The organism is Roseivirga seohaensis, assembly GCF_001592945.1.
In the GTDB taxonomy this organism is placed as follows: domain Bacteria; phylum Bacteroidota; class Bacteroidia; order Cytophagales; family Cyclobacteriaceae; genus Roseivirga; species Roseivirga seohaensis.
Window position 1 is genome coordinate 56,857 of sequence record NZ_LRPB01000005.1, and the last position, 115,343, is coordinate 172,199.

Consider the following 115,343-nt stretch of genomic DNA (forward strand, 5'->3'; position numbering starts at 1 on the left):
AGGTAAACTCAAGGTAAGTCTCTATTCTAACGACCTCAATAATGTTTTGACGGCCGAACAAGAGTTGCAGTTGTACCGTATTGTTCAGGAGTTGATTAGCAACATTTTAAAGCATTCACATGCCAAAGAAGCAAATATTCAACTCACAAAAGGAGAGGACAGTGTTAACCTCATTGTGGAAGATGATGGAGTGGGTTTTGACTTGAAGGAAGTGAATAAAAAGGCTGGAATAGGTTTGATTAACTTAAAAGCACGCGTAGCCAAACTCAACGGTAATTTCCATATTGATACAGGAAGAGGGGCAGGCACAACAATCTCAATTGATATACCAATAAATAATGATTAGAGTTCTTATAGTTGACGATCACCAAGTGGTAATTGATGGCATATCTTCAATCCTTGAAGATGATGCTTCAATAAAAGTGGTCGATAGCGCTTTAACTGGAGCAGACGCACTACGCAAACTCGAATTTTGTGCGGTTGATGTTTTATTGCTCGATATCAATATGCCCGAAATGGATGGAATCGAGGTGGTAAGACAGCTGCATAAGAAAGGAATTAAAGTGAATGTGCTTATTCTCACAATGCATAACAATGCACAGTTTACCAAGCAACTGATTGAGCTGGGAGTCCAAGGTTGTATTCTGAAAAATTCTGGAAAGAAAGAATTGATTTTCGCCATTAACGAAGTATCACAGGGCAGAAGGATTTATAGCGAAGATGTGACTGAATCACTTTTTGACAGCTTAGAAAAAACTCAGAATGCTGTAGATCAAGTACAACTGACTAAAAGAGAAGTAGAGATTATTAAGCTTATTGCCTCAGAGCTAAATACCAATGAAATTGCAGAACAACTATTTATTAGTTCTCATACAGTAGATACGCACAGGAAGAATATCTTAAGTAAGTTAGGAGTGAAGAATTTGGCAGGCTTGGTGAAATTTGCTTACGAGAATCAGTTGGTTTAGCCTTCCTTTCGTTGAAAAAAGTCTTTTTTCATATAGAGTTGAAACTCTAATGGACTACTTTCTTTGAATTCATCTTCGGCTAAATCATCATAAATTTCTTCATCAAAATTCATGTCTGTTTTTTCTACTTTTCCATCAGGGTGAATAATCAATTCGGTGCCAGAAAAGTCAATAGGGTTGACTGACACAAGTACCTGATAGTCTTCAAAAACGCGCTTGAAGTATTTGAAAACGATTGCATCTTTTTTCATACTAAAATCTGATTTGTATTGTTGAATTAACCCTTCTACTTTTTAGTTGAAACAAAGGTAAACAAGCGGAAGCATACATATCCGGCAATCAAGCCAATTAATGCACCTGTGATTACATCGCCAGGAAAGTGAACACCTAAATAAACCCGACTATAAGCAATTAAAGCAGCCCAAGGCAGCAAAAGCCAAATGTATTTTAGCTTGTCTTTTAAACAAAACCAGCAGAAAAAGGCAAGTGCAAACATATTTGAGGAATGCGATGATGCAAAACCATAGCGTCCGCCACAACCATCTGGACTGTGGACCAAATCCATTATTTCAGGGTCATGGCATGGTCGGAGACGGGCTACCCATGGTTTTAATAAACCAGAGGCTGTTTGGTCGCTGATTAATATGAGTAAACCTAAAGATAGAGCCATCCAGCCGTAGTTCTTTTTGTATTTGAATAGCCAATAAAGCAAGACGACATAAAGAGGAATCCAAATGAATTTATTGCTGGCCCAGGTCATTACAAAATCACCAAAGCTATTATGCGCTCCATTAATGATGCGGAATAGTGCCTTATCCCATTGTTCTAATTGATCGATCATTTAAAGCTTTAGCCAGTTGATTCCTTTTTGTAATAAAGCCTGAGTTTTTGCCTCTTTACTTCCTTTTAGTGGCTGAAAGTCATATTCCCAACCGGCCTGAGCGGGTAAACTCATTAAAATTGACTCAATTCGTCCGTCAGTTTCTAAGCCAAAACGTGTACCTCTATCGTGCACCAGATTGAATTCTACATAGCGACCACGCCTAAGCATCTGCCATTCTTTTTCTCTTTCTCCGTAAGGAAGTTTAGAGTTTTTGCGCATTAAGTAAGTGTATATAGGGGCAAAAGCAAGCCCTACATCTTTTACGAATTCTAGGCGGTCCGACTTGCTAAAAGTGCTGTCCTCAGTTAAATGATCGAAGAAAATCCCTCCAATTCCTCTGGTTTCTTTTCTATGTTTCACGTAGAAATAGTCATCGGCCCAAGGCTTGAACTCTGTATAGTATGAAGAATGGTGCTTGTCGCAAACGGCCTTTAATTTTTCATGAAAAAACTGAGCGTCCGATTCGTCTACATAATGAGGTGTTAAATCAATTCCTCCACCAAACCAATATTTCCCATCCGACATTTCGAAATAGCGAATGTTCATATGGATAATAGGTACCATAGGGTTTTCAGGGTGAAGAACTATAGAGACACCCGTAGCAAAGAAATCTCCTTCAGTAAGCCCGAACGAGCTCAATATTTTTTCAGGTGTTTTACCATGCACTGCTGAAAAATTGACACCCCCTTTTTCTATTATGGTGCCATGACGCATTACGCGGCTAATGCCACCGCCACCGCCCGGACGTTCCCATTGGTCTTCAATAAAGCGGCCTGTGCCATCACATTTGGTGATTTCTTTACAAATATGATCCTGAATATTTCTGAAAATCCGAGTAATCGAATCTCTATCTGTCATTGTCATAATGCAAAAGTAAAACAAACCGTTGAAAGGCAATTCCGTATGCAAAATAGATTGCCTAACGATCGGTAGGTTTTTTAGCACATCGTTCAGAAATATTGGCTATTTTTGGATTTGACATAACCACACATATGGGAGTTATCAAGACGAAGAAGATTTTAACAGACGAGAAAAAAGAAATTACCATATCTAAAGCATTGTTGGAGAAGGCTTACCGCCTGATGCACACCGCCATGAACATGGCGATGACCTACGAGGAGAACAAGGCGATTTGCAGTAAATACGTTCATAGTACATCAAGAGGGCACGAAGCTATTCAATTGGCAGCAGGACTTTCTTTAATGCCTCATGATTTTGCTGCACCATATTATAGAGATGAATCCATCCTTTTGGGAATAGGAATGCAGCCTTATGAGCTCATGCTACAACTTATGGCTAAAAAGGACGACCCTTTTTCTGGCGGAAGGACCTATTATGGTCATCCTTCTTTAAAAAGAGAAGGCTTTCCTACAATACCTCACCAAAGTTCGGCAACGGGAATGCAGGCCATACCAGCTACGGGAATGGCGCATGGAATCCATTATTTGGAAAGCCAAAACTTACTAAAGGGAGATGGAAAACCAGTAGTGCTTTGTTCGCTTGGCGATGGTTCTGTAACAGAGGGTGAAGTTTCTGAGGCCTTTCAAATGGCGGTACTTCATAAGCTACCAATCGTTTATTTGATTCAAGACAATGATTGGGGTATTTCTGCGACTGGTGCTGAAATGCGTGCTATGGATGCTTATGATTTTGTTTCCGGCTTTACAGGCATGGAGCGCATGCGTGTAGATGGAAGTGATTTTGTAGATTCCTATGAAGGTTTGCAAAAAGCTTTTAACTATGTGAGAGAAAATAGGGCGCCAATTCTTGTTCATGCGAAAGTGCCTTTATTGGGGCATCACACATCGGGGGTAAGAAAAGAATGGTACAGGGGGGATTATGATGAGCACCTGAAGAATGACCCAATTCCGAGGTTAAGGAAAGAACTGAAAAGGCGAGGATGGAAGGAAGCCCAACTGGTAAAAATAGAAGATGAAGCCTTGGCTTTTGTGCAGGCAGAATACGCAAGAGCAATCAATGCCGATGATCCGGACATTACTACGTTTATGGATCATGAGTTTGCACCTACGCCAATTACTGAAGAGAAAGGGCAAAGAAAACCGAGAGGAGCCGAAAAGGTAGTGATGGTTGATGCTGCACTTCATGCGGTTGATGATATTTTAAAAACACACCCTGAATCATTATTCTACGGACAGGATGTGGGAGGAACATTAGGTGGAGTATTCCGTGAAGCCGCTACGCTTGCTCAGAAATATGGAGATGATCGTATTTTCAATACTCCAATTCAAGAGGCCTATATAATTGGGTCAACTGCGGGAATGTCGGCCATTGGGGCTAAGGCCATTGTAGAGATTCAATTTGCGGACTACATCTGGCCAGGAATTAACCAGTTGGTAGAAGAGCTTTCTAAAAGTTGTTATTTGTCGAAGGGGCAATTTCCAATACAATCTCTGATTAGAGTGCCGATTGGAGCTTACGGTGGAGGAGGCCCATACCATTCGGGAAGTATAGAGTCTACTTTGCTCAATATCAGAGGAATTAAAGTGGTTTACCCATCGAATGCTGCCGATATGAAAGGCTTGATGAAAGCGGCTTTTCATGATCCTAACCCAGTGGTGATGTTGGAGCACAAAGGTTTATATTGGTCCAAAGTACCAGGGACTGAAGGGGCAAAAACATTTGAACCAGATAGCGATTACATCATTCCACTAGGTAAATCTCGAATTGATCAAGAAGCGAGTGAGGAGGCTATTGAAAATGGTGAAAGCTGTGTGGTGATTACTTACGGCATGGGCGTTTATTGGACAAGAGCAGCGTCTGAAGCTTTCAAAGGACAAGTAGAAATACTTGATTTAAGAACCTTAAACCCAATAGACTGGGAAGGTGTTATTGCATCAGTAAAAAGGCATAATAAGGCTTTAGTGCTTACAGAGGAGCCTTTATTGAATTCTTTTGCCGAATCTTTAGCGGGGCGTATATCACAAGAGTGTTTCCAAATTCTGGATGCACCAGTAATGACTTATGGTGCGGCTAATTTGCCTGCAATACCATTGAATGTAGATTTAGAAAAACAGATGCTTCCTACTGCTGAAAAGGTAAAAGGAATGCTTTCTCAATTGTTGAATTACTAATTGAGAAAATTAATAGAAATATGAGCGGCTGGTTTTTGATCAGTCGCTTTTTTTATGCGGCTAATGTTAGAAAGCGTAACCCACTCCAATATTCCATACCGTTTGGTTGGTATCGGTAAAAGGTTTTCTCCATCGTTCACCGTTTGGAAAGCGAGGGTCACGAATTTTATGTCCAATATCGAACCTGAATACAAGGAAAGAGAAATCGAAGCGAAGCCCGATTCCCGCCCCCACAGCTATTTCTTTATAAAAGCGATTGAATTTAAAATCGGCACCTGACGATAAAGTAATTGGATCGCTTGGGTCGTCAGGCGCTTCGGTATCGCGAAATTTCCACACATTGCCGGCATCTACAAAAAAAGCCCAATCTAAAAAGCCCACAATATTAGCCCTGTACTCTGCATTTATTTCTAATAGAATTTCTCCTGGCTGTTCAAATCGATAACTGTCTTTTGAACGGTCGGCTACAAGGTTTCCTTCTGAATCTCTAACGTTATCGCCATTGTCGTCTAGCAGGTAAGGAAAAGCAGAGCCAGGCCCCAGTCGCCTTGGTGTCCAAGCGCGGTTGCTATTACTTCCACCCGAAAAAAAGTATTTTTCATATGGTAAGTCTGCTCCATTGTAAGGGTCAGCAATGCCCATATTGCCCCTGAATACTAATGCCCTTTCTCTGCTTAACGGATAATACCTCCGGTAATCTAGCTGAAATTTCAGAAACTGATAGTTGGTTAAATCGTTGTTTCGCAGAAGGCCTGTTCCAGTAAGGTTTAGTATACTTCCGCCTGCTTCAACAAAATAGCGGAAGAATGAAGAGGGCGAATTGGTGTTTGAGTAATCGCTATTCAAAGTAGCATTAAAGGAAGTACTACTCACAAAAGAGGGTTCAAAAGCCAACTTCAGAGTGTTTCCTTGTGCTTCGAGTCGGTCTAATAAAGCATCAAACTCTTCACTTCTGAATGGGGTATAAATCAAATTGACGTCTGCCAGAGTAAGCGTATAGTTCTTGCTACCCTTAAGGTTTTGCCAATTGTAAGATAAATTTCCATTAATGTTTTCTCGCTTGTACTGTGTTCTATCGGTGTAAGAATACCCCAAAGATACGGTAGTTCGGGGGTTGAAGGTTCCTAAGTTTAATTCCCGAGAAGGGAAGGGGGTGATGAATCTAGGGAAACTTAGTGATAGGTTGCCGCCATACTGAAGGTTAGAGTTTGAAGATTCAGATGAATTTGATTTTGCGATTCCTTCTATTCCAACAAAAGCATTGAGTTCTAATATTTCTAAACCTCCGAAAACGTTTCTGTCTTTTAAAGATAGGTTATAAAATGGTCCTGGATAACTCGATTGAGTGTTGTTGGTTACATTTAAACCTAGCTCTTGTGTAAGTTGATATTTCTTGAGCGGAGCGGTATAGAAGTTGGTCACCATTTTACCAGGAACTAAGGTGGTGTCAAAATTAATATTGACATAGCGAAACATGTCGATGGCCAATAGTTGTCGCTGCGTATTGATTACACTGGTATAGTTGTATAATTCGCCTTTTCTAAAAATTAGACGTGTGTCGATTACTTTAGGGGAGTAGTAATTTAAGCCTGAAACATAACTTACATTTTCATACTCTGTGGTGTCGGTAGGCATATCACTGCCGTTGCTATTGAATATAATAGAGTCCATTTGATAAATTTGATGCTTAGGCTTATCAGATGGCTTGTTGATAACTGTTGAAACCCATAAGTCAAGTTCATTTGGTTTAAAAAATACATCGAACTCGATAAAACCCTTGGTGAAATTAAAATAGCCATTGTCTTTCATTAAAGATTCAATTCTCTCCCTTTCTTGGTCGATCTTATCCTTGCTGTAAGGGTCGCCAATTTTCAGGAAGGACTTTGCTTTAGTAGCATTGATTAAGTTACTTAATGTAGAATCTCCTGTTCTTAAAGTAAGGCTGTCGATATAACTGCGTGGGCCTTCATCCACAATGAATTTTTGATGAACCTTTCTTCGTTTCTCTTTTACTTCAATATCGATTTGCGCTTTCAAAAAACCATTGAAATTGAGGTAAGTGAGCATACGCTCCTTTGAATTAGCTATGGCTAGGCTATCATATACGGCCAAGGGAGTTCCTGTACGCATTGGTAAATTACCGTTCCGTAATTTGTTTTCATACCGGTCAAGTTTTCTCTTTTTATTGGTTTCAAGCCGTGAAGTTGATTTCCCATCTTCTTCCCTTGCTGAAATCTTTTTGTCCATCTTCTCAATGTATTCTCGTCTGTCCTGATTGATTTCTGCGGTGTCATAACTGTTTTCGCCAAGTTCATAGATTGCCGCGCCAAGTGGACCCAGAAGTGGAATTCTAGTGTTCGGAGTAAGGGTTATTTGTTCAGAAAGTGCATCTTTGTTGGCTTTTTCAACGCCTACAATGCTTTGTTTGTATAGAAGTTTTTCGCCATCTTCCAGATGTCTGACGCCTGTACAACCATTGATTAGGATGGTGAAAAAAAGAATTAAGAATATTAGATTTCCCGACTTCACAAATAGCTTTCGATATGCTTTCTAAACGATTGATAAAGTACTTTAAATCTCTTCAATTAAAAAAATATAGACATCAAGAACGTAAGTTTATTGTGGAGGGAGCAAAAGGCGTTTCTGAAGTTCTAGCGTCTGATTTCGTCATGGATTATCTCTTAACAACCAAAGCCTACGCTGAATTGTTACCCACAGACCAATTATCTAAGGTAAAGGAAGTGATTGAAGTGACGGAAAGCGAATTGAAAGCGGTGGGCACATTTCAAACCAATAGTGCGGCTTTAGCGGTTGTTTCGATGGAAGAAGAGCATGATTTTCTACTCCCTAATGATAGACTGGTTCTTGCACTTGATGATGTTCGTGACCCCGGTAATTTGGGCACAATTATTCGCATTGCAGATTGGTATGGAATTGACACCATTATATGCTCTTTGGAATCGGCAGATTTTTATAACCCTAAAGTGATTAACGCTAGTATGGGGTCATTTACACGAGTTAAGGTGTATTATAAAGACTTAAAGGAAGTTTTTACAGCGACTGAATTGCCTGTTTATGGAGCCTTACTTTCTGGCGAAAACATCTATAAATCTCAATTGACCAACAGAGGTATTCTGTTAATGGGGAATGAATCACAAGGAATTAATCCTGATTTGGAACAGTATATTTCCCATTCGTTACATATTCCAAGAAGAGGAGGGGCGGAGTCGTTAAATGTGGCTATTGCTACCGCTGTTATTTTAGATAACTTCTTTCGTTAAAAGATTTTATCTCCACTTTCTAAACTTGCTTCTTCTTGAAGCTGTTCCGAAATTTCTTTCCCTAAGTACCTATCAATAAAGAAATGCGCGACATAAAGCAAAGGAGTGAGCGCAATTGCAATTAGAAATTTATAGATGTAATTGGTTACACCTACCGCTAAAACTTGTTCTATTGGCCAAGAGCCAAGGAAATAGAAGGCCACGAAAAGCACAACAAAGCTATCGATAAGCTGAGAAATTAGGGTAGAGCCTGTAGCACGAAGCCAAATTTTATTTTGCCCTGTGATTTTTCTTAGCTTATGAAAAACGTAAACATCCACAAACTGACCGATTAAAAAGGCTACAAGTGATGCGAAAATAATATTCAACCCTTGTGAGAACACCTTTTGAAATGCTTCATCAATATTGAATGGGTTGCCTTGCGCATCTGTAGCAAATACTCCAAGCCAGAAGTCTGCAGGCACAAGTTTGATGGCTAAATATATAACCAGAAAAGCATAAGCAATAAGTCCAACGGTAATGTATGTAATTCGCTTTACGCCTCTTTTGCCAAAGTATTCATTAATAATATCTGTAGTAATAAACACTACGGGCCAAAGTAATACGCCCGCTGTTAAATTGAACTGAAGCATAAAGTCTCCCATCAAGGAGATGTCTAAAGGTTCAAAGCCTAGTGTTTTTTCGAAAGAGAAAATTTTTCCGCCAATGAGCTCTGCAATCAGAGCATTTGTGATAAAAATACCAGCTAAAACAATGAAGAGGTTGGTCTTTTTATTCTTCAGAATCGACTCGCCCATGGGTTATGGATTTAAGAAATATCGTCTAAGATAAAGTCTTCTCCTTCAATGGCAAGGTGAGAATTCGGGAAAATGGACTGGGCTTCGTATTTCAAGGGCTCTAACTCTTTATACCGAATGGAAAAATGCCCCATTAGTAGCATTCCAACATTGGCTTTTTTGGCAATGGTAGCGGCCTGCTTTGTGGTTGAGTGATATGTGTTTGCTGCTCTGTCTTCATGTTCTTCCATAAAAGTAGTTTCGTGATAGAGCATATCCGCATCTTGAATGATGGGGATAATGGACTCATCGTACTTGGTGTCGGAACAGAATGCATACTTGTAAACCCGTTTTGGAGGTAAAGTCATTTGAGTGTGATGATAAATAATGTTACCATCGCCATCATAGATGTCTTCACCATTCTTGAGTTTAATGATATTCTTGACAGAAAAGCCTTCAGGTATTTTATCCTTTATGATTCTTCTCTTCTTTGGTTTCTCAGCAAATAAAAAACCAGCGCAAGGGATTCTATGGTTTAGCGGGATAGTGTAAACCCTAATAAAGTCATCTTCATGAATGAGTTTGTTGGCCTTTGTGTCTACAGGGTGAAAGTTTACCTGATAGTTAAATACGGTTTCAGAGTATTTAAGCTGTAAGGTGATAATTTCTGCTAAACCTGGAGGCCCATAGAGGTTAAGAGGCTTTTTTCTACCCATCAAATGCATGGTAGATAAAAGCCCCATAATCCCTAAATAATGGTCTCCGTGTAAATGAGAAATGAAGATATTGTTGATGCGCTGAATAGGTACTCTATATCGTTTTAATTGAAGTTGAGTACCTTCTCCACAGTCCATTAAATAGAGATGCCCCTCAATAGTAAGCAACTGAGAAGTTTGGTTGCGCTTATGAGCTGGAGCTGCAGAATTAGAGCCTAATATCTTTACTTTTATACTCAAATCGCTGAATTAAGCTTCGCCTTCTTCAGCTCCCAATTCCTTTTTAATCTCTGTCATCGTAATAAATTCGATGGCTTCATTTGAAGTAGGGAGAATGTCTAAAATTTTGTGTAGCTGAGAAAGCTCAATCAGTTTCTGAACCATTGGTTGTAAACTGCTTAATACAAGCTTGCCTTCATTTTCTGTACAAATTCTATTTCCTGTTAGAATAGCGCTTAGACCAGAAGAATCGCAATATTTGGTGGCAGAAAGATCTAAAACTATATTGGTAACACCCTGAGTACTAAGGTTTACAAACTCTGACTTCAAACCTGGGGCAATAGTAGCATCCAGTTTATCTTCGTCTAGTTTTAAGAGTGTGTATTTTTCTTGTTTATCTACTGTAAATTTCATCGTCTTATTTTTTATTTAGGTATCCGAGGATATTATTTTCAATTCTTTTTTCGATTTCTTGAGTGGGGTGCTTTATAAACTTATCACCTGTTACTTTTTCGAAAAGTTCAATATACCTGTCTGAGATTGATTTAACAACCTCGTCTGTCATCTCAGGAATTTGTTGGCCTTCTTTGCCTTGAAAACCGTTTTCAATTAGCCACTGTCTTACAAACTCCTTAGAAAGTTGTTTTTGTTTTTCGTTATTTCGTTGCCTTTCTTCATAGCCTTCTTTGTAAAAATACCTTGAAGAATCTGGCGTATGGATTTCATCAATTAGGTAGATTTCTCCATCCTTATGGCCGAATTCGTATTTGGTATCTACCAAAATTAACCCCTGATCGGCTGCTAGTTCTGTTCCTCTTTTAAATATGGCTTGAGTATATTTTTCAAGTTGTTTGTATTCTCGCTCCGATACAAGCCCCTGTTTCAATATTTCTTCCCTTGAAATATCTTCATCGTGACCTTCTTTAGCTTTGGTGGTTGGGGTAATAATAGGGAAGGGGAGCTTGTCATTTTCTTTTAAGCCATCAGGTAACTCTACTCCGCAAAGTTTTCTTTTCCCAGCACGATATTCGCGCCAAGCATGCCCGGCTAAATAACCACGAATCACCATTTCAACAGGATAGGTTTCGCACTTTAAACCAATACTCACATTAGGGTCTGGAGTAGCTTGAATCCAATTTGGAACGATATCTTCCGTAGCTTTTAAAAACTTAGAAGCAATTTGGTTTAAAACCTGCCCTTTATAGGGGATTGCTCTCGGGAGCACCACATCAAAAGCGGAAATTCTATCTGACGCCACCATGGCAAGAAAATCGCTAAAGAAATAAATATCTCTAACCTTTCCTCTGTAGAAATCGGATTGGTTCGGGAAGTTGAAGTTGGTTTCTTTAATACCTTGGATCATTTGGCAAAAATAGTCAAAAAATACTCTTGCTTAATGATTGGTTTAGTTTTCTGACGAACTGATTAATTTGCCTCTAGAATAGACTTCTTTTTTGGTTACCACTCCATTTTCGTTGTAGTATTGCCAAGTGCCTTCACGCATGTCGTAACGATGATTTCCCTTGATTTTCACCTTTTTTCCATCAAAGTATTCTGTGTAATTACCAGACTTAGATCCGTTGACATAACTAGTCTCACTTTTTACTTTTCCATTAGGAAAGAATATGGTCTGGATACCTGTGTTTCGTCCGTACTGATAAGGCGATTGTTTTTCTAAGTAACCGTCTTTGTTGTACTCTTTATAAAAACCGTTTACTGTTCCGTTGCTGTAAGGTGTTTCGGTTTTTTTTTGTCCATTTTCAAAAAACTCAACCCAAGTTTTGTTTGGAGAAGCGTTTATGTAGAACTGAGTTTTCTTTAGATTTCCGTTTTCATAATATTCCTGAATGTTTACATCTTGGGTTACGCGCGTGTAATCTTCAATTTTCTTTATTTTCCCACTTTCATAGTAGGTGTAGTTTTTACCCACTTTAGCTCCTTTATCATAGGTGAATTTTTCTTTCAGAGAACCGTCTAAATAATAGCTTTTTACTTCACCTACATAAATACCGTCAACATATTGGCCTTCGTCTAATAGGCTTCCATCTCCATCAAATCGCTTGAAAGGACCATTTTTATAACCGCCAACATATTGGTATTGCCATTCAACTTGACCATTCTTATAGTAGGTCAGGTATTTGCCTTCAATTACTCCTTGCTTATAGGTAAATTCAGAAGAGACTTCGCCTGTTTGGTAATAGGTTTTGGCTGGCCCGTGCTGGGTGCCGTTGTTGTATTGAAATTCTGATTTCAAACTTCCTGAAGGAAAATATTCTTTTGCCCAACCAATAGGGGTGCTGTCATTAAATTGTGTTTCAGTTTTCTTTGTGCCGTCTTCGTAATAAGAAGTGACCAAGCCATTGAGTTCTCCATTCTTGTAGCCTCCGTCTTGAATGGGTTTTCCCGAACGAGATAAAATTTGAAAAGGCCCTGTTTTCTCTCCGTGGTCAAAAGTAATGGTGCTTAACTTCTTTCCGTTTTCATAATATTCGTTGAATACTCCGTTGGGTTTTCCGTTTTCGAATTTACCCTTCATAGCTATGCCGCCTTCTTCGTAGTATTTAACATACTCACCATGTATTTTGGTGGTGTCGTTATCTAGAATGTAGTATTCTTCTTTGACGATTTTATTTTCTGGCGGATAATATTTTACCACCTTCTGCTGGCCCAATAGAGAAATGGAGCCACTGATTATCAGGATGAATGAGAATAGGTGTTTCATAAAAAAAGCCTTACGTAAAGTTACGAAAGGCTTTTTGGTTTAGTATAATTGATATTATAATTTTTCAATAACCATGGCTGAAGCGCCACCGCCACCATTACAAATACCAGCAACTCCAATGCTGCCTCCTTTTTGGTGGAGTACAGAAGTTAGTGTAGTTACAATTCTACATCCTGAAGCACCTAGCGGATGTCCCATGGCTACGGCACCACCGAATACGTTTACCTTTTCAGGGTCTAAGCCAAGTTCAATGTTGTTGGCTAAAGCTACAGCCGAGAATGCCTCATTGATTTCATAATAATCTACTTGCGATTTATCTACGCCAGCCATTGCCATTGCTTTAGGGATGGCCTTTGAAGGGGCTGTTGTAAACCACAGTGGATCTTGAGCAGCGTCTGCAAATCCTATAATTCTAGCGATTGGCTTAATGCCCAATTCGTCTGCTTTTTTCTTGCTCATCAATACCATTGCCGATGCACCATCATTAATCGTAGATGCGTTGGCAGCTGTAACAGTTCCATCTTTACTAAAAACAGGTCTCAAAGAAGGGATTTTTTCGAACATTACATTATGAAATTCTTCATCCTCATCCATAATTATTGGATCACCTTTTCTTTGCGGAATTGCAACTGGAATAATTTCGTTTTTGAAATGTCCTGCAGCAGTTGAAGCGGCTACTTTTTTATAAGAATTGATTGCGAATTCATCTTGTTGCTCTCTGGTAATTCCCATTTCTTTAGCGGTATTGTCAGCACAGTTTCCCATTGGAAATTGATTGTACACCTCCCAAAGACCATCGTGCAACAGGCCATCAGTCAATTCTCCATTACCATATTTGTAGCCGAAACGCGCCTTTGGAATATAATAAGGAACATTGCTCATGCTTTCCATTCCTCCTGCTACAATTACATCTTGAGCACCAACCATAATCGACTGGGCTGCAAACATTGCGGCCTTCATTCCAGAGGCGCATACTTTGTTGATGGTAGTGCAAGGTACTTCATTGCTGAGTCCAGCGCCTATTGCAGCTTGCCTAGCTGGAGCTTGACCTAAGCCCGCTGAAATTACATTGCCCATAAAAACCTCTTGTACATGCTTAGGGTCTAAGCCAGCTTTTTCTAAGGCGCCTTTAATGGCAAACGATCCTAGCTGTGTGGCAGAAAAGCCTGCTAATTTACCTCCAAAACTTCCTATTGGAGTTCTGGCTGCTGATACTATATAAACTTCATTCATATTGAATTATTTAATTTACCTAACGAGTGTTAGCAAATGTAAGAAATACTGAGCCAAATAGGAAAGGAAAAGCCTGATGATAAAGTAGTGACCTCAGCGAGGTGAAGAGCTTGAGCGAATAATTTGTTTGGTTATTATGATGAAATGTTGGCATAAACTCTTAAATTAATGACTAGGTGTTTTACCTAATTTAATAAAAACGAATTCAATCATATTTGATGGTTCCACCTAGGTCACTCTTTTAGGTGTTTTTCAATAAGTGGATAAATCCCCTTTTCAGTCTTATTAGGGTGGAAAGTAATTAATTGAGCCATAAGGAAATTGCAGTAATGAAAGGTAAGAAAGTAGATGGAAACGACCATTGGCGCTATGAGAGGGAGCAACTCTTTGATGCAATTGCAGGTAATAGAGCGTTGATTGACTCACTATTAGATACGAATAATGATGGCGTTACATTGACAAGCGAAGCAGGGAATCTGTTGGTGGCGAATAATCAATTTAAAAAGCTAATAGGTTATTCATTAGAACAAATAGAAGGAAGAAAACTGGTAGATTTTGTTGAGCCAAAATTCAAGAAGTCTTTTGAAAAGAATCATCAGAGGGCATTTGAGGGCGAACGTGTCGAGTCGGTAGAGTATGAGTTCATTACAAATTCAGGGTCGGTTATAGAGGCATCCGAGGCAATACAAATTATTAATATTGGCAGTAGTCAATATTTGCTTTCGAGTATCAAAAGCATTACTGAAGAGAGAGAAAATCAACAAGAATTAAATAGTCTATACGCTGCTATTAATAAATCTTCCAATGCTATAGTAATCACCGATACTGAAGGAATTACACTTTACGTAAACGATGTTCATGAGAGTTTTACTGGGTTTAAACGAGAAGAATCATTAGGTAAATTGGTTACTCTTTTTGATTCTAATTTTATAGAACCTGAGGTTGTCGAAGAAATCAAGCAGCAGTTAAACAAGGGTAAACAATGGAAAGGTAAATATACCTCTCAGCGTAAAAGCGGTATGTTCTTCGATATTCAGATTACGGTGTCGCCTGTAATAAACGATGATGGTAAAACAGAGGCCTTTTTGTTTTATACAGAAAACATTGGTATTGAAGAATATATACATGATCGTAAAATAAAGGAGCTCGATTTGATGAATACCAAAGAGCTTTTGTCACGAACTGAGAAGATTGGAGGAATAGGTTCTTTTAAAATGAACCTCAAAACAAATAAAATTGTATGGTCCGACAATATTTATAATCTCTTAGGCATGCCTGTTTCAGAAGGGCCTTCACTGCGTTTCTTCCATAAAATAATCAAAGAAGATAGGTATGTTATTCAGTTGACCCTCGACTTAAAATCTGGAGAAAGAGCTAGCTTCAATTTTAGAATGGATATTGAAGGTGGGGTTAAGCATTTGTACTGCGAATTGGAGCGAAACGGAGAAGATTTGACGGGAATGCTTAGAGATGTAACAAGCGAGATGCTCTCTAATTTGGCACTAAAGGAGAGTGAAGAAAAATACAGGTTTCAGTCAGAAGCACTACCTCATATTCTTTGGCTCGTTGATGCTCAGGGTAGCTTGACCTATCTAAATAGTAGAGGGAGGTCTTACTTTGGAATTCACGATCATTCGTTTTTCGGTGCTAAGTGGTTGGATTTTGTTCACCCTGATGACATTCTTTTGATAAAGACAAAATGGAAGGAAACAAATCGAAATAAGACTACTTTTTCTGAACAAGTACGAATTAAAAACTCAACAGGAATTTATAGGTGGTTTATGGTTTCTGTATCTCCCATGTTAGATGAATCGGGGAATATCACCTCTCTTATCGGTATCTCAACAGATGTTCATGATCAGTATCTAATTCAGGCGAACTTAAAAGAAAATGAACAGAAGTTCAGGACCATTTTTGAACAGAGTAATGATGCAATGGTCATCTTAAAAGATGGTTTCTGCCTAGATTGTAATACCAATGTCAAAGCAATTTTTGGTATAGCAGAAGAGCAGCTTAAAAATGAAAAACTTTGGAGGTTTACTCCAGAATATCAAACCAATGGACGCCTTTCTGAAGAATTTGTCGCTGAACAAATTGAGAACGTCTTGAAAAACGGTCAGGCAAATTTTTTCTGGGATGTAAAGAAGAGCAATAGTAAGATCATTTTCTGCGAAGTAAACCTAAGTAGAATTATGATAGATGGGGATGTTTTTATTTTTGCTGTTTTTAGAGATGTTACTGGCAGAGTTAAAGCAGAAAAGGAATTGTTGGATAGCAAGCAAAAAATGATGCTGGCCATCGAATCTGCCAGAATTGGAACATGGGAATTGAACCTGAAAACTGGCAAGACCCGATTCAATGAATACTATGCAGAAATGCTGGGGTATGATTTCGATGAGATTGTTCACGAACAAGCCTTTTTTGACGAACGTGTCCATCCAGACGACTTAGAAAGAATCAATACTGGTTTATACGGAGAGGCAGTTAATGCTAGCGGAGAGTTTGAATTATTGATTCGGATTAAAGGAAAAGACGATAAATGGCGCTGGGTATTAGACCGAGGCAAAATTATAGAAAGAGATAAAGATGGTAAGCCGCTTATAATCTATGGCACCCATATAGACTTTACCGAATACAAAGAGAAAGAAAAGGCGATTGTAAATGCAAACCTTAAGTATGAGTTAGCTGCTACTACGGCAAAAACTGGTGTTTGGGAATGGGATATGGTTTCAGACTACCTAGTTTGGGATAAAGGGATGGCTTCAATTCATGAAAGAAAACTTCCGAAGGATAACCAAATTAAAATTTCTGATTGGCTCGAATATGTTCAGCCAGCCTATAAGGAATTACTTACCCTGAATTTAGGCTCTTTAGTAAAAAATAGAGGGGTGTTTGATGTTGAATATGAGATTAAGACTAAGTCTGGAAAAATAAAGAGAGTAAGATCAACAGCCAAAATTTTCCGAATCAACGAAGAAGAGGGGGATAAGATAATTGGACTTAATTTAGATATTACAGATTCCTACCTCAAAGACCAAGAATTGTTAGAAAATGAAGAGAGATTAAAACTTGCATTTGATGGAGCCAATATGGCTTTGATGGACTGGGACTTGGAAACCAATACTGTAAGTGTAAGTGATAATTATTTAGAAATTATAGGTCAGGAAAAAGATAGATACGATCCTTCCAAAGATCAATTTATGGATTCTGTGCTTCATCCTGACGATAGTGAGAAAGTACGAATGCTTTTTAGTAAACTTAAAGTAGGAAAACTCAGACATTACGAACTTGAGTATAGAGTGCTTACTCAGAACAACGAATTGCGTTGGCTTAGATCAAAAGGTAAAACTTTTGTTGACACAAACGGCAGACTAAGAGTGATAGGTTTAACAATGAACGTAACTGCCACCCGCATTGCTCAAGAACAGCTTATGGAAAGCCAAAGGGTTTTAAACTTGGCTATTTCTGGTACCAAACAAATAATTCTGGACTGGGATATTAAGAACGATTTACTGGAATGGAATGAAAATTACTACGAACTCATAGGAAGATCGAAATATGACTTTGAGAATGATGTTACAGATTATGTGAGAAAAAGTGTTTTTGCCGAGGATGTAGAGTTGGTTTGTGATTTGGCCACAAAGCTTAAATCAGGAGAGGTTAATGAAATCGATGTTTTAGTGAGGCTTGTGACCAATGTGGGTGATGTAAAGTGGATGAGAGCCTTAGGTAAAAATGTAGAGTTTGATAAAAATCGACTTCCTATAAGGCATGTCTGTACTCTAATGGATGTGACCAAGGAAAGAAAGCTCACGCTTGATCTTGAAAAATCATATGCGCAATATCAGTCGTTAGTCGAAGACATACCAGGGCTAGTGTATAGCGCTAAATATCCATCCAAAGAATTCGTCTATGTAAATGCATATTGCCTTGAGTTAACCGGATTTACTGCCGATGAGCTGATAAAAATAGATCCTTTACAATATCAAAAACAAATTCATCCAGACGATAAAAGGTTTGTAGAATCTAGCCTAAATGCAGCAATAAGCAATAAGCAGCCCTATAGACTAAGCTACCGAATTCTTGATAGAGAAGGAAAAATAAAGTGGCTTTCGGAATTCGGGCATGGTATTTTTGACCAAAATGGAGTTCCGTTATCTATCGAAGCTTCTGTTTTTGATATTACAGACAGAATAAGGTCAGAAGAAAAAGTATTGGCCGCCATTTTAGATGCCGCAGATCATGAGCGTAGCCGTATTTCTCGCGAGATTCATGACAGTTTACAACAAACTTTAACTATTGCTTCGCTCAACTTAGAGTTTGTTAAAAAAGAAAAACACCTCTTAAGCCCAAAGGTGTTGGAACGATACGAACGTGGCTGGCAAAACCTAAGAAAGTCGCTAGATCAAACCCGCGAAATTGCCCATAGATTAATGCCGAAAGCTATCGAAGATTTTGGATTAACAGAAGTTGTTAAAGACTTAGTAGATGAATTGAATGCTACTTCTTCGGTGAATTTCGAATTCATTACTAACTTAGAGGAAGAACGACTTAATGTTAGTACTGAAACTAGCTTCTATAAAATTATCCAAGAGTCAATAACTAATATTATTAAGCATGCTCAAGCGGAGAGTGTTTCAATACAACTGCTTAAACTTTCCGAAAGCATTCAACTAATAATTGAAGACGATGGGCAGGGTTTCGACATGGATAATATAAATTTCAATTCTTCGGGCTTTGGCTTAGCAAGTATGAAAAATAGAGCTAGTGCTCTTTCAGGTGAATTTATTCTTGACTCTTTCCCAGGAAAAGGAACCTCATTAATTCTAAATGTACCATTGGATAACTCAAAAATAGCATATGAAAACGATTAAAATATTTCTCGTTGACGACCATAAAATGATTCGTGATGGCATTAAATTTTACCTAGACGAGGATGAGAGGTTCGAGATTGTTGGCGAAGCCAATAATGGGCAAGAAGCTTTATCTATGATTAGCAAGAATGGCAATTTCGATGTGCTTGTTACTGATATAGTAATGCCCTCAATGGATGGAATAGAGTTAGTGAAAAATTTAATTCAAGGGGCTACTATTGAATTTAAGATATTAGCACTTACAATGTTAAGCGAAACCCAACACATAAAGAAAATGCTCAATTATGGCATTCAAGGCTATATATTGAAGAGCAGTGGGGAGGAAGAGATAAAGCGGGCAATCACAGAAGTAGCTGCGGGCAATACTTATTACTCACAAGAGGTAACTACCATAATTATGAATAACCTTAGAGGTGATAAAACTAGGGGTTCTAGAATGGCTGTTGATATTCCTTTGACTAAGCGAGAAAGAGAGGTGCTTCATCTAATTGTTAAAGAGTATTCCAATCAGGAAATTGCAGATGAGTTATTTATTTCTGTTCGTACTGTAGATGCGCACAAACGGAATCTTCTTGAAAAAACCGGAGCTAAAAATATGGCTGGGTTAGCTGTTTTTGCATTAGAGAAAAGGCTTTTTGATGACATTTAATAGGTGACTTACCTATGCTTTAGGTGAAATTTGGATTTCTTTTTTGTAGGTAATCAATTCATGCTTTTTACTCTGGCTCTTGATTAAATTTATAGCTAAGAACAACCGCAGAGATTGATCTATTTAATAAAAGAGATCGTGATCTGCACATTCACCTAAAGCATGGACAATAAGAATCAGAAGGCGAATGACGGCCTTTCCTTTTCAACTACACAGTTTCAGCCATTCAATTTTGATCTTTCAAATATTTTGAGCCGTAATTTTACTGGGCCAATTTCTGTAATAAAGCTTAATACAGAACTTATTAATAGAATGGCCGTAGGTTGTGGTTCGAATGAAGGAGCCATGAGGGGGAGGGTTCGTAAAATACTAAATCAAGCAAATAATGTTGAGAACATATTAGAAGACCTACTTTTACTCTTGAGGATAGAACAAGGGATTCTTGAAAAGTCTAAACTGGAATATAAAGTTTTAGATTTAGAGGATCAGTTAAGTGTTTGTTTTGAAGAATATTCAGCATGTAGGCAACATAGGATTGAAGACTACCTTAAAGGTGTATATGTATATACAGATTTTGAAAAAACAGTTTCGGCATTTGAAAGACTAATTAATTTGATGAGGGATTTCTCTAGCGGAGAGAAACCAGAACTTATTGTTAAGTTGGATAGCGACTTTGTAAATGTAAACATTACTATGGCCTTCCATGAAAGAAAGGACTTTTCGGAATGGGAGTCGTTTTTTTCGTATCGCGTTAATTTTGATGACAACGAAAGAACAAGCATGCTTTCACTTCGACTCTATTTAATAAAGAAACTCTTCAATTTAGCCGACTGCAACATTGTGGCTTCAAAACTAAGTAATCGCGTTACTTTTATGATTGCTATGCCTCTGGCTCAAAGTATGGTTGAACAAAAGTCTGACAGTTCTAATCCAGATGCCGCTGCCTAAGTGTTTACCAATCAGGTTTGCTTGAGTCCTTTTTCTTAGTGGCTTTTCTTTTGTTTTGCTGAACATACTGAATTTCATTGTTCTTCATTGCCTCTAAAATCATCTGAGCCTTTTCCGGACTCATATTCATCTCTTCAAGCTTTTCTTTTAATTTCTCAAGAGGGTCTTTTTCTTGGGGTTTTCCTTCATTAGGATCTTGCTCTTCATCGTTTTGTTGCTGATCCTTCTTCTCTTGTTCTTGGTCTTTCTTTTCCTGTTCGTTTTTCTCCTGATCTTTCTTTTCTTGGTCGTTTTTTTCTTCCTGATCCTTCTTTTCTTGTTCTTGATCTTTCTTTTCCTGATCCTTTTTCTCCTCTTGATCTTTGTTTTCTTCGTTATTCTGCTCTTGTTGTTCTTGTTCTCTGATTAGTTTTTTCAGAAGCTCATAATTGTATCTGGCAGATTCGTTTTCAGGGTTTTTTCGCAGTGAATTTTTGAAATCATTTAAGGCTTGATCGGTAAGAGATTTCTTTTCTTCGGCTTTAGCGGCTTCACTTCTTTTATAAGCAATAATTCCCTTTTGATTAAATGCACTAGAGGCAATTACTTTGTTTTGAGCGTTGGCTGATAGTTCGTCATAATTATTGCTTGCAATGCTAGCGTACTTTAATCCTTCACTTGCCATTTCTACCTTGCTTTCGTCAAGCTCGTCTGGATTTTCTGAGGCTTCGTTTAAAACACCCAAAAGCTCTTTGTCGCCATAGGCTAAAAGATAGGCGGCATTAGCCATGTTTAGTCTGGCATCTTCATCCTCAACCAGCATAGAATCCAGTAGTCTTGCATAGCTGGTTATGGCTTGTTCATAATTCTTCTCGTCATAGAAAGCTTTCGCATCCTTCTTTAGGGCATTAGACTTAGCAATTTTGGTTACGGGGTCGGTTATGCTAGTAAATACTAAAATGAGCGTAATTAAATATTTCATAGTCGTAATGTCTTTCTTCTAATTAATGCATCTAAAATGAGCAGTAAAATGGCTGCACCTAGAAAATAATAGAATTTATTGGCAGAAGCATCGATCTGGCGAGTGTCGCGTACTTCGCCTTCTACTTCATTAATGGCTCTAATCAGTCGTTTAACGTCATTTTGATCTTCGTTAATCTCAAAATAATTTCCGCCTGTATCTGCGGCCAACTTCCTTAACGATTCAGAGTTGAGCTTTGTTATTACCTCTTGCCCGTTTCTGTCTCGTTTGAAAGAGCGTCCTTCAGGAATTTTGGCTCCCTTTTCTGTGCCTACCCCAAGTGTAAAAAGCTTAACTCCTGTGTTTACTACTTTCTTGGCTGCTTTGTCGGTTTCATCCCCAAAATCTTCTCCATCGCTAATCATCAGAATAATTTTTGATTTCTGTTGGGTTATTGGTCCCTCGGCTGCCAATTCAAGTTTTTCCATCGCAATATTTAAGGGGGCGCTAAAGTCGGTTCCCGCATTGGGTACTAAATCAGTTTTGAGAGTGCTGATAAATAAATTAATAGCGCTTTGATCGTAAGTAAGCGGGCATTGAATAAATGCTTCGGAAGAGAATATAATTAAGCCGATTCTATCTGAGCTAAAGGCTTGAACAATATTGTTGAGCTCGTATTTGATTTTCGATAATCTAGATGGCTCAACATCTTCCGCGTTCATAGATTGAGACAAGTCCACAGCAATGTAAATGTCTTTACCTTCTGATTTAACTTCTTTAGTGGTTTCTCCAAAAGATGGCCCCATTAGTGAGAAGATGATGAGCGCGAATGCTAAGGTACGTATTAATACTTTGAGCAACAGTGGCCTAAAACTGGTTTGCAGTCTTTTGGCAATTGTGGCTAACCGGAAGATATATGCAAAATAGGCAGCAATAAAAAGCCCTATAAATATGGCTTCTGTTGTTCCTATAGATTTAAACCAAGTCATGTGTTTTTTAGCTAATCGACAAAGATAGCAATCCTTTAACGTCTAGGTTAACCGTTTATAAAGCGCTTTCTAAAAAATCGCTGTTAAAGATTGTTAAATCAGTGCTTAAACACTTTTTAGGTGAATTACTAAGTTGCTATAACTACTAGAATCGAGTAGGTGAAATTCTAACACTTGATAGGTTAAAAACTATATGGGTTTACCACATATTGCCTAATGATAATGATTAGTCAAATCTCCCATTCTATTAAGCGTAATCAACATTTTTCATATTAGGGAACAAGCCCATAAGATAGGCCGACCAATCAATGACATTTGGAATACAGAACAATTAAATCTAAATGTCATGAAAAAGTTAATGATCATCGCAATCCTGCTATTAGTTAGCAACGTAGTTTTTTCTCAAACTCATTATTACAAGGCAAAATATGAAAAGCCTTTCACCTTTCAAGTGGCTCCCACTTACTTTAATTATGGAGGTGATTTATTCGGGTATCAAATTGGTATCAATTTTAAAGAAGTTTTCAACTTAAGTTATTTCCACACTCGAGATTATGACTTTGGTGAACGATACATGGACGATCGTTTCGCTGGAATTCAAAGTAGTGTAATGCTGCCGGTAGGAGAGTATATGCAAGTAGGACCTTCTGTAAGATTGGCAACATATAATACAGAATTACAAAAGGTATTTATAGCTGCCGAAGTAAGACTTGACCTAAGTGATGCTTGGAAGCTAGGTTTAGAATATGGCGCTGGTGATAAGAAGGGCTTTGGTTTGAAGTTTATCTGGAACATGTATTAATAATGAAATCATGGGACAGCACAACAGATTATATTTCCAGTCAAACCTTTTAGGGGTTAATGGAATAAACAGAGCAGGAGAAAGTAACATGAGTGAAAAGTGCTCACAGACCACTGATGGTAGAGAAGGGTATAGACTGATCTTTGACTTACCCCCTAGAATGAATGTGGTAAGTAATTCAAATGAGCAGTCGAAAAAAAGTACTGTTAATGCAAATACTAAAGAAGGGTTTTATCTAAAACAAATGAAACGTTCTTCTGAAGTGCATAATGTGATTGGAACTAAACTTAAGGGCGATGGTTCGCTCTCCGTAAATCGGAATCCACTAAATGGTTTTTTACGTGAGGTATTGGCTTGTGTTAAACCCAAAGTTTAGTAAGATGAAAAAAGTATTAGCATTTATACTATTGCTCTTCGGTTTGAGTTCGTGCTCAGATATTTATGAACAGCATGAGGTAGAGTACCTTATGCAAAAGGGGCAGCACACCAGTAAAAAGATAGGTGGTTTACCAGGTGAAAAACTGGGAACTTTAAAGTCAGATATGTTGGCTTTTACAGCAAGGTTTGATGAAACCGTACGGTACGATTTAGGAAATAAGAACCAAGAAGATATAAACAAGCTAATGGGGTTTTCTGATTGCAACAGTTTGCATCATGAAAACAGTGTAAGATTTGGCTGGAGGTATAGTGTAGAAAAAGACTTGGTTGAAATATTTTCATATGCCTACACGAGTGGGGTTGTGAGTTACCATCACATGGGTGATGTAGCTATTGATGAAACAGCATACTATCAGATTCAAATTGTAGACGATAAGTTCTATTTACTATTAAATGGAGAAATAGAGCAGGAGGTTGATCGTGGAGCAAATTGCGATACGGGTCTATATTATAAGCTCTACCCATACTTTGGAGGAGATGAAACAGCACCACATGATATATCAGTGTATATCAAAGAAATATTGAACCAATAAAGATTATCGGTGAGCGTTCATGGCTCATTGGTTAGTTGTTCTGAAGGAGGTCGATCTAGGATTGGCCTCCATTTTTTTTTGAAGTTAGCTTGAAGGAAGATGATTTAAGAAAAATACCTATAAGCTTTGGGGTTAAACCTAAATATTATAATTCGTTTTTCTCATATCTTATCTATTTGGTTGTGAGGTACTTTTATGCTACAGAATGACAACAACCAAAACCATGAAAACAGTAATCATTTTAATGTTGAGCTTAATATGTTTAGAAGCTTCATCTCAATCTCTTTATAAAAGAGCAAGGACTCCCAATTATACTTTAGAAATATCTCCTTCTGCCAATCGAACAGTTTATGGATGGAAATATGGCATTAGATTAGGAGTGGATTATAAATCACGGATTAAAGCCGGTTATACTAGATTAGAAAATTTCGACAATTCAGAGAAAGGGCAAAAAACGTTTTCTGGTACATATTTTCAATATGCTTTAAATCCTAAATCTAAATTCACATTGCTCCCTAGTCTCAAGGTTGGTTTGTATGATGGTCGCTTTTTAGCAATTCAGCCTACCATTGAAGGTTCTTTTAAAATGAAAGAGAATTTGTCACTCAATGCAGGTATAGGAAAGGTAGATGGTTTTGCAAGTTTTGATTTAGGCTTAAAATGGAAGCTGAACCTTACTAGGTAAAATACCGATATCTCTTAAAGAATTACCTAAAATATATAATACGGATTACTACAACTAATAGAGGTTAATTATTCGTCAACTTTGGTTTAAATAAAGAATATGAAAATACGTCAGATACTTTTCGCGCTAGCATTCATCACCCCGCTGATGACATTACCAATAAAGGGTTTCTTTAATTCTCCGGAAGAATTTGTGATGCTGAGTCCAGAAGTAAATAATAATTGGACAGCTGGTAATGATTGGGTGGATTGGAGGAATGGTATGACTTACTCCACTCAAGAGTTTGATGGTGTGGTTTGGATGACTGCTAACTTTATGGGGAATTCTAAGCAAATGTCTTACAAGGAGGCTGAAATAGCTGCTCCAGAAGGCTGGAGAATCCCAACTATAGAAGAGTGGAATAAACTTCTAGAAAAAACTGGCTTTTCGTCAGATCCTAATCGAGTTATTCCTGATGACTATTACTTGTTCAAATTTGAATCTGAAGGATATCACGATCCTTTAATGGGGAAAATAGGCGTAAACCAAGTGGGTTTCTTTTGGACAAAGTCTTCTGACAATGAAATTGGTAATTATATCTCTATCCCTAATAGAGAGTTAAGTTATAATCACGGTAAAATATCGTCAATCGCTAAAATGGCAGTTCGATATGTGAAAGATTAATTGAGTACACACACAAATGTTTTGGTTAAAGGGGCTTCCAGACGGGAAGCCCTTTTTTTATGCGAAAACCCGACTTTCTATGCTCGACTGTTGTAGGGGGTGGCTTCTATATAATTGGTTATTTTTTCTGTTTATAGGTTCCGATTTTGTTCTGTCGGTAGGCTTGGAGTTTAAAGCCAAGGATTTTATTCTGAAAAAAGATGTATTTAATCGGACTTTTAATGAGTTTATTTTTTCGGTTTTATCGAGAAAAATGGTGATTTGTAACTCTCTGATATATAGAGTGTAGATGTTTTTTTATTTGAATAGTACAGTGATTAATTAAAATGACATAGGTGTTAGTGTTAATTTTTTTGTCAAAAAGCATAATAAGCAATCACGATATTGAATTAATTCAAATATGTGTCACACTGACGCTTTTTGTGTCAATTTTAAATCCATCATATTCTGAAATTTACGATCGCTTTTTAAGAATAAAATACTTTAATAGGTCTTTTTTTGCCTTAAAAATATGGTGAGGGTTTTCTTTGACCGTATTTTATTTTACATTTGGTAATTCAATCGAATTATTTACTAAAATAATTTTTTACTAAAACTACTAACTATGAAGAGAGTATTACTGACTTTCATGATGTCAGTGCTTGTCTCCCTGTCTGCTATTGCGCAAGATCGCGATATCAAGGGAAAAGTAACTGATGAAACTGGCCAGGGGCTTCCTGGTGTTAATGTATTAATTAAAGGCACCACTAATGGTGTTGCAACAAACCCAGATGGTACATACCAACTGTCGGCTCCAGCAAATGGAGTTCTCGTCTTTAGATTCTTGGGATATATTACTCAAGAAGTTCAAATTGGATCACAGACAACAATCGATATTCGATTAAACCCAGATGCAACTGATTTGGGAGAAATCGTTGTTTCGGGTGTGGCTGCTGGTACTCCTAGAAAGAAACTAACGGTAACTGTTGCTAAAATTGACGCAGAGCGTTTGAGTTTGGCTCCGGCAACTTCTGCAGGTAATGCCCTAGCGGGTAAAGTTGCGGGTGTTAGAATTTCTCAAGGTGGAGGTACTCCAGGTAACGATGCAAGTGTTCAGTTAAGAGCTGATAACAACTTGAACGTAGGGTCTGGCCCAATGGTGGTGATTGATGGAGTTATCATTGAAGGTGGTCTTTCTGACCTTAACGTAGATGATATAGAGTCTTATGAGGTGATTAAGGGTGCTTCTGCAGCTTCACTATATGGTTCTAGAGCTGGTAATGGTGTAATTATTATTACTTCTAAGCGTGGTCAGAATCAAAATATTGGAACTACCAATATTACTGTTAGAAATGAAATTGGATGGCAGCAGCTTGAAAGAACTATCGATCTGGCTGAGCACCATGCATTTACATTAGCGCCTGATTATGCTAGTTTTGATAAGTTTACTAAATATGATGGAGTTACTTATCCTGCAGGATATGCTGGTGGATTTAGCCCTGATATTGTTGGTAACAGAAGTTTTGATGCAGATCACTATATGGATAATCCATTTGGAAGAAACATTGATCAGCAAGAGGCATTCTTTAGAACAGGAACTAACTACACAAACTATGTAGCTGTTTCTACTCGTAACTCTACCACTAACGCCTTTATGTCGTTTGAGAACAATGCGCAAACAGGTATTATTCCTAATACAGATGGTTTCTCTCGTCAAAACATTAGATTGAATATCGACCATCAAATTAACGATTGGTTGAAGTTTTCAGCTTCAAATTTGATTGCAAACTCTTCACAAAATAACCCAGGTGGTGGGGGAGGTATATTCTTCAACATTGTTTTGGCAGAACCAGATAATGATTTGTTCTTACCAAATCCTGATGGACAGCCTTATTACTACAGACACAACCATTGGTCTAATGAGTCTAACCCTCTTTACAGTACTTATAAAACTGAAAATAGAAATGAAGAGAAAAGAATCATTGGTAACTACCGTTTGAATTTTGATTTAGCTCCATGGATTGACTTTGAAGCTAGCTATTCTACTGAGTTTAGAGAAATCAGCTCAGGATCATACTCTCCTTATGATACTTGGACTTTGGGTGGAACAGACCCTCTAGGTATTACTTACTCTTTAGGTTCACTTAGTGAAAACACTTCTGAAAGAAATGTTCAGCAAGTACAAACTACTATGAATCTTAATGGAAGGTTTGGTGATGTTACAGCAAAAGGTAAAATCTCTTACTTATATGAGAACAGTAAAATTCACAATGTAAATACTAGTGGTTTTGACTTCGGTATTAGAGACTTACCTACTTTGTCAGCTATTCCAACTGCAAACATTTCTTCTTCTAACTATCAGCAAGAAGTAATCGCATCTAACTATTTCTTCATTGGTTCTTTGGATTACAAAGACAAGATTTTGTTTGATGGTATGTTCCGTATTGATGGTTCTTCTTTGTTTGGTGAAAACGAAAGATGGAATAACTACTATAGACTTTCTGGTGGATACAGAATTACTGAAGACATAGATATTCCTAATGTTCAAGAATTGAAGATTAGAGGAGCATATGGTGTTGCTGGTATCAGACCTGGTTTTGATTGGCAATATGAAACTTACAGTGTAAGTAATGGTATTGCTTCTGCTTCAACTTTGGGTAACAAAAACCTTAAGCCATCTAGAACAGCTGAGACTGAAGTAGCTATTAACGCTGAGTTCTTAAACAGATTTACTTTAGAAGCTATTTATGCTAATTCAGTAACTTCTGATCAGTTCTTGAGTGTAAGATTACTTCCGATCGCTGGTGGTTTTAGTAGCCAATACCAAAATGCAGGTTCAATTGAGTCAAACACATTTGAACTTAATTTAGGTGCTAATATTATTAAAAGCGAAGACTTAACTTGGGATGCTAACTTAGTTTTCTCAAGAACAAGACAAACTGTAACTGAGCTTCCAATTGCTCCATATACTTTCGGAACGGATGGATTATTCTATGTAAAAGAAGGTGAAACTTACGGTTCAATTTACGGAAACACTTGGGTTAAGTCTTTAGATCAAATGTCACAGCAATTACCAGAAGGTAAGAGTATTTCTGATTACGAAGTGAACAACGAAGGTTATGTAGTACCAGCTGGTTCTCAGGGAACAACTAGCGAAGCGCCTATTAAGTTAAAAGACGAAAACGGTCTTGATGCTTTCGTTAAAATTGGTGATGGTAATCCTGATTTTTACGCTGGTTTCTCTAATACTGTTAGATATAAAGGCTTCACTGCATATGTGTTGTTAGACATCAAAGAAGGTGGAGATGTATACAACAGAAAATCTCAATGGTTAACTAGAGATGACAGAAATGGTATCATGGATCAATTCGGAAAAGCTGATTCTGAGAAAAAAGCACTTGAGTATTACAAAGGATTTTACGATGTAAACTCAAATAACTCTTACTGGGTTGAAGATGCTAGCTTCGTAAAAGTTAGAGAAGTGGCTTTAGGTTATACTTTCTCTGCTACTCAATTACAAAATCTTTTAGGGTTTGACGCCTTTAAAGGAGCTTCTTTGAGAGCTATTGGACGTAACTTGTTTACTTTCTCTGGGTACTCTGGATATGATCCAGAAGTTGGTTCTATTAGAAACCCAGTGGATGGTACAGGTACTTATCCAAACTTCAGAAATTATGCTCTGTCTCTATCACTTAATTTCTAAAACTAAACTGATATGAAAAAAATAATATATAAAGGATTCTTATTAGCCTTTCTTTTAGTCAGTGGCGTTGCTTGCCACGACTTGGAAGTCGAGAACTTAAACAACCCAGATACGGCAAAAGTATTGGCGTCTGATTCAGATGTTAAGACTTTAGCTGGTGGTATGTTTATTACATGGTATGCTCCAACGCACTGGACAAATGGTATATCTCATATGCTTTCAACCGCTGCGGATAACTTAACGTGCTCTTGGGGTAACTTTGGTATGAGAGATCAGTCATGGGAGCCTAGAAAAGCTTGGGATAACCAGCCAGCTTATAGCTATGCTTCAAACTCTAACTACATGTTTACTAATCTGTATGAAGCTGTTTCTACTGCCAACACAGTACTTCAAGTAATGGATGGTGGTTTAGATATTGGGCCTAATGGTGAAGATAATAACTTGGTTAGAGCTTGGTCTAAGTTTATTCAAGGTATCGGACTCGGTTATATTGGTTTGAACTATGATAAAGGATTTATTGTAGATGAAAACAGTACTCCAGAAGAGATTGCTGCTGCAGAATTTTACCCTTATGATGAAGTTCTTGATGTAGCTTTAACTAAACTGGATGAGGCTATTGCACTATCTGGAAACTCATTCACTATTCCTGCAGCATGGATGAATACTGCAGAGGATTTAAGCAGTGATGATTTCAAAAAGTTGATCAACTCTTTTGCAGCTCGTTTAGTGGCTTATGCCCCAAGAAATGCAGCAGAAGATGCTGCGGCTGACTGGACAAGAGCTAAAAACTATGCGGATAATGGTATCACAGAAGACTACATTATTCAAGGTGATGGTTACGTAAGATGGATTAATGAGCACTGGGTATATTCAGTGTACCCAGGTTGGGGACAAACTGATATGAGAGTGATTCATATGATGGATGATGATCAGCCAGAGCATTGGGATGATGATCCTAGCTTCCCTTTCCCACCAGAATCTACTACTCCTGAGGATCAAAGGTTAGTGACAGATTTCCAATACAAGTCTTCTGTTCCGTTCCGTGTAGAAAGAGGTTACTATCACTTCTCTAACTACAGATTTAGCAGATACGATTATCTTCTTGCTGGATGGTTTGGTGATATGCCGGAAATCTTATTGTCTGAGAACGATTTGATCAGAGCTGAAGCAAGAGCAAACCTTGGTGATTTACCAGGCGCTGCGCTAATCATTAATGCAGGTACTCGTGTAACTAGAGGTAATTTACCTCCAGTAGCACCTACTTTAGCTGCAATTAAGGATGCTATTCATCATGAAAGGCACGTAGAATTAATGGCAACAAGTATTGGTATTCAGTTCTACGAAATGAGAAAGAGAGATTTACTTCAGTATGGTACTTTCCTTCACTTACCAGTTGCTCCTCAAATTTTGGAGACAATGGGTACTGCTCGTCCGTTCTACACTTATGGTGGTCCTGATGCTGCTGATGGTGTGAATGCATCGAATGGAGGTTGGAGATAATCCAAGATTTTAAAATACATATTAAAGGCTGCTCATTGGGCAGCCTTTTTTTATACCAACATGTCTATAAACTATAATTTTACTTCCTCGCTAAGAATTTTCTCAATCACAAATTGCATTTGCTCAAATTCGGTATACCCGTGATTGATTTGGAAGAGTTGATTCCCACTTTTAAAAAGCACCGTAGGATAACCCTTTACACCCCACTGACGGTTAAGTTGAAACTCCTGATGAGTGCTGTATTTTGTTTCATCACTTTCGAATATCTGTTTGAATTGTTCAAAAGGAATGTTGAATTCCTGACAAATTGATCTATAGAATTCTGATTCATTAGGATCTTCATTATCTACATAAAATTTCCTTGAAACTGACTCAAAGAATTGAAGCTCATTTTCTCCCATCCATTTTCGCGAAGCAACAACTGCTCTACAAGGAGGTTCTGTATCGTAGTTGAAACTTTCCTTATCGAATAATGAATAACCAAATGGTTGTCCGCTTCTTTTTGTTACTTCTTCCCAATGGTGTTTTAAAAACTTCTTCATTTCATCACCCCAAGCTTCTCCACCTCCAGGCCGTAAACCACCTACAACAATCGAAAATTTAAATTGTGGGTATTCAGATTTCAAAGTTTTTAAATGATTTGAAATGCCCCAACACCAAGAACACATCGGGTCGCCAACATAAATAATTTCATTATCGGTATTTAGTTCTGGTTTTGCTTTAAACTCTCCCAATTCAGAAGGAGTGCACTCACCAGTTTCAGGGTCGCAAAATGATTTTTCTTCTTTCATATCAAAAAAACCAACATAGAGGTGGTGCAGTAAGTTCAACGCTTAGTGAAATGCTTTTGGTTATTAATTAGTATAGGATGAGTAATACTTTAGGGGTATGAAATACGGAGCTTAAAGACCTACATTAGCTATTATTTTAAAATTAACCCAACCAAAAATGAGTACTACTATTAAAATTGCAAACCTAAGAGGCGAATCCTCTATACTGGCAAAACAATCTTCTCCAGACCCAAGTAAAGCTCTTTACGTATTACTAACAGCCGATGCTTCATCTGGAGTTTCTGGAATAACCGTGGGGGCTGTGACTCCTTTGACGGAGAACATGGCCATCACCTTTGATACAATCAAAAGCGGTCGCTTGTACGTTGGCTATGGTAAATATCCAAACCCACCGTTACCTCAGGGGCCTGATTATTATGGGTGGATAGAGTTTTCACGAACTAGCACTGATACTGCGGTATGGATTAATTTATCTAATGTTGATATTCTCGGACTGCCTCTAACGCTTGAAGGAACTGATTCTGCAGGAGCATCATTCTCTTTAGGTTACAAAACGCCAATGGTGGCTGCCAAAGCTTCCGATTCTATCATAGGGCAAGTAAAGGCCGTTTTGACAGATAGTGGTGCATCGGGAGGTTCTGCTGCGGTAATAAAAACCAATACAGGTCAGGATAAAATTCTTGCGCCCAATCATGTACCTGCTAGCTATAGGTCTTATGATACTTATTTGAACAGTTTAACCGATACTACAGCTGCTAATTACCCAGCTTCACTGAGTATACTATCGGATACTCCAAAAGACGGAAGTCCGGTTCAAATGACGGGGAGTTTTAAAAATGCTGCAACGGGTTCCGATAATATTATAGAGCTTACCAGTGCTGATGGTACACAGGTTTGCCATATTACCAAATCGAACTTAACCTCACAAATCATTTATGAATGTGATGGTGGTTATATGAATTGGTCCACTGATAGTGGTAAAACTTTTACTACTATACATCAAAACAGAACTGCTATAAATGATCCGTCAAGCACACTGGCAGAAAGAACAATTACCAATTCTGTATTTAGAGAAATCATGATTGGTATTAATGAGGGATATTTTTCAATGACCAATCCTGCAAATAACAGTAATGGCATGTTTCCAGGTTTAGTGCCATTTGCTACTGGTGATGGTAACCAATACGCGCAGGTGATACATAAGAACTCAAACTCTTATGGGTTTCCATATGCCGATTCAAACCTCAAAGTCTTAGTAACCTCTCAATTAGGAGCCGATCTTACCCTGAATGTGATTGCTGATGATGCTACAAAGGATTATTCAGCGCCATCAGATAACAGCAGTAATCAGCCGCAATCTGGCACTTATCAATTTGGTATAGGAACAGGAAGTCAAGGTTTAGGTGTAATAAGAATTGGGAACTGGCGATATCTTCCAAATTCGGCCGGGGCCTATGGTGGATACCTTCCCGACTTACCAAATTGGACAAAAATGGAGTTTAGCGGACTTGGTGCCAATAAATATATATGGGTTAAAAATAACCAAGTAGCGGAGGGAAGTGGATCAACCCAATGCCTTACCCAAGCTTGTGTTATAAATAATAAAGTTCTTGTTTGGGGAGCAGGTCTAGCTTGGAACGGTAGTGTGGCCGCTCCATCGAAACCAACAACCTAAGGATAATAGAAAGTTGTCAGTTGTGGGACTGTCAACTGTCTAATTTTTTCAACTTTACAAAGGTGCTTCAATATGAAGTGCCTTTGTTTTTTAACTCATCAAACTGCTCAAAAAATGCATCGTCATATACCAGCTCGGCTTTGTTAAGGTATTTTTGCATACCGAGCATAACCTCGAAGTTGGGCTGATGCAGGTGTTTTGGGATTTTATAAAGGCGATCGTCTTTTTTATCGAAGGGAGTGCTTTCTTTCGACCCAAATAAGTAGGGGATTAGAATTTTAGAACAGCTCAAGGCAATTCTATCAAATTCGTATTCTTTGAAATGACCCTGAAGCCTGAGGTTAATGTTTTCGAAAAACTCTAAAGTACTGGCCAAGCGTACACGAGAACCTGCTCTTGATTTTCCTTTGGTTTTGAGATGTTTGATCTGGCTTTTTCCCTGCTTCTTTCTAACCATGTAGGCACCGAATACTTTGTGCGCTAAACATTTTTCTCCTTTAAACACGCCTACAGACGCACTGCCCGATTGCACCAAAAGCATTAGGTAGTTTACTTCTTTTTCAAAATCTAAAACGAGATTTTGATTGCAGGTCAAGGTTAGGGGCAAACGCAGATAAGCTTCACGATATTGTCCTTCCAAACCAAGTTCAACTCTGTGTTTATTGAAATCATATTGGGTTTGAAAGTTTAAGCCTCTGACTTTATCCAAGATCTCAGGCACTTCGGAACGATCAAAGAAAATGCTTTTCATTCCGAATACTAAAAAAAGGAAACGCCATCATCAAACCTTTCTTTCAAATCGAGAAAACTTTTTTCAAAATGAAAATTTAAGGCGGGAAAAAAGTTGTTATTCAGTGCAATAATATTGGTTCAGATGAAGTTGGAAGGCATATTAAAAAAGATGATGTTTTCGGCATGGCAAGTGCATATTTTTGCTGAACCATAATAGACACAAATGACTAGATCACGCAAGCCAAAACGTAAGTTCTTAAAATGGACTTTGAGAATTACTTTGTTTGGTATCCTCTCAATTCTACTTTTTTACCTCAGTGTTTATTTGCAAGTATGGGGACCACTTCCAAATCAAAATCAACTTACCGAAATTAGGCAGAGCAAAGCTTCTGAAGTATATGCTTCTAACGGAAAGCTCATTGGTAAATTCTATATTTTCGATAGGCAGCCGATAGGTTATGATGAAATTCCTAAACATTTGATTGACGCCCTAATTGCAACAGAGGATGCAAGGTTCTATGATCATGAAGGAATTGACAACCGCAGTTTGTTAAGGGTTATTTTCAAAAGTCTATTGCTGCAAGATGAATCATCAGGCGGAGGAAGTACGATTTCTCAGCAGTTGGCTAAAAATCTCTTCCCCAGAAAGAACCACGGTATATTTAGTATGCCAGTTAATAAAACACGGGAAGCTATCATTGCTACTCGTTTAGAAAAGGCTTATACCAAAGAAGAAATCATTACGCTTTATTTAAATACGGTTCCGTTTGGTGATAATACTTTTGGTATTGAGAGCGCTGCGGGTAAGTTTTATAGTAAAAAAGCACGTGAATTAACCCTTACAGAGTCTGCCGTTTTGATAGGGATGCTTAAAGCTTCGCACCTGTATAACCCAAGGATTTTCCCTGAAAGGAGCAAAACCAGAAGGGATGTTGTGTTGAACCAAATGTCGCGCTATGGCTATTTAACGGCTGAAGAAGTTGCAATGGCTAAGAAGGAAAAACTACAGCTTTCATATAGAGGGTTTAGCCATGAAGATGGACTTGCGCCTTATTTTAGGGAGCAGGTAAGAAAGACTTTAGAAGAATGGACAAAGCATAATAAGGATGAAAAAGGTGATAAATATAACCTGTATACCAGTGGTTTGAAAATCTATACCACTTTGGATTACGACATGCAAAGAATGGCAGAGGAGGCCATGACGGAGCATATGAGTAAGCTTCAAACGGATTTTGAAGAAAGTTATGGAAAGAATGCACCTTGGTTGAAAAATGCTTCTTTGATTGAAAGTACAATAGAGAGACTCCCCAAATACAAAGCACTAAAAGCTTCTGGAAGAACCAAAAAGCAAATCATGGATTCATTAGCTGTAAAGTATGAAATGGAGCTTTTTGATTGGTCGGGGAAAAAGGTGGTGAAAGCCAGTCCGATTGATAGTGCTGTTCATTATTTAAAGTTTTTGAACACAGGAATGTTGTCTATTGACCCCAGGTCGGGTGCAGTAAAAAGCTGGATTGGCGGAATTGACTTCGAGCATTTTCAATACGACCATGTGAGTCAGGCTAAAAGGCAGGTGGGTTCTACATTTAAGCCCATTGTTTATACTGCCGCTTTAGAAGCAGGGATTGACCCGTGTAAACACTATTCTGCCCAACAGGTAACTTATACCAATTACGACAATTGGACGCCTACCAACTCTGGTGACGAAGGAAATTACGACCTCAATTACTCAATGAAAGGAGCTCTGAGTAATTCTGTCAATACTGTAGCGGTGAAAGTGCTTGAGGATGCCGGTTTACAAAATGTAATAGGGCAAGCGCAAAGAATGGGGATAACCTCTAGCATGCCTCAAGTACCCTCCATTGCTCTTGGAACTGCCGAAATTAGCCTAATAGAAATGATTGAAGCTTATTCTAGCTATGTCAATTCATCGAGAACAGTAAAACCGTATTTCATTACAAGCATTGAAGATAGCAGAGGAGAATTAATTGCAGAATTCAAACCAGAAGTAAGTGAAGACCCTGCTTTTTCTGAAACAACTCGCGAAGCTATTATTGAAATGCTAAAAGCTACTGTCGATGAAGGTACCGCTTCTCGTCTGCGTTGGAAGTATGGATTGAGCAATGACATTGCGGGCAAAACAGGTACTACACAATCGAATAAAGACGGCTGGTTTGTAGGAATTACTCCAAAGCTATTGACTATTACTTGGGTAGGAGTTGATGATCATCGTATTGGATTTAGAACCACCGCTATGGGCCAAGGGGCAAATTCCGCATTGCCTATATATGGATTAATGATGCAGAAAATGAATGGAGATAAAAATTTCAATTCCATTACAAGGGCGAAATTCCCTCCACCGTCAATCGAAGTGCTCAATCAAATGGGTTGTAAACCGGTGGAAGAAGATGGTTTTCTGAAACGGATTTTTACCAATGATGAAAAACCTAAGCCTATGAAATTTGATACCAAAACTGAGGAAGAAAAAGAAGGCATCTTTTCAAAAATTGGAAACCTGTTTAAACGAAAAGACAAGAAAGAAAAGAAGAAAAGTGGAGGAGGCTAAAACTAAAAAGGCCAGTAGATGTATAAATCAACTGGCCTTTTTAGTTTGGAATGCGCTTAATCTAAATCAACCTCTTCCTCAATAAAGTGGAAGCCAAGCTCGTCAAGTTCATTCAAAATAGGCTCATAGAATTCTGGGGTAATAGGAATAACCACACCGCGGGCTTCGATTTTTCCTTGTAGCAGCAATTTAGTAGCCACCCCTAATGGGAAACCTACGGTTTTTGCCATAGCAGTTTCGTTGGCATTTTCTCCATTGGCTACCATGGCCGAACGAATACGTTTTGTCTTCCCATTTTCAACGTAGTCGAACAAATGCCACATCACTATTTGGTCTTTCTCGTCAGGGCCAATCGTCCATTTCTTTTTGAGTATATGCTCTAAAATTTGCGCTGGTGTGCCTTTCTGAAGTCCAACAGGCGTTTCTTCAAACATATCTAACCACCTTAGTTTATGCATTTCTGGGCCGTCCAGTTCTAAACCTAAATAATGGGCTAGTTTTAATTCAACAGAATCATTTGGGTTATAAGAAAGAAAAGAATTGATAAACTGCCGATGCGTCATTTGATTCACACCATCCATTTGATAAGTATCGTCTGTGGCTCCCAACTGTACAAAAACGTCCCAGCCCTTGCAATAGCCAGGTCTTCTCAGTGTCCCTCTAAAAAGCGTTTGAATATTATGGAGGTTATAAACGTCCATATACATTAATGAATCTCGATTGGCGTAGCCCTCAAAATAGCCATGTCCAGGAATATGGATCATCTCTGTTCTTCTAAAAAGCTTATGGTAAGGAATGAACTTAAACTTTCCTTCCTGAATAAATTTTACTGTGCCTTGGCCTGCCAGTACTACGTTTCGAGGGTTCCAAGTAAAGCCATACTCCCACGGGTTGTCGTCATTTGGGTTGGGCATTAAAAGTCCGCCAGTAAACGATTCAAAAGCGCGGAGTTCTAAGCCCTTGCTTCTCACTTTGTCTATCACCTTCATGGCCGACATATGGTCGATCCCTGGATCTAGGCCACACTCATTCAAAAAGAGCAATCCCTTTGTTTTTGCTTGCTCATTTAAAGCCCGCATATCGTCTGATACGTACGAAGCGGTGAGTAAGTGTTTATTTAAGGATAAACAGGTTTCTGCCACTGTAGGATGGAAAGATGCGGGTAACATCGAAATCACCACATCTGCTTCTGATATTACTTTAATTCTTTCTTGCTCTTCTCTAACATTAAAAGCAATTGCACTTCCTCTTTCACTATTCTTTACCTTTTCTTCGGCAAGCTGAAGGGCGTAATCGCCAACAGTTACATGCCAATCATTTTCTTCGGCAGCAGATAGTAAATAGTTAATTAATGAAGTTGCAGAGCGTCCAGCCCCAAGAATTAATATGCGATTCATAGGTTCATTAGGTTTGGCCGCCAAGCTGTCAATTTTTTTTGTGCCGCCCAAACATATTTCAACAAATCCTGATTCAAGCATCTGAATCAAAAAGGATTCGTATATTCCAAGCGCACATCAAGAAAAAATTAATGCCTAGGATAATTAAAAAGGAAGTATCACTAACACAATATGAAGCGGATGAGCTTGATGAAGTGACACAAAACTTAATAGAAACAGCTAAACAATCTGCACTAAGAGCATATGCTCCATATTCTAATTTTCAAGTAGGGGCCGCATTACTTTTAGACAACGGCAAAATCATTTCAGGAAACAATCAAGAAAATGCCTGTTATCCTGCTGGACTTTGCGCTGAACGTGTTGCCTTCTTTTCAGCGAAGTCGCAGTTTCCAGATTGTCAAATTCTTAAAGTAGCCATAGTGGCCAAACCAGCGAGTCAAGAACAATTTAAAATGGCTACACCTTGCGGAAGTTGCCGTCAGGTAATGAGTGAATACGAAAATAATCAGGAGCAGCATATTAAAATCTATTTGCCAGCAACGGATGGTAGTGTTTACGAGTCTGATTCAGTTGATAACTTCCTGCCTTTTAAATTTTCGAACAAAGATCTTAATTCATAATGGAGCACAAGATAAGCTTTGAGTTCAATGCTAGATTTCACACCTTAGGTCAGGTTTCAGGTGATATTGAACAACTTTGGTTGGTTTGTCATGGGCACGGTCAATTGGCTAAATATTTTATTAGAAAGTTCGAAGTGTTGAATGATGGAAAAACTTTAATTGTAGCTCCTGAAGGGCTTTCTCGATATTATTTAGAGGGATTTACGGGAAGAGTAGGGGCTACATGGATGACCAAAGAAGATCGACTTTCGGACATAGAAAATTATTTAACCTATTTGGATCGGGTTTTTAATTCGGTAAAAAGCCAGCTAAAACCTGATGTACGAGTGAACCTTTTGGGTTTTTCGCAAGGCGCAGCTACCATTTCGCGTTTTGCTACCCAAACCAATGTTCACTTTGATAAACTTATTCTTTGGGCAGGGATTTTCCCTCCTGATTTGCCTCCATTAGAAAGCAAAGAGCGGCTAAAGGGCAAAAAGGTGTATTGGGTATATGGAACAGATGACCAATATCTTTCCGCTGGAGTAATGGAAGAGCAAGAGACCATCGCCAAACATTTGGATATAAAGCCAAGGGTAAAAACCTTTAAAGGCTTACACGAGCTTTCAAGTGAGGTGCTGCTTGAAATTGCAGCAGAATAGCCTTGATTTAGTACTTTTTGCGATGAATTAAGTGTTTGGCGTTTAATGAGATGGCTGTCTTTTTTGTGAAGGTAATTTTCCTGAAATACAATCTTTTACTTTCGTGTGGTTTTTTGTTGTAATTGCCTATCTTTGCAGCCCGAAATAATTAAATCATTAACATGAACAATTACGAAACAGTATTCATTTTAAATCCCGTTTTGTCTGATGATCAGATGAAGGATGCTGTCGGAAGTTTTGAAACTTTGCTTAAAAACAATGGAGCAGAGATAATAAACGTAGAGAAGTGGGGCTTGAAGAAATTGGCTTATCCAATTCAACACAAGTCTACTGGTTTCTACAATTTGATTGAATTCAAAGCCGACCCAAGCCTAATCAAAACTTTAGAAGTAGAGTTTAAAAGAGACGAAAAGGTAATGAGATTCTTGACCACTGCTTTGAACAAGCACGCTATAGAGTACAACGAAAAAAGAAGAAAAGGCGCATTCAACAAATCTAAAAAAGAGGAGGCAGCAGTATGACACTCGTAAACGAACCAGTAAACAGAGATCAACAGAAGAAAAAATATTGCCGATTCAAAAAGAGCGGTATTAAGTACGTTGATTACAAAAATCCTGATTTCCTTTTAAAGTTTGTAAACGAACAAGGTAAACTTCTGCCAAGAAGATTAACTGGAACAAGCTTAAAGTATCAGAAGAAAGTAGCTCAGGCGGTTAAAAGAGCAAGACACATTGCACTTTTACCTTACGTAACTGATTCTTTGAAATAATTTGAACCCTTAAAAGTAGAGCAGAATGGAAGTAATATTAAAGACTGATATCAAGGGCTTAGGTTATAAAAACGATATTGTTGCTGTAAAGCCAGGATACGGAAGAAACTACCTTATTCCACAAGGATTTGCTGTTATCGCTAGTGCATCTAACAAGAAGCACACTGAAGAAACAGTAAAGCAAATGGCGCACAAAGCTGAAAAAATCATGGCAGATGCTCAAGCAATTGCTGATGCGATTGGAGATACTGTACTTGAAATTAAAGCAAAGGCTGGTGATAGCGGGAAGATTTTTGGAGCGGTAACTACCCTACAAATTTCTGATGCTTTAAAAGTTGCCAAAGGTGTGGAAGTTGACAGAAAGAAAATTTCTTTCAAAGGTGAAGTGAAAATGATTGGTGAGTACGAGGCTGAAATCGATTTGCATAAGTCGGTGAAGAAAGACGTTAAATTCAACGTTGTAGCTGAGTAATCCCTTAGGATATAGAATTAAAAAGCGGCTGAATCACTGATTCAGCCGCTTTTTTTATGACTAATGAATCTTCTAGTTATAAGTTGAAGCCATTATTTTAGTTGTAATAAACTGTTTCGTTATAAGGCAAATAGAGGGGGAGAGGTTACTGCTCTGAGTTTATCCCTTTTCAGCCGCATACATGGCCGCACCAACAATACCAGAATTGTTAAGCTTGGCCGATACAGAATATGGAGTGTTAATTTTAATATGCTTTTCGATCTTATGTATTTTCTTGCTCAAGCCGCCTCCAATAATAATATGGTCTGGTGAGCAGATTCTTTCTATATGCTTCAGAAAGAAATTAAAACGTTTTCCGTACTCTTTAAAGCTTAAGTCTTCTCTGGTTTTCGCAGAACCTGCTGCATAATGCTCAATTACATTTCCATCAATGCCATAGATGCGGCCTAGTTCAAAATTAGGAATGAGCTGCCCATTGTAAAAAACACCGCTACCTAGACCTGTGCCAATAGTAATTGTAATGACAAGGCCATCGAGGCCTTTACCAGCACCAAATCGCATTTCTGCAATACCAGCTGCATCGGCATCATTTATTACAGTGAATTTTAGACCATCGCAATATTTACTAAACGTTTCGTCTATTTGTGTACCCACCCAAGAATCGTCTAAATTGCTGCTGTATATAGCTTTTCCTTTAATAACCACGGTAGGAAATGCACAACCCACATTGCCTTTCCATTCAAAATGATCGATTAACTTTTTTACAGTTTTGGCCAAGGCCTCTGGTGTAGAAGGTTGGGGGGTGTCTAGCCTGTACCTTTCCGAAACCATTTGACCTGTTATTGTATCTACAATAGCGCCTTTGATTCCAGTACCACCAATGTCAATTCCTAAAACTTGCATATTATTTAATGAGTAATTGGGGTGAAGATATTTAGATAAATCAGGCTCTGCAACAATTAATAGTTTCTGCTCAAATTCAGATTAGAGGTGGAGGTAATAGTCCTTTAGTAGGTAGGTAAATTGATCGGTGTATGCGCCATTCTCTTCTTTAATAATCAAGGTTTCAGTAATTTCTAACTCAGGTTTTATTAGAGAAAATGATTTTACCTTTCTAAAAACAGGTTTGCTCATTTGATTAAGAACTCTAATGTCGGCCACTACATGAAAACCCCTTTCTTGCATTTTTTGGCTAAATAAACTCATTTCATACTCTGGATAAATAACCGAAGCAATTCCTTTTTCAGAATTCAAAAGTCTGGAGATGCTGGTAGCCAAATCTTCAAAAGTAAGACTGGAATTATGGATGGCTTGATTCTTTTGGCGATTGCTTCCAAGCTGATTGTCCTGAAAAAATGGCGGATTGCAGATGATATGATCGTAGAGGTGGTTTGGTTCGAATTCGAGTAAATCTGTATGAAATCCAGATAAGCGATTGGACCAAGGTGAGCTCTCAAAGTTTATTTTAGCTTGTTTAAATGCGGTTTCGTCAATTTCTACCGCATCAATAAAGGCATCAGTTTGTTGGGCCTTCATTAGTGCCAAAAGCCCGGTGCCAGTTCCAATATCTAGAATTCGCTTAGGATTGAAAGTACTTGGTGTTAGCCTAAGAGCACCAAACAAGCAACCTTCGGTGGTTACTTTCATTCCGCAATTGCCCTGCTCTATTCTGAACTGCTTGAATTGAAAGAATGAATTGGCCATTGCGAAGCTTAGAATTTAGATTTACGAATTGGGAATTATCAATTCTGCATACTCAGATAAAATATGATCCTTTTAACTTAAAAATCGTTGATGCCGTTTTCAAACTCGGTGTCAACTTTCAAGTCATTTCCCATGGCTGCTTCTACCGCTAATTGGTCACACCTTTCGTTTTCGATATTACCCGCATGGCCTTTCACCCATTGAAAAGTGACACGGTGTTTTTTATACACTTCAGCAAAACGCAGCCAGAGGTCTTTATTCTTCTTTCCTTTAAAACCTTTCTTTATCCAGCCCCAAAGCCAACCTTTTTCAACAGAGTCGATTACATATTTAGAATCGGAATAAACGGTTACAGGGGCGTTGGCTACATTAATGGCTTCTAAACCCATGATCACAGCGAGTAACTCCATTCGGTTGTTGGTGGTTTTTCTAAAGCCTTCTGAAAGTTCTTTTCGGTGTTCTTTGTACTTAAGTACTGTGCCATAACCTCCAGGGCCAGGGTTTCCACGAGAAGAACCGTCAGTATAGATAATAATCATAGATTAATAATGTTGTCTTTGAAAAGTTTGATGGCGATTGATAGAAGAATAATACCGAATACTTTTTGCAAAACACTGATTCCGCCTGCACCTATCTTTTTCTCTAACCAGTTGGTAGATTTTAATACTAAGTAAACAAAGGCCAAGTTAACAACGATTCCTACTAGAATATTGAGTTCACTGTACTCTGCTTTAATAGAAACTATAGTGGTGAGTGTGCCTGCTCCGGCAATTAGCGGAAAAGCAATCGGAACAATAGATGACGTGTTATTTGCACCTTCAACAGGTTCATTTTTAAAGAAACTTCTGCCCAAAATCATTTCCATTCCTATAATGAACATGATGATAGCTCCGGCTATAGCAAAAGAACCCACATCGATTCCAAATAAGCCCAGAAGATTATCGCCTACAAAAAGGAAGAGGATCATTAAGATGCCTGCGACTAAAGTTGCTTTTCCTGATTGAACATGGCCTACTTTTTTTCTCAGGTCGATAACAATCGGAATAGAACCCAGAATATCGATAACTGAAAATAAGATCAGGGTTACAGATAGAATTTCCTTGAAATTGAACATCGCTTTTTTTTGACAAAGCTAGGAAATTGAAAGTTGAATTGACCAGTAAATGATGAGTAAAAACTGTAAACGAATTATTAAATCTTAAATACACAATTGAATTTTAGAATCGTAAACCTCAGAACGACTCACCGCTTATCAATTCGTTTTGTAGACTTAATAAATTGATTATAGATTGCTCTTAGCTTACTATATACTCAACTGAATTATTTACCACTTTGGAATTTAGGCTCATTATAGGTCTTTTAGTATTGTATACAGGTTTTTTAACCTCTCATAATCTGTCTGCACAAAATACATCTTCAAACCTTGAATACAGTATTCACTATTTTGTCGATAGTGCGGGCAAATTATCAATTGATGAGCTACAGCTGGGTGAAGTGCAAAGTGCTTTTGATGCAACCCCTCTTAAGTCGCCAAACTTTGGGTTTGATCATAGGCCTTATTGGTTTCGAATTGAACTGACTCATCCGCCATCAGGGCCTTTAATGCTAGAGATTAATCAACCTTCTTTGGATTACATCAGTGTGTTCACAAAGACGTCTGTTGACACCGTATGGAAGGAACAAAAGGCGGGGCATGCTTATTCTCCACGAACAAATGATTATGGGGGAATTGTGTATGCCTTTCCAATCGATCCAGATATAGAAAATAACACGATTTATGTTCGAGTAGAAACTATTGTGAGCATGGCCGTACCAATTCTAATCAAGCCAAAATCAGAATACAATGCTCATCAAATGACCAGAATGCTCTTACTGGGAGTGTTTTTTGGTTTGATGTTCATAATGGCCTCATATAACTTTCTGTTATATCTGTTTTTAAAAGACACCTCGTATCTTTTTTATGTGGGAGCTACCATTATGGGATTGTGCGCATCATTGGTGCTAAATGGATTTGGGTATTATTTTATTTGGCCGAACAACCCAGCCCTCGATCAACACATTTATCTAACATTCGGAAGCCTAAGTATGGTTTTCTCAAGCAGATTTGCTGCTAATTTCTTGAACTTGAAAAAGTTCGACCCAAAAATGAATGCTTTTTTATGGGTTATTTGTTTTGCTAGTTTATTACTGGCTATACTCAGTCTTTTTTATACCGCTACCGAGTTACTCTTGTTTGGTAGACTACTGGTTATCATCACATTTCCTTCTTACATTATAATTGGTCTGAGAACCTATTTTAAAGGGTACACCACTGCCATTTATTATGTAATTGCATGGATACCCTACATGTTAGGTATTATATTAATGACCTTCCGTGGGGCGGGGCTTATAGGTGAGCATTGGGTAACCGCTTATGGAATTGAATTTGGAGGTGCCATAGAGGTAGTACTGCTTTCTTTTGCTCTAGCAGCCAGAATTAAAGGAATGCGTAAGGAAATTGCCGAAAAGGAACTGGAAAAGGAGCAGTTTAAAACGAGACTTTTAAGCGAGCAGCGGGAAGTTTTAGAACAGAAAGTAGAAGAAAGAACCCAAGAGCTGAAAGAGGCCAATGCAACTAAAGATAAGTTCTTTTCCATTATTGCCCACGACCTTCGTAGTCCAATGATTGCCTTACAGGGAGTAGGGCAAAAACTTGAATACTTTATAAGGAAGGAAAAACTAGAAAAACTGCTTGAAATGGGGGCAAAGATTGATCAGTCTATAGATCAATTGAACCATTTGCTAAACAATTTACTCAATTGGGCTACATCGCAAACAGGTGGAGTCCCTCATCATCCTGCTAAGCTAGATCTATCCGCTTTGGTAAACGAAAATATTGAGCTATATCGGTCTTTGGCCGAATCTAAGGGCATCAGTATAGTATGCGAAATATCTGCTAAGTATGTTTTTGCAGATGTAAACACTACTTCTACAATTATCCGAAACTTGTTGAGCAATGCACTGAAATTTACCAAAGATGGAGGTGGAATAAAGATTTCAACTCAGCAAAAAAATGATTTTGTAGAGTTAGAAATTGAAGATCAAGGTATTGGCATGGATAAACAGACTTTAGCCCAACTGTTTAATTCAAATGTACAAGGGCACATAGGGCAGAGGGGTGAAAAGGGCTTTGGTTTAGGCCTGAAGCTCTGTAATGAATTTGTACAGATGAACAGGGGACATATTGCTGTAACGAGCAAATTGAATGTAGGTACAACATTTACCGTGACTTTACCCACTGCTTAACTCATAGAAAAATTAGAGATGTTCGGATTTCTGTTGTACTTATAATGGAATTATTTGAAAGTTGTTTGAAAAGGTGTTTTTAGTAAAGAGTTATACATTACTTTGAGCTGCTTTTACTCTTAACCAAAAGTATGAATGTTCTTATAGTTGAAGACGAGCCCAACTACTCCGATACCCTTGAAATGTTTATTGATGAACTCGGGTATCAGGTTATTGGTGTTGCCCAAGAAGGAAAAACAGCCCTAAAATTATTCAAGACCAGCAAGCCTGACATTGTTCTAATGGATATTAACCTAAACGGAGAAATGACAGGGATTGACGTAGCAAAAGAGTTTCAATCTGTTCAACCCACCCCAATTATATTCATTACTTCTTTCGATGATAGAGAGACATTTGAAAAGGCCAAAGAAACCGCACCGTATGCTTATTTAATTAAACCTTTTGACCCAGACACACTTCAACGTAGCATTGAATTAGCCTTTTGCAGAGCACATACAGAGGATAACCGAGCTTTAGAGGAGGAATCAAATGTGATACTGGCGAGTAATTCCTTTTTTGTAAAGGAGCGAAATCGATTAATTAAGGTGGATATTGATGATGTTTTCTGGGTTGAAGTAGAGGATAAGTATAGCATACTTCATGTACCTGCTAAAAAATATGTTTTGAGGCAATCGCTAAAAGATATTGCCGAAAAGCTTGATCCTTCCGTTTTCGTGCAAACCCATAGGTCACATATTGTGAATGCTTCAAAAATTGAGGACATTGATTTAAATCTGTTTGTGGTAAGAATTAATGGTAATGAAATACCATTAGGAAAATCATATAAAGACAACTTGATCAATCGCTTACAAATGCTGTAAACTTACTTCCCTCCTTAAACTCTAACGTTTACGCCTTTTATTAGGCATCTGACGCACAAAACCTTGAGCGAATTTCAGTAAAAGATATATTGAGGTTTAATTCAAAGAACATGAAGGTATTAAGGCAATCCGATCTGCAAATTGGAGATATTCTCATTTTCGAAAATCAAGACTTCAGCTATGTCAAATTCTTAGATGAACTTAAGAAAGACTACTTTGAAGAAGATCCAAAAAAGCGAATGCACGCTGCTTTTTATCTGTTGCTCTATCTAATTCCTTGGTTCGACCCAGGTAAAGAAGGGAAAGACTACAGAAATATCTATCATGCGGCCATTTGGGGAAACGTAGATGTTAATCGTGGGCAGAATAAAATACCCGAGAATCTAAATAGAATAGTTCAAGCAGGGCGTGCAGGAATAGGGCAAGCCGAACTTGAAGCTACTCTGAGAGGGGAAGGGGTGAAAAATATTTATGTGTACCGAAGGAAAAATCGACCAGTTCATTTCCAAGATAAAATCAATTCAGCAATACGAGCTTTTTATGATGATGTATCCATTCCGTATTCCTATGAAGCCGCTTGGCTTTTAGCTGTTATTTGTTCTATGCGTTATACAGATGGTACTTTGTATAAAATGCTCGAAAAGCATTTAGGAGAATGGGGCGCCAAAAAAATGATTGATATCATTCAGTCACTCATTAATGAATACAGTAATAATCACCAGAAAAAAATGGTGGCATGCTCTACTTTAGTAGCGATGGTCTACAAAAATGCTGGCTTTGAATTAGAAGTGAATGAAATGGAAGCAGACCCCGAAATAAAGGTGCATCCAGACTTAAAATTAAGTACAGATTTTTTCCATCAGTCGTTTACATCGTCTAAACCTTTAGCTTCTTTGCAAGTAAAAGAAACTGTTATTACCCCGCGCCAATTGGCTGAATCTTCTGATGTAGAGCTAATAGGTGTTTTACCACATACCATAAGATAAGGTACCAAATTTCAAGCTTTCTATCTATAGACTATCGTTTATCAACCATTACCAGTATTCGACTCCCAACTTAAATTCAATTCCCTTATCTCCAATCTTCACACCCAAATATTAGGCGTTCACGCACATTTCTAATTTCCTCGCAATAAATGGCCGCACTTTCATATTGAATTAATCTTCACCGAAATGCGTGTTATGTTAACAAAAGTTATTGAACCATTATTGAAAAGGAGTGTGTCTCTAGTGGCGCTATTCTTAATCTTCTTCCTGCAATCCACAGGGTTTGCCCAGATCAAGTTTACCATCTATGGCGAGTCAGCTTCTGCAACTATGCTCACAGTCGTTGGTTCGGGTTCTGCAACCACTAATGGCAAGGGTGCTTCATGGACTACCAGTAATGGGTATAATCAGATATTCGGAAACGCTTCATTTAACTACACCAATTCAAGTATTAATTTTAAAACATTTAATCTTTCAGGAGATTTGACTTTAAGCGATGGGGTTACACCTGTTATCTTCAGTGCGATTGTCATTGATGATGACACCGGTTCGGATTACGATGATATTGCCTTCGATGTGAGTTCTATTAAGAGTATGGCAGCAAATACATCCTATAGCCTATCGGGGAGCTCAACATTTACTTTGAGTGGTGCCACATTTGGAGACCTGACAACTGGAACCTACGCTGGAACATTTGACGGGCTACAGGGCGGTTTCGACAATTTCAGTACTTCGGATATCGTAATTGAAATTATTGAAGGTTCTCCAAGTGCCTTGCCTGTGGCTTCTAATGTCACTTTCTCAGGAACAATGTCTATTGGAGAAGAACTAACAGGGGCATATACTTACAGTCATGACGATGATAATCAAGAAAGCGGTTCAACTTTCAAATGGTATCGCTCAGATAACGTTTCTGGAACCAATAAAACAACTATTTCGGGTGCAACAGCTTTAACATATACTCTCACAGAAGATGATGTGGACAAATACATCAGCTTTGAGGTAACCCCAAGTGATGGTACAGATGTCGGATCGGCTGTTCAAAGCACCTTGAAGGGGCCAGTACTTGGTCCTTTTGTAGTGACGAGTATAGAAAGACAAGACCCTACTGACGCAACTGTTTCTGCACAAAGTGTAACATTTAGGGTAACTTTTGACGATAATGCCACAAACGTTACAACAGACGATTTCTTACTCAATTCTACTGTTGATGGTGAAATTGCATCGATTACTAAAGTTGATGCAAAGACCTATGACGTTGTGGTCAATAACCTGACCAATGCAGATGGTTCTCTGTCGCTTCAAATTAAAGGAGTGGATGGAGCCAGCGGTTCCAATGATATTAAAAGAACCATAGTTGATACAGGCGCTAAAACAATTACCCAGACCAATACGAACGATTATTTAGATCAGGCGAAACTCGGCCAAACCTTTACAGCCACAACAGATAATTATCTTACTGCTTATACTATTTACCCGAAATCAGGAAACTACAGCTTTAGTGGAACAGCAGACCTTAAGGTGTACAGTGGAAATGAACTTGCGGGTGGTGCATCATTAATTGAATCACAAACAATTAGCTTAACCAGTAGCACTGATGCTGGTGGACAGACATTTATGCTGGAAACCCCAGCTCAACTTACTCAGGGTGAGGTTTACAGTATAGTAATGAACAACTTCACAGGAAGTGGCTCGCACGCACTAGAATCTAGCACTTCGGGTAACTATGCTGGTGGTAGAGTGATATTCACAGGAACCAGTACTAGTACCCATACAGACTTTGACCTGAAAATTGATATTTATGAAGGAACAGTAACTGCTGGTGATGCTTTAAGAGCAACTGCTCCTCAAACCTCTGAGAGTTACACATTAGAAGCGATAAATGTTGCACCAACTGCTTCTAACGTAACTTTTTCGGGTACATTGGAAGTGAATGAAGTACTTACGGGTGCCTATGATTATGCCGATGCTGAAAATGATGCACAAAGTGGTACCACTTTTCAATGGTACCGTTCCGATGATGCTAGCGGAACCAATAAAACTGCTATTAATGGGGCTACCTCCAAAACTTACACACTTACATTGGCGGAGGCCACAAAGTATATCAGCTTTGAAGTAACACCCAACGATGGAAACTCTGCGGGGGCAGCCGTGGAGAGCTCCTTACAGGGACCATTACCAAGTTATCCTCCAGGAGTTTTGAGCATTACCCGTCAGGCACCTTCAACTGAAACCACCGGCTCGACTACTGTTGTTTTCAGGGTAACCTTTAGTGACGAAGTAACTAATGTGGATGTCACTGACTTTGTATTAAATAGTACCGTAAACGGTACAGTATCTTCGGTAAGTCTTGTAAGCGCTGGAGTATACGATGTTACGATATCAGGCCTGGACAATGCGGTGGGTACAATAAGCTTAGGTATTAAAGGGGTAGATGGTGAAAGTGGGAGTAATGACATCGCCACCTTCACTGCAAACGAAAATCTTGAAACGGATTATAACGGCTCAGGCGATTATTTGAATCAATCTTTTATCGGGCAGACGTTCACCGCAGCTACATCTAACAGGTTATCTAAGATTACAATTTACCCTGAGTCTGGTAATCACAGTTTTTCAGGAACTGCTACGTTGAGTATCTATGATGGAGACCAAACTCAAAGTGGTACCTTAATAACAAGTCAAACAGTTAACATTACGAACAGTACGGATGCCGGAGGTCAAAGCTTTGCCATTCCTACTTTACCGCAACTGACACAAGGGAACACGTATTCTTTTCTGTTCTCGGGCTTCTCTGGTTCTGGTAGCCATGCAATAGTAGCCAGTACCAATGCAGGTTTCGCCAATGGCCATGTGATTTTTACAGGTATGAACAGTACCTCACATCTCACAGATCTTGATTTGGCATTCCAAGTTTACGAGTCAGTCGTAACTACAGTGGAAGATCTTTCCAATACTGCTCCTGTTACTTCAGAAAGCTATACTAAGGAAGAGTATGTTCGCCCACCATTTGGAGAATGGCCGGCTAGCTTTGTGTTGGAAGGAGGAAGCGGAGCTTTCAATGGTGCAAATCACAATGGGCTTAATGTAGCAATACCAGATGGTAGTGATGCAAGACTTCCTGGCTTTGCTCCGGGAGACCTAGATGGAGATGGTGATATTGATTTTCTAGTTGGATCCTTCACCGGAAGAGTATATCCAATGAGGAATGTAGGCACTTCTACAGCTCCCAATTGGGAGTTTGAAACTGGATGGATTCCAACGATCGATTCATTGGATACAAAACCAGGCACTAGCAATGAAGGTGCAAGGCCTGTTTTGGTAGATATAGATAATGATGGAGATCTGGATTTGTTTGTTGGAAACCAAACGGGGTGGGATGCTAATAAAGCTACCCAACTAGGCGTTAGCGCAGCGGCAATGAATGATGTCGTTTTCTTTCGCAATATTGGAGATATTGGTAATCCTGTGTTTGAGTTTCAGGAAATTGATGGGCTCTTCGCAGATCCAGACAATGGTACTGAGTGGTTCCATACGAACTATGGAAGTTTTGCCTCGCCAAGCTTCGCTGATCTGGATGGTGATGATGATTTCGATTTGATCGTGATGGGGAATGATACCATTAGCTATGCCGAGAATATTGGTACAAAGGAAGTTCCTCAGTTCTCAAGGAAATATCGTGAAAACAGCCCTTTCGAAGACTTTAGTCCTGTTGCTAATAGATCAGGAAGTACGCTGTCCGAACCCAGTTTTGCAGATATAGATAATGATGGTGACCTGGATTTGATTTCCGGTAATACGGACGGTACTTTTCAGGTTATTCTGAATTCTGGTACCGCCAATGCCCCTGAGTTTCTCAACGTAAATAAAAGCAATGGCTACTTACCGGATGTACTAAAGAATTTCGATGTAGGGCAGCACAGCCTTGGCCGTTTGGCTGATTTGAATGGAGATGGAGTGCTGGATTTTATTGTGGCTAACCTCGATGGCGATATGGGCTGGTTCTCTGGTGTAAGTAATAGGCCTTCAATGATAAGCGCAGTTAAAACCGATAACAATACTATTACAATTACCTATAGTGAGAATGTACAGACCAAAGGTACCAATCCAACCGACTTTGTGGTAACCGACTGCCGTGGCAATACTTTTGAAGTTACAGCTCAAGTAGATGGTACTGCTGGTGATACGGACATTGTATTAACAGTAGCCAGCCTAGAGTTTGCGGTGGGAGATTTAACCATTACTTATACCAACAATAATGATGAGATTTCCGACTTGAATGATTGGGTTCAAAATACGGATGATACGGGAGTGGTAATTAGTGCCTCAGCCGATGCCGTAGCACCGACCCTAGCCAGTGCCACTAAGGACAGTGATACTGAAATCACCATCACCTTTAGTGAAAATGTAGATGTTTTAGAGGCTAACCCTACTGACTTTACGGTTAAGGATGGTGTAGGGAACACCTACGTAGTAAGTGCCATCGATAATGGAACTGTTGGAGATGATGAGGTGACTTTAACGGTAGCGGATTTAAGCGATGCCTTAGGTGATATAATCATCACTTATGTCAATAATAACAATGAAGTAGTTGACTTTGCCTGCAATGCGTTAACTACTGATGCCACAGGCGTAACCATTGATTTGGACAATACAGCGCCAACGCTGGTAAGTGCCACAAAAGATTCTGACAGTCAGATTACTTTAACCTTTAGTGAAAAGGTGCAAATAGATGGTGCCGATGCCAGTAACTTCACTGTAGAAGATGCCAATAGCAATGGTTTCTGTATACTTTCCTTAACAGATGGTACGGCAGAAGACAACCAACTGATACTTGGTTTTGATAATTTAAGCAGTGCGGTAGGAAAAATTACAATTACCTATGATCCTTCCAGCGGAAACATAAGTGACTTTGGAGGTAATAACTTAGCTGCCGATGCTACCGGAGTGGAAATTCTCCTCGATGTAACAGCCCCAAGCGGGTATTCTGTAAGCCTGGATGATGATCTAATCAATGCAACAGAAGCTACAAATGCCACTTTCACCTTTGCCGGAGCAGAAGTAGGAGCAACCTACAACTACACTGTAAGCTCAGAAAATGGAGGAACAAATGTGACTGGGTCTGGTACAGTTGCCACTGCAACTGATCAAATCACTTTAGCAGACCTCTCAGGTTTGAATGATGGTGAGTTGACCTTATCAGTCAAACTAACCGACCCGGCTAGTAATGAAGGAATTGCTGTAACGGATAACACCAATATGGATGCTACAGCACCATCAGCACCAACAGTGGGGGCAGTAGGCGATGATAATGGACCTTCCAATTCAGACTTTATCACCAACGATCAAAGTCTGATAATTGGCGGGCTGGCGGAAGCCAATAGTAGTGTAGAAGTGTTTATCGATAACACAAGCGTTGGTACAACCACAACAAATGGACAGGGTACTTATCTGTTAGATTATACAGGTACAGATTTATCTGAAGGGGAATATTCAATTACAGCAAAAGCTACAGATGCCGCAGGGAATACTTCCAGTGCATCAACAGCACAAGAAGTTGTGATTGATCTGACTGCCCCAACAGTAACGATCACAAGCAATGCCAATGATCCGCAAAGTGGAACCTTTACGGCTACGTTCACATTCTCAGAAGATGTAACGGACTTTGCACAAGAGGACATATCGGTAGGCAACGGTGTAGCAAGCAACTTTAGCACTGTAAGCGCAAAAATTTACACCGCTACCATTTCGCCATCAGCCGATGGAGGAGTAACCGTAGATGTATTAGCGAATAAAGCCACAGATATTGCAGGCAATGCGAATACCGCAGCCACCCAACTAAGCGTAACCAATGACGAAACGGCACCTGATGCCCCAATTGTAGCAAGCATTTCAACAGATGCAGGAAGCAGTGCCACAGATAATTTAACTAACGATCAAACTTTAGAAATCAACGGTACTGCCGAGGCCAATACTTCTGTAGAAGTATTTATTGGAGGAAGCAGTATAGGGAATACCACAGCCGATGGATCAGGAGATTGGACTTTCGATCATTCGGGTTCAACCCTTACTGAGGCTACACATAGCATCACTGCCAAAGCTACAGATGCTGCTGGCAATGAGTCGGCTACTTCAACTGCATTAAACATTACAGTAGACATCACTCCTCCGTCAGTTTCTACAGGTACAATTGTGGGTAAAACCTATGGATTGGGAGACAATGTAGATGTTACTTATGTCTTCAATGATATTGTACTTGTAGATGAAACCAATGGCACGCCAAGTGTTACTATCGCCATGGGCGGACAGAATAGGGCTGCAGCATATTATAGTGGTTCAGGTACAAACACTTTGGTGTTCAGATACACAACAGTTGCCGGTGATATTGATGGCAATGGTGTTAGCGTTTCTGCAATAAATACTAACGGAGGAACAATTCAAGATGCAGCAGGAAATGATGCTAGCACTTCGATTAGTGTTTCTGGTGCAGCAGATGTAAGAGTCGATACTTCAGCACCATACATGTCAATTACCAGTTCTTCCAATACGGTAAGTGGAGCCTTTACAGCAACCTTTACTTTCAACGAAGATGTTTCAGGGTTTGATCTAAGCGATATCTCAGTAGGTAATGGTTCGGCAAGTAGTTTCAATACAACTAGTGCGAAGATTTATACGGTAACCATTACTCCATTGGCTGATGGGAATGTAACCGTAAATGTTGCTGCCGATAAGGCACAGGATGCGGGTGGTAATGGAAATACAGCTGCATCAGAACTAAGGGTAGTCAATGATGAAACTGTTCCAGCTGCCCCAATCGTAGCAAGCATTTCAACAGATGCAGGAAGCAGTGCTACGGATAATGTAACCAATGACCAAACTTTGGAAATCAGCGGTACGGCCGAGGCCAATGCTTCTGTAGAAGTATTTATTGGTGGAAGCAGTATAGGGAATACCACAGCAGATGGCTCAGGCAATTGGACTTATGATCATACTGGATCATCGCTTGCAGAGGCTACACACAGCATCACTGCTAAGGCTACAGATGCTGCTGGCAATGAGTCGGCTGAGTCAACAGCCCTAAGTGTAACCGTTGATATCACTGCTCCTGGTGCTCCAGTGGTAACAGGTATTAGCAACGATACAGGTGTCAGCAGTTCTGATGGCTTGACCAATGATGATGCCATTGAGATTCATGGCACAGCGGAAGCCAATACTACCGTTGAGGTATTTATTGACAACACCAGTGTGGGTACAACCAATGCCGATGCTAATGGCGATTGGACTTTAGATCGATCTAGGGATGCCTTGGCAGAAAACACTTACAGCATTACCGCCAAAGCAACAGATTTGGCGGGCAATGAGTCAGCAGCTTCTTCTGCCTTTAGCTTGCAGATAGACCTTACAGGCCCGGTTTCGGCTCCAAGTGCAGGGGCAGTAGGTAATGATAATGGACCTTCTAATTCAGATTTCATTACCAACGATCAAACCTTGATTATTGGAGGAAATGCCACGGCCAATAGCAGGGTAGAGGTGTTTATTGATGGAACAAGCATAGGAATTGCCAACACTAATAATGCAACTACCTGGCTGTTCAACCATGAAGGAACTACCTTATCTGCTGGTACTTATTCAATCACTGCGAAGGAATTGGATGATGCTGGAAATCATTCACCTGCTTCTGCCACAAAAACCTTGGTGATTGACCTGGTACAGCCAACCGTAACTATTACAAGCAATGCCAATGACGCTCAAAGAGGTTCATTTACGGCTACCTTCACTTTCTCAGAAGATGTTACGGGCTTCGATGTAAATGACATTTCTGTAACCAATGGAACAGCGGGTAGCTTTAGCACCACTAGCGCAAGTGTTTATACTGCGAAAATCACTCCATCAGCCGATGGTCAGGTAACTGTTGGTGTTGCGGCCAACAAGGCAATGGATACTGCTGGTAATAACAATTCTGCGGCCACATCTATCAATGTCACCAATGATGAAACGGCTCCAAGTCTGGTAAGTGCTACAAAGGACAGTGACACTCAGATCACTCTAACCTTCAGTGAACCAGTAGAACCTGGTGCAAATGGACATCATAATATTACCGTGTACGGTGGAAATAGCAAGTGGGAAAATGCCGTTTCCGTGGAAGATGGAACAGTTGGAGACAATAAAATTATAGCCAACTTCAATACATTGGATGAGTTCTTGGGCGATTTGGAAATCCTTCACTCAGGTGGAAGTACAATTGCTGATTTAGCCGGGAACCTTTATCCTTTGGATGGAACAGGTGTGAAGATTGATTTGGATCAGACCGCCCCAACTTTGGTAAGTGCTACTAAGGACAGTGAAACTCAAATCATTCTAACCTTCAGCGAGCCAGTAAAAATGCTGGGTACTCACCCAACAGATTTCACCGTGACTGATGACAATAGCACCAATTTCACAGTTCAAACCATAACTGATGAAACTGCTGAAGACAACGAGCTGGTACTGACCGTTGCTGACTTGAGCACGGCTCAACTCAACCTGAATATCACTTATGTCAACAACAATAATGTGGTCACCGATTTTGGCGGGAATAGTTTAGCCTCAGATGCCAATGGAGTCAATATTTCCTTGAATGCTTTACCTACAGCAACAGGTGTAGATTTTACAGGAACCTTGACAGTAGGCGAAACCTTGACAGGATCTTATACTTATGGTGATGCTGATAATGATGCCGAAAGTGGTTCCACTTTCATATGGTACAGATCGGACGATTCCAATGGCACCAATAAAACAGCCATTACTGGAGCAACAGCTTTAACTTATGATCTAACCAGTGCCGATGTAGATAAGTACATCAGCTTTGAAGTAACACCAAATGATGGATTGAATGCAGGAACAGCTGTAGAAAGTAGCTTGCAAGGTGAGGTTAGTAAAATCAGCCAAAGTATCACTTTCAATACTTTGGAAGCCAAAACCTATGGCGATGCGAATTTTGACCTGATAGCTACGGCTTCTTCTAATCTGGCTGTTACTTATGTTAGTTCGAACACTAGTGTGGCGACTGTTAGCGGAAATACAGTCACCATTGTTGGTGCTGGTAAAACAACCATTACGGCTTCGCAAGCTGGAGATGCCAGCTATGCGGCCGCTACTGATGCAACCCAAGACCTGACGGTTAATAAGGCAACCATCACAGCCACAGCAGAAGATAAGTCTAAAACTTATGGCGAAGCGAACCCAGCATTCACCATTGTTTACACAGGTTTTGTGAATGGCGAGGATAAGTCAGTGATTGCTACCGAGCCAACTGCTTCAACAACAGCAGATGCGACAACAGGTGTAGGAAAATATGATATCGACCTTGCAGGTGGAACAGCTGATAACTACAGCTTCAACTTAACAAGCGGAACCCTGACTATCGGCAAGGCAACCTTAACTGCCACAGCTGATGACAAGTCTAAAACTTATGGCGAAGTCAATCCAGCCTTCACCATTGCATACACAGGTTTTGTAAATGGTGAGGATAAGTCAGTGATTACTACCGAACCAACCGTTTCAACAACAGCAGATGCGACAACCGGTGTAGGAACTTATGACATCGACCTTGCAGGTGGAACAGCTGATAACTACAGCTTCAACTTAACAAGCGGAACCCTGACTATCGGTAAGGCTACACTAACTGCCACGGCAGAAGACAAGTCTAAAACCTATGGCGAAGACAATCCAGCTTTCACCATTGCTTACACAGGCTTTGTGAATGGAGACGATAAGTCAGTGATTACTACCGAACCAAGCGCTTCAACAACCGCAGATGCTACAACAGGAGTAGGAACTTATGATATCGACCTTGCTGGTGGAACAGCTGTTAATTACAGCTTCAACTTAACGAGCGGAACCCTGACCATCAGCAAGGCAACTATCACAGCTACGGCAGAAGACAAGTCTAAAACTTATGGTGATGCTAATCCAGCCTTCACCATTGTTTACACAGATTTTGTAAATGGCGAGGATAAGTCAGTGATTACTACCGAACCAACGGCTTCAACAGTGGTAGATGCTACCACAGGAGTAGGTATTTACGATATTGACCTGACAGGAGGGGTTGCTGATAACTACAGCTTCATCCTGGCCAGTGGAACACTTACTATCAACAAAGCAGTACTAACAGTAACTGCTGATGATAAGTCGAAGACCTATGGAGAAGCCAATCCTGAATTCACAATTAGTTATACAGGTTTTGTGAACGGAGATAAGGAAAGTGATATCACAGTGCCAGTTGCCAGTACAACTGCAGATGAGACAAGTGATGCAGGTACTTATGATATCACGCTGTCTGGTGGATCGGCCAATAATTATTCACTAATAACGAATAACAGTACCCTGACTATTGAAAAAGCTACGCTAACCGCCACTGCGGAAGACAAACAAAGAGCAGTGGGGCAGGCCAATCCAGCGTTTACCATCAGTTATTCAGGCTTTGTAAATGGTGATGATAGGTCGGTGATCGATTCAGAGCCAACAGCTTCGACAACGGCAGATGAGACCACAGTGGCTGGAACAGCACCTATTACCTTGAGCGGGGGCAGCGACAATAACTACAGTTTCAACCTGGTAGCTGGAACATTGACCATTGTGGATGCATCATTTGTTACCTCTGTTTCTGTTCCAAATGACGGTACTTACGCCATTGGCGATGAGATGAGCTTTACTGTAAACTTTGCTCTGCCTGTTACCATTACAGGTGCACCTAGTTTGCCATTGACCATTGGTTCCAGTACTAGGGCTGCGAGCCTGAAAGGCTCTGTAATCGCTGCTACAACAGCTACCTTCAGCTATACTGTGGAAGAAGATGACCTAGATTCTGATGGTTTGGTATTGGTAAGCTCAATCGAACTGAGAGGAGGAAGTATTCGAGATGAATTTGGCACTGATGCCATACTTGCCCTAAATAATGTGGCTAGTACAGCGGGTGTTTTGGTAGATGGAGTAGCACCAGCAGTAACGCTGACCACCGCTGTAGGGACATTGACGAATACCAAATTTGAAGTGAATATTAGCTTTGATGAAGTGGTAACAGGTTTTGCTTTAAGTGATATTCAAGTAACAAATGGTACAGCCAGTAATTTGGTAGAAGTTGTTGTAGGCAAACAATGGAAAGTAGAAATTACTCCAGGAAAAGACGGTACAGTGACGGTGGGTCTTCCAGCCAATAAAGTCACTGATACCCCTGGGAATTCCAACAAAGCGGGCAATACAATTAGTAGCACCTTTGATGGTACTGCGCCAAGGGTAACTTCAATCACAAGAAAAACCTCTAATCCAATCTTAAAAGCCAGTGTAGGCTTTAGAGCAATCTTCTCAGAAGATGTAACAGGCGTAGATTTGACAGACTTTGAAGTGATTTTGACAGGCACAGCAACAGGTACCCTGAATTCTGTGACCCAAGTAGATGCCAAAACCTATGACATAACCGTAATCGGCATATCAGGCCAAGGCAGCATAGGCCTAAACCTAAAAGACGATGGCAGTATTTTAGATGCAGCCAATAACCCATTGTCAGGCTCACTAACAGGCGAAGTATATGTGACCAATCTGTCACCAACCGACATAACGATAAGCTCATCCAACATTGCAGAGAACAATCAGGTGGGAGCGGTGATAGGAAGTTTCACTACAATAGATGCTGATCAATCTATTGGACACACTTATAGTTTGGTAACGGGAACAGGAAGTACAGACAATGTGCAGTTTGTTATTGAGGGCACAAGTCTTAAAGCAGCCTCTGTTTTTGATTTCGAAACTAAGACGAGTTACAGCATTCGGGTGAAAACCGATGACGGTAGAGGAGGAGCTTTCGAGAAAGCGTTTACCATAACAGTCACTAATGTGGCAGAACCTGAACTTCGAGTTACCACAAATATCGATATTCCTGTAACGGCTTTAGGACTAACAAGCAACTTCGATATTACAATCCACAATGAAGGAGAAGCAGCATTGACTGTCAACAGTGTACTGTTCCCCGAAGGATTCATTGGAGCAGTTACAGGGATTATGGTAAACCCAGGAGAAAGCAGAACCATCGCCTTCGGTTTTAAACCAACGGAAGTGAAAGTTTATTCGGGAACTATTGAGTTCATTACTAATGCTGGTAACGTTTCTGTGGATGTATCTGGTGAAGGTGCTATAATCACGGGGGTAGATGACGGAGCGATCAACCCTGAAACCATCAGTATATTCCCTAACCCAGCAAGCAGAATACTAAACATTGATTTGTCAGAAGTAGGAGGTAAAAAGCTAGATATTGATATCGCAAATGCTTCAGGTACCCCATTGTTCAGTAGAAAATCCTTCACAGAGAAGATCCTTCAACTGGATGTTTCGGGCTACGCCAGCGGTATTTATATTATTCAAATTACTGATGGAAAATCTGTGGTAAGGAAAAAAGTAATGATCAAAAAATAAGACAACTATGAAAATCAATAGAACCAAAACCATAAGTGCTTTAGTACTACTTGTAATGATCATTATAGGTTGTAGCTCAGATGACCCAAACGGACCAACAAACAAAGAGCTCGCCTTTGAAAAACTTGCAGGGAATTGGACATTCGGTATATCTGGAAAAATCATGTTAGATGATCAAGATGTGAGTTTGAATTACCCAGGCTTTACACTGTCATTTACCGATGGGGGCTATACCACCACCAATGGAGGTGACCTTTTTCGTGCCACGGGTACTTGGACATGGGCTAATGAAGCAGCAGGTAGTATTAATTTAGACACAGGAGAGGAGGTTACAATTCTAGAACTGAGCCTGACAAACTTTAAGTTCAGTTTTACCCATACAGGCGGAGGAGTAGCAGCCGGAACTTCAGGAAATTACACCGTGAGTTTAGAGAAATAAGAGAAAATTCAATTTAGTAACACTTACTATTTTGTGTTGAGGGGGATTTGAAAACTTTTGTTTTCAAATTTTATAAGGAGCCTATGGAGATAGGCTCTTTGTAATTAAAATATCTCAAGAAAAACCTTTCTCCTTTAATGCTTCAACCCCATATTTGTAGCATGAATTACATAAAACAAGCGGTAGCATGGTTGCTGGTGACGAGTTCACTAATCAGCGCGTTTATTGCCCCACTTGTTTATCTGGATTTTGAGCTGCGCAGAGATTACATAGCCGAAGTGCTGTGTATCAACAGAGACAAGCCAATTACGGTTTGTGGAGGTGAGTGTTTTCTAAACAAACAACTGAGAATGTTAGAAGGAGATACTCAAGATCAAAAAGCTCCAGTTCGAGAGGAAATAAGAATTACCTTCTTTTTCCAAGAATTCAAACAAACCACATTCTTCGATAAGGATTACTCTTTATTGAATGAATGGGGCGCTACTCTCAATCAGGATAAGCTCTTAGTGGGCTTCACCTCCGATATTTTTCATCCTCCCATATCTTAATTCATTTCCGTCATTTTTAGTATAGAATTCCATTTCTGATTCGATCAGAGGATGGACAGCTATGCACTAAACTTTACAATTAATTTTCAGCAATACAAAAGGAAGCTTTGTTTACAAAGTGCCTGTTTCATTTACTCAAGGCCGATTTTGGACTAGAGGATGGAGAAATATGCCCTTTTGGAATTGCTATTAACTGAATAAAAAATATAGAAATGAATAAGATTAAATATATACTTCTAGTATCAATTTTTGCCCTTACAATGTCTTGCGGAGAAGATGATACTCCGCAAGCCGAGCGTTTCGGTGAGTTCGTTGTCGAGTTTGATAATATTGTAGGAACCAAGCAAATGTCTCTCAAGACAGCAGGTTCAACAGACTATAATTTTGAAAACAATCAAGGCCAAAACTTCAACCTATCTACATTTCGGTACTACATCAGCAAAATCAAATTATCGGGCCCAAACGGAGAGGTTTATGAAGATGAAATGAAAGTAGATGCTAATGCAGCAAATGTAAAAGGCTACTACTTGATTCAGGAAAGTGAACCAAGTTCTTCAGAAATTTCTTTGAACAATGTTCCTTATGGAGAGTATGATAAAATCATTTTTACAGTAGGGATTGAGGAAGATGGAGTTGTAGAAGGTGCAGCAGGTGGAGTACTTGACCCCGCAGAAGGCGCATGGTTCTGGAATTGGAATTCTGGCTACATAGGCTTTGGGATTGAAGGCGCTTCTTCTGCCTCTGGTGATGCTAACAAAGGTTTTAGTATTCACATTGGAGGTTGGAAAGACATTGCCCCTGCAGCAGGAGAGACTCAGAGATTCTTTAACAATGTTAAAACGATTACACTCAATTTAGGGGTGAATGCTAAAGTTTCTGCGACTCAAAAACCACAAGCGCATATTGTTACTGATGCGTTGAAAGTACTAGGCGATATCAATTTTCAAGATACATACGGAGTTCACTCGCCTTTGGCTGGTAAACCTTTCGCGGAGAATATAACTACAGCTTTTGCAGTAGATCATGTGCATTAATAAGGTTAAAATGATTATAGCACACCCTGTTCTATGGGTGTGCTTATTTTGCTTAACGGCCTGCTCAAGTGAGGGTGACAGCCCCAGAGACTTAACTTATGAGTTCAAAAAACCTTCAAACTTTCCTGAGCCAACTTATACCTTCGATAATAATACAATAACCAAAGAGGGCTTTTTGTTAGGAAGAAAGCTGTTTTTTGATCCTAAGCTATCAAGAGACGGTAGTGTTTCTTGCAATAATTGTCATCAACAGTCGAAGGCGTTTGCTGATTCGGAGCAACACCCAGTAAGTGTTGGGATTGACGATTTGTTAGGGATTAGGAATGCTCCATCGCTGACTAATTTGGCTTTTTTTAAAGAGTTTTTTTGGGATGGAGGCGTAACGCACTTAGACTTTGTGCCCATTAATGCCATTGAGTCTGAAGTAGAAATGGATGAAGACTTGGCGAATTTGGTACGGAAACTCAAAAATGACTCGGAATATCCTGAGTTGTTTCTTCAAGCCTTCGGAACCGAAGAAGTTACTTCACCCTATATACTACATTCCCTATCTCAATTTACCCTGATGATGGTGTCTTCAAATTCAGCTTATGATAAGTATGTAAGAAATGAAGGTCAAATACTGTCTGAAACGGAAATAGCAGGGTTGGAGCTCTTTAAGCAAAAGTGTAGCAGTTGTCATTCGGGTGAATTATTCACCGATTTCACTTATAGAAACAATGGGTTGGACAGTGAGTTTACGGACACTGGACGTGCTAGAATTACAGAGAGCAGACAGGATGAAGGTAAATTTCGAGTGCCGAGTTTAAGGAATGTTGAATTGACTTCTCCTTATATGCATGACGGTAGGTTTAAGACCCTAGAAGCTGTTCTCGATCATTACAGTGAAGGTGTAGTGATTTCTCCTACTTTGGATGAAGAGTTGAAAGGAAATACCTCATTGGGTATTTCCATGAATGAAGATGAGAAAAGCAAAATCATTGCTTTTCTAAGAACACTAACCGACCGAGAGTTTATCTCGGATTCAAAATTTCATAATCGATAAAATGAGAAGAATTTTAATAATAATGCTGTTGGGTGTCTCTACAAGAGTACTCATGGCCTGCGATATATGTGGTTGTAGTTTAGGAGGTTTATCCTATGGTATACTGAATCAACATTATCAAGACTTCATAGGTCTACGATATAGCCATGCGAAGTTTAATGCTTTTATAGATCATAATAGTCAATATTTGGAGCCTGAATTTTCAGAAGATACTTACCAACGTATGGAAATATTGGGGAGAATAGGTTTGACAGAAAGGCTCAGCTTGAATCTACAATTACCCTACTTATCCAATAATATGGACGGGAGTCATCAGAAGGTAAAGTCTTCTGGCTTAGGAGACCCTACTATGATGTTATATTTCAGTCCTAAATTGAAAATACCGAAGGAGGAGAGTCTTTGGAGCAATGTTGTTCAAGTAGGTGTAGGGCTAAAGTTACCTCTTGGAGAGCATCAGAAGGAAGATAATGGTGTAATTATCAATCGGAATTTTCAGATGGGGTCTGGAAGCCTTGATTATATCTTCAGCACTAATTATACCTTAAACTACTCAACTTGGGCGTTTAATATAGAGTCATCTTATAAGCTGAATGGAAAGAACAGTGATGATTATAAAATCGGAAACCAATTCAACTACAGTGTATACTTGCTAAAATACCTGACTATTAAAGATAAGCTAGTATTGCCTTTTGCAGGTGTTTATCACGAAAGTGCAGCAAGACATAAAGAAGGTAACTATGAAGAATTTAATACAGGTGGTAGGGCTCTCTTTGCAACAATAGGAACGCAGCTGACTTTGAATAGAATTACCCTAAACTTTCAGTATCAATCTCCTTTGAATCAGAACTATAATTCGGAGTCCATTGCGCAGATTCAATCTAACGACAGATTTAGTGTTGGGCTCTTATTTAGCTTTCTTCCAAAAGTGAAGCTTGGATAGGGGACGATTAAATTAGAAAAAAGTTTAACTGTGGTATAAGCGTACAAATGTGTACGGTTATGAACGAATAACGGGCTATATTTTTTGATGTGATATATGTTAACATACTGATATTTAGTTAGTTGTGTAAGTTGGCATAAGCGTTGTCATAAGGAGGTAGGTCAGCTGCTTTGGTCGGCAGCAATGTTAAACTCAAAAACAACAAGGTCATGAACTCAATAAACAACACAATCGACATTTTAAGGAGAAGAATTCCTTTAATGATTTGCCTTTTGATAGGTATTAGCTCAACATCAATGGCTTCTGAAATTGCTGATGAAAAATTAACAAGAGAAGAAGCTATTGAATTGATTTCTGAAGTAAAAGATGATTTGAACTTAGGTAAAGATTGCGAATTAGAATTCGTAATTGACGATGAAGGTAACGTTAAGCCTTCTCCGATTAAGATCATCAAGATTTACGATAAGGACAACGAATTGCTTTTAGAAGCTCCAATTCATACGGTTGAACAAATGAGCAATAAGGAATTAAGAAGGTTAGTAAATTCAAGTGATTTTCTAATCGCGTCTTATAACACCTTTTATTATCGATTAGATTTATAATCGATAGAATCAATCGTAAAGTAAACAGGCCACTTCATTTGAAGTGGCCTGTTTTTGTTTCATTTAGTGTGTTTACGACTAGCAGTATTCTTCGAAAACGTCAGCCAAATGGCCGCCAATCATATCAGCTGTTCTGCCTTCAATGTGATGTCTTTCAACAAAGTGTACCAATTCGCCATCTTTGAAAAGCGCAACAGATGGAGAAGAAGGAGGGTAAGGCATATGGAATTCTCTTACTTTAGCCGTTGCCTCGATGTCGCCACCAGCAAAAACTGTCATAAGGTGGTCCGGTTTTTTATCAGCTAGTTTTAAAGCCATTTTAACACCTGGTCTTGCTGTTCCAGCTGCGCAACCACAAACTGAATTGATTACTACCAAAGAAGTACCTTTTTGGTTTTTTAAATGATCTTCAACAGCATCAGCAGTCTTTAGTTCTGTAAAACCCGCTTCAGTCAATTCTTGTCTGAAAGGGACGAGTAAATGTTCAGGATACATATTTCTTAATTTTATTTCGTTTCTAAATCGTAAATGCCTTGTGGCTATTCTTACATAAAACCAAGTTCTAGCTTGGCTGCTTCCGACATCATGTCTTGCGTGAATGGCGGGTCGAATGTCAATTCAACTTCAACATCATTTACACTTTCTATGGCCTGAATTTTTTGTTTTACTTCTTCTGGTATCACTTCTGCCGCAGGGCACGAAGGAGAAGTCAATGTCATTAATACGTAAACATTATTCACTGGGAAAACATTGATTTCATAAATCAAACCCAACTCATATACGTCTACCGGTATTTCAGGGTCGTACACTGTTTTTATTGCAGCTACAACTTGGTCTCTTAAGTTATCTTCCATAATTCAACGTCAAATTATCAAATGACAAAAAACAAATTTCAAATCTCAATTGTGATGCCTGAGATTTGACTTTTGTTATTTGAGGCTTACTCCGCCTTAGCAGAGTACGCTAATCCGTATATTTTCATTTGTTTCATCATAGCGCCAAGACCGTTAGATCGTTGCGTGCCGATGAATCTATTTAAACCAATTTTGTCTACAAAGTAAAGATCCGCATCAACGATTTCTTGAGGCGTACGACCAGAAAGAATTCTTACCAAAATACTCACCAACCCTTTCGTGATGGCAGTATTGCTATCAGCTTCTAAATATATTTTACCATCTTTTGCTTCAGCATTCAGCCAAACCTTAGATTGACAGCCTTTAACAATGTTGTCTTCGGTTTTGAGTGCTTCTGCCATTTCTGGTAACTGCTGCCCCAATTCCATAATGTATTCAATGGTCATTTCCATGTCGGAATCCAACATTGAAAACTCTTCGATGATCTCGTTTTGAATATCGTTTATGGTTTCGCTCATTTCTTGAATTTGCTGATTGTGCTTTTTAAAGCTTCAATAAAAGCATCTATTTCTTCAATCGTGTTGTAAACAGAGAATGAAGCACGAACAGTTCCTTCAATGCAATAGTGATCCATCAAAGGCTGAGTACAGTGGTGGCCTGTTCTTACAGCAACACCTTTAGCATCGAGCCACATGCCTAAATCGAAGTGGTGAATTCCTTCTACTTCGAAAGAAAGCACACTCACTTTTTCTTTGGCCGTACCAATGAGTTTCACACCTTCTATTTGGGTGATTTTATCAGTAGCATAAGCCAATAGCTCATTTTCGTAAGCGGCAATGTTTTCTTTGCCCAATTCATTAATAAAGAGAATGGCTTCATTGAAAGCGATTACATTCGCAATATCTGGAGTGCCTGCTTCAAATTTGTAAGGAATATCGTTGTAAGTGGTTTTACCAAAACTCACTTCTTTAATCATTTCTCCACCGCCTTGGTAAGGAGGGGTTTTTTCGAGAATATCGCGCTTACCGTACAGCACGCCCAAACCTGTTGGGCCATACATTTTGTGAGCAGAGAAAGCATAGAAATCGGCATTTAATGCTTGAACATCAACAGTGAGGTGAGAGGAGGCTTGTGCGCCATCTACCAAAACTTTGGCGCCAACGGCATGCGCTTTGTCGATGATGTGTTTTACTGGGTTGATAGTGCCCAAAGAATTAGAAGCATGGTTAAATGCGACCATCTTGGTTTTTTCAGTAATCAACTCATCAAGTGCTTCTATAATAATTTCACCAGCTTCGTTAATGGGCATTACCTTAAGTTCTGCTCCGCGCTCTTCGCAAATCATTTGCCAAGGCACAATGTTGGAGTGGTGTTCTAAGGTTGAAATCAAAACTTCATCTCCTGGGTTCAAAAACTTTCTCCCCCAACTTGAAGCGACTAGATTTATACTTTCAGAAGTGCCTTTGGTGAAAATAATCTCTTCGGGCTCGTTGGCATTGATAAACTTCTGTACGGAAACACGTGTGTTTTCAAATGCTTCTGTAGCACGAGCGGCCAAGGCATGCGCTCCTCTATGGATGTTCGCATTGTCATGCTCGTAATACTTCACCAAAGCATCAATTACCCTTTTTGGTTTTTGATTTGTGGCGGCATTATCGAAGTAAATCAAGGACTTACCGTTCACTTCTTGATGAAGCACGGGAAATTGAGCCCTGATTTTCTGAATGTCCAATGTGTGTTTTTCCAAAGTCTGAGCCATGGTTTATTTTTCCAACCTCTTTTCTATAATTGCAGCGAGATATTCTTTGATCGCTTCGTTTTCAACGGTTTCTAACACATCGTTAGCGAAGGCCTTTAATAAAATAGCGCGTGCTTTATCTTTCTGAATTCCCCTTGCTTGTAGGTAGAAGAGTGCGTCCATATCCAATTGGCCAGTAGTACAGCCGTGCGAACAAGAAACATCATCGGCCCAAATTTCTAATTGAGGCTTGGTGTTTACAGTCGCCTTGTCAGAAATCAGGATGTTTTTATTTGACTGGAATGCATTGGTTTTTTGTGCGTCAGGGCGAACAAAGATTTTCCCATTGAAAACACCTTTTGAGCTACCATCCATTATGCCTTTATACAATTCGTTTGAATAGCAATTGGGCATCATATGGTCAGCAACGGTATGGTTATCTACATGCGTTTTTCCGTCTAATAAATAGAGTCCATTCATGTAGGTTTCAATGCCTTCGGCCTGAAGTTTAATGTTCAGGTTATTACGAATCATCGCGCCATTTAGCGAGAAGGTAAAGGCTTTAAAATTACTGTTTGCTCCCTGCGAAGCGTGAATGTTTGAAATGTGATAAGCTTGCTCTGTGTCGTTTTCAATTTTGAAAAAACGAAGGTGGGCACTATCGCTTACGCTGATTTCATTCACCGAAGTTGTAAAGCTTTTGTGTTCACCAACGGTATCGAATTTCTCAATAATGGTGGCTTGAGAAAACTTACCCGCCACCACAATATTTCTGATGTGGTATGAAAGTTCTGCTGTTGAGCTATCACCAATAAAGTAAAGTACAATTGGTTTTTCGATTACCGCTTTGTCCGCGATCTCAATCGTAACCCCATGCTGACTGAAAGCAGTGTTTAAGGCTACAAACGCGTCTTCTGCGAAGCTGGCCTTTTTGCCAAAATTCGCCTGAGCCAACGCTGAATTGGCTTTGAAACCTTCCGCAAGTGATTCAACTTTTAAACCTTCTACTTGAATGTTGTCAGAAAGCTCACTTGAATAAATCCCGTTTAAGAATACGATTTTATGCGCATCCAATCCTTCGATTTGAGTAGCTGAAATTTGAGCTTCAGTTAAACCAAAATCAGCATTTGTTCCATTCAGTTCAAAGTTCTTTTCAACGGCTCTGGTAAAGTTGGTGAACTTATATTCCTCGTTTTTTGGACCAGGAAAGCCAGAGTTCTTCAAGCTCGAGAACGCCTCTTTTCTTACGGCATGCGCTGCCGATTTACTTTGACCATTCAAGCTTTTTTCAAACGCCTCAAATTGAGTTTCAAGCGAATTTAAAATCGATTGTCCTGCAATTTTTTCCATAAAATATCTGCTTAAGCGGTTGCGTCTGCTTCTTCCTTAATCCAATCGTAACCTCTGGCTTCTAGCTCTAAGGCTAACTCTTTAGTGCCTGATTTTACAATTCTTCCATTATAAAGTACGTGTACAAAATCAGGAACGATGTAATCCAAAAGTCTTTGGTAGTGAGTTACCACAATTGTGGCGTTGTCTTTGTTTTTCAGGGTGTTAACACCATGCGCTACAATTTTGAGTGCATCAATATCAAGACCTGAATCGGTTTCATCAAGAATGGCCAGCTTTGGTTCAAGCATTGCCATTTGGAAAATCTCGTTGCGTTTCTTTTCACCGCCTGAGAAACCTTCATTTAAAGAACGGCTCAATAAAGCTTGGTCGATTTCAACCAGCTTCATTTTCTCCTTCATCAATTTTAAGAAAGAAACCGCATCGAGTGCTTTTTCTCCGTGATGCTCTCTGATTTGGTTTACAGCCGTTTTCATAAAGTTAGTGGTGCTCACTCCTGGTATCTCGATTGGGTACTGAAATGCCAAGAAAACACCTTCTCTAGCACGAACATCAGCTTCCATTTCAAGCAAATCTTTGCCTAAAAACTCTACCGATCCGCCAGTTACTTCGTAATCTTCTCTTCCTGCAAGCACAGAAGCCAAAGTACTTTTTCCAGAACCATTTGGTCCCATAATCGCGTGCACTTCGCCTGGTTTGATTTCTAGGTTGATTCCTTTCAGGATTTCCTTTTCCTCAATTCTGGCTTGTAAATTTTTTATTGATAACATCTTAACTCTTTAATGTTTAGTGTTTAGCGTTTAATGTTCAAAGTTTAATGCTCAAGGTTTGTCGAAGTATTTTCTGCTATAGGTTCTTCGATGATAAATTTTGTGCCTTTAAACTCTGTCTTGTTCAGGTACTTTAAAATAAGAGATTAGCCAACAGACCCTTCAAGCGTTAGGGCAAGAAGTTTTTGCGCCTCTACGGCAAATTCCATTGGCAATTGCTTAAGTACTTCTTTGGCGTATCCGTTTACGATAAGTGCCACAGCAGTTTCTGCGTCAATTCCTCTTTGCTGACAATAGAAGATTTGATCTTCTCCAATTTTAGAAGTAGTTGCTTCATGCTCTACTTGTGCCGATTGATTTTCGATGTCGATATAAGGGAATGTATGTGCGCCACACTTATCGCCCATCAAAAGCGAATCACATTGCGAGAAGTTTCGGGCGTTGGTTGCACGTTTCATTACGTGAACTTGGCCTCGGTAACTGTTTTGCGACTTGCCCGCAGAAATACCTTTTGATACGATTCTCGACTTGGTGTTCTTACCAATGTGAATCATTTTGGTGCCTGTATCGGCTTGTTGGAAATTATTGGTTACGGCTACTGAATAGAATTCGCCAATTGAATAATCACCTTTCAGAATACATGAAGGGTATTTCCAAGTAACAGCCGAACCTGTTTCTACTTGCGTCCAAGAGATTTTAGAATGATCACCTTCGCAAATACCACGTTTGGTTACGAAGTTGTAAATACCACCTTTACCTTCTTTATTCCCTGGGTACCAGTTCTGAACAGTTGAGTATTTTACCTCTGCATTTTTGGCTGCTTTGATTTCTACCACGGCAGCGTGCAATTGGTTTTCGTCACGCATGGGAGCGGTACAACCCTCGAGGTAACTTACATAAGAACCTTCTTCGGCCACAATGAGTGTTCTTTCAAACTGACCTGTATTGGCGGCATTGATTCTAAAGTAAGTAGAAAGCTCCATAGGGCATCTTACTCCTTTTGGAATATAGCAGAATGAGCCATCAGAGAATACCGCTGCGTTTAGTGCTGCATAGTAATTATCGTTGGCTGGTACTACAGAACCCATGTGTTTTTTAATCAGCTCAGGGTGTTCGCGCACTGCTTCTGAAAATGAACAGAAAATAATTCCCAGTTCACCTAAAGTTTCTTTGAAAGTGGTGGCTACTGAAACTGAATCGATAACAGCATCTACAGCAACGCCAGTAAGCCTTTTTTGCTCTGTAAGCGAAATTCCAAGTCTTTCAAAAGTAGCGATCATTTCCGGATCAACTTCATCCAAGGAATTAACCTTCTTTTTCTTCTTTGGTGCTGAATAATATATGAGGTCTTGAAAATCTACTTTTGGGTAGTGAACATTGGCCCACTCTGGTTCTTTCATTTTCTGCCATGCATGAAAAGCTTCAAGCCTCCATTCTAGCATCCATTGCGGTTCTTCCTTTTTTGCAGAAATAAACCGAATGATATCATCGTTCAAACCTTTGGGAGCTTCATCTGCTTCAAAGTCTACTGTCCATCCGAACTCGTATTCTTTGGAGGTGAACTCTTCTAATATCTGATCGTCTTTGCTCATTCCTAGTTATTTAGAATCGTTTTAAATACAAAGGTACAACTTATAGATTAAAGGATTGGTTTCCTTAATTCCTTTTTTCAATAAACTATTACTAAAAGCTATTATGAGTTTAGAAATCCCTTGAATCAACTATCCAACTGAATGCTTCTGGTTAAAGTTTCTTCAAGTATGATAAAGGTTTCTGTACGTTCAATGCCGTCTACTTTCTGAATTTTATCGTGGAGAATATCCTTCAAGTGATCGGTTCCTTTGGCATAAATTCTTACAAACATGGAGTAATTCCCAGTAGTGTAGTGAATGCTAGTAATCTCATGTATTTTTTTTAATTGTGTGGCTACTTTTTCGTACAGCGAACTTTTGGAAAGGAAGACCCCTAAAAAGGCAGAGACATTATAGCCAAGCTTAGCAAGGTTTAAATCGAGAGAAGCGCCTTTTACTACACCCATTTTTTCAAGCTTGCTCATTCTTACATGTACAGTTCCGCTAGAAACAAATGCTTGTTTGGCTACTTCGGTATAGGGCTTTTTTGCGTTATGCTGAAGAATAGAGAGGATTTTCAAATCCACATTATCGATTTCGTAATTATCGGCCATGATTTTTGGTTAAAATTATTGATTCAATAATAAATGTATTGATTAAATAATTTATCTCTAAATATTCGGTCATTACATTGTTGATATTTTAATGAATCAACTGTTTCTGTTACCTTTGAAACAGTTTCAAAAGAGAAGCTATACACTGTAGGGTGATGAAACAGGCAGCCATGCCCTCCTTTCTCGAGGGTGGAGAAAAAGAAATAAATCTGAACTACCTGACGACTAATCTCTCCGTGAAGGTTCGACTCCTTCCCCTACAGCCATTCACATTGAATACTAGTTTGGAAACGTATTCTTTTGTTTTTTCTTAGATTGAAAGGAGGCTTGTTTGTTGGCCTCCTTTTTTTTTGGTAATTCATCTTTATATTTGATGATAGCCAAATTTTAATTCATGAGTACTTTCCCCTGGATTGCGCATTACCCAAAGGGTGTTCCCGCAGAAATTGAAGATCAACGTCCTAAAAACCTTCTAGAACTTTATCAAAACGCCTTTAATCAGTTTGGTAGCCGCGAGGCTTTCGAGAACATGGGCGGAGTGCTTACTTTTCAGGAGGTAGATCAGCTTTCTACCAACTTTGCGGCCTATTTGCAAAATGAGTTGGGCATGGTAAAGGGGGATAGAATCGCTATTCAAATGCCCAATTGTTTACAATATCCGGTAGTGCTTATTGGTGCCATTAAAGCTGGTTGTATTGTGGTCAACACAAATCCGCTGTATACCCATCGTGAAATGGAGCATCAGTTTAATGATGCTGGTATAAAAACCATTGTAATCATGGCTAATTTTGCCAAAAGTTTGGAAGAGGCAATACCAAACCTTTCTACAGTTGAAAACATTATCGTTACCGAATTGGGCGATATGCTTGGAGGCTTGAAAGGAAAGATTGTCAATTTTGTGGTGAAGCACATTAAAAAGATGGTGCCTGCTTATAAACTTCCCAATCCGATTTCTTTCAAGAGTGCTATGACCAAAGGCGCTCGAATGAAATACACTCAGCCTGAGATAAAAGGAGACGACACAGCTTTTCTTCAATATACAGGAGGTACCACTGGCGTATCAAAAGGTGCAATTTTATCTCATGACAATGTGGTTGCCCATACTTTGATTATTACACACGTTTTTAAACCCCTTTTAAAGGATGGGCAAAAAGATGTAATGATTACGGCCATCCCGCTCTATCATATTTTCGCCCTAAATGTGAACTGCACATTTATGATGCACATTGGAGCTAAAAACGTACTGATCACGAATCCGCGTGATATGCCTGGCTTTATTAAGGAACTGAAGAAACATCCGTTTACCTTATTTACAGGTGTGAACACGCTGTTCAACGGACTGCTGAATCAACCCAATTTTAAGGAAATCGACTTCTCTCATTTCAAAGTGTCTATTGGAGGTGGAATGGCAGTTCAAGACTTTGTAGCCAAGAAATGGGAGGAAGTCACAGGGACTCCTTTGGTACAAGGTTATGGCTTGAGTGAAACCTCTCCGGTTATTTGTGTAAATCCACTAGATGGAACCCATAAAATGGGGACAATTGGTTTGCCTGTGCCTTCTACCGAATTGGCCATTTTCGATGATGACGGAAACCGCTTAGCGCAAGGCGAAACAGGAGAAATTTGTGTTAAAGGGCCGCAGGTGATGTCGGGTTATTGGAACAAAGACAACGAAGGGGTATTCTTTGAAGGAGGTTATTTCAGAACTGGAGACATCGGTATAATGGACGAAGAAGGTTTCTTCAAAATTGTAGATCGTAAAAAGGATATGATTAACGTTTCTGGGTTCAATGTATATCCAAACGATGTTGAAAACGCGATTGCCGACCATCCAAAAGTGTTAGAAGTAGCGGTTATTGGCGTTCCAGACCCACATTCAACAGAATGTGTAAAGGCCTTTATCGTAAAATCTGATCCGTCACTTACCGAAGAAGAGTTACGCGACTATTGTCATGAAAACCTAACAGGCTACAAGCGTCCGAAACATTATGAGTTCAGAGCTGAGCTGCCCAAAACCAATGTGGGTAAAATTTTAAGAAGAAAGTTGAAAGAAGAAGAGGAGGCGAAAGAACACTAACACTGGTGGAACCTCAGTGGCCTGTTCGTGAAGAACGTTAATAGGGGCGGAAAATTTAAACAGTATGAAAAAGGTTGTTGGCTTATTTCTCATCATTTTTTTTATCAGCAGCTGTGGCTCGTTAAAGCCAGTGACGATCGTTAAAAATGAGAATATAAAGGACTATAGATATATTTATATTTCTCAAACTGAAAGCTTGACATCAAGTTCAGGCTCAACCATAGGTGATCGGTTTTATTCCTCCAGTAAGAGTGTTAACCCAAGTGATGTTATTTCTGGTATACTTGCAAAGGACGGATTCATTCTAATTCCTGAATTAAAAAATGATATTGCTGACGAGACATTAGTGGTTAATTATGGTGAGAGTGGAAAAAGGAATCGTGGCCTCGGTTACACTATTGAAGTAACTATTCAATTTGTATCCTTTGGTAAGAGGCTCTTAGTTTCGTCCTGTTCGGCTGAAGGTCAGGGTGAAACCGAGGCAGATGATATTAGAGAGGCGATAAGTAGATGTTTGAATGAATTGATTAATTCAAAATAGAACCTATTCAATCAAAATGCTAGATTGATTTGGTAATTGAGTCATTGCATATCTATCTATACTTATTTATACTAAAAACGCTTGAGGGTTCTTCGTGCTTGTTGGTGTTCTTCACCAACAAGCCTCAAATGATTGCTTTTGATTTCTTTTACCATCTTCAATACCCAAAGTATTGTATGTAATGGGTAAGAAAAGTAAACCTATTTCCATTTCTCTCATAGTGACTGGCAGAAGAATAGGAGTGGTTTGCTAGCTCATTTGATGACATCCATCCTGTTGGTGAAGAACACGCAACAAAGGCGGGCTTTGGTGCCAAATCAGTGAAATCCCGTAATCCATCAAACCTGTGATGCAGACAAAAAAAGTAGAAACACAGATTCATAAGGATTAAAGGATGGCACAGATGCCTGCCTAAACCTTCTCTACACCTTACAATCAGCGTAATCCCGAAATTCAACTAATCTGCGATACAGACGGAATGAGCCGCGGTCTGACCTGCGGTGCCGACCGCCTAACTTCCAACCTCTAACTCCACCCAAAACAGCCCACCTATTAAATAATTCACATACTGCAATAAGCCAATTCTAAATTCATTCACTTATATTGTTGGAGAAACTACCAAAATATTATTTTTTGATATAGGCGCTCTTGATGAAATTCAACGAAGACAGCAGAGTAAAAATACCAGCCATTCTCCATTTGATGAGATTGGGCTATAATTACTTATCCCTAAAAACTACCAGTTGGGATTATACAACCAATATTTTTAAAAGTATTTTTGATGAAAGCATTAGCCGAATCAACGCTAATAATTCAGAATTAGACCTTGATGGCTTATATAATCAAATAGCGCTAGACCTTGAAAACGAAGACTTAGGAAAAGCCTTTTATGAAAGACTGATTGACCGTTCTGGGGTTAGGCTCATTGATTTTGACAATTTCGAAAACAACAGTCTTCATGTAGTTACCGAATTACCTTACGAGAAAGATGACGACAGCTTTAGACCCGACATCATCATACTCATTAATGGTATGCCGCTTTCATTTATTGAGGTGAAAAAGCCCAATAACCTTGACGGCATACAAGCGGAGCACAAACGAATGAAAACGCGCTTCCAGAATAAGAAATTCAGAAAGTTTGTCAACCTTACGCAGTTCATGGTCTTTTCCAATAACATGGAATATGACGATGAAAACCCTATTCCAATTGAAGGGGCATTTTATGCCAGCCCTTCCTATCAAGAATCAGTGTTCAATTACTTTAGAGAAGATAAAGACTATAAAGTCATTCCTGACTTGCAAGAGCTCAGTAATGAGCAAGAGCTTTTCGTCTTAAAAGACAATAACCTCCTGAGCATAAAAGATTCATCTGAATTTGCGCTGAACAAGGATACCAACACGCCTACCAATAGAATCATTAGCTCTTTATACTCCAAAGAGCGACTCGCTTTTATTCTTGAATTCGCTTTGGCTTATGTGAAAGAATCAACAGGCTTTGAGAAGCATATCATGCGTTATCCGCAGCTATTTGCGACACAAGCGATTGAGCGCACGCTGGTGAATGGCGGTAAGAAAGGCATTATTTGGCACACACAAGGAAGCGGAAAAACGGCTCTCACTTTCTACAATGTCAAATACTTAAAGCACTACTTCGGCAAAAGAAATATTATTCCAAAATTCTACTTCATTGTTGATAGAATTGACCTGCTCATTCAGGCAGGCCGAGAATTTAAAAGCAGAGGATTAATTGTTCATACCATTGACTCAAAGGAAGACTTTGTTCAAGACATTAAAGCAAACATTGCCTTACACAATGACACCGGCAAAGCAGAAATTACCGTGGTCAACATTCAAAAATTCAAAGATGATCCATCGGTAGTCTCCAATAGAGATTATCAACTGAATGTACAACGGGTCTACTTTTTAGATGAAGTACACAGAAGCTACAACCCCAAAGGCAGCTTTTTGGCAAACCTTAATCAGTCAGATGCTGAAGCCATTAAAATTGGGCTTACTGGTACGCCACTTTTGGGTGACGATTACAACTCTCGCTCGCTCTTCGGGGGCTACATTCATAAATACTACTATAACTCCTCTATCGCTGATGGCTACACCTTACGATTGATTCGGGAAGAGATTGAGACTTCTTATCAGTTGGCTTTACAAAAGGCATTAGAAGACATTAAAATTTTAGAAGGCGAAGGAAAACGCAAGTTCGTTTATGCTCACCCGAAGTTTGTGGAGCCCATGCTCGACTACATCATCGAAGACTTTCAAAATTCTAGGCTTCGCTTTGACGAGAATTCCATTGGAGGAATGGTGATTTGCGATTCCTCGGAACAAGCCAAGGAGCTTTTCAGAATTTTTCAAGAAAAACATGAGGTCACCGAACCGCTTTACCTAGCTGCTGATGACCCAGAAAGCTATGGCAAGAAAAGAGCCCATGAGCGAAAAGTTAAAACAGCTGCGCTTATACTTCACGATGTCGGAACGAAAGACGATAGAAAAGCGAAAGTTGAGGAGTTCAAAGAAGGTAAAATAGATTTTCTGTTTGTCTACAATATGCTTTTGACTGGCTTCGATGCCAAGCGTTTGAAAAAGCTTTACATCTGCCGAGTGATTAAATCGCATAACCTATTGCAAGCCCTCACTCGGGTAAACAGAACCTACAAAGATTTCCGCTATGGCTATGTAGTAGACTTTGCCGACATTCAAAAAGAGTTCGACAAGACCAATAGAGATTACTTTAATGAACTACAGAGCGAACTTGGTGATGAAATTGAGCATTACAGTAACCTGTTTAAATCGAAGGAAGAGATTGAGTCTGACATAGAAGAGATCAAGGACACGCTCTTCTATTTTGACACCAACAATGCGGAGGCTTTCTCTAGGCAAATCAACCAGATCAATGATCGGCAGGAAATGCTGAATATTGCCAAGGCATTGAATACGGCCAAGAGTCTGTATAACCTCATTCGCTTAACAGGTAATTATGAGTTATTGGAAAAGCTAGACTTTAAACTGTTGAACAAACTTGCTACAGAGGCCAACAATCGCTTACAGTTGATTAACCTGAAGCAGAACCTAGATGCTAACGAGGATACTACGAACCTGCTCAATGTAGCTTTGGAAGATGTAATCTTCGCCTTTACTAAAATTAGGGAGGAAGAAATGGTATTGGCCGATAAGTTGAAAAATACTCTGCAACGCACGCGCGAAATGTTAGGCGGCAACTTCGACCCGAAAGACCCTAACTTTATCAGCTTGAAAGAGGAATTGGAAAGACTCTTTAAAAAGAAAAACCTGAGCGAAGTAACCAAGGAAGAAATGGAACAAAACATTAAAGCCTTGAATGCCATTTATGACTCCGCCAAGGAAATGGAGCGTAAAAACCAACTTTTACGGGCCAAATATGCCAATGACGCTAAATACGCGCGTATTCATAAACGCCTTATGGAAAAAGACCCTTTAACTGATAAGGAAACCAAATTATTAGAGATGTTGCAAAGCATAAAATCAGAGGTTGACAACCACATTATGCAAAACGCCAATATTTTAAGCAACGAAAGCTTTGCAGAGAAGATGATGGCGCGTATTGTTGTGAATCAAATCAGAAATAAATTTAACATGAATGTGAATGCAGAACAATCAAAACGCATTTATCACATGATCGCCAAAGAATACCTCAACGAGTTTAACGGAAGAGCAGCATGACAGAGACCATCGCTTTTGAAAGCAAGACAAAAGCATTAATAGATAATTTAAAGAGCGTTTGCGCCAATTATGGCCTGGGCAACGATGGCAATGAATTCAAAATCATTACACAGACTTTCTTATATAAATTCTTAAACGACAAGTTCATTTATGAGGTAAAACAGCTCGATGCATCCATTGCCGATGCCAAAGACTGGGAAGAAGCCATTCGCAATTATGATGCAGACGAATATGAGCTTTTGATGCTACAGCTGAGCGAAAGCACAGCCCAGATAAAGCCAGATCAATTTATCTCTTCCCTATTTGCTAGGCAGAACGAACCTAACTTTGCAGACTTATTCGACAATACCCTTATAGAAATTGCCAGAGAAAACAGCGATATCTTCTCGGTGATTACAGAAGGCGGACAAAAGATTGTGCTCTTTGAAAACATAAGCAAGTATGTAACCGATAAGCGAGACGATTTTTGCCGAGCCATCATCAACAAACTGGTAGGCTTTAGTTTTGAGCGCATCTTCAAAGAAAAGTTCGATTTCTTTGCTACCATTTTTGAATACCTGATTAAAGACTATAACACCAACAGTGGCGGCAAGTATGCAGAGTACTTTACACCCCATGCCGTTTCTAAAATAATGGCGCGTTGCCTTGTACAAGGCGAAGTGAGTAATGCCACTTGTTACGACCCTTCGGCAGGTTCGGGCACGCTGCTGATGAATTTGGCCCACCAGATTGGCGAAGACAAATGCACAATTTACTCTCAAGATATTTCGCAGAAATCTTCTAACCTGCTCAGGTTGAATTTGATTTTGAATAACCTCGTGCATTCCATCCCCAATATTGTAAAGGGTAATACCATTTCCGACCCTTTCCATAAAGAGAGCAATGGCAAACTAAAGCAGTTCGACTATATCGTTTCCAACCCGCCTTTTAAACTAGATTTTTCTGACTACAGAGATGACCTAGACAGCAAGGCCAACCACGAGCGTTACTTTGCAGGCATACCCAATGTGCCAAAGAAGAAGAAGGAATCAATGGCCATTTATCTGCTCTTTTTGCAGCACATTATGTTCTCGCTCAACGATAAAGGCAAGGCAGCCATTGTAGTGCCTACGGGCTTTATTACTGCCCAAAGTGGTATTGATAAAAAGATCAGGCAAAAACTGGTAGAGAAAAAATGGCTGGCCGGAGTGGTGAGTATGCCCAGTAATATTTTTGCTACCACAGGCACCAATGTATCTATTCTGTTTTTAGACAAAGAAAATAAGGGTGATGTGGTGCTCTTAGATGCCTCTAACCTAGGCACCAAAGTAAAGGTGGACGACAAGAACCAGAAGACTGTACTTTCTGCGGAAGAAGAAGACCAAATCATTAACACCTTTAACAATAAGGATGCCTTAGACGACTTTTCAGTGGTGGTAAGCTATGAAGACATTGCGGCCAAAAACTACAGCCTAAGCGCAGGCCAGTATTTTGAAGTGAAGATTGACTATGTTGATATTACTGCTGAGGAGTTTCAAGAGAAACTAGCAGGTTTTAAAGTTGATTTGGGTGAACTCTTTGATGAGTCAAAAGAAATTGAGTCTAACATCAAAAACTCCTTACTTCAACTCAACTTAAATGAATCAAAAATATGATCCAGATTAAATTTGGAGAAATTGCAGAATTCAGGAACGGGTTGAACTTTGCCAAAGAAAGTCAGGGAAAAGGATGTTTACTTATCGGTATACCTGACTTCAAAGACAGATTTATACCACACTACGAAACTCTTACAGAGATAAATCCTTCTGGAATAACAAAGGCTGAAGACTTTTTAAAAAAGAATGATATACTTTTTGTTAGATCTAATGGAAATAAGGATCTAGTTGGACGCAGTCTATTTATCGACAAGAATATTAAAGCTCTTTATTCTGGTTTCTGTATTAGAGCGCGTCTTACTTCTGACTTAATCTCACCTATATTTTTAGCTTATTTTACCCGAACAAATAGATTCAAATCATTAATATCTTCTTCAGGGGGAACAAGTATTCAGAACCTTAATCAAGGAATACTTGCCAATGTTAAAATACCGCTATTCCCTAAAAAGGAACAGCAACAAATAGCCTCAGTCCTCTCTTCTCTTGACTCCAAAATCGAGCTGAATAATAAAATCAATGCGGAGTTAGAGGCCATGGCCAAACTGATTTATGACTATTGGTTTGTGCAGTTTGAGTTCCCCATAGAAGCAGCACTAGCTGCGAAGATGGGTGACTCTTCTTTAGCAGGCAAGCCTTATAAATCTTCAGGTGGGCCAATGGTTTATAATCAAGACTTGAAAAGGGAGATTCCTGAGGGTTGGGAAGTTGATTCCTTGGGTAACTATGCTGTTGTAAAAAAGGGGACGTTAGTCACTGAAAAAACAGCAGATACCTCGGGCAAGATTAAGGTAGTATCAGCCGGTCTCGACTATTCGTATTTTCATTCGAAATCCAATTATGAAGCTAATACAATCACAATAAGTGCTTCAGGAGCAAGTGCTGGATATATCAATTTTTGGAGAGAGCCAATTTTTGCATGCGATTGCACGACTGTTCGGGGAGAATCTGATTCTGTTACTCTTCTTGTATTAGGGTTTCTCAAAATGCGTCAAGCGTATATTTATCAGCAGGCAAGAGGATCTGCACAACCACATGTTTATCCAAAAGATATTGAAGGTTTAAAGATTGCTATTCCACCAAAGTCTCTTATTGAGGATTTTGGCGCTATTGTGGTTCCCGGTAATCAAACTATTACGATAAACCTAAAACAAAACCAAGAACTCAGCTCATTGCGCGATTGGTTATTACCCATGCTCATGAACGGTCAAGTAACTATTAAAGAAGCTGAGGAGCAGTTGAGTATGGCTGCGGAGGAAAGGGGGGATTATGGGAAGTAAAAGAAGAAATAAACATGCACATATCGAAAATCTACATCAAAAACTTCAAATGTCTCCAAGAAATCTCAATTGATACAAACGAGTCATTTAATGTCATTATTGGGGAAAACAACCAAGGCAAGAGTACAATCTTTGAAGCCCTTCAACTGTGGTATAGATGCTATCATAGATACATTCAAACGAACAGGATTAAATTCTATGTTGGCAACAACATGTATATTCCTTTCAGAGATTTAGACTTTCTAAGATTCTGGAGAGATACTGATCTATTTAATAAATATCCTTATGATTCTGTCATAAGGCTAACACTTCACCATAATGGAGTCGATCATGACTTAGCATTCAATATCAACAGGCCAAAAGTTATTGCTGATTCTTATCTAAGAGTTGCAAAAGGGAATAATCAGGCTTTTAAAGTTTTTGCACAGGCTATGAAAGACAATAGCATCAAGCTAGATGAAGCAATATTCCTTTATGAAACGTCCCCAATTTCCAGAATCCTTGGTGAAGAACCCTATATGACCAGAGGGCAGGTTAATCGTAAAATAATGCTAGGTAAGTCTCAAGATGTTTTACGGAACAAGATTGTCAAGCATAATCACCTTGACAAACTTAATGATCAAGTGAGCGAGGTAATGGGATCGGCCTTCGTGTTTCAACACGTTAACTCATCTAGGCAAGAGAACGAAGAATACATTGATCTTCAGGTGAAGCATACCGGTAAGCAACATGAATTGCATATGCAAGGCAGTGGTCTTTTGCAAGTGATAGAAATATTTGGAACATTAGATTACGCAGCCGCAGAGCTTAACATATTGCTCATAGATGAACCAGATAGTCATATTCATTTAGTCCTACAAAAAAGGCTTATGAAAAGCCTAAGAGACTTGGCGGATAATCAAACATTCATTATTAGTCACAATGATGCTTTCGTAAGTGAATGCAATAATGGCGAACTATTCTATCTGAATAATGAAGCTAAGCTTCAAAAGGAGTTAAAAGCTTTAGAGGATTTTGATCTTGTCAAGAAGGACTTTGGAAGCCCGATTTTGGCTCTTCAAAAGCTCAATGAAGCTAATCATGTTGTTTTCGTTGAAGGTTCTGATGATGTCAAAAACATTAAACTTCTTCTGGAAAATTTTAAAGCTGCTGGAGAAATTCCCGCTACTAGTGTTCCTGCTAATTGTCAATTCTTTTCCATTAGAGGAAAGGACAGATTAGTTGATAAACTAGATCATAATAAAAGGACACTTAGCCAACTCTTCAAAGACAAGAAATATGTTGTTATCACGGATAAAGACTTTACTACTCTCTTAGACAGTCAGTCATTGAATACATCAATTGAGTCAAGATTGAGAGGAAATTCAATTGCCTTTTCTCATGACGGATATTGCTTAGAATCAACACTATTCTCAGACCTCAATCTTCTGTATTGCTATTTGGCATTTGTCAGTGGTAAAACTGAAACTGAAATTCGAATTTCATCAGAAACCTACCTTGAAGAACTAAGGAGGAATCTCAATAGTGTCTCGACAGCCGATTATTCAACAATGAAGCAAAAGTTCATTTCTCAAAAAAGGAATAGAGGCGAGTTAGCTAACACAGAATTTGACGATGTAATGGCTGACGTTACTCAGAATATAAATTCCTTAAAATTCATAATGAATAAGGGACAAATACGAAAATTTATAGAGCACTTAGAGATTGATCTGAACATTGCGCTGGTTACCCCTTCGCCTGATGACACAGACGAGAATTATTGTGCCAGTTTCTTTCAAGACTATTGTAATTCTCTTTCTCAGCACCACATTACGTTTCAAAACCACAAAATTCTGTTAAACAATGTTTACGATCTAAACCTCTAAAATTGATATCATGAACATAACCGAATTAAAGAATAAGCTAATCGCGGATATTTCAGCTGTCAACGACAAGGAGCTATTACTTCAACTGAAAAGTTTGATGGAAAAGAAGACAACTCCGACAGTAATAATTCAAGCTAGCCTTTCAGAAATACTAGAATTAAAGGTAAAAGGCACTGATCCTATATTTGTTCAGCTTGATCATCACAACGCGGAAGTAAAAACTTGGAAGCAGCTTTTCATAACAGTTACCAGTTGGATTTTAGATGATAATAATATTGGTCTGTTAAAAGAACCTATTCCTGATCATTACGGAAAAACCAAGTACGCCATCAACAATGAGCCTTTTCATGCCAATGGTAAACCGTTTAGTAACCAAGTAAAACAAGGGCAGCTTTTTTTGGAAGGCCATAGAAGTACAGAGGAACAATTAAAGACTCTTCAATACATTTTCAAATATTTTAATTTGAATAGTAGCAGCTTAAAAATCAGCTTTTTAGGCTCTCCAAATCCAAATCAACCCTTAACTGGCTCTATTTAAAGTAGCTTTCGAACTAAAACATAAACCTGTAGGTTGATAAAATGAATATTGTTAGTATCTTCGAGCGCTCAAAGGATTGTCTTTATGCAGTTTTGTATGAAGGTGAAGCATTAGATGCTCTAAGAAACTTACAAGAACAATGGAGCGATTATGAAGAACTTAGAAAGTTCTTCATTCAATACAAAAAGGATTATGAAGCTTATTACGGCAAAACCAAGATCAATGAGATTGTTGAAAAAGCAGTTGATGATGCCGATAATTTGTTCGAATGGCTATTCGAATTAGCAGAAGATGAAACTGGTAATAACCTTAACCAGTTTTTCAAACCACTACACAACAAAGAAAAAGATACCGTTTATGATCTACAGCAACTCAAAGCTTACGGAAATCAACACAATTCATTTTTACGCGTCTATGCCATTAGATATGGCAACTCTTTCGTTATCACAGGTGGTGCTATAAAGCTCACTGACGGAATGATTGAAAGGCCGCATACAAAAGCGGAACTTTACAAACTTGATTTAGTTAAGAAATACCTTGAAGAAGGTGAAGATGCAGAATTCGTCTATTTAGATATTTGATATCATGAGCAAGATCGAAGAAAAATTAAATAAACTCGCAGCAGAGAACCCAGTATCAGACTGGAAAAAGCAAATTGAGTATCGCAAAGCCAACAAAGGCTGGTTGAAAAAATCAGGCCGCGTGGCATTGCGCGTTTTAGATGCGCTTGACGACAAAGGTTGGAGTCAGGCAGAGTTAGCTCGTCAATTAGAGGTTAGTCCACAACAAGTCACGAAAATTGTAAAAGGCCAAAGTGATTTCAAGTTCTCCACCATTGACAAATTGGAGAAGGTGTTGGGCATTCAGTTACAAGCCATTTTGTTTTCTGATGAGATTGTCATTAAAAAGGAACGTAAAGAATACTTGGAAAACGAGGTTTTCTCTAAAAGGCAAGCTTTGGAAAGTTTTGGAAAATCACTGGCTCATTCAACACATAGGTCTGAAAAGAGGTATTTAAAGGTAGCCTAATGAATAAGGAATTGTCTATACCATTTGCTTTAAGAGCTATTGAAACTCATCAGTTTGCTATTCTAGAAGAAAACTACTCGGAAGAGGCGCAAGGTGAACTGTTGGTTAGTGTTAATGTCGGAGCATCAGATGAGATTTGCGGTGTATCAATTTTCTTTGAAGTAAGATTTAACTTTAATGACAATCCTCTTATCATTCTTGAAATTGAATGTCAGTTTGAAGTTGAGGAGTCTGCTTATAAAGCATTCGTGAGTGAAGGGAATGAGCAGATAATTATCCCTAAAGAGTTTTGTCAACACCTCGGTGTAATAACGGTCGGTACAGCTCGAGGAGTTCTTTACGAAAAACTTAAGGATACAGAATTTGATTTTATTTTATTGCCGACAGTTGATTTAACAGTTCAACTTTCAGAAGATGTAGTATTAACAAAGGACAAATGAAAAGCCCAATCACTGGCCTACCGATGCGCTTAAGCTCAGAAGTCAGGAATCTCCCCTTCCAAAACACTATCGTTCAGATTGATTATCAATTCTATCTGTGCAACACCACAGGCGAGAGGTTTGTCACCACAACCCTAGATGAGTTGAACTTACAGCGTTTAAAGCAAGCTAGGTAGTTTTTTATACCTAGGAGAATCGAAATCAGGATAATAAGCACCCTCAATTTGTTGATGAAAAACACACAGCAAAAGCGGGCTTTGGTGCCAAATCAGTGAAATCCCGTAATCCATCAAATCTGTGATGCAGACAAAAAAGTGGAAGCACAGATGATAAGGATTTATATCGTCTTAGAACTTCTGGGGAGCTAAGGGTGTATTTTGTTGAGTCTATACTTGTGTTGTACTTAATCTCTTAAAAAACAAAAACCCCACTGAAATTATCAGAGGGGTTTAAAAGTGATCCTTCAGGATCGCCCCGAAGCTTCGGGGCTGAAACCTACTGCTTAGAAGGCAGTTGCTCTATCCTCCCGAAACTTCGGGAGAGCTAAGGGACTTTTTTTTGTTCAGAATTAGACCATTTTCAGTATCCTGAAAAGAAAAACCCCAACTCAAAATGAATTGGGGTTTAAAAGTGATCCCTTCAGGAATCGAACCTGAAACCTACTGCTTAGAAGGCAGTTGCTCTATCCAATTGAGCTAAGGGACCGTTAAGTTGCTCTATCCTTCCGAAGTTTCGGAAGAGCTAGGTACCAATCCGCTTTTCAAAAGCGAGTGCAAATATATGAAAATCGATTTTCTTTTGGCAAGTTGAACCTTGAATTTATTTACGCACAATGCTGTTTAATTTTTTACGATGAAATATAGAGCACTAAAAAATACAGAATTACATATCAGTGAAATCGCATTCGGCTGTATGTCAATGGATTTGAGTCGAAAGGATAATGATGAGTTGATCCACGCTGCCATTGATGGCGGAATAAATTATTTTGACACTGCCGACCTTTATGACCAAGGGAAGAACGAAGAAGCCCTTGGGCGAGCATTAAAAGGAAAAAGATCGGAGGTGATTGTGGCAACAAAAGTAGGTAATCAACTAAGAGCGGATGGCAGCGGTTGGGATTGGAATCCTTCAAAAGACTATATTCTGAAAGCCGTTGATCAGAGCTTGAAAAGACTTCAAACGGATTACATCGATTTGTATCAGTTGCATGGCGGAACTATAGAAGACTCGATCAGCGAAGTGATAGAAGCTTTTGAACAATTGAAGGCCGAAGGTAAAATCAGAAATTACGGCATCTCTTCCATTCGCCCCAATGTAATTCGGGAATATGTGTCCAATTCAACTATTGTCAGCGTAATGATGCAATACAGTTTACTCGACAGAAGGCCCGAAGAGGAAATGCTGAACCTTTTGGAAAGTAATAAGGTGGGCGTTATGGCACGTGGTGGTCTAGCAAAAGGGTTATTGGCAGGTAAAGGACCGGAAGCTTTCCTTAATTATAAGTTGCGAGAAATCGAATTGCTGGTCAACGAAATGAAGAAGTTTACGGATGACAAAACGAAACTGTCGCATGTGGCTTTGCAATGGGTATTGAGTCACTCTGCTGTAACCAGTGCCGTGGTGGGAATTCGAACTAAAGAACAGCTCAAAGAAGCTTTGACTTATGTTGAATCGACTGCTATTGAAAAAGCTAAGTTCGATGAATTAGGAAAGGTATTGCCGCCAGCTCTGTACCAAGCGCATCGATAAGTGTAAAATGTCCCAAATTCAGCAGGTCATTCGTTTAGTAAATGTTAGTTTTAGTTGAAATATCAAACCATTGATTCATGAACATCAGTCCCCCCAATTTCTCTTTTTTGAAAAAATTATCAGAAAACAATAACCGCGAATGGTTTACGGCCAATAAAAAGGAATACGAACAAGCGCATGAAAATGCGATTTCTGTAGCCGATGCTTTGTTGTCTGGGCTTTCGGAACATGATCAAATCACTACACACACAGGTAAAAAGAGCTTGATGCGTATTTATAGAGATGTACGTTTTTCGAAAGATAAAAGTCCTTATAATCCACGTTGGGCTGGAAGTTTCAATCGATCCAAACCAGCCTTGAGAGGTGGTTATTACTTCCATTTACAGCCAGGCGGAAACACTGTAGTGGGCGGAGGTTTCTATAAGCCCAATGCCGATGATATCAAACTTATTCGTGATCACATTGCTATGGATGATGAACCTTTAAGGAAAGTAATATCCGATCCTAAGTTCATGAAAACCTTTGGAGGCTTGCAAGGTGAACAGTTGAAAACCGCACCAAAAGGCTTTGAGAAAGATCATCCTTCCATAGATTTATTAAGATATAAATCCATGTACGTGTTCAAAAGCTTCTCCGATAAGGAAGTAACTTCCCCCGACTTTGTGGAAAATGCCCTGTCTGTATTTTTGGCCTTGCGTCCTTTTTTCGATGTAATGACAGAGTACCTCACGACTGATTTAAACGGAATTTCTCTTATCGAAAATCAAGCATAAACTTTAAGCGGAAAAACGGGTAGTAAGTAGCATGGCAAGAAAAGTGATTTTTGAATTTTTAGAACAGCTCAGTGCAAACAATTCTAAAGAGTGGATGGACGCTAACAGGGCTTGGTATGAAGAAGCCAAAAGCGAAGTAGTCAATCTGTTCGAGCCTATTTTAGCTTCGCTGAAGGAAATCGACCCAAGAATTGTGCAGCCTTCAGCCAGAAAAGCCATTAGTAGAATCAATAACAACTTGATGTTTCACCCTGAAAGGCCTACTTATAAAAACCATTTTGGAGTAGTGTTTGGGCATGGGAAGGGCTTGGCCGATTTCTATGTACACTTGGGCACTGATGAAACCTTAATGGCGGGCGGAATTTGGCATCCAGACAGTGAAAGGCTCAAGAAAATAAGAACTGAAATTGATTACGAAGGACACAAGCTGATGAAAACCTTAAATGCCGAACCCTTTAAAAGTTGGTTTCATTTCTATACAGAAGGAGCACTAAAAACTGCACCAAAGGGCTATTCGCAAGACCATGAGTTTATTGAGTTGCTAAGGCTGAAAAGTATTGCAGCCATGCGGCCAATTTCAAGGAAAGACATTCTTTCTGATGGTTTTCATGACATGGTAATTGAATCTTATGCGGCCATTTTACCCATGATCGACTTTTTGAACGTTGCTTTATTGGATGATTAGTTTTCGACTTTAGGGGCTTTGACATTAGCTGCGATTTGATTTTTTTCATAGCTTCACCCTCTTCAAAACAACCCTGATATGAAAAAACAACTCATCACATTTTTAATGTTGGTTTCGGTAGGGCTTTTCGCCCAAAATGCACCAAACTGGCTTCGTTATCCGGTCATCTCTCCAGATGGCACAACAATAGTTTTTACCTACAAAGGTGATCTTTATAAAGTAAGTACCAATGGAGGCGATGCCACTCAACTTACTTTTCACGAATCGCATGATTTTATGCCTGTTTTCAGCAAAGATGGAAAAACCATCGCTTTTGCTTCGGACCGTTATGGCAACTTTGATGTATTCACTATGGACATCCGTGGAGGAGAAGCAAATCGCATTACCTTCCATTCAAATGATGAGCAGCCTTTCTCTTTTTCTGCCGATAATAAATCGGTTTTGTTCGGAGCGTTAAGACAAGATTTGGCCGAACACAGACAGTATCCTCATGGCTCTCAGTCTGAATTATACTCGGTTCCAGTAGCTGGAGGGCGTGTAGACCAAGTTTTTACTTTTCCAGCAGAGTATGTGCAGGTAAATAAAAGCGGAAGCCAGATGGTTTACCACGATAAAAAAGGAGGCGAAAATGAATTTCGTAAGCATCAAAAATCTGCTATTGCCCGTGATATTTGGGTATATGATAAAAAGACGGATTCACACAAAATGATTACTTCTTATGAAGGAGAAGACCGCCAGCCGATTTATAGCCAAGACGAGAAAAGCCTTTACTTTTTAAGCGAAGAAAGTGGCAATTTCAATGTGCACAAGCTTTCGCTAGACAACCCTTCTGCAAGAACTCAACTAACGAATTTCAAAACTCACCCGGTTCGTTTCCTAAGCATGGGCGGAGACATTTTAAGCTTTGGCTACGATGGCGAATTATACACCATGAAAGAAGGGCAACAACCAAAAAAGCTTTCTGTGAATATTGTTACTCAAAACAAAGCCAATATCGATAAGTTCATTTCTATTAATGGTGGTGTGGGCGAAATGGCCATTTCACCTAATGGAAAAGAAATTGCATTTACTGCCCGTGGCGAAGTGTTTATAACTTCAGTAGACGGTTCTCTCACCAAAAGAATTACCAATACACCAGAGCAAGAAAGCTTCGTGACTTTTTCACCTGATGGAAAATCAGTGGTTTATGCCAGCGAAAGAGATGGACGATGGAGCATCTTCAAAACCACAAGAATTCGTGAAACCGAAGAGCCATTTTTCTTCGCTTCCACCTTATTAAAGGAAGAGCCTTTGGTGCAAAATAAGCTCGATAATTACCTTCCTAATTTTTCACCCGATGGAAAAAAACTAGCTTTTATTGAAGGAAGAAGAACTTTAAAGGTGTTGGATTTGGCTTCGAACAATACAACTACTCTGATGACCCCAGAAGATTTGTATCACATGGGTGATGGAGACCAGTCTTTCAGTTGGAGTCCCGACAGCAAATGGATTTTGTTCGATTGGGGAAAAACATTGAGCAATAGCGAAATTCTTCTATTAGCAGCTGATGGCTCTAAACGATTAAACCTTACTGAAAGTGGTTATGGAGACAGTAATCCTAAATGGGTGAATGATGGTAAGCAAATGATTTGGTTCAGTAACCGTGATGGCTTGAAGAGCTATGCCACCAGTGGTTCATCTCAACGCGATGTGTACAGTATGTTCTTCGATCAAGACGCTTGGGATAAGTATAACCTAAGCAAAGAAGATTACGACTTGATGAAGGAAATCGAAAAAGCAACGAAAAAAGATGAGGCTGAAGACAAGGAAAAAGACAAAGATAAGAAAGATGAGAAAGAGAAAGAAAAGGTGAAAGACCTCACTTTCGACTGGGATGACATGAAAGACCGTAAGGTGAGAATGACCATTCACTCTTCAAGTTTGGGAGATGCCGTACTTTCTAAAGATGGTGATAAACTGTATTACTTGGCGCGTTTTGAAAAAGGAATGAACCTTTGGAGTACGGATTTAAGAACCCGCGAAACTAAAATGGCAATGAAACTCGATGCAGGTTTTGGCAGCCTTACTTGGGATAAAGACAGAAAGAATCTTTACCTATTAAGTGGCGGTAGAATTTCTAAAATTGACCCAGAAAGTGGAAAGCGCGAAGGAGTGGATATAAAAGGAGAAATGAATTACGATGCCGTTGCAGAGCGTCAGTATATGTTTGACCATGTATACATTAGAACTAAGAATGTTTTTTACGAACCAACTTTCCACGGTATTGATTGGGAGCTGATGAGAAAAGAATATTCCAAATATTTGCCTTCAATAGGTAACTCATATGAATTCTCTGAATTGCTTTCAGAAATGCTCGGAGAACTAAATGTGTCACACTCTGGCGCCAGATACAGCACAAGTATTCCAAATGCCGATGCCACTGCTTCGCTGGGAATTTTTATGGACTATAAACACAAAGACGATGGTATTTTAATTACTGAAGTAATTAAAGGAGGACCGCTTGACAAAGCGAACCTCAATGTAACTAAAGGCATGATCATCGAAAAAATTGATGGAGAAACCATTGCTCAGAATGTGGATGTAGCCAAATACTTAAACCGTAAAGCGGATCAATTCACTTTGTTAGAAATCTATGATCCTGCAACTAAAAAGAGACAGCAAATTACCATGAAGCCTATTTCTTTAGGGGCTGAAAGAGGTTTGTTGTATGACCGTTGGGTGAAAATCAATGAGAAAGAAGTAGAAGAGAAGAGTAAAGGTCAGTTGGGCTATGTACATATTCCGGGTATGAGCGATGGCCCTTATCGTGATATTTACGAAGATATGATGGGTAAATTTTCTAATCGTAAAGCTGTTGTAGTCGATACACGATTTAATGGAGGAGGAGATTTGGTAGCTGATTTGGCCATGTTCTTCACAGGTGAACCATTTATTACTTATGCTACAGAAGCTAAAGTGGTAGGCGGAGAACCAACTTCTCGTTGGACAAAACCAACTTTAGCCATGTTCAACGAAAGTATGTATTCTGATGGTCACTGCTTTGCCAGTGGTTATACCGATCTTAAAATCGGTAAAACGGTGGGAATGCCAGTACCTGGTACCTGTAGTTTTGCTGGTTGGGAAGGTTTGCCCGATGGTGGAAGATGGGGAGTTGTACCTGTGAGTGCCAAAAATAAGGCAGGCGAATGGATGGAAAACAACCAAACCGAACCTCAGTTTAAGGTGAAGTTAATGCCAGGTGTTGTAGATAAAGGAAGAGATCAGCAGCTGGAAAAAGCCATTGAGGAATTGATGAAGGAGATCAGGTAAACTCATACTTGATCGTAAGCAAAAGCCTCTGTGAGTTAAATTACTCATAGAGGCTTTTTTTATTTCCACTCTTTCTCTAAAACCCTTAATTGATTTAATCTATCTCTTACCTCAGCAGCACGACATTCTTTCCATTTTTTGGGCGCTTTTCTCTGTGATTTTGGTGTTCTTTGCACCTCAAATTTTTTAAAGAGGAATGGTTGAGTTGAAAATTGGTGGGGTGCCAGAACATTTTAATATGCCTTGGCAACTATTGCTTGCCTCTGGAATACTTGAGAAATCTAGAATTACACCACATTGGGCCGATTATCACGGTGGTACTGGCCTTCTAGCGCAAGCTTTACACGATGGGGATTTAGACATTGGAATCTTGCTTACGGAAGGTGCTGTTCAAGGAATTGATAAAGGGAAAGCCTTCAAGATTTTTAGTTTCTATGTCGATTCTTCTTTAACCTGGGGGATTCATGTACCCGCTAATTCTGATTTTAAAACTGTTGCTGACATTGAAGGAAAACGCTATGCCATTAGCCGCTATGGTTCGGGCTCTCACTTGATGGCCATTATAGACGCAAAAGCAAGAGGCTGGTCTACGGAGGGTATGAAATTCGAAGTGATCGATAATTTGGCTGGTGCACGCGAGTCATTCAAATATGGCGATTCAGATGTTTTCTTCTGGGAGAAGTTCACGACCAAATCTTTAGTGGACAATGGAGAATTTAGAAGAGTAGGGGAGCGGAAAACGCCTTTCAGCTGCTTTGTAATCTGTGTGTCGGACAAGGCCTTTCAAGAAAAGAAAGAAGCCGTGTTAACAACTATAAATGCCTTGTTTCAGCAAGTAAATCAATTTATTGCTAGTGCTGATAAAGTTAAATTGATCAGCGACTTCTATCATTTAAAACCAGAAGATGTAGAAGCATGGCTCAAAGATGTAAACTGGACACCTCGTCCGCACCTTAACCCAGTAATGCTGCAAACCACCATCGACACTTTAAGAGTGCTTAATTTGGTGAACAGCGCTTTGTCTGTTGAGGATTTGATTGACAAAAGCTTTTTGACTGCCGAGTAGAAGGTTAGTCCTTACTTCCCAACCAAGCATGTCCTACTTTGAAAGAGTAATACTTTGTTACTTCATCGTCCTCTGATTTACTAACTGTTTTTCGATGTGGCTTTTTTAATTGTTTTTCAAAGGCCTTTTTCTCTGTTAGGAAATCTACTTCATCGTAATAGTCTTCAGGCTCGCCCAGATCATTACTGCTTAGATGCATTTCGTCTAGGCGGCATTCCCAATTGAAGCCATTAGGAAGGTTTTTGATTTGATGATCAGCCCGTGCTGTGTATTCTTGATCGGGATTAAAGAATGTGCTGTCATAGAAATGGAGAAAATCACCAATCGCACAGACCACCTGAGAGTTGGCAAAGTACGGGTCGATAAGCCATATTTTGAGGTAATAAGGTTCTCCCAATGCATCCAACTGCTTTTTCCATTCGGTATAGATATCGATCAAACCAGCAAGTATTTTTTGGCGGGTTTTACCTTTGGGTTGAGGGTATTCGCTGTTCAATAAAGTATAGTCGCAATAAGGACTCACCCAAATTTTTGTATGATCGCGCTGACTGCTTTTTAAGGACTCCATATTGAGTTTAAGATTTTCGTTCTTCCAAGTCTCAATGTCCTTCCATATACGATGGTGCCCTCTAAGTTTCTTAATTCTCATGCTCGGTCTATTGCGGAATGCTCTCTGATAAAATTGAGTGGGTAAGATAGTTAGACTTTTTCGCAAGGATGCAAGTAAGTCAAACTATCTACTCAGGTGATAAAATCATCTCTCTTTACAATATTGAGAGATTAAATTCTAAAACTTCTCAAACATGATCATGCATGATGACTTGCTTCCGTGAGATAAACGTCCCTTACATTTTGAGTATTCAAATTCTTTAAAAGTGACATATTGAAGTTTCCCGCATAAAGGACAGTTTACTTCAAAGGAAACACCATCAACTTCTTTGGCATAAATTTCCTTGAAATATTTGCCATGTTTTGTGGTTTTTAAAATCATATGGCAATCTGAAAATCTGAAATGACTTTTGTTAGGACAGTAATTTAGATTTGCTTTTGTAAGTGAGATTTTGAAGGTTAGCGATTTTCGATGGCCTTACTTAAGGGGAGTTAGAATACGAGCAAAAGATATAAATGCTTGTTCAGAATGTCGGGGTAGCGGCTCCGAAACTTCAAAGTGAACCCACTTTTCTTAATCAAGTCGGGGTAGCGGCTCCGAGATTTCGGACTGAACCTACTTTCCTCTAATTGAGTCGGGGTAGCGGGATTTGAACCCACGACCTCTCGCCCCCCAGACGAGCACGCTACCGGACTGCGCCATACCCCGATTAAGCTGCAATTATAATAATTTATACGATTATGAAATGTAATAAAATGGGAATTTTAGCGGGTGTACTTTCTAACCAAATATATAAGGCCGAGTGCTAAATAAAATCCACCAAACCAAAGAAAAGTACTGTCGGTTTCGCAACAGCTAAAGTAGAAATATGCTAGGGGTGTAAAGTAGCACAGGGCAGTAAGTAAAAATAATGGTACGGCTATTTTATGTGCCGGTTGTGCCGTCAGTTCAAATGTTTTTTCTTCCAAAACGCTAATAAAAAAGTAACCGCTTTCCTAAACTCAAGTGTTTGGCAAAAGGTTAGTTCCTTTTTACGAAAGGGAAATCTGCTTGTTTTTTGGTAGAAATCCTTTTTTAGCTTTAAAAAGCAAACCCCGAAGCTAGAGGCCTCGGGGTTTAGTTTAGCTGTTCTGAGCAGGAAAACTAGTTTCCTCCTTTTTCTTTGGCTTTATCAAAAGCACTTTGGGTGTTCTTTCTTGGAAAGGAATTATTTTCCGTGTTTACATCGGCTAACTCCTTGTTCGGATCAAACATCATACTGGCCACTTCTTTGTCTTTAGCAAAAATATGAGACACTTGGCTTTCGCTAAGTCTCCAGATTTCTGCAGGAATTTTCTCGATTTCTTTAGTGCCGTCTTTGTATGTCCACTCAATTACCAATGGAGTAATTAACCCTCCTGTGTTTTTAAAAGTTACTTGGTATAAATTTTTTCCTGCTAATCGTTTTCTGATGGCATCGTTCGGAATCTCGCTTCGGTATTCGCCTCTCACGCGGCTGTCCGTTAGTTCAATTTCTTGAGGCTTAGTATAGAATGGATTATCGGCATTTTGCTCGTTGCCCAGCGTTCCCGCTTGCGCATTCACTGTTTTTTCAACCTGTTGGTTTTCACCTTTGATTTTGAACCATTTTACATCGCTTACATCTACTTCTACATTGTCTGTAGTGTAGAACCAGCCTTTCCAGAACCAGTCCAAATCTACGCCAGAGGCATCTTCCATAGTACGGAAAAAGTCAGCTGGTTTTGGATGCTTAAACGCCCATCGTTCTGAATATTCTTTAAAAGCGGCATCGAATAATTCTGGTCCCATTACAGTTTCTCTTAACACTACCAAGGCAGCAGAAGGCTTTGAATATGCCTCTGGCCCCAATTGAAGCGACTGCTCAGGATTGGTCATAATTGGACGCATAAAATCTTTGCTACCTTTCATGTATGGCACTATGGCAGCCGGAGAGTTAGATGTGTATGGCAAGTAATCATAGTACTCGTGCATGGTTCTATATTCCAAGAAAGAGTTTAATCCTTCATCCATCCAAGCCCATTGTCTTTCGTCTGAATTTACAATCATAGGGAAGAAATTGTGGCCTACTTCGTGAACAATTACAGAAACCATATTTGTTGTGATGAAGTCATCATAGGTTCCATCAGGTCGTGGGCGACCAAAGTTGAAGCAGATCATAGGATACTCCATACCAATGCTAGCTGCATGTACCGAAATGGCTTTTGGGTAGGGGTATTCAATGGACATGTTGGAATATGAAATCAAGGTATTTACAACCGCTTTAGTCGATTCTTTTTCCCAAAGCGGATTGCCTTCTTTAGGGTAGTAAGACATCGCCAAAGGCGTATTGTTTTTCAGTTTAACAGCTTGGGCATCCCAGATGAATTTTCTAGAGCTGGCAAAAGCAAAATCTCTTACATTTTCTGCTTTGAAGGTCCAAGTAGATTGGGTAGAAGCTCTTTTCTTTTCCTTGGCTTCCGCTTCTTTTTGCGTGGTAATGATTACAGGTTTGTCAAAACTCTTTTTGGCTTGTTCAAAACGCTGTAATTCTGTTTTTGTCAATACATCAGAGGGGTTTTGTAAAGTACCCGTAGCTGCTACAATGTGGTCGGAAGGAACTGTGATAGATACCTCGAAATCGCCAAAAGTAAGCGCAAATTCTCCTGAACCTAAAAATTGCTTGTGTTGCCATCCATTAACATCGTCATACACTGCCATTCTTGGGTAGAACTGAGCAATGGTGTATAAATAGTTGTCGTCTTCCACAAAATGTTCGTAGCCAGACCGGCCACCAAGCTGAGCCCTATCGTTTATGTTATACCACCAAGCAGTCTTAAAACTAAATGATTCGCCAGTTTTTAATGGCGTAGGTAAGGTGATTTTCATCATGGTGTCATTGATTAAATAAGTCAATGGCTTACCATTGGTATCGGTTACTTTTTCTAGTTTGAAACCGCCATCAAAACCCGCGTCAATCATAGAGGCAGCTCTACTAGTGCCCAAGCTAGACGTATTGTCTCTTAGCTGCCCAAAGCCGTTGGTGAGCGCTCCGGTATTGTCAGCTTTTCTCACATTTTGGTCTAGCTGAACCCAAATGTATTTTAAAGTCGAAGGTGAATTGTTCGTGTAGGTTACCGTTTCAGAACCAGAAATTTTCTGGTTTTTGTCGTCTAATGTTACTGCGATTTTATAATCGGCTTTTTGCTGCCAATAGGCTGGCCCAGGTTCTCCCGACCCAGTGCGGTATTCGTTAGGTGTAGGGAGGGTTGTGCCTAGCTGTTCGAATTTTGCTCCCCAATTTTGTTGGGCAAAGCTCATGAGCGGGAAGAGGCACATCAATAATAAGATTTTCTTTCTCATGGGTTAAAGGTTTTATGCATCGAAAATTAACGATTTGTGATTCAATTGTAACAATTTATTAATAATGATTTTCAATTTCTGCTAAGTAAAAAATGAAGTTTTACAGCATGAAAACTAAACTAACAAGCTTAAAATTAACTGCAATTGCTTTGTTCCTGACCATCAATGGTTTTGCCCAAGATGCCAGCCGAACTAAAGTATTAACCACTATTGCTATCGGTTCGTGCAGTCGCCAAGAGGCGCCACAGTATTTATGGCCCGAAGTACTAAAAAATAACCCCGACCTATGGATTTGGTTAGGCGATAATATCTATGGTGATACCCAAGATATGGCACTCTTGAAAGAAAAGTATGAAGTACAAAAATCAAATGCTGACTATCAGAAGATGCTAAAGCAGATGGATATTATTGGCATTTGGGACGACCATGATTATGGGGTGAACGATGGCGGTAAAGAGTTTGTGAAACGGAAAGAAAGCCGCGACCTAATGTTTGAATTTTTAGATGTAGAGCGTAATAACCCAGCTTGGAAAAGGGAAGGTGGCTACCAATCGTACGAATATGGAGTAGAGGGTAATAAAGTAAAAATTATGCTTTTAGATGCGCGTTATTTCAGAGATGAATTGAACCGTGTTGACAGAAAGTATGTACCAAACTTAGAAGGAGATATTTTGGGTGAAGACCAATGGAAATGGCTTGAAAATGAACTGACCAATAGCGATGCCGATATTCATATTTTGGCAGGAGGAATACAATTATTACCAGAGGAGCACCCTTACGAAAAGTGGAATAATTTCCCGAAGGCAAAGCAAAGGCTATTGAAGCTTATCGGTACTGTTCAGCCAAAAAATACTTTCTATCTAAGCGGAGATCGCCATATTTCGGAAATTTCAAAAACAGTGATTCCTGGCTATGGTGCATTTTATGATTTCACCTCAAGTGGTTTAACCCATAGTTCGGAAGGAAATACAACTGAACCCAACGGATTTAGAGTGAGTAAACTGGTAGATAAAAAGAGCTTTGGGCTCATTAAAATCGACTGGTCTCAGGCTAAACCTCAAGTAACTTTTGAAATGCGAGGCTTAGAAAATGTTTTAATCGATACTCATAAAGTAGATTGGGAGAAATAAAGTTGAGACGCCCTGTTTTTTTATTATAAGCAGGGCGTATTACTACCTTGTCCGTTTCAGAATCTCATTTTTAATTTCCTTTGCGTAATTTGATTCAAATTCTATTTATGAAAACTTCTGTATTACTTCTTTTTTGTGTTGTCTTAGGTTGTGCCAAAGTTCAAGAACCTCTCGATATTCAAGGGCACAGAGGCGCTAGAGGCTTAATGCCTGAAAATTCTATTCCAGCATTTATGAGGGCTTTAGAGGAAGGGGTAACTACTTTAGAACTGGATGTGGTGATTACCAAAGACAAACAAGTAGTGGTTTCGCACGACCCATATATGCTTTCTTCAATTTGCGATAAACCCAATGGAGAACCCATTACTAAGGAAGAAGAACCAAAGCTGAATATTTATGAGATGGATTACGCAGAAGTGGTGGGCTATGATTGCGGATCGAGAGGAAATGCTCGTTTTCCAGAACAAGTGAAAACTGAAACCGCAAAACCTTTATTGGCCGATGTAATTTCAATGGTAGAAGATCACTTAAGGGAAAATAATCTTCCAAGGGTGGGTTATAATATTGAAATCAAGAGCCTAGAAAGTGAATATAATGTCAGTCAACCAGAAGTAGATGAGTTTTCTGAGTTAGTTTTAAGTGTAATTAGAGAAAGGCTTACCAACGAACACTTTACCATTCAATCATTCGATTTTAATGTGCTCAAGCATTTACATAAGTCGAACCCAGAGGTTCGTTTGGTGGCTTTGGTAGAAAACGCAAAAGGAGTGGAGGCCAATCTGGAAGCACTAGGGTTTACTCCAGAAGTTTACAGCCCATATTACATTCTCCTGAAGAAAGAAGACATTGATTTGATTCATGAAAAAGGAATGAAAGTAATTCCTTGGACCGTGAATGACCGGAAAGATATGGAGCAATTGGTGGCAGATGGCGTAGACGGAATTATTACCGATTACCCTGATAGAGCGAAAGGGCTGGGGAATAAAGGAACCTGATTTTTAACACAGAGATTTGCCTTCGATCACATTCTTATCAAAAGCCTGCGCATAACATTTTGATGTTGGGTATATCTAATTATTTTTGGGCTGCCCAATTTCGTACATGCAACTATTTGAAGTTACCGACAGCCATTCCGAAAAAGAATTCATTCAATTGCCTGTAAGGCTTTATAGAAATGAAAAAAACTGGATTAGACCTCTTGATAAGGACATCAAGGCTGTTTTCGACCCCAGTAAAAATAAAAATTATAGAAATGGTGAAGCCATTCGCTGGATTTTAAAGAATGATAAAGGAGAAGTCATTGGCAGGCTGGCAGCGTTCATTATTAAAAAGGTAGCCGAAGCACAAGAGCAGCCTACAGGTGGAGTTGGCTTTTTTGAGTGTATTGATGATCAAGCTGCGGCATTTATGCTTTTTGATGCTGGTAAAAAATGGCTTGAAGAACGCGGAATGGAAGCCATGGATGGGCCAATCAATTTTGGCGACCGTAACAATTGGTGGGGGCTTTTAGTCGATGGATTTTCAGAGCCTAACTATCAAATGCCGTATAATTTCCTCTACTACAAAGATCTTTTCGAGGCTTACGGTTTTAAAGAATACTTCAAACAGTTTACCTACAAACGACCGGTGGGCAGCCAAGTAGAACTTGACGATCGTTTTTACGCAAAGGCTCAAAGTAGCCTAGATAACCCCGACTACGAATTCAGGCATATTAGAAAGGATGAATTCAAAATTGCTCACAAGTACTTCTTAAAAGTTTATAATGAAGCTTGGACAGGTCACAATGGAGTAAAACCCATGACAGAAGCGCAAGCACACAATATCTTTAAGCAGCTAAAACCAATTACTGATGTTAAAATCGTTTGGTTTGCTTTTTATAAAGGAGAACCTGTCGCTTTTTTCATTTCCATTCCAGAATTGAACCAACTTTATAAACACCTAAATGGCCAATGGAATTTATGGTCGAAAATTAAGTTCATGTATATGCTCAAAACAGGTGTATGCAAAAAGGCTTTAGGGATTGTATTTGGAGTAGTACCAACCCATCAGCGGAAAGGCGTTGAAGGAGGTTTGGTGGTTTCATTTGTAAAAACCTTAGCTTGGAAAAAAGGGTTTCAGTACGAAAATATAGAAATGAACTGGATTGGTGATTTCAATCCAAAAATGATGCGCGTGGCAGAACAAATCGGTGCCGAAATTGCAAAAACGCACATTACCTACCGAAAATTATTTGACGAAACGAAGGAGTTTAAAAGAGCTTCCTTTATATAATAATAGTATATGAAAAAGAAGTACGATGTATATGGCATTGGAAATGCCTTGGTTGACCTTGAGTTCAAGATTGATGAACAATTCTTAACCGAACATAAGGTTGAAAAAGGCTTAATGACCTTAGTAGACGAAGAAACTCAGTTCAGATTGATTAACTCAATGATGCAAACCGATACAGTACGTAAATCGGGAGGGTCTGCGGCTAATTCTATGATTGCCATCAGTCAGTTTGGAGGAAAATCGTTCTATTCATGCAAAGTGGCCAACGATGAATTTGGTGATTTCTACATGAAAGATATGCGTGAGGCAGGCGTAGATACCAACCTCGACAAGCAAGAAAGAGAAGATGGAGTTACAGGAAAATGTTTGGTAATGATTACGCCAGATGCCGACAGAACCATGAATACTTTCTTGGGGGCTACATCGAATTTTTCGGTAAAAGAACTGGACGAAAATGCCATTAAAGATTCACAATATATTTACCTAGAAGGTTATCTGACCACTTCTCCAAATGGAGTAGAGGCCATGATGAAGGCCAAGAAAATAGCCGAAGATTACCGTGTAAAAACCTCGATTACACTTTCAGACCCTTCTATCGCCAAATTTTTCAAAGCCCAGTTTACTGAAGTAATTGGTGCTTCGGTAGATTTGATTTTCTGCAACGAAGAAGAAGCCAAAACTTACACTGGCAAAGACAACCTAGAAGAAGCCCGTCAGGCCATGAAGAAAGACGCCAGAAGGTTTGTGATTACTCAAGGGAAAAACGGAGCCATGATTTTCGATGGCGATACTTTTATCGATATAGAAGCATATGATGTAAAAGCCATCGATACCAATGGAGCAGGAGATATGTACGCTGGGGCTTTTCTGTACGGTATTACCAACGGAATGTCGTATGCTGAAGCCGGAAAATTAGCCAGTTTGGCCAGTTCAAGAATAGTGAGCCAATATGGCCCAAGATTAAAAACTCCAGAGGTACATGAAGTTTTAAGGCGCTTAAAATAACCCACCCTTTTTACTCCCCATCCAGCGGAATATCTTTCCGCTGGCCATTCGCATTAGAAGAACAGAAATATTTTGGCTTAATTTGAAGTCAAAACAAACCCTATATACTTATGCTTAGAAAAATCAGTCTGATTCTGGTGTTTTGTGCAGTGGCTACTTATGTGTCTCAAGCCCAAAATATCGAATTTGAAGAGTATGACATGGACAATGGACTTCATGTAATTCTTCATCAAGATAATTCCACCCCTATCGTTACTGTATCAGTACTTTATCATGTAGGCTCTAAAAATGAGCCCAAAGGAAGAACTGGCTTTGCTCACTTCTTTGAACACTTAATGTTTGAAGGTTCGCCTAACCTTAAAAGAGGAGAATACTTTAAAATTATTGAAGCGGCCGGAGGAAGTTTAAACGCAAATACATCGAACGATAGAACGTATTATTTCGAAACCTTACCCTCAAACCAGTTAGAGCTTGGCTTGTATATGGAGTCTGAAAGAATGCTTCATGCAAAAATTGATTCTGCTGGAATTGCTACACAAAAGGAAGTTGTTAAAGAGGAAAAACGACTTAGAGTAGACAATCAACCTTACGGCTCTGTGATTTCTGTAATGCTTAAAAATGCTTATCGAGGCACAAACTATGAATGGGCGCCAATTGGCTCATTTGAAGATATCGATGCCGCCACCGATCAAGATTTTGTAGACTTCTACGAAACGTTTTATGTGCCGAATAACGCTACACTTTCAATTGCTGGCGATATTGATATAGCTGAGGCAAAGAAGTTGATAGAAAAATACTTTGGAGAAATTAAGAAGGGAACGAGAAAAATTCCTAGACCTAAAATTACAGCTCCAAAATTAGAAGGCACAGTAGAGGAGACCGTGTTCGATAATATTCAAGTACCCGCTTTGGTGCAGGGCTACCGAATGCCAGCACAAGGAACAGAAGATTATTATGCGCTTCAAATGCTTACCACATTACTTTCTGGCGGGCAGAGTTCAAGATTTCAGAAAGAAATTGTAGATAATAAAGGTATGGCTTTGGCTGTTCAGTCTATTCCCTTAGGTCTTGAAAGTGAAGGCTTGTTTATCAATTTTGCCATTCCAAACCAAGGAGTTGCCATTGAAGATTTGGAAGCCGAAGTTGATGCCATGATCGAGCAGACTAAGAGCGAACTGATTCCAGAAAGAGAGTTTCAAAAAGTGAAAAATCAAGTGGAAAACAATTTTATTTCTGGATACGGTTCTGTACAGTCAATTGCAGAGAGTTTGGCCAATTACCATGTGTATTTCGGAAATACTGATTTAATCAATACAGAAATAGAGCGCTATAAAAAGGTGACTAGAGAAGATTTACAGCGTGTAGCTAAAAAATATCTTGTACCAGAAAATAAAGTAGTGTTAACCTACCGACCAAAATCTGAACAAGAAAAACCCGAGGAATCAAAAATCAAAAAAGAAGGAGGGAATAGAGAATGAAGAAGCTATTAATTATGGCACTTGCGTTGATCTCTGTCAACACATTCGCCCAAGTAGATAGGTCGAAAAGACCAGAACCTGCAGCCGCAAGAGAAATTAAGATTGGAGACTACGAGAGCTTTACATTGAAAAATGGACTTAAGGTAATTGTGGTGGAGAACGACAAGCTCCCTACCGTTGCTTGGACGCTTTCGCTAAACACAGGACCAATTACCGAGGGAGATAAATCTGGCTTAGCAGGAATGTTTGGTCAAGTGATGAGAGCGGGAACAACCTCTAAAAGTAAAGAGGTGTTAGATGAAGAAATTGACTTTATGGGAGCTAGCGTAAATGCTGGAGCCACTTCTATGTCGGCTTTTTCACTTTCTAAATACAAAGAAGATGTATTGAAATTAATGACGGATATTCTTTACAATCCAGCTTTTCCTGAAGATGAGTTAGAGAAAGTAAAGAAACAAACCATAACGGGTTTGGCTTCTGCTAAAGATGATCCAAATTCAATTTCTAGTATCATTAGTTCAATTGTGAACTACGGCAAAGAGCACACATATGGTGAAATGACTACAGAGGAAACTGTAGCCAACATTACTATTGAAGATGTTCGAAATCACTACAAAAAGTATTTCAAACCTAATATTGCTTATTTGGTGGTTGTGGGTGATATATCAAAGAAAGATGCTCAGAAGCTTGCGAAGAAGTATTTCTCTGACTGGAAAGAAGGTGACTTCACTCCTGAGAATTTTGTACAACCCGCTTCAGTAACAAAAACCAACGTTAATATTGTAGATAAAGCTTCTGCGGTGCAATCGGTGATTAACATTACTTATCCAATTGACAATAAGCCTGGCACTACCGATGTAACGAAGTTGAGCGTGCTTAACCAGATACTAGGCGGAAGTGCATCTGCACGTTTGTTTACAAATTTAAGAGAAGACAAAGGCTATACCTATGGTGCTTACTCGAGTATTGGTTCTAGCAGATATAGTGCTACTTTCTCTGCCAATGCAAGCGTTAGAAATGAAGTGACTGACAGCGCTTTGGTTGAATTCTTTAATGAAATGAACCGTATTCGTACTGAATTGGTGACCCAAGAAGAATTGGATTTAGCTAAAAACTCCTTGAGAGGTTCATTTGCAAGGTCTTTAGAAAGTAGAAGTACTGTTGCTCAATTTGCTTTGAATACTCAGCTGAATAACCTTCCCGAAGATTACTATGCAACTTACCTGAAACGTTTGGATGCTATCACGGCCAAGGATATTCAAGAAGTAGCAATGAAATATATTCGCCCTGATAAAGCCAATGTTATTGTGGTAGGAAAAGCAGAAGAAATTGCTCCAAAATTGAAGCAGTTTGGCCCAATTACCTATTACGATGTTGACGGTAATGCAGTCGACCCTGAAGCTCAGAAGGCCGCAGTTGGATCGGTAGATGCGAAGGCTATCATTGATAAGTATGTAGAAGCCATTGGAGGAGCTGAAAAACTTGAGTCCGTTAAAGATGTAAAGGCTGTAATTACTACCTCTGTTCAGGGGCAAACTTTAACAATTACCACAATGCAGAAAGGTAATACAATGAGCAAGCAATCTACCGGAATTAGTGGAATGACCCTTCAGGAATCTATTGTAAATAATGGAGAAGTAAAGGTTACCGTTCAAGGACAAACTCAAGAAATACCTGCTGGTCCGCAATTAGACGGAATGAAGGAAGGTGCAATTATGTTCCCTGAATTATTTTATTTCAAGGCGGGCTACAATTTAGAAATGACTGGGTTAGAAACCGTAAACGGTAAAGAAACCTATGTTATGACAATCAAATCACCTTCTGGCGCAACTAGCAAAAGGTATTTTAGCAAAGAAACAGGTTTAGTGGTGAAAGAAGAATCTATTGCTGGAACTCAAGAAATAATGGAATATCAGGAAGTTGGAGGTATTAAATTTCCTAAAAAAATTAAACTGGCCATTCCAGGTCTTGGAACAATTGAAGCCGATATGAAAGTAGAAGTGAATACAGGAATCCAAGACTCCGAATTCGCGATTAAGTAATTTCATATATACCAATTAGAATTCAACAAGAAGCCATCTGTCGTCTGACGGATGGCTTTTTTTATTACTTTGCATCAATGTCAAAGCCCGAAATCAACAATACACTCGATTATCTTTTTCGGCAAGAGTATACAAAAATGGTGTCGCTTTTCACTAATCGATATTCATCGGCTTTGATTGATCAGATTGAAGATGCTGTTCAGGAATCACTACTAAAAGCAGCCAAATTATGGAATTCTCAGCCTGTGCCAGAAAACCCTTCAGCATGGCTGTATCGGGTAGCAAACAATCAGTTGATCGACCAACTCAGAAGGCAGAATAAGTCTGTGGCTTACGGGGCGCATAATGAAAGTGAGGAGGAAGCTACTTCTGAGTTTGAGCTCGAAGAAGGAGAATTGGTTGATGGTCAGTTGAGAATGATTTTCGCCTGCTGTCACCCTTCCATTAAACTTCAAGAACAATTGATGCTGAGTTTAAAGCTACTTTGCGGGCTCAGTGTGAAGGAAATTGCCAGAGCACTTTTAAAGAAGGAGGATGCAGCCAAGAAGGCCATTACTAGAGCCAAACAGAAATTTAAGGCAGAAGTAGGAGAACTTTCAGTTCCAGAAGGAGATGCCATAAATGAAAGACTTGAAGTAGTTCTTCAAGTAATTTATCTTTTATTTAATGAAGGATATAAAGCTACAGAGGGTGATGAGTTGATTCGTTATGAGCTATGTGAAGAGGCCATTCGGTTGGCTTTTATCCTTACCAATGCCAAAGATTGCCATACCAGCGAACTGAATGCCTTGATTGCCATGATGCTTTTTAAAGCAGCGCGGTTTCCGGCTAGAATAGGGAAAGATGGATCCTTGTTGACATTAGAACATCAAGACCGAACTCTGTACCGAGACGATTATATTCAATGGGGCTGGAAGTTTATGCAAGAATCCAGCAAAGCAGAAAATACTTCTGTTTATCAATTAGAAGCAGCAATTGCAAGCTATTATACCGTTGCGGCCAGTTATGAAAAGACCAACTGGAAAGTGATTTTTAAACTGTATGATGGGTTAGTAAAACTGAAACCTTCGCCCGTAGTGAAAATGAGTAGGGTGTTTGTGATGAGTAAAGTGCTTGGTGCTCAAAAGGCCTTAGACGCCATGGCTGATATTGAAAGTGAATTTTCAGAAGTTCAATCTTTCCAAGCCTTAAAAGCTGAACTGTATGCCGAAGTTGGAAATTTTGAGAAGGCTATTTTTCATCTAAAAAAGGCTATAAATCAAGCACAGAATAATACGGAAAAGAAATTTTTAGAGGCAAAGTTGCTCAATTGGGCGGCCATTCAATCTGTTTAGCATATTCATTCTTAATTTTTTATTCAGCGTTGCTCCGTGGGGGATTAAACAAGTATAACTGCGTAAACGTAATTCTGAATGTTTGTTTACCTTAGCGTAAAACTACTCTGGTATCAATTTTGGAAGGGTGATATTGATTGAAATCTAAGCTTATGCGTTTCCTATTCCTGTCTGTTATTCTTTTGTGTTTGTTTTCATTTGAACCTATAAATGCTCAAAATTTGAGTTACATTGAAGAAATTCAAGCGTATCGAAAAGAGCAAAACGCAGAGTTTCTAAACCCAAGTAAATCGCCTTTGACAGCCCAAGAACGAAAGGAATTCAAGGGGCATGATTTTTTTCCTATTGATGAAAATTATATGGTACAAGCTAGATTTGAGCCCACTCCAGATTCAAAGCCATTTCCGCTATATACTAGCAAAGGAACAACGCAGTTGTATAAGCGCATCGGAATTCTTCATTTCGAGTTAAAAGGTAAACCTTATACTTTAGAGGCTTACCTCCAAATTCAGAGGTTCACCATTCCAGGGCAAAAAACCTATGTATTTCTTCCTTTGATAGATTCAACTACTGGTGAAAGCACTTATGATGCTGGGCGTTATTTACACTATGAAGGTATTCCTGAAGGAACAGATTGGGTTATCGACTTTAATAAACTCTATAATCCATATTGCGCTTATAGCGATAAATACGAATGTCCGATGGTGCCCGAACCAAATCACTTACCTATAGCTGTGGAGGCTGGGGTAAAGGGCTATTAGTTCTCTACTGACTCGAACTCAGGGCAATCTAGCCTAATTTCTGTATCAATAAGTTCTTTTTGGAGGAATGTGCAAAAATGGTTGCTTTCTGTTTTGCTATAAAACTTACAACCAAAGCATGTTCTCTGAACACTCAAAACACCATTTTTATTAAGTTGAAATATCAGTTTAGTTAGCGTAGCGTAAAGCGTGTTGAGGTTCTGTTCTTCTTGATCACTTAGAATTCTTTCTAACGGTTGAGAATAACTGTCCAAGGCTTGAATAAGTGCCTGCCCATCTGCCGAAAGAAGCAAGGTATAGCTTCGGCTATCAACAGATGACTGTTCTTTTTCAATATAGCCCTTACTGCTTAGGGCTTTGACGGCATCGCTGATGGTCGGTTTTGTAAGGTTGAACTCTTTGGCTAAATGGCTTACGTTGCTAAGCTCTGATTTGTGATGTGCAACAAAAAGTAGCACCTGAATTTGAATAGGGCTTAGCCCATACAGTTTGGCCTTGTCCCATAGTAAAGTCTTAAAAGCTTCTGAAATTCTTTCAAGGGCAATAACAATATTATGGTTCAACTCTTTACTCATAGAAAGACTGGCATGGCAATTTATGTAACACCAACAAAGTTAGTCATCCTAATTAGTTGAGAAAGCTACTAGTCACAATTTTCCATTTCTAAAATTGAAAAGCCTACAGTTTCTATTTCATGCTTTAAGGTATCTGTTGGGTACTCTATATGGCAAAAAGTACACTCCTTAGAAGTTAATTTTTCTGTGTCAAAAGACTTGGTGTCTAAATAAGCTTGTCCAAATTGAAATACTTTTTCAGCGTCTTGTAGAGTACTGTCAACAAGGATATCAAAGTGCATGGTCATTCCATCTGCACGTTTCACATAGGTGTCCCAAACTGCTATTTTCATTTGTATGTGTTTTATGATGAGTTAAATAAAGCTAGGAGTACTTTTAAATAAGGACTCCTAACTATAAAGATCAAATTTTAGCCTTTAACATCGGCCATAGATGCTCCAAAATTGAGATGTAGAACATTGCCATTTGGAGTAAGTAAAGCTGGAACTGATTTAACTCCAGCTTTCTCAGCTTCGTCTATTCTGTTTTTGGCTTCACCTAAATGAACGACCTCTACATTTGTTTTTCCAATAAGATCGACAATGTCTTGTTCTGCACTAATACATACAGGACAGCCAGCGTGATAGAAAATTGATTTTGACATGTTTGATGAATTTTTTGTTATGACACTATTGTCGCTTTAAATGTAGTAAGGAATCCTAACTAATAAAATATTCAAGAATAATTTTATCAAACAATACCCAGTGATTCTGCTTTCTTTTTAGTTAATGATTTAGAGTTTGCTTTTGAAAGTGGAAGTCTTCGCTTCTAATTCAACTTTCAATGATTCTTTTATGATCTTTCCCTCAGAAAAATTATCGTTGAAAGAAGGAAGTGAAAAAGTCTCAATGATTTCTGCACCACAGCGGGGTAAAAGGATTTTGCCTGAATTCATTGCGTTTCCAGCACCGTATCCGCCTGGGGAAGTGCTCATCAATAACATAGGTTTGTCTCCAAAAATATTAATGTCTATTCTGCTGCACCAATCAATGGTGTTTTTGAAAACAGCAGTATAGTTTCTGTTATGTTCGGCCAAAGAGCAAATAATGGCATCGGCTTTTTCCATTTCTAGCCTGAATTTATAAGCGTTTTCAGGGTAGCCCTGTTCTTTTTCTAGGTCTACTGAAAACATAGGCATTTCAAAATCATTAAGGTCTAATAAGCTGATTTCAAAATCTTTAAAGTAGGAAATAGCAAACTTTACTAACTGCTTATTAATGGATGTACTACTATTACTGCCTGCAAACGCGACTATCTTCTTCATATGTTTTTCGGCCTTGTTTTTAAATTTACAATGGGCAACCAATTCAAGTTAAGGTTATATCCTTTCATGTACAAAGGAGCGGGAGATAGTTAAATAAACAAGCGTCCCCCAATCCTAAAATCGAAGAACGCTTGATGTGATTATTGTAAAACGGATTATTGTATGTTACAACTGCCATTAAAATCTGAGGCGTCAAAAATAGTTTTGGCGCTACCTTTTAAATTGCCTTGTACCACTTCAATGGTGAGCTGGTTACTTCCAGAACGTTTGGGAGAACAGTATTCTAATAAATAGTAACTGTTTGCTTTACCGTTTATTAAATCACCTATCTCTTTGAATTTATCTAGTAACTCGCCAATGTTTACGGCAGAAACAAAGCTTGTTTTTCCTATCTCTTTTAACACAGGCTCGTCAATTTCGCCACCAAGTCCAATGGTGTAGAACGAAATAGAAGGGTCTGCTTTTCTCACAGCTTCTAAGGCTTGGCCTTTGGTAGATCGGTTGGCTTGGTCGGTTCCGTCAGTAAAAATCACTACCGAATTCGACCCAAACTTATCTAACTCTTGCGACTGACCGAGTCGTTGTGTTGCAATACCTACACTTTGAATCACAGCGCCATAAAGGTTGGTAGAATTGTCGGAACTCATTGAGGCGTTAATGTTGTCAATGGCATTTTTCAAAGTGGTTGTATTGGAAGTGATGGGCTGTAGCTGCTTAATGTTCTGAGAACCATCAAACCACCATATCTCTACTTTTACGGCTCCTGCAGAAACTTCACCTTCAGAAGGTACTACTTCATCAATAAAGCTTTTTGCTGCCGACTTAAGGGGAGCCAAATTCTGACTACTTAATATACTTCCACTCAAATCGAGCAAGAGCATAATGTTGTAGTCTAAAACTTTTTCGTTCGGTTGTATTTTTCGAACTGCCTCAAATTCTGAAATCAAACTTCCATTTTCATAAATATTAAAGTCGGATTCTTTTAAACCTGCCTTTCCTTTTCCTGCGCCATCTTGTACTTTGAAAAATACAGATACATTGGAAGGTAAGTTGGTAAACTGATTTTCAATAGTTACTTGAAGTTGTGGAGCGGTGTCGTTGTCTCCACCACAACTTTGTATTAGCATAAATATAAGTGCAGTCATTAAAACTGCTGTAAAACGTATTTGAGTCATGTTGTCTCTAGGTTGGTACTTCACACTCAACCATGAAACTTATGTCAATATTGTGTGGTTAACAGCATAATTGATTTAATTTTGAACTTTAATAAAACCACGCAATATGAGAGTTACAACTACGTTCAAGGATGATTATGAATTTCAGTCGGTTAACGAAGAGGGCAATGTTTTAGATATTGACATGTATTCTGCCGATAAGAAAAAGCACATGTCGCCTACACAATTATTGCTTTCAGGTTTGGCCGCTTGCGCCTCGGTAGACTTGGTTCAAATGTTGAAAAAACGTAAGAAAACAGTAAATGGCCTTACTGTAGTTGCCGATGGTACCCGTAGAGATGAACACCCGAGAGCATTCACTCATATTACCCTCACTTTTACAGTTGATTCTCCTGACGTGACTGAAGAAGAGTTTGAAAAAATGGGTCATTTAGCCGCAACAAAATATTGCTCTGTTGCAGGTACATTAAACTCAGAAGTAGATCACAAGTTTATAGTGAACAGAGCCTAATTATTCCTGTGAGAGTTGTAAAGGAAATACCCAATAGCAAATGTAAAATCACCATTTTTTCATGGAATGGAAAATTCCTCATTAAATTGGAAAACGGTGGTTTTGAACAAACCTTTAAGGTGAGCGAGCTTGATGTACTCGAGCAAGAACTTGATGAAATACTAAACGAAACTTTTATTTCAGAAGCCATCGAGCGATTTGATGATATGGCAAAATCGCTTCGTAAAGCCATTCCGTAAAGCGGAACTGTTATCTTTTTGGATGGTATTGTGTAAGTAGTTCTGTATTTTTGTTATTCTTGTTCTTGAACATTTGCTTTTGCTAAACATTACATGATCTATCTTCTACTCTTTTTAGCCATAATTTTAGCACTTGTTCTAGCCTATCTTTTATTTCGAACCAAAAAAAAGACAGCCCTATTTGTTCAAGAATTAAATGAATTAAAAGAGAAGTATGATGAGAATCAATTTCAGCTCGACTTTTTCTTAGACCACACTTCTGACTTTCTTTTTAAATTCGACACCGATGGAATAGTTACCTATTCATCCATGAACGTGGTGAGAGTAATGGGGCGAAATCCTAATATAAGACTCGCCCATTATAGCACTAGTTATACCGATAACCCCATAAATGCTAAAGCGCGTGAGAGGATTGATGGATTTCTTGCGGGAAAATACGATTCTGTACCCCCTTATTTTGTAGAGGTTAACGATTCTAAGGGCGACCCTCATATGTTGGAGGTGTTTCATAAGCCTATTTATAATGATCAAGGAGAATTGGTTTCTGTGACAGGAATTGCCAAAAATATTACTGGTATTTACAATGCAGAATTAGAAATCAAGAAGTTTGAAAAAGAGCAGATGTTGATTTTGGATGCGATTCCTGACACCATGTTCACCTTTGATAAACGAGGTTTCTTCTTGAATTATCATGCTAAAAATGAGATGGGAGTTATTCTTTCAGCTGAAAAGAGAATAGGAGATAATATAGTCGATATTTTTCCTGAAAGTATAATTTCATTGATGACTGCGGGCCTAAAGAAAGCACTTGAAACCGATCAAATGCAAACGGTTGAGTTCAAACTATTGGTAAATAAGAAAGATCATTTTTGTGAGGGCAGGTTTATTAAACTTACCGAAGATAGGATTCTTTTGATGATGCGCGATATCACCGCACAAAAGCAACTGGAAGAAGGTTTGAAATTGGCCAAAGAAGCTGCTGAAAACGCGAACCAAGCTAAGAGTACATTTCTGGCAACCATGAGTCATGAAATAAGAACACCAATGAATGGTGTAATTGGTATGACAAACCTTTTAAATGAAACCTTACTCAATCCTGAACAGAGGGATTATGTGGAAACCATAAAGGTAAGTGGTGAAACCTTGCTTCGAATTCTAAACGATATTCTTGACTATTCTAGAATTGAATCGGGGAAAGTTACTTTAGAAGATTCAGTTTTTGGATTGAAAAGGGTTGTAGAGGAATCTTTAAACCTTGTGGCTTATGAGGCCAAAGGTAAGAAAGTAGGTTTGAATCTAATTATAGATGAAAATGTACCAGAGTTTTTCTTTGCTGATAGAAATAGACTAGGGCAAATACTTGTTAATTTACTCTCAAACGCGGTAAAGTTTACCGAAAGAGGCTTTGTCTCGGTTAGAATATCTTTGATTGAAATAAAGGGAGATACAGCCAATATAGAGTTCAAAATTCAAGATACCGGCATAGGTGTTGCAAAAGAGGAAATCAAAAACCTCTTTAAAGAATTTACCCAAGTAGAGTCTTCTAATTCCAGACGATTTGGAGGCAGCGGTTTAGGTTTAGCAATTGTAAAGAACTTGCTCAAATTATATAATGGAAAGGTTTCTGTTCAAAGTGAGCTTGGCGTTGGTTCCTTATTCAGTTTTAACGTGCATTTAAAACTAGCTGTAGAAGAATTGGTAGAAGGAGAAATAAATAAAACAGCCAGGTCGAGTCGTTATGAACTTAGTAAGCTGGCAGGGGTTCTTTCTGGTAAATACCCGCTCAAGATCCTTTTAGCCGAAGATAACAAGATCAATAGCAAACTCATATGCCTCATATTAGAGCGTATGGGGTATATACCAACCTTAGCAAAAACAGGATTAGAAGCCCTGTCTAAAATGCAAGAAGAGACCTATGATGTGATTTTAATGGATGTTCAAATGCCAGTGATGGATGGGTTAGAAGCCACAAAACAAATTAAAGCACTCAACTTAGATACACCTCCCTATATCATCGGTATTTCAGCCAGTGCTTTCGATGAAGATGTTCAAAAAGCCCTTGAAAGCGGAATGGATGATTATCTGATAAAACCAGTCAAGTTTGATGCTCTCCGCGAAAAACTTATCGAAGTAGGGCAAAGGCGTTTTCCTTTTGTGTCTTGAGTTTCGTTCATAGCTTTACAGCATGAATTATTTTGTTACAGCCATAGGTACCGATAGTGGTAAAACCTTGGTTTCCTCAATTTTAGTAGAGGCCTTGAAAGCCGATTATTGGAAGCCTGTGCAAGCAGGAAAACCATTAGATACAGAAACGGTTAAAGAATTGGTCAGCAATGAGATCACAAGGTTTCATCCTGAAACCCATATATTTAAGTTGCCAGCTTCGCCACATGCTGCTGCAAAATTCGAACATCTGGCCATACAACTAGACGACTTTGTGCTTCCTGAAACTACTAATGATATTGTAATTGAAGGAGCAGGGGGTATTTTAGTACCTATTAATCAAGAGCATTATGTGATCGATATTGCCCGAGAATTATCTGCTCCAGTAATTCTAGTGGTCAACCTTTATTTGGGCTGTATTAACCATACTTTACTTACGGTAGATTATTTAAAGCGAAATAAAATCCCGGTGTTAGGAATAGTTTTTAACGGAGAGTCAAACTTTGAAAGCGAAAATATTATTGAAGAAAAATCTGGCTATAAGGTGCTGCTAAGACTTCCAAAACTCAGCTTGATCAATAAAGAAATAATAAAATACTGGGCTGACGAACTAATGCTGAATTGGTATGAGTGATTGGATTAAAAGAGATGCTGAAGCGATTTGGCATCCGTTTACGCCATTAAGGGGGATGGAAAACCCACTTATGGTAGAAACCGCAGAAGGAGTACACTTATACACGAGTGATGGTGCAAAAATCATTGACGCTATATCCTCTTGGTGGGTCAATTTACATGGGCATAGCCACCCTCATATTTCCAAAGCCATTGCTGCCCAAGCATCAAAATTAGAACATGTAATTTTTGCAGGTTTTACCCACGAACCTGCCATTCGATTAGCGGAGCGTCTTTTAGAAATACTTCCCAAAAATCAATCGAAAGTATTTTTCTCTGACAATGGAAGCACCGCTACCGAAGTGGCCATAAAAATGGCTTTTCAGTATTTCTATAATCAAGGGATTAGTAAAAGGAAAATTATAGCCATTGATGGTGCATATCATGGCGACACCTTTGGTGCTATGTCGGTAGGAGAAAGGGGGCCGTTTACCGAGCCGTTCGATCCGTATTTGTTCGATGTTAGTTTTGTTGATTTTCCAGAAGAAGGAAAGGAAGAAAAGGTTTATCAGCAATTCAAAAACTTGGTTGAAAAAGACGATGTGGCTGCCTTTATTTTTGAGCCTATTATTCAAGGTGCATCGGGTATGCGTATGTACAGCAAAGCCTTACTCGATAAGATGATTGCTTTGGCGCATCATCATCAAGTAATTTGTATTGCCGATGAAGTAATGACGGGTTTTGGAAGAACAGGGAAATTATTTGCATCCGATTGGCTCACTAATAAACCAGATATATTCTGTTTATCGAAAGGTCTAACTGGTGGGGCAATGGCCATGGGAGTAACTACATGCACAGAGAAAATCCAAGCCGCTTATCGTTCAAATGACTTAATGAAAACCTTCTTTCACGGTCATTCATTTACGGCCAACCCAATGACCTGCGCAGCTGCAAATGCATCATTGGATTTACTACTTAACAAAGAAAGTGAAGAGAATAGAAAGCGATTAAATAATCGTCACCTTTCATTTTTAAAAGTAATAGAAAAACATTCTATGGTACGAAATGCCCGAGTTTTGGGAACAATTCTGGCCTTTGAAATGAACACAGAAAAGGATACCTCTTATTTTAATGAGGCGCGCCATTATCTTTATCCCTACTTCATTAGCAAAGGAGTTTTGCTTCGCCCCTTGGGAAATGTGCTCTATTTGATTCCTCCTTATGTAATTAAAGATGAAGACTTAGATTACGTTTATCAAACTATTTTAGAATTCTTAAATCATCCACCTAAACCAGAGAGTACAAAAGGTTAGAAAACAGCTTAAACAACCTAGAAAGAAGGCTTTTAAGTAAAACGGACTTCTACTTTTAATTGGGTGCAGAACTGAAATTTTCTATTGTGCCAAAAAGCTAGGTTTTGATACCGAGTATTGATTTTATTTTTAACTTTATGCGATTAAAGTACCCATAGTAATAAACCCAGTTTTTATGAAGTTTATCGTTTCTTCAGCAGAATTGCTAAAGCGCCTTTCCAATATCAATGGAGTAATCACTACTAATCCAGTGGTGCCAATCCTTGAAAACTTTTTATTCGAAATTAAAGATGGGCTTTTGACCATCACAGCTTCTGATCTTCAAACCTCTATGATTACAGAGATTGATGTAGAAGCAAAAGAAAATGGAAGCATTGCGGTTCCTGCTCGTATCTTAATGGATACCTTAAAGAACTTACCAGAGCAGCCTGTAACTTTTACTATCGACAATGAAACTTACAGTGTTGAAATCAACTCTGATAATGGTAGGTATAAATTGGCTGGTGAAAACGCTACAGACTTTCCTAAAGTACCAGAGGTAACTAACGCTTACCAAGTAGACATGTCTACAGAGGTGTTGAGTAGTGCAATCAACAATACAATCTTTGCTACCAGCAACGATGAATTACGACCAGCAATGACCGGGGTTTATGTAAAGCTGGCAGAAACTAATACTACTTTTGTAGCGACAGACGGTCACCGTTTGGTACGATACAGAAGGGTAGATGTGGCTTCTGATACTGGAATGTCAATCATCATTCCTCGTAAAGCCTTGAACTTGTTGAAGTCTACTTTGCCTTCAGAAAATTCGAATGTAGTGGTGGAATACAATGCATCTAATGCCTACTTCCACTTCAATGCAATAAAAATGATTTGTCGTTTGATCGATGAGCGTTTCCCTGATTACGAAAACGTAATTCCTTCAGACAACCCAATCGAAATGAAAATCAACAAAAGCGAACTTTTAGGTTCCTTGAAAAGGATTTCAATTTACGCTAACAAAACCACACACCAAATTAGATTGAAAATCACAGGTAGCGAACTTACCGTTTCTGCCGAAGATTTAGATTTCTCTAATGAAGCTAAAGAAACTTTAGCTTGCGAGCATGAAGGAGAGGATATCGAAATTGGTTTCAATGCTAAATTCTTGGTAGAAATGTTGAGCAACCTTCATTCTAAAGAAGTTACGCTTCAAATGTCAGCGCCTAACCGTGCAGGACTTTTGATTCCTGGCGACAAGGATGAAAGTGAAGATATTCTAATGCTGGTAATGCCAGTAATGTTGAATAACTACTAATTTAACATTGAGCAAAAAACAATGAAAGGAGCTTTAAGCTCCTTTTTTAATTTCAATTCTAAATTTTGGTAACTTCGTCAATTAAAACTGAAAAGTGTTATCTAAAAAAACCCAATACGCGTTCCATGCTTTAACCTACTTGGCCGAAAACCAAGACAAGGGGCCTATACTCATTTCTGAAATTTCAGAAATGAGAAAAATCTCACTAAAGTTCTTAGAAAATATTCTTTTAGAATTGAAGAAGTCTGGGATTTTGGGAAGTAAGAAGGGAAAGGGTGGAGGCTATTACCTAATTAAACCACCCGAAGAGATTGGCCTAGCAAAAATTATTCGCTTACTCGATGGCCCTATAGCATTGCTTCCATGTGTAAGCTTAAACTATTATGAAAAGTGTGAAAACTGCCAAGAAGAGATTTGTGGCCTTAAT

At 39.1% G+C, this 115,343-nt stretch carries 96 protein-coding genes and 2 tRNA genes (2 of these 98 only partly in view); 62 read left to right on the forward strand and 36 right to left on the reverse strand.

What is annotated here, in order from left to right; all coding sequences use genetic code 11:
• Together AWW67_RS02850 and AWW67_RS02855 are read left to right on the forward strand one after the other, a co-directional pair.
• Window positions 1-346: the 3' end of a tetratricopeptide repeat-containing sensor histidine kinase gene (locus AWW67_RS02850; RefSeq protein ID WP_062300123.1), read on the forward strand. 1,337 nt of this gene lie to the left of the window's left edge; the window shows 346 of its 1,683 coding nt (coding positions 1,338-1,683); its start codon lies beyond the left edge, outside the window; it ends in the stop codon at window positions 344-346.
• Entirely contained in the window at window positions 339-968 is a 630-nt protein-coding gene (locus tag AWW67_RS02855) for a response regulator (RefSeq protein WP_053224625.1), read from the forward strand. The genes AWW67_RS02850 and AWW67_RS02855 overlap by 8 nt, the downstream gene beginning before the upstream one ends.
• Here the strand turns inward: AWW67_RS02855 and AWW67_RS02860 are convergent.
• From AWW67_RS02860 to hemF, 3 genes are read right to left on the reverse strand one after another with little or no spacing between them, the layout of a single operon-like run.
• Window positions 965-1,219, reverse strand: a complete 255-nt coding sequence (locus AWW67_RS02860) for a hypothetical protein (RefSeq protein ID WP_053224626.1) — start codon at window positions 1,217-1,219, stop codon at window positions 965-967. The two genes, AWW67_RS02855 and AWW67_RS02860, sit on opposite strands and share 4 nt — an antisense overlap.
• A 35-nt stretch (window positions 1,220-1,254) precedes the next feature.
• Complete coding sequence (locus AWW67_RS02865) at window positions 1,255-1,809, reverse strand: phosphatase PAP2 family protein (RefSeq protein WP_062300125.1); 555 nt, start codon at window positions 1,807-1,809, stop codon at window positions 1,255-1,257.
• Window positions 1,810-2,715, reverse strand: a complete 906-nt coding sequence (hemF, locus tag AWW67_RS02870) for an oxygen-dependent coproporphyrinogen oxidase (protein ID WP_089082021.1) — start codon at window positions 2,713-2,715, stop codon at window positions 1,810-1,812.
• 128 nt (window positions 2,716-2,843) lie between these two features.
• Between hemF and AWW67_RS02875 the strand changes: the two genes are divergently transcribed.
• A complete protein-coding gene (locus tag AWW67_RS02875) occupies window positions 2,844-4,943 on the forward strand; it encodes an alpha-ketoacid dehydrogenase subunit alpha/beta (RefSeq protein ID WP_062300128.1) in 2,100 nt (699 codons plus the stop codon).
• Between the two features lie 66 nt (window positions 4,944-5,009).
• On the opposite strand, the gene tamL is transcribed toward AWW67_RS02875, so the two are convergent.
• Window positions 5,010-7,472, reverse strand: a complete 2,463-nt coding sequence (gene tamL, locus AWW67_RS02880; RefSeq protein WP_062300130.1) for a translocation and assembly module lipoprotein TamL — start codon at window positions 7,470-7,472, stop codon at window positions 5,010-5,012.
• A gap of 14 nt (window positions 7,473-7,486) precedes the next feature.
• On the opposite strand from tamL, the gene AWW67_RS02885 reads away from it, so the two are divergent.
• Window positions 7,487-8,224 (forward strand): RNA methyltransferase, encoded by a 738-nt coding sequence (locus tag AWW67_RS02885; protein ID WP_062300132.1) that lies wholly within the window; start codon window positions 7,487-7,489, stop codon window positions 8,222-8,224.
• Here AWW67_RS02885 and AWW67_RS02890 read toward each other — a convergent pair.
• From AWW67_RS02890 to AWW67_RS02915, 6 genes are read right to left on the reverse strand one after another with little or no spacing between them, the layout of a single operon-like run.
• Complete coding sequence (locus tag AWW67_RS02890; RefSeq protein WP_053224631.1) at window positions 8,221-9,021, reverse strand: queuosine precursor transporter; 801 nt, start codon at window positions 9,019-9,021, stop codon at window positions 8,221-8,223. The genes AWW67_RS02885 and AWW67_RS02890 overlap by 4 nt on opposite strands.
• 11 nt (window positions 9,022-9,032) lie before the next feature.
• Complete coding sequence (locus AWW67_RS02895; RefSeq protein WP_062300134.1) at window positions 9,033-9,956, reverse strand: ribonuclease Z; 924 nt, start codon at window positions 9,954-9,956, stop codon at window positions 9,033-9,035.
• Between the two features lie 9 nt (window positions 9,957-9,965).
• Entirely contained in the window at window positions 9,966-10,349 is a 384-nt protein-coding gene (locus tag AWW67_RS02900) for an STAS domain-containing protein (RefSeq protein ID WP_053224633.1), read from the reverse strand.
• A 4-nt stretch (window positions 10,350-10,353) separates the two neighbouring features.
• Window positions 10,354-11,295, reverse strand: a complete 942-nt coding sequence (locus AWW67_RS02905; RefSeq protein WP_260311301.1) for a phosphoribosylaminoimidazolesuccinocarboxamide synthase — start codon at window positions 11,293-11,295, stop codon at window positions 10,354-10,356.
• 45 nt (window positions 11,296-11,340) lie between these two features.
• Window positions 11,341-12,657, reverse strand: coding sequence for a toxin-antitoxin system YwqK family antitoxin (locus AWW67_RS02910; protein ID WP_053224635.1), 1,317 nt, complete (start codon window positions 12,655-12,657; stop codon window positions 11,341-11,343).
• Window positions 12,658-12,711: 54 nt separating this feature from the next.
• Complete coding sequence (locus AWW67_RS02915) at window positions 12,712-13,890, reverse strand: acetyl-CoA C-acyltransferase (RefSeq protein ID WP_062300137.1); 1,179 nt, start codon at window positions 13,888-13,890, stop codon at window positions 12,712-12,714.
• 329 nt (window positions 13,891-14,219) lie between these two features.
• On the opposite strand from AWW67_RS02915, the gene AWW67_RS02920 reads away from it, so the two are divergent.
• From AWW67_RS02920 to AWW67_RS02930, 3 genes are all read left to right on the forward strand, one after another.
• Entirely contained in the window at window positions 14,220-18,764 is a 4,545-nt protein-coding gene (locus tag AWW67_RS02920) for a PAS domain-containing protein (protein WP_141655367.1), read from the forward strand.
• Window positions 18,751-19,413: a response regulator transcription factor gene (locus AWW67_RS02925; protein ID WP_053224638.1), complete on the forward strand. Its 663-nt coding sequence runs from the start codon at window positions 18,751-18,753 to the stop codon at window positions 19,411-19,413. The genes AWW67_RS02920 and AWW67_RS02925 overlap by 14 nt, the downstream gene beginning before the upstream one ends.
• Before the next feature lie 162 nt (window positions 19,414-19,575).
• Window positions 19,576-20,361: a histidine kinase gene (locus AWW67_RS02930; RefSeq protein WP_062300141.1), complete on the forward strand. Its 786-nt coding sequence runs from the start codon at window positions 19,576-19,578 to the stop codon at window positions 20,359-20,361.
• Window positions 20,362-20,365: 4 nt separating this feature from the next.
• Here AWW67_RS02930 and AWW67_RS02935 read toward each other — a convergent pair whose 3' ends face one another.
• Together AWW67_RS02935 and AWW67_RS02940 are read right to left on the reverse strand one after the other, a co-directional pair.
• Window positions 20,366-21,322, reverse strand: a complete 957-nt coding sequence (locus AWW67_RS02935) for a hypothetical protein (RefSeq protein WP_062300143.1) — start codon at window positions 21,320-21,322, stop codon at window positions 20,366-20,368.
• The gene (locus tag AWW67_RS02940) at window positions 21,319-22,290 is read right to left on the reverse strand and encodes a vWA domain-containing protein (protein ID WP_053224641.1); all 972 of its coding nucleotides are present in this window, start codon (window positions 22,288-22,290) and stop codon (window positions 21,319-21,321) included. Before AWW67_RS02940 ends, AWW67_RS02935 begins: the two co-directional genes overlap by 4 nt.
• Before the next feature lie 346 nt (window positions 22,291-22,636).
• Here AWW67_RS02940 and AWW67_RS02945 point away from each other — a divergent pair, with 346 nt between their 5' ends.
• The 7 genes from AWW67_RS02945 to AWW67_RS02980 all read left to right on the forward strand — a co-directional run bounded on the left by AWW67_RS02945 (window position 22,637) and on the right by AWW67_RS02980 (window position 30,593).
• On the forward strand, window positions 22,637-23,092 hold the full coding sequence (locus AWW67_RS02945; protein WP_053224642.1) for a hypothetical protein: 456 nt from the start codon (window positions 22,637-22,639) through the stop codon (window positions 23,090-23,092).
• Window positions 23,093-23,102: 10 nt separating this feature from the next.
• On the forward strand, window positions 23,103-23,468 hold the full coding sequence (locus AWW67_RS02950; protein ID WP_062300145.1) for a hypothetical protein: 366 nt from the start codon (window positions 23,103-23,105) through the stop codon (window positions 23,466-23,468).
• 4 nt (window positions 23,469-23,472) lie between these two features.
• A complete protein-coding gene (locus AWW67_RS02955) occupies window positions 23,473-24,063 on the forward strand; it encodes a hypothetical protein (RefSeq protein WP_062300147.1) in 591 nt (196 codons plus the stop codon).
• A 223-nt stretch (window positions 24,064-24,286) separates the two neighbouring features.
• Window positions 24,287-24,748, forward strand: a complete 462-nt coding sequence (locus tag AWW67_RS02960; RefSeq protein WP_141655368.1) for a hypothetical protein — start codon at window positions 24,287-24,289, stop codon at window positions 24,746-24,748.
• 99 nt (window positions 24,749-24,847) lie between these two features.
• Entirely contained in the window at window positions 24,848-25,411 is a 564-nt protein-coding gene (locus AWW67_RS02965) for a fibrobacter succinogenes major paralogous domain-containing protein (RefSeq protein ID WP_062300151.1), read from the forward strand.
• 604 nt (window positions 25,412-26,015) lie between these two features.
• Window positions 26,016-29,093 carry a SusC/RagA family TonB-linked outer membrane protein gene (locus AWW67_RS02975; RefSeq protein WP_053224648.1) on the forward strand — a complete coding sequence of 1,026 codons (3,078 nt, stop codon included), beginning with the start codon at window positions 26,016-26,018 and terminating at the stop codon, window positions 29,091-29,093.
• A gap of 12 nt (window positions 29,094-29,105) precedes the next feature.
• Window positions 29,106-30,593, forward strand: a complete 1,488-nt coding sequence (locus AWW67_RS02980) for a RagB/SusD family nutrient uptake outer membrane protein (RefSeq protein ID WP_062300152.1) — start codon at window positions 29,106-29,108, stop codon at window positions 30,591-30,593.
• A 71-nt stretch (window positions 30,594-30,664) separates the two neighbouring features.
• Here the strand turns inward: AWW67_RS02980 and AWW67_RS02985 are convergent, their stop codons facing one another.
• Window positions 30,665-31,384, reverse strand: a complete 720-nt coding sequence (locus AWW67_RS02985; RefSeq protein ID WP_062300154.1) for a DsbA family protein — start codon at window positions 31,382-31,384, stop codon at window positions 30,665-30,667.
• A 157-nt stretch (window positions 31,385-31,541) separates the two neighbouring features.
• Between AWW67_RS02985 and AWW67_RS02990 the strand changes: the two genes are divergently transcribed.
• A complete protein-coding gene (locus AWW67_RS02990) occupies window positions 31,542-33,059 on the forward strand; it encodes a beta-1,3-glucanase family protein (RefSeq protein WP_062300157.1) in 1,518 nt (505 codons plus the stop codon).
• Window positions 33,060-33,126: 67 nt separating this feature from the next.
• Here the strand turns inward: AWW67_RS02990 and AWW67_RS02995 are convergent, their stop codons facing one another.
• Complete coding sequence (locus AWW67_RS02995) at window positions 33,127-33,810, reverse strand: VLRF1 family release factor (protein WP_062300159.1); 684 nt, start codon at window positions 33,808-33,810, stop codon at window positions 33,127-33,129.
• A 204-nt stretch (window positions 33,811-34,014) separates the two neighbouring features.
• Here AWW67_RS02995 and AWW67_RS03000 point away from each other — a divergent pair, with 204 nt between their 5' ends.
• Complete coding sequence (locus AWW67_RS03000; protein ID WP_062300160.1) at window positions 34,015-36,357, forward strand: penicillin-binding protein 1A; 2,343 nt, start codon at window positions 34,015-34,017, stop codon at window positions 36,355-36,357.
• Between the two features lie 56 nt (window positions 36,358-36,413).
• On the opposite strand, the gene AWW67_RS03005 is transcribed toward AWW67_RS03000, so the two are convergent.
• Window positions 36,414-37,754, reverse strand: a complete 1,341-nt coding sequence (locus tag AWW67_RS03005; RefSeq protein ID WP_053224806.1) for a saccharopine dehydrogenase C-terminal domain-containing protein — start codon at window positions 37,752-37,754, stop codon at window positions 36,414-36,416.
• Between the two features lie 131 nt (window positions 37,755-37,885).
• On the opposite strand from AWW67_RS03005, the gene cdd reads away from it, so the two are divergent.
• The 5 genes from cdd (at window position 37,886) to rplI (ending at window position 40,256) form a co-directional block, all read left to right on the forward strand.
• Window positions 37,886-38,374: a cytidine deaminase gene (gene cdd, locus AWW67_RS03010; RefSeq protein WP_062300162.1), complete on the forward strand. Its 489-nt coding sequence runs from the start codon at window positions 37,886-37,888 to the stop codon at window positions 38,372-38,374.
• Window positions 38,374-39,015, forward strand: a complete 642-nt coding sequence (locus tag AWW67_RS03015) for an alpha/beta hydrolase (RefSeq protein WP_062300164.1) — start codon at window positions 38,374-38,376, stop codon at window positions 39,013-39,015. The genes cdd and AWW67_RS03015 overlap by 1 nt, the downstream gene beginning before the upstream one ends.
• Window positions 39,016-39,170: 155 nt before the next feature.
• Complete coding sequence (rpsF, locus tag AWW67_RS03020; protein ID WP_053224656.1) at window positions 39,171-39,536, forward strand: 30S ribosomal protein S6; 366 nt, start codon at window positions 39,171-39,173, stop codon at window positions 39,534-39,536.
• Entirely contained in the window at window positions 39,533-39,784 is a 252-nt protein-coding gene (rpsR, locus tag AWW67_RS03025) for a 30S ribosomal protein S18 (protein ID WP_053224657.1), read from the forward strand. Before rpsF ends, rpsR begins: the two co-directional genes overlap by 4 nt.
• Before the next feature lie 25 nt (window positions 39,785-39,809).
• Window positions 39,810-40,256 (forward strand): 50S ribosomal protein L9, encoded by a 447-nt coding sequence (gene rplI / locus AWW67_RS03030; RefSeq protein ID WP_053224658.1) that lies wholly within the window; start codon window positions 39,810-39,812, stop codon window positions 40,254-40,256.
• Between the two features lie 159 nt (window positions 40,257-40,415).
• On the opposite strand, the gene ppgK is transcribed toward rplI, so the two are convergent.
• The 4 genes from ppgK to AWW67_RS03050 form a co-directional block, all read right to left on the reverse strand.
• Window positions 40,416-41,159, reverse strand: a complete 744-nt coding sequence (gene ppgK, locus AWW67_RS03035) for a polyphosphate--glucose phosphotransferase (RefSeq protein WP_062300165.1) — start codon at window positions 41,157-41,159, stop codon at window positions 40,416-40,418.
• A gap of 81 nt (window positions 41,160-41,240) precedes the next feature.
• Window positions 41,241-41,960 carry a tRNA1(Val) (adenine(37)-N6)-methyltransferase gene (locus AWW67_RS03040; protein ID WP_062300167.1) on the reverse strand — a complete coding sequence of 240 codons (720 nt, stop codon included), beginning with the start codon at window positions 41,958-41,960 and terminating at the stop codon, window positions 41,241-41,243.
• A 77-nt stretch (window positions 41,961-42,037) separates the two neighbouring features.
• On the reverse strand, window positions 42,038-42,499 hold the full coding sequence (rnhA, locus tag AWW67_RS03045; protein WP_053224661.1) for a ribonuclease HI: 462 nt from the start codon (window positions 42,497-42,499) through the stop codon (window positions 42,038-42,040).
• Window positions 42,496-43,074 carry a MarC family protein gene (locus AWW67_RS03050; protein ID WP_053224662.1) on the reverse strand — a complete coding sequence of 193 codons (579 nt, stop codon included), beginning with the start codon at window positions 43,072-43,074 and terminating at the stop codon, window positions 42,496-42,498. The genes rnhA and AWW67_RS03050 overlap by 4 nt, the downstream gene beginning before the upstream one ends.
• A gap of 218 nt (window positions 43,075-43,292) precedes the next feature.
• Between AWW67_RS03050 and AWW67_RS03055 the strand changes: the two genes are divergently transcribed.
• The 10 genes from AWW67_RS03055 to AWW67_RS03100 all read left to right on the forward strand — a co-directional run bounded on the left by AWW67_RS03055 (window position 43,293) and on the right by AWW67_RS03100 (window position 64,143).
• Window positions 43,293-45,245, forward strand: coding sequence for a sensor histidine kinase (locus AWW67_RS03055; protein WP_082338199.1), 1,953 nt, complete (start codon window positions 43,293-43,295; stop codon window positions 45,243-45,245).
• A 131-nt stretch (window positions 45,246-45,376) separates the two neighbouring features.
• On the forward strand, window positions 45,377-46,105 hold the full coding sequence (locus tag AWW67_RS03060; protein ID WP_062300168.1) for a LytR/AlgR family response regulator transcription factor: 729 nt from the start codon (window positions 45,377-45,379) through the stop codon (window positions 46,103-46,105).
• A 110-nt stretch (window positions 46,106-46,215) separates the two neighbouring features.
• Window positions 46,216-47,091: a hypothetical protein gene (locus AWW67_RS03065; protein WP_062300170.1), complete on the forward strand. Its 876-nt coding sequence runs from the start codon at window positions 46,216-46,218 to the stop codon at window positions 47,089-47,091.
• A 195-nt stretch (window positions 47,092-47,286) separates the two neighbouring features.
• The gene (locus tag AWW67_RS03070) at window positions 47,287-59,535 is read left to right on the forward strand and encodes a T9SS type A sorting domain-containing protein (protein WP_062300171.1); all 12,249 of its coding nucleotides are present in this window, start codon (window positions 47,287-47,289) and stop codon (window positions 59,533-59,535) included.
• Window positions 59,536-59,542: 7 nt separating this feature from the next.
• The gene (locus AWW67_RS03075) at window positions 59,543-59,974 is read left to right on the forward strand and encodes a hypothetical protein (RefSeq protein ID WP_141655369.1); all 432 of its coding nucleotides are present in this window, start codon (window positions 59,543-59,545) and stop codon (window positions 59,972-59,974) included.
• A gap of 161 nt (window positions 59,975-60,135) precedes the next feature.
• Window positions 60,136-60,522: a hypothetical protein gene (locus AWW67_RS03080; RefSeq protein WP_062300174.1), complete on the forward strand. Its 387-nt coding sequence runs from the start codon at window positions 60,136-60,138 to the stop codon at window positions 60,520-60,522.
• Window positions 60,523-60,734: 212 nt separating this feature from the next.
• Complete coding sequence (locus tag AWW67_RS03085; RefSeq protein ID WP_062300176.1) at window positions 60,735-61,556, forward strand: MbnP family protein; 822 nt, start codon at window positions 60,735-60,737, stop codon at window positions 61,554-61,556.
• A 10-nt stretch (window positions 61,557-61,566) separates the two neighbouring features.
• On the forward strand, window positions 61,567-62,601 hold the full coding sequence (locus AWW67_RS03090; protein WP_260311281.1) for a cytochrome-c peroxidase: 1,035 nt from the start codon (window positions 61,567-61,569) through the stop codon (window positions 62,599-62,601).
• Between the two features lies 1 nt (window position 62,602).
• Window positions 62,603-63,541, forward strand: a complete 939-nt coding sequence (locus AWW67_RS03095; protein ID WP_062300180.1) for a transporter family protein — start codon at window positions 62,603-62,605, stop codon at window positions 63,539-63,541.
• A 209-nt stretch (window positions 63,542-63,750) separates the two neighbouring features.
• The gene (locus AWW67_RS03100) at window positions 63,751-64,143 is read left to right on the forward strand and encodes a hypothetical protein (RefSeq protein WP_141655370.1); all 393 of its coding nucleotides are present in this window, start codon (window positions 63,751-63,753) and stop codon (window positions 64,141-64,143) included.
• Between the two features lie 78 nt (window positions 64,144-64,221).
• Here AWW67_RS03100 and AWW67_RS03105 read toward each other — a convergent pair whose 3' ends face one another.
• The 8 genes from AWW67_RS03105 to AWW67_RS03140 form a co-directional block, all read right to left on the reverse strand.
• Window positions 64,222-64,638 carry a BrxA/BrxB family bacilliredoxin gene (locus AWW67_RS03105; protein ID WP_062300184.1) on the reverse strand — a complete coding sequence of 139 codons (417 nt, stop codon included), beginning with the start codon at window positions 64,636-64,638 and terminating at the stop codon, window positions 64,222-64,224.
• 50 nt (window positions 64,639-64,688) lie between these two features.
• A complete protein-coding gene (locus AWW67_RS03110) occupies window positions 64,689-64,997 on the reverse strand; it encodes a DUF59 domain-containing protein (protein WP_062300185.1) in 309 nt (102 codons plus the stop codon).
• 86 nt (window positions 64,998-65,083) lie between these two features.
• Window positions 65,084-65,515 (reverse strand): SufE family protein, encoded by a 432-nt coding sequence (locus AWW67_RS03115; protein WP_062300187.1) that lies wholly within the window; start codon window positions 65,513-65,515, stop codon window positions 65,084-65,086.
• The gene (locus AWW67_RS03120; protein ID WP_062300189.1) at window positions 65,512-66,756 is read right to left on the reverse strand and encodes an aminotransferase class V-fold PLP-dependent enzyme; all 1,245 of its coding nucleotides are present in this window, start codon (window positions 66,754-66,756) and stop codon (window positions 65,512-65,514) included. Before AWW67_RS03120 ends, AWW67_RS03115 begins: the two co-directional genes overlap by 4 nt.
• 3 nt (window positions 66,757-66,759) lie before the next feature.
• Complete coding sequence (sufD, locus tag AWW67_RS03125; protein WP_062300190.1) at window positions 66,760-68,085, reverse strand: Fe-S cluster assembly protein SufD; 1,326 nt, start codon at window positions 68,083-68,085, stop codon at window positions 66,760-66,762.
• A gap of 11 nt (window positions 68,086-68,096) precedes the next feature.
• A complete protein-coding gene (sufC, locus tag AWW67_RS03130) occupies window positions 68,097-68,855 on the reverse strand; it encodes a Fe-S cluster assembly ATPase SufC (RefSeq protein ID WP_062300192.1) in 759 nt (252 codons plus the stop codon).
• A 146-nt stretch (window positions 68,856-69,001) separates the two neighbouring features.
• A complete protein-coding gene (gene sufB / locus AWW67_RS03135; RefSeq protein WP_062300193.1) occupies window positions 69,002-70,447 on the reverse strand; it encodes a Fe-S cluster assembly protein SufB in 1,446 nt (481 codons plus the stop codon).
• Between the two features lie 125 nt (window positions 70,448-70,572).
• Complete coding sequence (locus tag AWW67_RS03140) at window positions 70,573-71,040, reverse strand: Lrp/AsnC ligand binding domain-containing protein (RefSeq protein ID WP_053224680.1); 468 nt, start codon at window positions 71,038-71,040, stop codon at window positions 70,573-70,575.
• Window positions 71,041-71,434: 394 nt separating this feature from the next.
• On the opposite strand from AWW67_RS03140, the gene AWW67_RS03145 reads away from it, so the two are divergent.
• The 11 genes from AWW67_RS03145 (at window position 71,435) to AWW67_RS18865 (ending at window position 84,331) form a co-directional block, all read left to right on the forward strand.
• A complete protein-coding gene (locus AWW67_RS03145; protein ID WP_062300195.1) occupies window positions 71,435-73,117 on the forward strand; it encodes an AMP-binding protein in 1,683 nt (560 codons plus the stop codon).
• Between the two features lie 64 nt (window positions 73,118-73,181).
• Window positions 73,182-73,658, forward strand: coding sequence for a hypothetical protein (locus AWW67_RS03150; protein ID WP_062300197.1), 477 nt, complete (start codon window positions 73,182-73,184; stop codon window positions 73,656-73,658).
• 651 nt (window positions 73,659-74,309) lie between these two features.
• The gene (locus AWW67_RS03155) at window positions 74,310-77,372 is read left to right on the forward strand and encodes a type I restriction endonuclease subunit R (protein ID WP_062300199.1); all 3,063 of its coding nucleotides are present in this window, start codon (window positions 74,310-74,312) and stop codon (window positions 77,370-77,372) included.
• A complete protein-coding gene (locus AWW67_RS03160; RefSeq protein ID WP_062300201.1) occupies window positions 77,369-79,006 on the forward strand; it encodes an HsdM family class I SAM-dependent methyltransferase in 1,638 nt (545 codons plus the stop codon). Before AWW67_RS03155 ends, AWW67_RS03160 begins: the two co-directional genes overlap by 4 nt.
• Complete coding sequence (locus tag AWW67_RS03165; RefSeq protein WP_062300203.1) at window positions 79,003-80,283, forward strand: restriction endonuclease subunit S; 1,281 nt, start codon at window positions 79,003-79,005, stop codon at window positions 80,281-80,283. The genes AWW67_RS03160 and AWW67_RS03165 overlap by 4 nt, the downstream gene beginning before the upstream one ends.
• Before the next feature lie 14 nt (window positions 80,284-80,297).
• Window positions 80,298-82,148 (forward strand): ATP-dependent nuclease, encoded by a 1,851-nt coding sequence (locus tag AWW67_RS03170; protein ID WP_062300204.1) that lies wholly within the window; start codon window positions 80,298-80,300, stop codon window positions 82,146-82,148.
• A 10-nt stretch (window positions 82,149-82,158) separates the two neighbouring features.
• On the forward strand, window positions 82,159-82,686 hold the full coding sequence (locus tag AWW67_RS03175; protein WP_062300205.1) for a hypothetical protein: 528 nt from the start codon (window positions 82,159-82,161) through the stop codon (window positions 82,684-82,686).
• A 41-nt stretch (window positions 82,687-82,727) separates the two neighbouring features.
• Window positions 82,728-83,267, forward strand: coding sequence for a SpvB/TcaC N-terminal domain-containing protein (locus AWW67_RS03180; protein WP_062300207.1), 540 nt, complete (start codon window positions 82,728-82,730; stop codon window positions 83,265-83,267).
• A 4-nt stretch (window positions 83,268-83,271) separates the two neighbouring features.
• Window positions 83,272-83,715: a helix-turn-helix transcriptional regulator gene (locus tag AWW67_RS03185; RefSeq protein WP_062300209.1), complete on the forward strand. Its 444-nt coding sequence runs from the start codon at window positions 83,272-83,274 to the stop codon at window positions 83,713-83,715.
• Complete coding sequence (locus tag AWW67_RS03190) at window positions 83,715-84,155, forward strand: hypothetical protein (RefSeq protein ID WP_062300210.1); 441 nt, start codon at window positions 83,715-83,717, stop codon at window positions 84,153-84,155. The genes AWW67_RS03185 and AWW67_RS03190 overlap by 1 nt, the downstream gene beginning before the upstream one ends.
• Window positions 84,152-84,331, forward strand: coding sequence for a hypothetical protein (locus AWW67_RS18865; protein ID WP_141655371.1), 180 nt, complete (start codon window positions 84,152-84,154; stop codon window positions 84,329-84,331). The genes AWW67_RS03190 and AWW67_RS18865 overlap by 4 nt, the downstream gene beginning before the upstream one ends.
• A 455-nt stretch (window positions 84,332-84,786) precedes the next feature.
• On the opposite strand, the gene AWW67_RS03195 is transcribed toward AWW67_RS18865, so the two are convergent.
• Window positions 84,787-84,860, reverse strand: a tRNA-Arg gene (locus tag AWW67_RS03195).
• Between the two features lie 147 nt (window positions 84,861-85,007).
• Between AWW67_RS03195 and AWW67_RS03200 the strand changes: the two genes are divergently transcribed.
• From AWW67_RS03200 to AWW67_RS03220, 5 genes are all read left to right on the forward strand, one after another.
• A complete protein-coding gene (locus AWW67_RS03200; RefSeq protein WP_062300212.1) occupies window positions 85,008-85,904 on the forward strand; it encodes an aldo/keto reductase in 897 nt (298 codons plus the stop codon).
• A 77-nt stretch (window positions 85,905-85,981) separates the two neighbouring features.
• Window positions 85,982-86,677: a DUF2461 domain-containing protein gene (locus tag AWW67_RS03205; protein ID WP_062300213.1), complete on the forward strand. Its 696-nt coding sequence runs from the start codon at window positions 85,982-85,984 to the stop codon at window positions 86,675-86,677.
• A gap of 31 nt (window positions 86,678-86,708) precedes the next feature.
• Window positions 86,709-87,362: a DUF2461 domain-containing protein gene (locus tag AWW67_RS03210; protein WP_053224686.1), complete on the forward strand. Its 654-nt coding sequence runs from the start codon at window positions 86,709-86,711 to the stop codon at window positions 87,360-87,362.
• 78 nt (window positions 87,363-87,440) lie between these two features.
• Window positions 87,441-90,671 carry a S41 family peptidase gene (locus AWW67_RS03215; protein WP_062300215.1) on the forward strand — a complete coding sequence of 1,077 codons (3,231 nt, stop codon included), beginning with the start codon at window positions 87,441-87,443 and terminating at the stop codon, window positions 90,669-90,671.
• A 196-nt stretch (window positions 90,672-90,867) separates the two neighbouring features.
• Window positions 90,868-91,737, forward strand: a complete 870-nt coding sequence (locus AWW67_RS03220) for an ABC transporter substrate-binding protein (protein WP_062300217.1) — start codon at window positions 90,868-90,870, stop codon at window positions 91,735-91,737.
• 4 nt (window positions 91,738-91,741) lie between these two features.
• Here AWW67_RS03220 and AWW67_RS03225 read toward each other — a convergent pair whose 3' ends face one another.
• The 3 genes from AWW67_RS03225 to AWW67_RS03240 form a co-directional block, all read right to left on the reverse strand.
• Entirely contained in the window at window positions 91,742-92,386 is a 645-nt protein-coding gene (locus AWW67_RS03225) for a hypothetical protein (RefSeq protein WP_062300218.1), read from the reverse strand.
• Window positions 92,387-92,981: 595 nt separating this feature from the next.
• A tRNA-Pro gene (locus AWW67_RS03235) sits at window positions 92,982-93,055 on the reverse strand.
• A gap of 435 nt (window positions 93,056-93,490) precedes the next feature.
• Window positions 93,491-95,707: a M1 family metallopeptidase gene (locus AWW67_RS03240; protein ID WP_062300222.1), complete on the reverse strand. Its 2,217-nt coding sequence runs from the start codon at window positions 95,705-95,707 to the stop codon at window positions 93,491-93,493.
• Window positions 95,708-95,814: 107 nt separating this feature from the next.
• Between AWW67_RS03240 and AWW67_RS03245 the strand changes: the two genes are divergently transcribed.
• From AWW67_RS03245 to AWW67_RS03280, 8 genes are all read left to right on the forward strand, one after another.
• Complete coding sequence (locus AWW67_RS03245; RefSeq protein ID WP_176699987.1) at window positions 95,815-96,837, forward strand: alkaline phosphatase D family protein; 1,023 nt, start codon at window positions 95,815-95,817, stop codon at window positions 96,835-96,837.
• A 107-nt stretch (window positions 96,838-96,944) separates the two neighbouring features.
• A complete protein-coding gene (locus tag AWW67_RS03250) occupies window positions 96,945-97,832 on the forward strand; it encodes a glycerophosphodiester phosphodiesterase family protein (protein WP_062300226.1) in 888 nt (295 codons plus the stop codon).
• A gap of 106 nt (window positions 97,833-97,938) precedes the next feature.
• Window positions 97,939-99,108 carry a hypothetical protein gene (locus AWW67_RS03255; RefSeq protein ID WP_062300227.1) on the forward strand — a complete coding sequence of 390 codons (1,170 nt, stop codon included), beginning with the start codon at window positions 97,939-97,941 and terminating at the stop codon, window positions 99,106-99,108.
• 9 nt (window positions 99,109-99,117) lie between these two features.
• Window positions 99,118-100,113, forward strand: a complete 996-nt coding sequence (locus AWW67_RS03260; protein WP_053224698.1) for an adenosine kinase — start codon at window positions 99,118-99,120, stop codon at window positions 100,111-100,113.
• 110 nt (window positions 100,114-100,223) lie between these two features.
• The gene (locus AWW67_RS03265) at window positions 100,224-101,591 is read left to right on the forward strand and encodes a M16 family metallopeptidase (protein WP_062300229.1); all 1,368 of its coding nucleotides are present in this window, start codon (window positions 100,224-100,226) and stop codon (window positions 101,589-101,591) included.
• The gene (locus tag AWW67_RS03270) at window positions 101,588-103,633 is read left to right on the forward strand and encodes a M16 family metallopeptidase (protein ID WP_062300231.1); all 2,046 of its coding nucleotides are present in this window, start codon (window positions 101,588-101,590) and stop codon (window positions 103,631-103,633) included. Before AWW67_RS03265 ends, AWW67_RS03270 begins: the two co-directional genes overlap by 4 nt.
• A gap of 77 nt (window positions 103,634-103,710) precedes the next feature.
• Window positions 103,711-104,967 (forward strand): RNA polymerase sigma factor, encoded by a 1,257-nt coding sequence (locus tag AWW67_RS03275; protein ID WP_062300233.1) that lies wholly within the window; start codon window positions 103,711-103,713, stop codon window positions 104,965-104,967.
• A gap of 221 nt (window positions 104,968-105,188) precedes the next feature.
• The gene (locus AWW67_RS03280) at window positions 105,189-105,728 is read left to right on the forward strand and encodes a DUF1684 domain-containing protein (RefSeq protein WP_176699988.1); all 540 of its coding nucleotides are present in this window, start codon (window positions 105,189-105,191) and stop codon (window positions 105,726-105,728) included.
• On the opposite strand, the gene AWW67_RS03285 is transcribed toward AWW67_RS03280, so the two are convergent.
• The 5 genes from AWW67_RS03285 to AWW67_RS03305 all read right to left on the reverse strand — a co-directional run bounded on the left by AWW67_RS03285 (window position 105,725) and on the right by AWW67_RS03305 (window position 108,751).
• A complete protein-coding gene (locus tag AWW67_RS03285; protein ID WP_062300236.1) occupies window positions 105,725-106,303 on the reverse strand; it encodes a MarR family winged helix-turn-helix transcriptional regulator in 579 nt (192 codons plus the stop codon). The two genes, AWW67_RS03280 and AWW67_RS03285, sit on opposite strands and share 4 nt — an antisense overlap.
• Window positions 106,304-106,371: 68 nt before the next feature.
• A complete protein-coding gene (locus AWW67_RS03290) occupies window positions 106,372-106,635 on the reverse strand; it encodes a DUF2024 family protein (RefSeq protein WP_062300238.1) in 264 nt (87 codons plus the stop codon).
• 77 nt (window positions 106,636-106,712) lie between these two features.
• A complete protein-coding gene (locus AWW67_RS03295; RefSeq protein ID WP_062300240.1) occupies window positions 106,713-106,946 on the reverse strand; it encodes a hypothetical protein in 234 nt (77 codons plus the stop codon).
• A gap of 129 nt (window positions 106,947-107,075) precedes the next feature.
• Window positions 107,076-107,606 carry an NADPH-dependent FMN reductase gene (locus AWW67_RS03300; protein WP_062300357.1) on the reverse strand — a complete coding sequence of 177 codons (531 nt, stop codon included), beginning with the start codon at window positions 107,604-107,606 and terminating at the stop codon, window positions 107,076-107,078.
• 155 nt (window positions 107,607-107,761) lie between these two features.
• Window positions 107,762-108,751 (reverse strand): VWA domain-containing protein, encoded by a 990-nt coding sequence (locus tag AWW67_RS03305; protein ID WP_082793962.1) that lies wholly within the window; start codon window positions 108,749-108,751, stop codon window positions 107,762-107,764.
• 136 nt (window positions 108,752-108,887) lie between these two features.
• Between AWW67_RS03305 and AWW67_RS03310 the strand changes: the two genes are divergently transcribed.
• The 7 genes from AWW67_RS03310 to AWW67_RS03340 all read left to right on the forward strand — a co-directional run.
• Window positions 108,888-109,292 carry an OsmC family protein gene (locus tag AWW67_RS03310; protein ID WP_053224715.1) on the forward strand — a complete coding sequence of 135 codons (405 nt, stop codon included), beginning with the start codon at window positions 108,888-108,890 and terminating at the stop codon, window positions 109,290-109,292.
• Window positions 109,293-109,300: 8 nt separating this feature from the next.
• On the forward strand, window positions 109,301-109,531 hold the full coding sequence (locus tag AWW67_RS03315; RefSeq protein ID WP_062300243.1) for a hypothetical protein: 231 nt from the start codon (window positions 109,301-109,303) through the stop codon (window positions 109,529-109,531).
• 93 nt (window positions 109,532-109,624) lie between these two features.
• Window positions 109,625-111,694, forward strand: coding sequence for a PAS domain-containing hybrid sensor histidine kinase/response regulator (locus tag AWW67_RS03320; RefSeq protein WP_062300244.1), 2,070 nt, complete (start codon window positions 109,625-109,627; stop codon window positions 111,692-111,694).
• A 22-nt stretch (window positions 111,695-111,716) separates the two neighbouring features.
• On the forward strand, window positions 111,717-112,328 hold the full coding sequence (bioD, locus tag AWW67_RS03325; RefSeq protein WP_062300246.1) for a dethiobiotin synthase: 612 nt from the start codon (window positions 111,717-111,719) through the stop codon (window positions 112,326-112,328).
• Entirely contained in the window at window positions 112,321-113,619 is a 1,299-nt protein-coding gene (gene bioA / locus AWW67_RS03330; RefSeq protein ID WP_062300247.1) for an adenosylmethionine--8-amino-7-oxononanoate transaminase, read from the forward strand. Before bioD ends, bioA begins: the two co-directional genes overlap by 8 nt.
• Window positions 113,620-113,794: 175 nt before the next feature.
• The gene (gene dnaN, locus AWW67_RS03335; protein WP_053224720.1) at window positions 113,795-114,916 is read left to right on the forward strand and encodes a DNA polymerase III subunit beta; all 1,122 of its coding nucleotides are present in this window, start codon (window positions 113,795-113,797) and stop codon (window positions 114,914-114,916) included.
• 94 nt (window positions 114,917-115,010) lie between these two features.
• Window positions 115,011-115,343, forward strand: partial view of an RrF2 family transcriptional regulator gene (locus AWW67_RS03340; RefSeq protein ID WP_062300249.1) — the 5' portion only. The gene runs 81 nt beyond the window's last position; only the first 333 of its 414 coding nucleotides appear in the window; its start codon is at window positions 115,011-115,013; its stop codon lies beyond the right edge, outside the window.

What these genes read in the sequence shown, in the direction of transcription:
- AWW67_RS03160 (WP_062300201.1), top strand. Translation starts at nt 77,369, where the DNA reads ATGACAGAGACCATCGCTTTTGAAAGCAAGACAAAAGCATTAATAGAT.
- AWW67_RS03210 (WP_053224686.1), top strand. Translation starts at nt 86,709, where the DNA reads ATGGCAAGAAAAGTGATTTTTGAATTTTTAGAACAGCTCAGTGCAAAC.
- AWW67_RS03145 (WP_062300195.1), top strand. Translation starts at nt 71,435, where the DNA reads ATGAGTACTTTCCCCTGGATTGCGCATTACCCAAAGGGTGTTCCCGCA.
- AWW67_RS02865 (WP_062300125.1), bottom strand. Translation starts at nt 1,809, where the DNA reads ATGATCGATCAATTAGAACAATGGGATAAGGCACTATTCCGCATCATT.
- AWW67_RS02885 (WP_062300132.1), top strand. Translation starts at nt 7,487, where the DNA reads ATGCTTTCTAAACGATTGATAAAGTACTTTAAATCTCTTCAATTAAAA.
- AWW67_RS03155 (WP_062300199.1), top strand. Translation starts at nt 74,310, where the DNA reads ATGAAATTCAACGAAGACAGCAGAGTAAAAATACCAGCCATTCTCCAT.
- bioA (WP_062300247.1), top strand. Translation starts at nt 112,321, where the DNA reads ATGAGTGATTGGATTAAAAGAGATGCTGAAGCGATTTGGCATCCGTTT.
- sufC (WP_062300192.1), bottom strand. Translation starts at nt 68,855, where the DNA reads ATGTTATCAATAAAAAATTTACAAGCCAGAATTGAGGAAAAGGAAATC.
- AWW67_RS03015 (WP_062300164.1), top strand. Translation starts at nt 38,374, where the DNA reads ATGGAGCACAAGATAAGCTTTGAGTTCAATGCTAGATTTCACACCTTA.
- AWW67_RS03105 (WP_062300184.1), bottom strand. Translation starts at nt 64,638, where the DNA reads ATGTATCCTGAACATTTACTCGTCCCTTTCAGACAAGAATTGACTGAA.
- AWW67_RS03180 (WP_062300207.1), top strand. Translation starts at nt 82,728, where the DNA reads ATGAATATTGTTAGTATCTTCGAGCGCTCAAAGGATTGTCTTTATGCA.
- AWW67_RS03060 (WP_062300168.1), top strand. Translation starts at nt 45,377, where the DNA reads ATGAATGTTCTTATAGTTGAAGACGAGCCCAACTACTCCGATACCCTT.
- AWW67_RS02855 (WP_053224625.1), top strand. Translation starts at nt 339, where the DNA reads ATGATTAGAGTTCTTATAGTTGACGATCACCAAGTGGTAATTGATGGC.
- AWW67_RS03110 (WP_062300185.1), bottom strand. Translation starts at nt 64,997, where the DNA reads ATGGAAGATAACTTAAGAGACCAAGTTGTAGCTGCAATAAAAACAGTG.
- AWW67_RS03245 (WP_176699987.1), top strand. Translation starts at nt 95,815, where the DNA reads ATGAAAACTAAACTAACAAGCTTAAAATTAACTGCAATTGCTTTGTTC.
- hemF (WP_089082021.1), bottom strand. Translation starts at nt 2,715, where the DNA reads ATGACAATGACAGATAGAGATTCGATTACTCGGATTTTCAGAAATATT.
- AWW67_RS03260 (WP_053224698.1), top strand. Translation starts at nt 99,118, where the DNA reads ATGAAAAAGAAGTACGATGTATATGGCATTGGAAATGCCTTGGTTGAC.
- AWW67_RS03070 (WP_062300171.1), top strand. Translation starts at nt 47,287, where the DNA reads ATGTTAACAAAAGTTATTGAACCATTATTGAAAAGGAGTGTGTCTCTA.
- AWW67_RS03080 (WP_062300174.1), top strand. Translation starts at nt 60,136, where the DNA reads ATGAATTACATAAAACAAGCGGTAGCATGGTTGCTGGTGACGAGTTCA.
- AWW67_RS03085 (WP_062300176.1), top strand. Translation starts at nt 60,735, where the DNA reads ATGAATAAGATTAAATATATACTTCTAGTATCAATTTTTGCCCTTACA.
- AWW67_RS03170 (WP_062300204.1), top strand. Translation starts at nt 80,298, where the DNA reads ATGCACATATCGAAAATCTACATCAAAAACTTCAAATGTCTCCAAGAA.
- AWW67_RS02990 (WP_062300157.1), top strand. Translation starts at nt 31,542, where the DNA reads ATGAGTACTACTATTAAAATTGCAAACCTAAGAGGCGAATCCTCTATA.
- AWW67_RS03270 (WP_062300231.1), top strand. Translation starts at nt 101,588, where the DNA reads ATGAAGAAGCTATTAATTATGGCACTTGCGTTGATCTCTGTCAACACA.
- AWW67_RS03295 (WP_062300240.1), bottom strand. Translation starts at nt 106,946, where the DNA reads ATGTCAAAATCAATTTTCTATCACGCTGGCTGTCCTGTATGTATTAGT.
- AWW67_RS02980 (WP_062300152.1), top strand. Translation starts at nt 29,106, where the DNA reads ATGAAAAAAATAATATATAAAGGATTCTTATTAGCCTTTCTTTTAGTC.
- cdd (WP_062300162.1), top strand. Translation starts at nt 37,886, where the DNA reads ATGCCTAGGATAATTAAAAAGGAAGTATCACTAACACAATATGAAGCG.
- AWW67_RS03065 (WP_062300170.1), top strand. Translation starts at nt 46,216, where the DNA reads ATGAAGGTATTAAGGCAATCCGATCTGCAAATTGGAGATATTCTCATT.
- AWW67_RS02940 (WP_053224641.1), bottom strand. Translation starts at nt 22,290, where the DNA reads ATGACTTGGTTTAAATCTATAGGAACAACAGAAGCCATATTTATAGGG.
- AWW67_RS03100 (WP_141655370.1), top strand. Translation starts at nt 63,751, where the DNA reads ATGAACTCAATAAACAACACAATCGACATTTTAAGGAGAAGAATTCCT.
- AWW67_RS03220 (WP_062300217.1), top strand. Translation starts at nt 90,868, where the DNA reads ATGGTTGAGTTGAAAATTGGTGGGGTGCCAGAACATTTTAATATGCCT.
- rnhA (WP_053224661.1), bottom strand. Translation starts at nt 42,499, where the DNA reads ATGATTATTATCTATACTGACGGTTCTTCTCGTGGAAACCCTGGCCCT.
- ppgK (WP_062300165.1), bottom strand. Translation starts at nt 41,159, where the DNA reads ATGCAAGTTTTAGGAATTGACATTGGTGGTACTGGAATCAAAGGCGCT.
- AWW67_RS03225 (WP_062300218.1), bottom strand. Translation starts at nt 92,386, where the DNA reads ATGAGAATTAAGAAACTTAGAGGGCACCATCGTATATGGAAGGACATT.
- AWW67_RS02965 (WP_062300151.1), top strand. Translation starts at nt 24,848, where the DNA reads ATGAAAATACGTCAGATACTTTTCGCGCTAGCATTCATCACCCCGCTG.
- sufD (WP_062300190.1), bottom strand. Translation starts at nt 68,085, where the DNA reads ATGGAAAAAATTGCAGGACAATCGATTTTAAATTCGCTTGAAACTCAA.
- AWW67_RS03115 (WP_062300187.1), bottom strand. Translation starts at nt 65,515, where the DNA reads ATGAGCGAAACCATAAACGATATTCAAAACGAGATCATCGAAGAGTTT.
- AWW67_RS03205 (WP_062300213.1), top strand. Translation starts at nt 85,982, where the DNA reads ATGAACATCAGTCCCCCCAATTTCTCTTTTTTGAAAAAATTATCAGAA.
- AWW67_RS18865 (WP_141655371.1), top strand. Translation starts at nt 84,152, where the DNA reads ATGAAAAGCCCAATCACTGGCCTACCGATGCGCTTAAGCTCAGAAGTC.
- AWW67_RS03310 (WP_053224715.1), top strand. Translation starts at nt 108,888, where the DNA reads ATGAGAGTTACAACTACGTTCAAGGATGATTATGAATTTCAGTCGGTT.
- AWW67_RS02910 (WP_053224635.1), bottom strand. Translation starts at nt 12,657, where the DNA reads ATGAAACACCTATTCTCATTCATCCTGATAATCAGTGGCTCCATTTCT.
- AWW67_RS02995 (WP_062300159.1), bottom strand. Translation starts at nt 33,810, where the DNA reads ATGAAAAGCATTTTCTTTGATCGTTCCGAAGTGCCTGAGATCTTGGAT.
- AWW67_RS02875 (WP_062300128.1), top strand. Translation starts at nt 2,844, where the DNA reads ATGGGAGTTATCAAGACGAAGAAGATTTTAACAGACGAGAAAAAAGAA.
- AWW67_RS03320 (WP_062300244.1), top strand. Translation starts at nt 109,625, where the DNA reads ATGATCTATCTTCTACTCTTTTTAGCCATAATTTTAGCACTTGTTCTA.
- AWW67_RS02985 (WP_062300154.1), bottom strand. Translation starts at nt 31,384, where the DNA reads ATGAAAGAAGAAAAATCATTTTGCGACCCTGAAACTGGTGAGTGCACT.
- AWW67_RS03185 (WP_062300209.1), top strand. Translation starts at nt 83,272, where the DNA reads ATGAGCAAGATCGAAGAAAAATTAAATAAACTCGCAGCAGAGAACCCA.
- rpsR (WP_053224657.1), top strand. Translation starts at nt 39,533, where the DNA reads ATGACACTCGTAAACGAACCAGTAAACAGAGATCAACAGAAGAAAAAA.
- sufB (WP_062300193.1), bottom strand. Translation starts at nt 70,447, where the DNA reads ATGAGCAAAGACGATCAGATATTAGAAGAGTTCACCTCCAAAGAATAC.
- AWW67_RS03095 (WP_062300180.1), top strand. Translation starts at nt 62,603, where the DNA reads ATGAGAAGAATTTTAATAATAATGCTGTTGGGTGTCTCTACAAGAGTA.
- AWW67_RS03150 (WP_062300197.1), top strand. Translation starts at nt 73,182, where the DNA reads ATGAAAAAGGTTGTTGGCTTATTTCTCATCATTTTTTTTATCAGCAGC.
- AWW67_RS02935 (WP_062300143.1), bottom strand. Translation starts at nt 21,322, where the DNA reads ATGAAATATTTAATTACGCTCATTTTAGTATTTACTAGCATAACCGAC.
- AWW67_RS03050 (WP_053224662.1), bottom strand. Translation starts at nt 43,074, where the DNA reads ATGTTCAATTTCAAGGAAATTCTATCTGTAACCCTGATCTTATTTTCA.
- AWW67_RS02900 (WP_053224633.1), bottom strand. Translation starts at nt 10,349, where the DNA reads ATGAAATTTACAGTAGATAAACAAGAAAAATACACACTCTTAAAACTA.
- AWW67_RS02960 (WP_141655368.1), top strand. Translation starts at nt 24,287, where the DNA reads ATGAAAACAGTAATCATTTTAATGTTGAGCTTAATATGTTTAGAAGCT.
- AWW67_RS02975 (WP_053224648.1), top strand. Translation starts at nt 26,016, where the DNA reads ATGAAGAGAGTATTACTGACTTTCATGATGTCAGTGCTTGTCTCCCTG.
- AWW67_RS03290 (WP_062300238.1), bottom strand. Translation starts at nt 106,635, where the DNA reads ATGAAAATAGCAGTTTGGGACACCTATGTGAAACGTGCAGATGGAATG.
- AWW67_RS02950 (WP_062300145.1), top strand. Translation starts at nt 23,103, where the DNA reads ATGGGACAGCACAACAGATTATATTTCCAGTCAAACCTTTTAGGGGTT.
- AWW67_RS03040 (WP_062300167.1), bottom strand. Translation starts at nt 41,960, where the DNA reads ATGGCCAATTCATTCTTTCAATTCAAGCAGTTCAGAATAGAGCAGGGC.
- AWW67_RS03265 (WP_062300229.1), top strand. Translation starts at nt 100,224, where the DNA reads ATGCTTAGAAAAATCAGTCTGATTCTGGTGTTTTGTGCAGTGGCTACT.
- AWW67_RS03140 (WP_053224680.1), bottom strand. Translation starts at nt 71,040, where the DNA reads ATGGCCGATAATTACGAAATCGATAATGTGGATTTGAAAATCCTCTCT.
- AWW67_RS03275 (WP_062300233.1), top strand. Translation starts at nt 103,711, where the DNA reads ATGTCAAAGCCCGAAATCAACAATACACTCGATTATCTTTTTCGGCAA.
- rplI (WP_053224658.1), top strand. Translation starts at nt 39,810, where the DNA reads ATGGAAGTAATATTAAAGACTGATATCAAGGGCTTAGGTTATAAAAAC.
- AWW67_RS03000 (WP_062300160.1), top strand. Translation starts at nt 34,015, where the DNA reads ATGACTAGATCACGCAAGCCAAAACGTAAGTTCTTAAAATGGACTTTG.
- AWW67_RS03175 (WP_062300205.1), top strand. Translation starts at nt 82,159, where the DNA reads ATGAACATAACCGAATTAAAGAATAAGCTAATCGCGGATATTTCAGCT.
- AWW67_RS03250 (WP_062300226.1), top strand. Translation starts at nt 96,945, where the DNA reads ATGAAAACTTCTGTATTACTTCTTTTTTGTGTTGTCTTAGGTTGTGCC.
- AWW67_RS03300 (WP_062300357.1), bottom strand. Translation starts at nt 107,606, where the DNA reads ATGAAGAAGATAGTCGCGTTTGCAGGCAGTAATAGTAGTACATCCATT.
- dnaN (WP_053224720.1), top strand. Translation starts at nt 113,795, where the DNA reads ATGAAGTTTATCGTTTCTTCAGCAGAATTGCTAAAGCGCCTTTCCAAT.
- AWW67_RS03240 (WP_062300222.1), bottom strand. Translation starts at nt 95,707, where the DNA reads ATGAGAAAGAAAATCTTATTATTGATGTGCCTCTTCCCGCTCATGAGC.
- AWW67_RS03090 (WP_260311281.1), top strand. Translation starts at nt 61,567, where the DNA reads ATGATTATAGCACACCCTGTTCTATGGGTGTGCTTATTTTGCTTAACG.
- AWW67_RS03075 (WP_141655369.1), top strand. Translation starts at nt 59,543, where the DNA reads ATGAAAATCAATAGAACCAAAACCATAAGTGCTTTAGTACTACTTGTA.
- AWW67_RS03005 (WP_053224806.1), bottom strand. Translation starts at nt 37,754, where the DNA reads ATGAATCGCATATTAATTCTTGGGGCTGGACGCTCTGCAACTTCATTA.
- AWW67_RS03215 (WP_062300215.1), top strand. Translation starts at nt 87,441, where the DNA reads ATGAAAAAACAACTCATCACATTTTTAATGTTGGTTTCGGTAGGGCTT.
- AWW67_RS03305 (WP_082793962.1), bottom strand. Translation starts at nt 108,751, where the DNA reads ATGACTGCACTTATATTTATGCTAATACAAAGTTGTGGTGGAGACAAC.
- AWW67_RS02955 (WP_062300147.1), top strand. Translation starts at nt 23,473, where the DNA reads ATGAAAAAAGTATTAGCATTTATACTATTGCTCTTCGGTTTGAGTTCG.
- AWW67_RS02945 (WP_053224642.1), top strand. Translation starts at nt 22,637, where the DNA reads ATGAAAAAGTTAATGATCATCGCAATCCTGCTATTAGTTAGCAACGTA.
- AWW67_RS02920 (WP_141655367.1), top strand. Translation starts at nt 14,220, where the DNA reads ATGAAAGGTAAGAAAGTAGATGGAAACGACCATTGGCGCTATGAGAGG.
- AWW67_RS03120 (WP_062300189.1), bottom strand. Translation starts at nt 66,756, where the DNA reads ATGGCTCAGACTTTGGAAAAACACACATTGGACATTCAGAAAATCAGG.
- AWW67_RS03285 (WP_062300236.1), bottom strand. Translation starts at nt 106,303, where the DNA reads ATGAGTAAAGAGTTGAACCATAATATTGTTATTGCCCTTGAAAGAATT.
- bioD (WP_062300246.1), top strand. Translation starts at nt 111,717, where the DNA reads ATGAATTATTTTGTTACAGCCATAGGTACCGATAGTGGTAAAACCTTG.
- AWW67_RS03190 (WP_062300210.1), top strand. Translation starts at nt 83,715, where the DNA reads ATGAATAAGGAATTGTCTATACCATTTGCTTTAAGAGCTATTGAAACT.
- AWW67_RS03255 (WP_062300227.1), top strand. Translation starts at nt 97,939, where the DNA reads ATGCAACTATTTGAAGTTACCGACAGCCATTCCGAAAAAGAATTCATT.
- AWW67_RS03165 (WP_062300203.1), top strand. Translation starts at nt 79,003, where the DNA reads ATGATCCAGATTAAATTTGGAGAAATTGCAGAATTCAGGAACGGGTTG.
- AWW67_RS02890 (WP_053224631.1), bottom strand. Translation starts at nt 9,021, where the DNA reads ATGGGCGAGTCGATTCTGAAGAATAAAAAGACCAACCTCTTCATTGTT.
- AWW67_RS03200 (WP_062300212.1), top strand. Translation starts at nt 85,008, where the DNA reads ATGAAATATAGAGCACTAAAAAATACAGAATTACATATCAGTGAAATC.
- AWW67_RS02925 (WP_053224638.1), top strand. Translation starts at nt 18,751, where the DNA reads ATGAAAACGATTAAAATATTTCTCGTTGACGACCATAAAATGATTCGT.
- AWW67_RS02930 (WP_062300141.1), top strand. Translation starts at nt 19,576, where the DNA reads ATGGACAATAAGAATCAGAAGGCGAATGACGGCCTTTCCTTTTCAACT.
- AWW67_RS02860 (WP_053224626.1), bottom strand. Translation starts at nt 1,219, where the DNA reads ATGAAAAAAGATGCAATCGTTTTCAAATACTTCAAGCGCGTTTTTGAA.
- AWW67_RS02915 (WP_062300137.1), bottom strand. Translation starts at nt 13,890, where the DNA reads ATGAATGAAGTTTATATAGTATCAGCAGCCAGAACTCCAATAGGAAGT.